Below are 110,638 nucleotides of genomic sequence, written 5' to 3'. Positions count from 1 at the left end.
GTGATGTCGATGTAGTGCGTGGTCATGGTGGTCAGCTCGCGTCGCCGAATACGCCGCCGCGAATGAGCACGGCCATGACGAAATGCTGCTGCTCGACGGGTGGTACTTGGTCCTTGAGCAGCCAGTTGTCCAGCAAGGTGTAGAAGTCCAGCTTCTGCTTGGGCTGGCGGTAGGCCTTGCCCTGGGTGGTGACGGAGCCATAGGGCTCGATAGCAATCGGGCCCAGTTCGTCGGCGCCTTCGTACCAGGTGTCGATGGTGCGGATGGCGTTGCCGATTTTTTGCGAGTGGATCGCGGCCACGCCTCCCACGTCGTACAGCGTCTTGCTCTTGCCCGCGCTACCCTTGTCCAGGATCAGCTCTTGCGATGGGAACACTTCCTGCCCGGCACCCTGGCGCACAAAGGCCGTGACCCGCAGCAGCACATGTGCCGTACCCGCCAGCCCGGAAGCAATGACCTGGCCGAGTTCATTCAGTCCTTTTGTTTCATTATTGATAGCTGCTACCGCCCGTGTATTAAGCGCTAGAGCATCAAAAGACCATGAATTGGCAGCTTTGCCATCTTGCATCTGCTCCACGGTGACTTCCACGCTTTCGGCACCCACGCGGTTGCGCCAGAGGAAGCGGCCATTGGCCAGGTTGGCGGCGTAGCGCCGCGCCAGTTCGGCAAAGCCGTGCTGCTGCTCATAGCCCTGCACGGTGGCCAGCAGCTTGGCCTGGTAGGCCGCGCTATTGCAGGCTGATGGTGTGCCAGCGCCGCCGAGTACGCGCAGCGTGAACTGCGCCTTGAGCGTATCGGCCTGCGGCGGCAGGGCGGCCACATCCACGGTTTGCAGGTTGGGGTTCTCGATGGCGGCGTCGAGCTTGGCTGGGTCCTGGTCCTTGGCCTTGAGCCGGTTGCTGATGGTGCCGCGCACGGACTTGGGCCGAATGGTCACGGGCTGCCAGGCGTGCGACTGGGCGCGGTCTTCCCAGCGGCCCGCGTGGAAGACGGCGTCAGAGGGATCGAGCTTGCGCTCGAAGGCCAGGACGGAAGCGGTGGTGAGTTTGTCGGTCATGGTGTCAATCCTTGAAAAATCGGGTGCGTGAAAGAGTTACGGGGGAGGCGCCAGCTCAGGTGTAGTCATAGGCATCGGCGTCGTCCTCTTCTTCGGATGTGTCGCTGTGACTGTCTGACCGTGGGCTGGGCCGGTAGCCATTGCGGCAGCGATACAGACCTTGGGCATCGTCAGTCTCAGCCCGCCACAGCAGTTCCGTCAGGCTGGTCAGCCGGTGCGGGCTGACCCATTTGCCCAGCGAATAGACCGACTCCACGAAGCGCAGCGGCACAGTGGCATCCCGGGCGTTGCGCACCGTGCCTGCGGGATGCGCCTGCGGGGTTAGCGCGGCGTAACCCACAGGAATGGGCACGACCCAGCCGCTGCCCTTGGGGCGCAGCGGATCACCCCACGCGACTTTGCCGTCGGGCGTGGGGGAACCATCTGCGCTGGGCAGGGGCTGGTGGTTGAACCGGGCGGCATCTAGCCAGGCATCGAGCAGCGTGGCTTCGGACTGGGTTTCGCGCAGGTGCTGCAGACGCTCGGCCAGCAGGTCGTCGCGACCCACCAGCGCAAAGCCGGGCAGCCATTGCCTGCGCCATTGGCGAAACTCTGTGGCAGCGGCCTCAGCGTCGTCAGGCACCAAGGCCATCCACGGCCGCACTCGCTTGCCCGGCACGGGGCGCGAGGGCAGCACGCTGCCGCCGGCCACGCGCATGCCGGCCAGCGTCTCGCCCGCGGTCCGCGCCCAGTCGGCCAGTTGGTCATCGTTGCCCTGCACCAGGGCAGGCGGTGCGCCAGCGAGGCGTTTTTCCGACACGGCCAGCACCAGGGTGATCTCCAAGTGCATACGGCCTTCTTCGACGATGGCGGCAGTGCTGCCGTCCTTGTCCACCGGGTTGCGCGTCAGGTTGAAGCTGCGCACATAGCCTTGCGTGACCTGCTCCTGGTGGTGGTGGCACACCACACCCACGGCCTGCAGCCGCAGCGGGACACCTGCTTGGGTCAGTTTGCGTTCCAGGGCCCACATCAGGCCGGTAAAGGCGGTGACGGAGGGGAATCCATGCGTGAGCGGGCTGGCAATGGCATTGGCGTTCTGGATGCGCAGGCGGGGTAGCACGAGGATGGCTTCGTGTTGCGTCATGGCGCCACCTCAGTGGTTACGCCGTCCAGCCGATCGCGCAGCGAGCGCAATTGCTGCTGAAAGCCGTCTTCATCAGCCAGCAACACTTTCGCCCATTCACGTGCTTCGGCGTCGCCCAGTGGCAGCTTGTCGCGCAGTTGCGCGTTCAGCCAGTTGGCAAAGCGCTTGCCGATGTCGGTGGTCCAATCCATTTGCAACCACTCCTGGGCAAAGGCAGCCTGGTCGGGTAGTTCGGCACGCAAAGGGTCGAGCCAGAGCTGTTCGCTGCGATGCAGGTTTGCAAACCGATCGTCGTCCAGACTCCACCCTGGCGGCAACTGCTGCTGCAACTCGGCAGCCAGCGACACCAGTTCGTCCAGCAGCGTGTCCAGCAGAGCTTCGCGGTGCTGCCGCGTGGCCAGGTTGGGCTCAGGGTCGGACTCCAGAAACTGCCGCAGCGCCCGCACGGTGCGGCGCACCTCGGGGCGGGCAATGAACAGGCGGTCAAATACCGAGCCAGCCTGCACGGGCAACCGCATGGCGCTGGTCTGCCACTGCGGCGGAAGCGATGAGAGCAGGTAGTTCATGCCCCTGCGCTCGCTGTTGAGCTGGCTGATGTTCTGCGGCTTGGTGCCGCCCATGTTCTGTACGGCCAGGCCAGGGTAGTCGTGAAACACGCCGTCGTGTGCCTTGCGTTCTTTCTTTGCCACGCGGGCAGTCTTGTTGGCCTCGCCAAAGCGATCTTCCTGCACCTGTGCATGCACCGCATGGGCCAGAGACGTGGCGTACAGCGGTGCCAGCAGGGCGTAGTCCGCATCCGCGCAAGCTTCGTCACCTGTCAACCAATACAGCTGTTTGGCCAGGGTATGGCTGCTGGGCCCTTCAGCGCGTGGCTGGGTCAGCGACACAAAGGCGTCGCGCAGCGACTGGGCTTGCGCCGGATCGGTGTGCAGCGCGGCCAGGGCATCGGCATCCTGCGCCAGCAGGGCGGTGAGCAGGCTGCGCCCGTTCACCTCCAGCTTGAGGAATTTGTAAACATCCAGCGCGGCGGCGTTGCCCACCACGTCGCCCGCGAATTGCGCGCCCAGTGCGTGGCTGCCGAGTTCGGCAAGTGCCGGCAGGCTGGCGGGCTCCACATAGAGGTTGGTGCCCCGTGCGTCGGGATGTATGGGTTTGAGGGAGTGGGTGACGGCCTGGATTTGCTCCACGCGCTTGGCGGCACTGGCCAGCCACACGTTATGCGCAAAGGACGTGAGCACGTCGTTACGCTGCGGATCGTCGGGTTTGAGCTTGTCGAGTTTGGTTTGCAATCGCTCTTGTAGGAAGTCTGCAATGGCTGCTTGATAACCCGCCTTGCCACCTACTAGAGGGGCTTCAGACATGGGAATGCCTTTCAAAAAGGGTTAAAGGCTAAAATTCCCCGGTCAGCACAAAGCCAACCAGGGATCTGAAAAACGGCTAAGTTGCCGCCAAAGCTCTTTTCAGAGCGCGGACGCTATCCACTGTGACCTCACTTTTCTGCTTGGTGCCTCGAGAGCACGGTGCTGAATCAACCGTGGTGCGACTGGTACTTGCACCACGGTTTTTTTGGGTTGTCATGATTTTCCCAGTCAACTTGAAATTTTTGACGTAGTCAAATAGGAGCAACAACGCCGCGATATTAAGTGCATCGTGCTATCTTCGCAACCCTTGCTGGACAAGCAGCTCAGAAAAGTCAGCTTGAGAGTTTGGCTGTCGATCTACTGCCGCATAGGCAGCTCAAAGTAAGGCGATACAGATGCTCAAAAACGGCATGCGCCCCGTCCACCCCGGAGAGGTGCTGCGCGAGGACTACCTCAAGCCCATGGACATGAGTGCCAACGCCCTGGCCCGGCAACTGCATGTGCCGGCCTCGCGCATCAACGACATCGTGCTGGAGCGGCGTGGCATCACTGCCGACACCGCCTTGCGCCTGAGCCGCTTTTTTGGCGGCGATGCGCAGTCCTGGTTGAACCTGCAAACGGCCTACGACCTGCGCGTGGCCGAATTGGACGAGGCACTGCAGACGGCGGTGATGGCGGTGCACCCCATGGCGCTGCATCCGGCCTGACGGACTCACTTCTTGACGGAGAAGCCTAGCGTTTCATGGAACAGCCAGCCGTCACGGTGGGCGGGCAGGCTGGCGATGGCATAGCGCTGGGCGCATTGCTGCAGCGATAGACCCTGCGCTTGCGCCAGGCTGAGCAATTCATCCATCAGGTTCACGGGCGGCCAGGGCGAAACACTCGGTGATTTCAGCCGCGCCTCTGGCATTGCGTGGCACAGGCTTTCATGCACTGGCACATACAGCTTGTCGCCACGGCGTGTCCCATCCTCCACGCGGTGCAGCCGTAGCGTTTCTTCATCTTCGTCAGGCAGCAGCGCGATGTCTTCGCGCGGCAGTGGGTCATGACGAAAGCGCTGGTACTGCGGCAGCAGGCCGGTTAGCCACAGGTGATCGGGGTGGGCCCAGTGCAGGCTTGCTGCGCGTAATGGGGGTGTCGGGCTGGCTTCCTTGGGCCGCGGCAGCATGGCATCGTGCATGCGAGCGTGTTCCAAATCCACCAGATGGCGGCTGGGGAAAAGCCTGCCGGGTGCCAGGGCCACGCGGGGCTGGGCATCGACGGCCCACGTCTGCGCACCCCGCATTTCCCGCGCCATCAAATCGTGCATGTGATGGGATTGGAGCTGAAAGGGCGGGTAGTCCGTCTCGAACCCCGGCCGGCAAAACGCCGCGCCGCCCTTGTCCTTGAAATGCCGCAAATTGCTGTTCAGCACCACCATATTCACCCCATCCACTGCCCCAGGCCGATGCCGCCGCACGCGACCGGCGAGCTGGATGAGCGAGCGCATAGACGAAGGCTCGACCACGGCCCAGTCATAGTCGTGGTCGCGGCCCACCTCGGTGACCGGGCTGCCCAGCACGATGAACAGGTGGTGGGGTTCGGTGTGGGCGTCGATCTGCGCACGCAAGGCCGGGCGCTGCAGTGCCGGGTCATGGCCGTCTTGACCTCGGCGGTTTAGCAGGGTGTCGAGCTGCTGCTCGATGGCCGAGCGCAGCAGCAGCGGGAATTGCGAGTGGTACACGCACAGGTGGATGCGCACGCAGGGCGCGGGTGCCCCTGCTGGTAGATGGCCAGCGCTACATCGAACAGCGGCGCGATGTTGGCCATGCGGATCAGGCCCAGGCTGACGTGTTTGCCGCTGGCGGGGTCGGTGCTGTGATTCTGCGGTTGCTGGTGCAGTTGCCACGCCTGCTCCAGCACCAGGCGGGCAAAGTCCTGACGCCGCTCGGCCTCTTTCATGCCGTGCCAGGTGTCGGGTAAGGTCGCGATTTGGGCCCGCCGACGCACTTCGGCCTGCGCCAGCCGGGCAACGCGCTTTTGCACGTACTCCTTGTGGGTTGCGCGGAAGGCGGGACTATCGGCGCAGTCCTGCGCGGTCTGGTGAAACTCATCGATCCACAGGCAGCAGATGTTCACCGCCTCGTGGGGCCGTTCGCTGCGATGCTGCTGATACACGGCCCGCCCGGCGCGGTAGGCCAGGAACAGCCCTTCTACCAGCGCGGGCGGCAGGGTGGCCGACGACAGCAGCACGCGGCTGCCCAGCAGGCCCGCCCAATGCACCAGCCGCGTGAGGGGGGCAGGTCGGCCATGTCGAAATCGTCCGGCTCGTCCAGCACCAGATCGCCGCTCAAGAGGCGCAGCATGGGCGCGATCTGGCGGCCGCCGCGCAGGCTTTCGGTGGCGGGGGTGAGGTGGTCCACGGTGCAGACCAGCAGCGGCGCGGCAATCAAGCGGCGCACCTGCGCGTCGTCGGTCAGGCGCTGCAGCAGCGGGTGCTGGTCGTTACCCTCAAAGAGCACGGCACCGGCTTCATCCAGCAGATCCTGGCGCGAGGCGGAGCCGGTGGCTTCGGCCTTTTGCTCCCAATACTCGAACAGCGCACGGCTGGCACTGCCGCCGACCTGGATGGCCAGTTGCTCGTCGCCCAGCCCCAGGTCGTTTTGAAAGCTGCGCCCGGTTTGCAGCGTCAGCGTGCGCAGGCCGATGGCAAACGCGCAGCGTATCCCCGTGGCCGGGTTGGCCAGTGCGTTTATCACGCGGGCGTTGGCCAGCGTCTTGCCGCAGCCGGTGGACGCCATGTTGACGATGAAGGCGCCCTGCGCGGCGGCCGGTGTGCGCAGGCTGGCAGCCAGGTCGGCCGCCTTGTCTTGCCAGGCAAAGCGGGCGTTGGCGCTGCGCTTTTTGAGCGGCTTGTGGTTTTTCAGCGCGGGCAGGCTTTGCGCCAGGCTGGGCAGCGAGCGCGCCACCAGTGTGGCGTGCGCCTGCACGCCCAGCAGGTGTTCGTCCAGGGTTTGATTAAAAATCGGTCGCTGGCCCTTATCTGGCAAGCGCTGATAGCTATCGTCTTTGATTGTGTTGGCGCCCAGCGGATAGCTTTCGTTGAGAAAGGGCTGGCGACGTGCCTTGTCCGTGATGCTGGAATAGTGGTGGTCGGCCAGCATCAGGCACAGGCGTGAGACATGCATGGCGAAGGGGTCGTGCAACACCCGCCCATTCGCGGGGGCTTGCAATAACTCCAGCAGCTTGCGGGCGTAGCGGGCGGCTTGCTTGCGCCATGCGGGCGTGGCCACCGGCAGGCCGTGGGGGAAGTGCCAGTGCGCTTGCACCATGGCACGGTTCTCACGATCGCGGGGTTCGCGCGGTTCGTTCCAGTCGGCGCTGATGCGGGCCAGGATGCCGTCCAGCTCGTTGGCATTGATGAAGCGGGGATGGGCGCCAAAGCGTCGCCACTGCGCACGCGGTTCACCCATGTCTTCGTCACAACTGCCGTCCGGTTGTTTGACGGGCAGACACGGCAGGCGATGGTGGGTGAACACCAGCCAGGCCACTGCCTGGGCCAGTGGCGGCAGTCGGGCGAATGGCAGATGCTGCGCGGCGCGGGGCTCGTCCAGGCCGTCGCGCAGCAGACGCCCGCCTGCGTGATCCAGCCACAGCGCTTCAAATGCCTTGGCATCCGTACCCGGTTCGGCGCAGGTGGTCAGCTGCTGCAACCAGCCGGCATCGCCATCACCGCCCACAAAGGCCTGGAACAGCCGCACCGACACCCACTCGTGCCGGTAATGGTTGCGCTCGCGCAGGCCGGGGTTGCGCAGCCGGTTCTGAAAGGCTTGCGTGGCCTTGCCCAGGTCGTGCAGCAGGGCGGCCAGCGCGGCCAGGGCCGTCATTAGCGGCAGGTGGTGCCAGGCGTTTTCGTCCTCGGTGCGCAGCACGTTGCGGGCGGTGGTGTTGGTGGGCACGGCGCCCTGGTCGTTGAACTGGCGGGCATCGCCCACCACCCACAGCAGCTCGCTGTGGTCGCGCCCGCGAATCCAGTGGCAGGCGACGGCGGTGTTCTTGCGGGCGCTCTGGCGCAGCAGGCGGCGCACGGTGTCCAGCCCGGCCTGGGTGATCGGCGTTTGCCAGGTGCGCTCGCCCCGGCGTTCGGCAAACTGGTCGAGGATGCGGCGCGTTTCGATCAGCGCGTTCTTGGTGCATTGCGCAACGAACAGCACGTTCATGCGGCGCCCTCCTGCAACTGCGGCGGCGTTTGCGCCAGCCGGGCGGTCTGCAGGGCGATGTCCTTGAGCGTGTCGATCATGAAGTCCAGCGATTCACTTTGCGTCAGCGCCTCGATGCACTGGCGGCGGAACTGCTGCTCGTCGTCGCCGCGCATGGCCGACAGAAACGCCTGCGGCAGGATGGCCGCGTCCTTGACCAGATCGGCTGCGTCGAACACCAGCCCGCCGCGCCGTGTTTTGCCGTGCAGCACCGCCAGGCCGTGCGGCAGGCCCAGCACCCAGGTGGCGGTGGCGCCCAGACCATAGGCCAGGTAGTTGCCATGATCCAGAAAACGGTTCGCTGCATCGGTGCCCGTGCCGCGCTTGGCGCGGGTGAACTCGCCGTAGCCCACGGCATCGACAGCCAGCTTGAACAGTGCCTTGGTGAGCTGCGCCTCGTCGGTCAGCAGCGCCGTCACGTCCGGGGCGTTGGCGATGCGGGGCGTGAACTGCTGGACCAGCGCTTGCAGGCGGGCCAGATCGACGGCGAAGCCGGCTTCGCGCAGAGCGCGGGTGTTCCACGCGGCCAGCAGGCGTTGCAGCCGTCGGGTCTGTAGCTGTTGGGCAGCGTGCAGGCGCAGTTCGTCGTCAAACCAGAACTGCACCCAGGCTTGCAAATATTCCGTGGGGCGGTACTCGCTTTGCGGCGATATCCAGGCCACTTCGATATCGACTTCATTGGCGCTGAACAGCGGCGTGCCGCCCCCGCCGCAAAAGCCCACCAGCACGCCGGCCTTGGCCAGCTCACGCATGGCCGCCTGGGTGATGGAGGTGCCCGTGCCCAACAGGATGCTGGAGGTGTTGGCGATCGGGATGTTCCAGTACAGGCTTTTCTTGCCCGCATCGGTCACATATTCGACCCGGCCGCCGTTGACAAGAACGCGGCAGTGCTCCAGATAGTAGACATTGGCCCGCTTGGAATGCAGGATGGCCTTGAGATCGCTGGCATGTATGTCTTCCATGGGGGCACAGTGTGCCCACTGGACTTGCTCGCCGCTTACATGTTCAAGTCAATGCCCCGCGCGCGTCCACGCGGATGATGCGGTCCACCACCCCATGCGCCAAGCCGCCGCGCACGCCGATCAGGTAATCGTGCAGGTTCACCGTGGGGTCGCAATGGCCGGGCACCAGCCAGAGCATGCGCCCCAGGGCGGGCAGGCGGGCCTTGGAGCCTTCGGCGGTCAGCACGCCGTGCTCGTCGCTGCAACTGGCGTAGCGTAGAGCGCGCTCGGGCGGCAGGCCGTGGACGGTAGGCAGGCCGGAGTCGACGGCATGGCTCTTGTGGCCTGCGTCGCAGACGGCGTGGGTAGCGCGGGCGGAGATCACCTGGGTCTTGACGAACAGCGCGTGCTCGAAGGCCGGCTGGGCGGGTTCGCGCTCGTTGGCGGCGTAGTCCGCATCCATGTAGAGGAAGGAGCCGGCCTGCAGCTCGCCATAGATGCCGCTGGCCGCTTCGTGCACCAGGGTGCCCGTGCCGGAGCCGGTGATCAGCGGCACGGGCAGGCCGGCGGCTTCGATCAGAGCGCGCGTGTCGGCGGCGGCTTGCACGACGCGGGCGATGGCGTCGCGCCGCTCCGTGGCGGTGCGCAGGTGCTGGGCGCGGCCGTGGTAGGCCTGCAGCCCGGCGAAGTGCAGGCGCGGCTGCGCTGCCACGGCCAGGGCCAAGGTGACGGCCTCGGGGCCGGGCGGCACGCCGCAGCGGCCCTGGCCCACGTCGATTTCCACGAACACGTCGATCCCGGCGTCGCTGCCGGCCACGCGCATGGCTTCGGCCAGGCGGGCCACGCCTTCCTCGCTGTCCACCGCGATGGCCAGCCGCCCGCCGCGCGCCGCCAGTTGCGCGGCCAGCCGCGCGGCACGCAGCAGCTTGCCGGCGGCCAGCACTTCGTTGCTGATGTAGAGGTCGTCCACGCCTGCGGCGGCCAGCGCCTCGGCCTCGGCCACCTTCTGCACGCAATGGCCGTGCGCGCCGGCCTTCTCCAGCAGCAGGGCGATCTCGGCGCTCTTGTGCATCTTGGCGTGGGGGCGCCAGCGGACCTGGTGCTTGCGCGCGAAATCGGCCATGCGCTGGATGTTGCGTTCCATGGCGTCCAGATCCAAGACCAGGGCGGGCGTGTCGATCAGGTCTACGCGCTGCCCGATGGTGGCGCGCAGGTGTTCAGGAATGGATTTCATCGCGGCTGGCATTATCCAGATGCTGCGTATCGGCCCAGCCGACGAGGGTGAGGCCGCTGCTGTCGGTCCACAGCAGGCGGTTGATGGCCGCGTTGGTGAGCTGCCAGGTGCGCGGGGCCTGCAGGTGCAGGCGGGTGGCCAGGCGGTAGAGCACGTCCATCACGCCGCCATGCGCGACCAGCACGATCTGCTGGCCCGGGTGGCGGGCGGCGATGGCGTGCACCGTGCGCTCGATGCGCTCGCGCAGCATGGACAGGGACTCGCCCCCGCCGTCGGGCACGAAGTCGGGGTCGCGCTTGCGCCAGCGCAGGGCTTGCTCGGGCGATTCGTCCTCGATCTGCTGGAACGTGCGGCCCTGGAAGTCGCCGAAGCAGCGCTCGCGCAGGCCGCGCTCGGGCGTGAGGGGCGCGCCGGTGGCCTGGGCCACGGCCTCGGCGGTGGCCCAGGCGCGCAGCAGGTCGCTGCTGTAGATGGCTGAGACGGGCTCATGGGCCAGCGCCTGGCCGACTTGCCGGGCCTGCCACAGGCCGGTGTCGTTGAGCGGAATGTCGAGGTGGCCCTGGATGCGGGTGTCCACGTTCCAGGCGGTTTCGCCATGGCGGATGGCGATGAGGCGGGTGGCTTGCATGGGTGGTGCAGATAGGCGGGAAGGACAGTGGCGTGCCTGGATTGTCACTCACTCCCCTGGGGCATCATGCCTTCCGTTGACCCATGAAAAAAGCCGGCTTGGCGCATTGCCGAGCCGGCTCGTGCCTGTGCCGAGGGTCAGAGCAGCGACTTGGCGTTGTCGAGCACGAAGTCGCAGGCCTTTTCCTTCAGGTCGCCCTTGACCTTGTCGAGGTTGAAGGTCTTGCCGCCCGAGCCTGTGACCATGCCAGACAGGCCGCTCAGGTAGCCCTCGTCCTTGGGCTCTTCCTTCTGGCCCAGGCCCATCTTGCCCAGCAACTGGTCCTTGACCTGCGCCGCCTTGTTGGCGTTCAGGTAGTTGTTCTTCATGCAGTAGGTGATCACGCCGGCCGCGTTGCTGGCCGTGCCCGAGCCGGTCAGGCCCATGGCGGACAGGGCGGACATATCCGCGCCGCCGCCCAGCATGCCGCCGAGCGCCGACGTGCCCGAGGCCTGGCCGCGCAGGGCGTCTCCCAGGCCGGCGGCGTGTGCGCTGGCGCCCAGTCCGCACAGGCTGGCCCACAGCAGGCCGGAGATGGCGATTGTCTTCATGGCAGTTCCTTCCAATGGTGCGCGCGGGCCGAGCCAGAAGCGCACGGCGGCTGCGCGAGAGGGGCACGTTAGCACGGGGTGGCGCGTACGAATGTGGACGTTTGCAAACCGGCTAGCGAGCCGGGGCGGGTGCCACGGTGGCCGGCGTGGCCGGTTGCGGGGCAGGGCGTGCGGCGGACTGCGGCAGCACTTCCGTGCGGATGGTGCGCCGGCCCCGCGGCGGCTGCGGGAAGCCGCTGAGGGCCTGGTTGAAGAGCACGCCGTAGATGGCCGGGTCGTCCGTCCACACGTCTTCATAGACGGCGGAGGTTTCGTACACCACCTGCTGGGTGGCCGCGTCGCGCAGCACCAGGCTGACCCCGCGGTGGTACAGCGTCGGGGGAGTGTCCATCATCCAGCCCATTCCCATGCCCCACCCCCAGCGCCCGCCGTAGCCCAGCCCCCAGCCGAAGCGGCCATAGAACGGGTCGGAGTAATAGGGCCAGTAGCGCGGCGAGGCGTAGCCGCCCTCGGCGCCGATCTGGGCGATCAGGCGAGGTCGGGCGTCGTCGCGCTGCAGGCCTACGCGCGCCAGAGCCTGCTCTGCCTGGGCCTCGATGGGGATGTAGGCCGCCGAATGGGCTTCCTGCGAGGGCAGGCGCTCGATGCGGTAGGTGGGTGGGCTGGGCAGCGCGGAGAGGGTGGAGAAACTGTTGACGTCGCTCTCCACCAGCCGGGGCCCGGCGCAGCCCGCGAGCAGTGCGGCCGCCATGCACAGCGGCAGGACGAGGGCGCGGCGCAAAATGGCCATGGCGGTCTCCTGGAAGGTGGGGCAGGTCAGCCCAATTGCACGACCTGCATACCTGGGAGTGTGGGCGCTGTGGGGAGTTCCTCGTGGTCGAAGGCCATGTCGCCGTCGGGGTCGGCGATGCCGGTGGCCTTGGCGTTGCGGAAGTCGTGCAGCTGCGGGTCCATCATGTGCGTGGTGACGATGTTGCCCATGGCGCGGAACATGCTCTCGATGCGGCCGGGGAATTTCTTGTCCCACTCGCGCAGCATCTCGCCCACGGCCACGCGCTGCAGGCCGTCCTGGCTGCCGCAGAGGTTGCAGGGGATGATGGGAAAATTCTGGTACTGCGCCCAGCGCGCCGTGTCCTTCTCGGGCACGTAGCACAGGGGGCGGATCACTACGTGTTTGCCGTCGTCGCTGACCAGCTTGGGCGGCATGCCCTTCATGCGGCCGCCGTAGAACATGTTGAGCATCAGCGTCTGCACAATGTCGTCGCGGTGGTGGCCCAGCGCCAGCTTGGTGCAGCCCAGCTCGTCGGCCACCTTGTAGAGGATGGCGCGGCGCAGGCGCGAGCACAGGCCGCAGGTGGTCTTGCCCTCGGGCACCACGCGCTTGACGACGCTGTAGGTGTCCTGCGTCTCGATGTGGTAGTCCACGCCGATGCTCTTGAAATAGTCGGGCAGCACATGGTCGGGAAATCCCGGCTGCTTCTGGTCGAGGTTCACGGCGACGAGGTCGAACTTCACCGGCGCGCGCTTTTGCAGTTTGCGCAGGATGTCCAGCAGCGTGTAGCTGTCCTTGCCGCCGGACATGCAGACCATGATCTTGTCGCCCTCCTCGATCATGTTGAAGTCGAGCACGGCGCGGCCCACCTCGCGGCACAGGCGCTTTTCGAGCTTGATCTGCTCGCGCTCGATCTTGCGGTTGTCGGCTGCCGGCTCTTCGCCGATCCAGCTTGAGGGCTCTTGCATTGCATTCATGGGGTTCACCACTGTCCTGTCTCGACGCGAATGGCCACTTCGCAGTCGTCGAATATTTCCAATTTGGCGATTTTCACGCGCACGCCCAGCACGCCGGGCAGCTGCATCAGCCGGTGGGCCAGCTTGCCGATCAGGCTCTCCAGCAGGTTGACGTGCTCGGCCGTGCACTCGTCGATGATGATCTGGCGCACCTTGCGGTAGTCCAGCACGTGCCGGATGTCGTCGTCGCGCGGCGCCAGGGGTTGGGGGCCCAGGTTCAGCTCGGCGTCCACCTGGATGGGCTGGGGCGCGGTCTTCTCGTGCGCCAGGATGCCCAGGTTGGCGTCGAAGCGCAAACCGGTGAGCGTGAGGATCTGGGTGCCTGCGGACATTTACATCAGGGAGAAATCGCGCTCGAAGCGCATGAGGTGCTGGCCGCCGTCCACCAGCAGCGTGGTGCCGGTGATGGAGCGGTTGTCCAGCGCGAACTTCACGGCGGCGGCCACGTCCTCGGCCGTGGACGATCGGCCCAGCGGGCTCATCGCGTGCAGCGCGGCGAAGCGCTCGGGCGTGAGCATGTGGCTGGTGAGCGTGAGGCCGGGCGCCACGCCCACCACGCGCACGCGCGGGGAGAGCGCCAGGGCCAGCATGGTGCCTGCGGCCTCCAGCGCCGCCTTCGAGAGCGTGTAGCTCAGGAAGTCGGGGTTCTGGTTCCAGAGCTTCTGGTCCAGCAGGTTGACCACTGCGCCTTGCGCATCGGCCTCGCCGCGTTCGGCGATGTGCGCATGCAGCGCCTGCGCCAGCAGCACGGGCGCGCCCGCGTTGCTGCGCAGGTGCCGCTCGAGCAGCGCGTAGCTGAAACTGGCCGCCGTGTCGTGCTCGAACAGCGAGGCGCTGTTGACCACGGCATCCACGCGGCCGAAGCGCTGCGCCACGCGCGGCAGCAGGGCGCCCACGGCGGCCTCGTCCTGGAAATCCGCATCAAAATGGGCGCTATCGCCCGCCAGTTGTGCGCAAGCAGCTACTGTTTCAATAGCTTCCTGCTCTGACGCGCGGTAGTGCACCGCCACCTGCCAGCCATCCGCCGCCAGCGCCAGGGCCATGCTGCGGCCCAGGCGCTTTGCGGCGCCGGTCACCAGCACGGTGCGGGGGCGGGAGGGAGAGGGCATTGGGGAGACAATCGGGCGCGTGACGAACGAACCCTCAAGTTTAACGAGCGCCCTGCGGGCGCACATCGTGCAGGACATCCGCGCGGCCGGCGGCTGGATCGGTTTCGACCGCTTCATGCAGGCTGCCCTCTATGCTCCCGGCCTGGGCTACTACGCCAACGAAAGCCCCAAGTTCGGCGCCATGCCCGGCAGCGGCAGCGATTTCGTGACCGCGCCCGAGCTGTCGCCCGTCTTCGGCCGGGTGCTCGCGGCCCAGGTGCGCGAGGCGCTGGACGCGACGGGCACGCACGATGTCTGGGAATTCGGCGCCGGCAGCGGCGCGCTGGCCGCGCAACTGCTGGGCAGCTTGGGCGAGCGCGTGCGGCGCTACACCATCGTGGACCTGTCGGGCAGCTTGCGTGCGCGCCAGCAGGCGCGGCTCGCGCCGTTCGGCGACCGCGTGGCCTGGGCCGACCAGCTGCCGGAGGCGCTGGAAGGCGTGGTGGTGGGCAACGAGGTGCTGGACGCCATGCCCGTGCAGCTGCTGCACCGCCGCGCGGGCACGTGGCACGAGCGCGGCGTGGTGTGGGCTGGGGATGGCTTCGCCTGGGAAGACCGGGCCACCGCATTGCGCCCGCCCGTGGAGATCGGTGGTCCGCACGACTACCTGACCGAGATCCACCCGCAGGGCGAGGGCTTCATGCGCATGCTGGCCCAGCGGCTGGCGCGGGGTGCGGCGTTCCTCATCGACTACGGCTTTGGCGAGGACGAGTACTACCACCCCCAGCGCCACATGGGCACGCTGGTGTGCCACCGGGCGCATCAGGTGGATTCCGCCCCGCTGGCCGACGTGGGCCTGAAGGACATCACCGCCCACGTGAACTTCACCGCCATGGCCCTGGCCGCGCAGGAGGCGGGGCTTCAAGTCCTGGGCTACACCACGCAGGCGCACTTCCTCATCAACTGTGGACTGCTATCACAATTGGAGCTGCTTGCGCAGGCCCAGCGTGCGCAAGCGGCCAAATTGATGATGGAGCACGAGATGGGCGAGCTGTTCAAGGTGCTGGCTGTGGCGCCGGGTGCGCCCTGGGGACCGATGGGCTTTGCACAGGGCGACCGCACGCACCGGCTCTGATACGGCTTCGCCTTCAATCGCCTAACGTCGTTGGTCGCCTCGCCGTGCCACAGCACTGTCTTCGGCTTCCCGCCTAGTTATGCAATGGAATGCAAAGCCGCATGGCGCATGCGCCGCCCCTGGCTGAACCACACCAGCAGCACCAGCGCGATCGCGGGCAGGTAGAACCAGTGCGGCGTGGGCCGGCCGCTGCGCACCTGCACGTCGCGCACGTCCCAGCCCTGCTCGAAGCCGGCCTTGGCCGCGCGCGAGCCGAACTTGACCGCGCCGATCTGCAGCGCGTCACCCAGCGGCACGAGCTGCAGGCCCGCGTCGGCCAGGCGCTTGCGGCCGTCGGCGACGGCCTCTCCGAGCTGCACGGCCACGGTCTTGGAGCGTTCCTCGCCCTCCAGCGTGGTGCCCTGGATGCGCAGCACCAGGCGGCCTCCGGGGGCCGTGTCGCGCGCCACGTCGAACACGCTGGCGGCGGGGGCATTGCGGTATTCGGGCGCGATGCGGTCCATGAACATGTCGGGGCGGAACAGCAGCACCACGGCCGCGAGCAGTGCCAGCGTCTCCCACCAGCGGCACCGGATGCGGAACCAGTTCATGGTCACGGCCGCGAACAGCAGCATGGCGCCGATGCTCGCGGCGATCACCCGCACCATCTCGCCCGCGTCGTCGACGTTGATGAGCAGCAGCTGGGGGTTGAAGATCCAGATGAAGGGCAGGATCAGCGTGCGCAGCGCGTAGATGGAGCCCTGGATGCCCGTGGCGAGCGAGTCTTCGCCCGAGATGGCCGAGGCCGCGAACGTGGCCAGCCCCACGGGCGGGGTGATGTCGGCCATGATGCCGTAGTAGAAGACGAACATGTGCACCGCGATGAGCGGGATCACCATGCCCGACTGCGCGCCCAGCTCCACCACCACGGGCGCCATCAGCGTGGCCACCAGCACGTAGTTGGCCGTGGTGGGCACGCCCAGGCCGATCACCAGGCACGAGAGGGCCACGAACAGCAGCATCAGGATCACGCTGCCCTGGCTCACGAACTCCACGAACTCCGTCATGCGCAGGCCCAGGCCCGTGAGCGTGATGCCGCCCACCACGATGCCTGCGGTGGCCGTGGCGATGCCGATGCCGATCATGTTGCGCGCCCCGTTGTGGAAGCCCTCCACCACCGAGGCGAAACCCTCGCGCCACGCGCCCGCGGGCGAGGCCTTGCGGAAGAACGCGATCAGCGGGTGCTGCGTGAGCATGAGCACCACGAGCGAGGTGACGGCCCAGAACGCGGCCAGCGCGGGCGACATCTCCTCCACCATCAGGCACCACACCAGGATGCCGATGGGCATGATGAAGTGCATGCCTGCGCGCACGGTGGGCCAGGTGTCCATGGCGCGCGGGTGCTCGATGTCGATGTCCTGCGGCAGGTCGGGGCAGGCCGCCGCCTGGCGCACGGCCGCCAGGTACAGCGCCAGCACCGTCGCGCCCACGGCCCAGGGGCGGCTGCGCCCAGCCAGGCCTGCATGGCGGCGAACAGGTAGTAGAGCGCGCACACCAGCGCCACCGAGCCCGACAGGCCGATCAGGTTGCGCAGCGCGCGGTCGCGCAGCGGGCGCGGCGTGCGCTGCACGATGGGCTGCATGCCGAGCTTGAGCGCCTCCAGGTGCACGATGTAGAACAGCCCCAGGTACGACAGGATGGCCGGCAGGAAGGCGTGCTTGACGATGTCGGAATACGGGATGCCCACGTACTCCACCATCAGGAAGGCGGCCGCGCCCATCACCGGGGGCATGATCTGCCCGTCCACCGACGACATGGTCTCGATGGCGCCGGCCTTCACCCCGCCGTAGCCGGCCTTCTTCATGAGCGGGATGGTGAAGATTCCGCCCGAGACCACGTTGGCCACCGAGGAGCCCGAGATCGTGCCGTTGAGCGCCGACGACACCACCGCCACCTTGGCCGGACCGCCGCGCAGGTGGCCCAGCGCCGCAAAGCTCACCTGCATCATGTAGTTGCCGCCGCCGCCGCGGTCGAGCAGCGCGCCGAACAGCACGTAGACGAAGATGGTGCCGGCCGACACGCCCAGCGCGATGCCGTACACGCCCTCGGTGGTGAGCCACATGTGCGAGAGCAGCCGGTTGAGCGATGCGCCCTTGTGCGCGATCACCTCGGGCAGCCAGGGCCCGAGCATGCAGTAGGCGATGAAGGCCAGCGCCAGTGCCGCCATGGGCCAGCCCACGGCGCGGCGCGTGGCCTCCAGCAGCAGCACCAGGCCGGCGGTGGAGACCACGATGTCCATGGTCGAGGGCGTGCCGGGCCGCGTGGCCAGCTCGGCGTAGAACAGCATGATGTAGGCGCCCGCGAAGGCGCCGGCGGCGGCCAGCAGCCAGTCCGTCCAGGGCACCGTCTGGCGCCGCGAGCGCTGGGTGGCCGGCCAGGCGGCGAAGGCCAGGAACAGGGCGAACGCCAGGTGGATGGAGCGCGCCTCGGTGTCGTTCAGGATGCCCCAGCCCAGCGTGAACGGCAGCGGCGACGCGTACCAGTACTGGAACAGCGCCCAGGCGAGCGCCACCGCGAAGATGATGTGCTTGGGCAGCCCCACGGGCTTGCGCCCGCCGGTGTCGGCGTCGGCGACGAGTTGCTGAAGGGCCTCGGGGGCCTTGTCGATGTCGGTGGCCATGCTGCGGTTCCAGTCGGTACAAAAAAGGGGCGAAGCACCTGGCGCTTCGCCCCTGCGGCGGGGACTGGCGGCGGCCGCTTACTGGATCCAGCCCTTTTCCTTGTAGTAGCGCGCGGCGCCCTCGTGCAACGGTGCGCTCAGGCCGTCCTTGACCATGCTCTGCGGCGACAGGTTCGCCAGTGCCGGATGCAGTTTCTTGAACTCCTCGAAGTTCTCGAACACCGCCTTGGTGACGGCATAGACGGTGTCGGCCGGCGTCTTGGCCGAGGCCACCACGGTGGCCAGCACGCCATAGGTGGGCGTGGCCTGCGGGTTGTTGGGGTAGAGCCCCGCGGGGATGGTGACCTTGGCGTAGTAGGGCTTGTCGGCCACCAGCTTGTCCACCACCGGGCCTGCCAGCGGCACCAGCTTGGCGCCGCACGAGGTGGTGGGGTCCTGGATGTTGGCCGAGGGGTGGCCCACGCCGTAGAAGAAGCCGTCCACCTTGCCGTCGCACAGCGCCGGGCCGTGCTCGTCGGCCTTCAGCTCGGAGGCCAGCGAGAAGTCCGACAGCTTCCAGCCCATGGCGGCCAGCAGCTCCTCCATCGATGCGCGCGTGCCCGAGCCGGGGTTGCCCACGTTGAAGCGCTTGCCCTTGAAATCCTCGAACTTGCCGATGTTGGCCTCCTTGCGCGCCACCACGGTGAACGGCTCGGGGTGCACGGCGAACACGGCGCGCAGGTCGCCCACGGCGCCCGCGTCCTTGAACTGGCCCACGCCCTTCACGGCGTTGTACTGCACGTCGGACTGGGTGAAGCCCAGGTCCAGCTCGCCGGCCTTGATGGTGTTCACGTTGAACACCGAGCCGCCCGTGGATTCCACCGAGCAGCGGATGCCGTGCTTGGCGCGGTCCTTGTTCACCAGGCGGCAGATGGCGCCGCCGGCGGCGTAGTACACGCCCGTCACCCCGCCGGTGCCGATGGTGACGAACTTCTGCTGTGCCATGGCGGGCGTGCCGCCCAGCGTGGCGCACAGCAGGGCCACGGGGGCCAGGGCCCGGGCGGCGGTCTTCAGGGTGAATGTCACGGTCATGCGCTTCTCCTTGGGGATGGGGGTGAATGAACGGTGCATCTCAGTGCAGCGCGGCGTCCAGGGCGGCCTGCAGGCGCTGGGCGATGGTGGCCAGGTCGGCATCGCTCGCGATGAAGGGCGGCGCCAGCAGCACGTGGTCACCATAGCGGCCGTCCACCGTGCCACCCATCGGGTAAACCAGCAAGCCGCGCGCGAACGCCTCGGCCTTCACGCGCGCATGCAGGCGGCGCGACGGGTCGAAGGGTGCCTTGCTGGCGCGGTCCTGCACCAGTTCCACGCCCCAGAACAGGCCCCGCCCGCGGATGTCGCCCACGTGCGGGTGCGCATCGAACGCGCCGTGCAGCAGGCCCTGCAGGCGCTGGCCCGCTTCGCGCACGCGCGCCAGCAGCCCGTCGCGCTCGATCACGCGCTGCACGGCCAGCGCGGCGGCGCAAGCCACGGCATGGCCCAGGTAGGTATGGCCGTGCTGGAAGAAGCCGCTGCCCGCCGTCATGGCCTGCACGATGCGCCCCTGCGCCAGCACCGCGCCGATGGGCTGGTAGCCGCCGCCCAGTCCCTTGGCGACGGTCATCAGGTCGGGCACCACGCCGTCCTGCTCGCAGGCGTGCAGCGTGCCCGTGCGGCCCATGCCGCACATCACCTCGTCCAGGATCAGCAACACGCCGTGCGTGTCGCACACGCGGCGCACGGCCTGCAGGTAGCCGGGCACGGGCACGAGCACGCCTGCGGTGGCGCCGCCCACGGTCTCGGCCACGAAGGCCATCACGCTGTCCGCACCCAGGCGCAGGATGGTGTCCTCCAGCTCCTGCGCGAGGCGCTGGCCGTACTGCTCGGGCGTTTCCTCCGCGCGCTGCTCGCGGTAGGGGTAGCAGGGCGCGACGTGCTCCACGTCGATCAGCAGCGGTGCGAACTGCGCGCGCCGCCAGGCGTTGCCGCCCACGGCCAGCGCGCCCAGCGTGTTGCCGTGGTAGCTCTGGCGCCGCGCGATGAAGTGGCGCCGCTGTGGCTGGCCGATCTCCACGAAATACTGGCGCGCCATCTTCAGCGCCGCCTCCACGGCCTCGGAGCCGCCGCTCACGAAATACGCGTGGCTCATGCCCTCGGGCGCGGTGCGCACGAGCTGGTCGGCGAGCTCCTCGGCCACTTCGGTGGTGAAGAAGCTCGTGTGCGCATAGGCCAGCCGGTCGATCTGCGCATGCATGGCGGCTAGTACGTCGGGGTGCCCATGGCCCAGGCACGACACGGCCGCGCCGCCCGAGGCGTCGAGGTATTCCTTGCCCGAGGCGTCGCGCAAGGTCATGCCGTGCCCCGCCACGGCGCGCGGCGGGGTGTGGTGCAGGTGGCGGTGCAATACGTGCGTGGTCGTCATGGCGGCGGGTGGTCTGTCCATCGCGGCCCAGTGTGGGCGCAGGCCGTGCCCTGGCGCCAATGCATTTTTGGTGCCAGCCCATGCCCTGCGTTTATGTTGCGCCGCACCAGCCGGCGCACAATGGCGACCTTCCCACTTCGCAACACCCGACCGCCATGAGCCTGAAGATCGACCGTTTCGACCACATCGTCCTCAACGTCGCGGACGTGGAAGCCAGTGCCGCCTGGTACGTGCGCGTGCTGGGCATGGAGCGCGAGGCATTCGACTCGCGCACCGGCACGCGCGTGGCGCTGAAGTTCGGCCGCCAGAAGATCAACCTGCGCCCCATGGGCACCGACACCGTGGCGTGGTTCACCGGCGCCAACCCCGCGCCGGGCAGCGACGACCTGTGCTTCGTCACCACGCAGCCGGCGGCCGAGGTGGTGGCGCACTTCGCGGCCGTGGGCGTCACGCCCGAGGTCGGACCCGTGGAGCGCACCGGCGCGCTGGGGGTGATGACCTCGGTCTATTGCCGCGACCCGGACGGCAACCTCGTCGAGGTGGCGACCTACGCGCCATAAATTCCGGTCATGGGCGGCGCTGCAAACGGCATTGGCGCGCGGCCGGCCGTTTGCCTAGATTGCGCGCCATGGAACCCGTGCACACCCCCCGTCCGCATGTCTGCGTGCTCGGCGCCGGCATCGTGGGCCTGGCCACGGCGTGGGAGCTGGCGCAGGCCGGCGTGGCGGTCACCGTCGTGGACCGCGCCGCACCAGGGCAGGGCACCAGCGGCGCCAATGGTGCGCAGCTCAGCTACGCCTACGTGCAGCCGCTGGCCGACCCCTCGCTCTGGCTGCAACTGCCCAAGCTGCTGCTCTCGCCCGACTCGCCCCTCTCTCTGCGCCTGCGCTTCGACCCCTGGCAATGGGCCTGGGGGCTGCGCTTCCTGGCTGCCTGCCGCACCAGCGTGTCGCGGCGCACCACCGAGCGGCTGCTGGCCCTGGCGGCCGAAAGCCGTACGGGCTTCGACGACTTCATGGCGCGCGAGCGCATCGACTGCGACTTTTCCGCCACCGGCAAGCTGGTGCTGTATGCGGACGCCGAGGGGTTTGCCGGCGCGCGCCGCCAGCTCGCGCTGCAGCGTGAGCTGGGCAGCGTGCAGCAGGCCCTCGCGCCCGCCGAATGCGCGGCGGTGGAGCCGGCGCTCGCCCACTACGCGCCGCGCATCGCGGGCGGCATCCACACGCCGGGCGAATGCGCGGCCGACTGCCACAAGGTCTGCCAGGCGCTGGAGCGCCTGCTGCGCGCGCGCGGCGTGGCGTTCGTGCGCGGCGAGGTGAGCCGCCTGCGCATGCATGGCGGCCGCGTGGCAGCCGTGCAGATGGCGGACGGCACGGCGCTGCAGGCCGACGCCTTCGTGCTCGCTCTGGGCACGGGCTCGCCCGCGCTGCTGTGCCCGCTCGGGCTGGGTGCGGCCTGGCGGGTGCCGGTCTACCCGCTCAAGGGCTACAGCATCACCGCCGTGGCCAGCGCGCAGCCGGGCGCCGCGCCCGTGGTGAGTGTGACCGACGCGGCGCGCAAGGTGGTGTTCGCGCGGCTGGGTGACCGCCTGCGCGTGGCGGGCATGGCCGAGCTGACGGGCGAAGACCTCTCCATCGCGCCCGCGCGCATCGCTGCACTGCAGGCCACGGCGCGCGACGTGTTCCCGCAGGGCGGCGACTACGCGCGGGCCGAGCCCTGGGCCGGCCTGCGCCCCGCCACGCCCACGGCCGAGCCGGTGCTGGGCCGGCTGCCGCAGGGGCCGGCCAACCTGTTCATGAACACGGGCCATGGCGCGCTGGGCTTCACGCTGGCGTTCGGCAGCGCGCGGCGCGTGGCGGCCGCGATCACGGGATCTGTTGCAGCGCCTGCTGCATGCAGCGCGTGAACGCGCGCGCCGCCACCGACTGCGGATGCGCCGCCGGCCGCAGCGCGTGCACCGTGGTGGCGATGGCGGGCTCCACCGCCAGCACGTCCACCCGGGCGCGGTCGGCCGACGCGGCCGTGCAGCCCTCCACCAGGGCCACGCCCACGCCGTGGTGTGCCAGCGCCAGGGCCACGTGGTAGGTCTGCACCGACATCACCTCGTTCAGCCCCGCGTCCTGGCCGCGCAGCGCATGGTCCAGCACCATGCCCAGCGGGTCGCGCCCGTCCAGTGCGATCAGGGGGAGGCCCGCGAGCTGCTGCAACTGGATGCTGCCCGCGCGCAGCACCCGCGCGGGCAGCAGGCCCTTGGGCGCGATGCACATCACGCGCCGCTCGGCCAGGCGCTCCTGCACCAGGGCCGGGTGGCTGGTGGCGACGAAGACGTAGCCCGCGTCGGCCTCCTGCAGCGCCAGTGCCGAGACGATCTGCGGCGAGTGCAGCGCCTGGTGGTGCACCACCACGCGCGGGTGCTTCTCGCGAAAGAGCTGCATGGCGCGCGGGAACACCTCGTAGCTCAGCCCCAGCACCGTGAGCACGCGCAGCGTGCCCCGGCCGCGCCCGGCCTTGAGGCTGGCCGACAGGCGCTGCACCTCGTCGAGCTGGGCGAACAGCCGCTCGATGTGCGGGTGCAGCGTGCGCGCCTCGGACGTGGGCTGCAGCCGCCCGCCCACGCGCTGGAACAGCGCGAAGCCGAGCTGCAGCTCCGCGTGCTGCAGCGTGCGGCTCACGGCCGGCTGGGTCACGTTGATCATGCGTGCCGCGGCGCTCACGCTGCCGGTGAGCATGATGGCGTTGAAGACCTCGATATGGCGCAATCGCATGGCGGGGCATCCTACACTTGGCCCCATGCTGCGCTGGCTCATCGTCGTCTTCCTCGCCCTGGTGCTCATCAACGGGCTCACGCCCTGGCTGCGCCGCCTGGGGCTGGGCCGGCTGCCGGGGGATTTCCACTTCCGCCTGTTCGGACGCGACTGGTTCATTCCGCTGGCCAGCACGGTGCTGCTGAGCTTCCTGCTCAGCCTGCTGGTCAAATGGCTATGACTGCGGCGCGCAGGCGCGCGACTCGGTGGGCGTCATGCCGTAGCGGCGGCGAAAGCTGCGGTTGAAGTACGACAGGTCGCCGAAGCCCGCGTCCAGTGCGATGTCGCTGACCGTGCGGCGGCGTAGGCGCGGGTCGGCCAGCAAGCGACGGGCCAGCGCCAGCCGCTGCGCCAGCACCAGCGCGGTGAAGGTCTCGCCGGCTTCCTCCAGTAGCATCTGCAGGTAGCGCGGCGTCACGCCCTGGCGGCGCGCCACGCCCGCCACGGACAGCTGCGGATCGGTGAGGTGTGCGGCGATGTCCTGCTGCACCGCCGCCAGCCGCGCGGCACGCCCGCCCCGGCCGCGCGCCTGGTGCGCCGCATCGCCCGTGGCGCCGGCCAGCAGCGCGGCCAGGTCGTGCATGTGCAGCACGGCGGCGCGGCGCAGGCCGGGTGTGGCCAGGGCGTCGTGGTCGCGCAGCAGGTAGGCATAGCGCATCAGCAGCGCTGCCGCCGGGTGCGCGCGTTGCGGGCGCAGCAGGGCTGCGTCCACGTCGATCGACATGGATTCGAGCAGCGACCGGCTCAGCAGCACGCCGCACAGATGGGCTGGCGAGGGCGCCACCAGCAGGTGCCGGCCTGGAGACGAGAACACCGCGTCGCCCGATTCCAGCCCGCATTCGCGCCCCTGTCCGTGCAGCTGCAGCTGCAGGCGGCCTACGGGCACGCCCATCAGCATGACGGCATCGTCCGCGCCGCTGGCGGGGTGGATGCAGCGCGTGGGCGTGGTGTGGCCGATGTTGACGAGCATGCCGTCGATGGAGGTCAGCGAGCCTTCCATCGCCAGCGGGTGGCCGTGCAGCGGCTCCACCTGAATGCCGGAGAGGAACTGCGTGAACTCGTCCTGGAAGGCCCGCAGCTCCCGCTGCCCACGGATGGGCGGGCTGCGCAGCCATCGGGTGCGATGCGAACTGCCCATGGCCGGAAGATGGCTGTGTTCGTTCAAGCGGACCTCCGTCGTGACTTCCCTTACCCGGGGCAGTGTAGAGGCGTTGCGGCAGTTCGCTGTAGGCGTAGTCCGACTTCGCGCCTGACCAAGAAAAGAACGCAGCGCCCGCCTATCGTGGTGGCCAGTGCGCAGGAGTCTTGCGCCACTGCGGCTGCCCATCCATCAGGTGCTGGTAGCCGATTCGACATCAGAACCTCGGAGGAACCTTGCCGATGCGCCGTCAATCCGCCGACCGCCCCGTCGGACAGCCCTCCCTTTCGCGCCGCGCGCGCATCGCCCTGGCCGGCGCCGCTCCGGCCGAGAAGGAGGTGCTGGCTGACTTGTACGCCGGCACCCACGGCGCCAATTGGCTCGATCAAGATGGCTGGTACGGCGCGACCTTGTGTCCCAATTTCTTGCACACGCCCTCGCCCAACGACGGCGCCTGGAACACCGCCACCATCGCCATCACGCCCGATCCTGGCCGGGTGACGGATGCGATCGACAGCAATTGCGGCGGCATGCAGGCGGCGGGCGGCTTCCTCACCGGCCCGTTCACCGTCGACTGCGTGGCGACGCCCGCGCCCACGCTGGGCGAATGCGCGCTGGCGCTGTCCGGTCTGGCCGCCGCCGGGTTGGGCGCGCATCGCCTGCGCCGTGTTCGAATGCTATTGGATTGATAGCTGTTATCGGAATCCCATCAAGCGCTACAGGCCAATTCCATCCATAGACCCATGCCCCATCACCTCAAGGAGCCTCCAGCCGTGCCCTCCTTCCCATTGCCTTCTTTCCTGCGCATGCGTGCCGCTATGGCCGCCTGCGTCCTCGCCGTCAGCGCCGTGCCCGCCCTGTCCGCCATCCCGGCCGTCGAACGCCAGGCGCTCATCAACCTCTACGACAGCACCACGGGCGACGGCTGGCTCAACAACACCGGCTGGAAGACCGGCGGCGCCTTCAGCGCCCCCGGCACCGAATGCACCTGGCGCGGCGTGACCTGCGATGCGGGGGGAACCGCGTCATCGGGCTGAACCTGAACGAGAACAACCCCGTCGGTCCGCTGCCGCCGTCGCTGTTCAGCACGCTGACGGCGCTGCAAACCTTCACCGCCATCACCGGGGGTTGAACGGCACGCTGCCCAGCCTCGGCAGCCTGACTGCGCTACGCACGTTCAGCATCCAGTACCAGGACATGGGCGGGCCCATTCCCGCCCTCGCAGGGCTGAGCCAGTTGGAATCGTTCTCCCTCAACAACAACCATTTCACCGGCACCCTCCCCAGCCTCACGGGCCTGACGTCGCTGCGCTTCTTCAGCGTTTCCCACAACGAACTCGTGGGCCCCATCCCCAGCCTGGACGGGCTGACGGCGCTGCAAGCCTTTGGCGTGCAGAGCAACCGCCTCAGCGGCCCGCCGCCCGTGCCGCCCGCCTCGTTGGCAGCGGGCGGCTCCAGCCTGTGCCCCAACCTGCTGCACCCCTCGTCGCCCGATGACGCGGCCTGGGACACCGCCACCGGCGCCACGCCCTGGGCTTTCACGTGCACCCGCGGCTACCTGGTGAGCACCAGCGCGGGAACCGGAGGCAGCATCAGCCCGCCGCAAGGCGTGCAGGCGGGGCAGACGGCTACCCTGACCCTCACGCCCGATTCCAACTACGAGATCAGCAGCGTGACCACCAGCGGCTGCACCGGCGGCACGCTGGACGCCAACGCCGGCACCTACACCACCGGCGCGGTCAACGCCGATTGCTATGTGTCCGCCTGGTTTCGCGCAGCGGCGGGCACCATCGTGCCGTCCGTATTCTGGAGCCCGTCCCTGAGCGGCTCCGCAAGCTGTACCCCCGCCCAGCCGGGCCAGGCCTCTACCTGCGTTGCCTCGCCCGCCGCGGGCTTCAGGCTGGTGGACATCGAAGGCTGCGACGGCGCGCTCGCCACCACCAGCCCCTACACAACTGGCCCGCTGCAAGCGGCATGCACGGTGACGGTGAGGTTCGAGGCCATCACCACCCCCGCCATCGCGCCAGTGCCTACGCTCGGGCAGTGGGCGCTGGTGGCGCTGGGCCTGCTGGTGAGCGGGCTGGGCATGCGGCGCATGCCGCAAAGGGGCCAGTGATGCCCAAGCTGTACGCCATGCCCTCTGCTGCGGCGCGCTGGCTGGCGGCCCTGGCCCTGCTGACCCCGTACGCTGGCGCCCAGCCCACGCAGCCGCTCAACGACACCGGTCAGGCGCAGTGCCACGACGGCGCCGCGCTGGCGGCCTGCGCCATCGCCAACACTGGCAGCGCCGCCGCGTATCCAGGCCAGGACGGGCGCTTCGGCCGCGATGCCGCCTATGTCCATGGCTCTCCCGTGCCCAAGACCGGTGGCGGCGCGGCGGGTTTCGACTTCAGCGCGCTCGATGCCGGTGGCAACGCCACTGCGCCTGGCGGCCACGACTGCGTGAGGGACAACGCCACCGGCCTGACGTGGGAGGTCAAGCAGAACGGCGGCACCAGCCAGTTGCGCTACGAGGGCCACCTCTACACCTGGTACGACAGCAGCGCGAGCCACCCGGGCAGCCAGAGCAGTCAGACCGGCCTTGCCTGCCATGGAACGCTGCCCGGCAACCTGTGCAACACCCAGGCCTATGTGAACGCCGTCAACGCCGCCGGGCTGTGCGGCAAGACGGACTGGCGCCTGCCCACGCGGCGGGAGCTGCTGTCCATCGTTCACTACGGCGCCCACGACCCTGCCATCGACACCGCGTATTTTCCCTCCACCGCCCCGTACTGGTGGACCTCGGACAGCTATGCGCCCGATCCGCTCCACGCGTGGTCCGTCAACTTCACCACCGGCAACTCCAGTGCCGGCGAAAAGACCGATGTCTTCTCGATTCGCCTCGTGCGAAGCGGCCCGTGACGCTCTCCTTCCTCGCATGCACCATGAAGAACATTGCCACCTTCCGCATCGCTGGATTCTTGGCCGCCACGCTGCTGGCGTCCGCATGGGCCGCGCCCTTCACCGATAACGGCGACGGCACCGTGACCGACGCGGCCACGAGCCTGGTGTGGGACCGCTGCGCATGGGATCAGACAGGGGCCGGCTGCTCCGGCAACCCCACCCCGCTCACTTGGGCGCAGGCGCTGGCCGCCGCTCAAGCGGCCAATGCCGGCAGCCACAAGGGCCATAGCGACTGGCGGCTGCCCAACATCAAGGAGCTGGAATCCCTGGTGAGGATCGATGGCGCGGTGGGGCCGTACGTCGATGCTGTGTTTTCCAACCACCCGCCTCCCGGCAGCCCGTCTGTCACCTTCTGGTCGTCCACCCACTTAGCGCACTCTTCCGTCGCCGCGTTCTACGTCGGCTTTGGCAGCGGCAGCGTCGGCTACGGCGCCAAATTCGTCTCTTTGGGAGTCCGCTTGGTGCGCGGCGGGCAATCCCTGGCAGCCTTCGATGCGCTGGGCGACACCACGGCGCCCGCCCTCGCCGCCGCTCCCACGATCGTGCCCGGTGCCGACGGAGCCACGGCTGGCGCCAGTCTGGCGGCGACCGAAGACGCTGCCGGCTACTGGCAGGTGCTGCCCGCCGGCACCGCCGCGCCGGCCGCTGCCGCGCTGCTCGCCTCAGGTGCGCCGATAACCCTGACCGCCAACGCGCTTGCCGCCATCCCCATCGCTGGTCTGGCGCCTGGATCTGCCTACGTATTCCACTTCATCGCCCGCGACGCTGCGGGCAATGCCAGCGGCGTGTTCAGCACGCCGTTCGCCGTCCCCAGTGCGCTTGCGTCCATCCCCACGCTGAGCGAATGGACCCTGGTGCTGTTGGCGGTGCTGATGGCGGCTCTGGGCCTGCGCGGGCTGCGCTCGCGCGGCGCTCAAATTCCTGCGCGGCCATGACCTCTCCCCCTGCCGACATGCTGAGCTCGGCCGCACCGCCCCGCACCTGGCGGTCGGCGTACCTGCGCGCGCTGACATGGGCCTTCATGCTGCTGACGGCCGCGCGACTGGCGGCTTACGCGCCCACGGTGTGGGCCATCGTGCTGATGCGCGACTCGCGCCAGCATTCGCTGTGGACCTGGCTGATCTGGGTGGGCGCCAACGCGACCATGGCTGCGTGGATGTATGAGCACAACGGCCATCGCATCGACAAGGCGATAGGGGTGTGCATCGCCAACGCGCTCGCCTGCCTGCTGACTGCGGGGGTGATCCTGTGGTTCCGGTTCTGACGCACCGCCGCAGGCTTGTGGTCCTTGGGGCCTCCAGCGCTTATGAGGCAAGCACAAGCAGCTATTCTTTTTTTTGAAAAGCCCTTGTCCTGCACCGCCCGCACGGGCCGTGCGCGATGATGGGCGCATGTCGCAGCTTCCCGATTCCCATGTGCTGGCCGGCGTGGACATCGGCGGCACCAAGGTCGCCGTGTGCCTGGCCGCCTTCTCCGATGCAGATGCTCCCCCGATGCTGCTCGCGCGCCTTGCCGAGCCCACGGTGAAGACCGGCGCGCCCGACGCGCTCGCGCGCCAGGTGCTGCGCCTGCTGGACGCGGCCTGCGCTGAACGCGGCCTGGGGCGCGGCGACGTGGCGGCGGTGGGTGTTGCATCGTGTGGGCCGTTCGTGCGCGTGGACGGCAGGGTGGAGGTCAGCAACCCCAACATCTGCGGCGGCCTGGCCGGCGCGGCGCGCGGCCTGGACAACGACTGGACGCGCGTGCCGCTGCAGGCGCCGCTCGCGCAGGCGCTGGGCGCGCACGTGCACATCGCCAACGACGCCGTGGCCGCGCTGCAGGCCGAGCGTCGCTGGGGCGCGTTGCGCGGCGCGACCGACTGCGCCTACGTGACCTGGAGCACCGGCATCGGCGTGGGCCTGTGCGTGGACGGGCGCGTGCTGCAGGGCAAGAACGGCAACGCGGGGCATGCGGGGCATTCCTTCGTGGGCGACGTGGCGGGCGAGCCCGCGGTGTGCGGCTGCGGCAACCGGGGCGACGTGGAGTCGCTGGTCGCGGGCAACGCGCTCCCGCGCCGGCTGGGCGTGGATGCGCCGGCGCTGCTGCGGGCGGCGGGCGCGGGGGATGCGGCGGCCCTCCATGAAGTGCGGGGGCTGTGCGTGCTCATGGGGAGGTTGCTCTACAACCTGGTGGCCACGCTCGACCTGCGGCGCATCAGCCTGGGCGGAGCGGTGTTCCTGCACCACGAGGCGCTGCTGCTGCCGCTGCTGCGCCAGGAGCTGGCGCGCTACTTTCCCGCGCTGACCGAGGGCGTGGAACTGGTGCGCGCAGGGCTGGGCGACCGCGTGGGCGATTACGCGGCGCTGGCGCTGCTCGGTGCGGATATTCAAAAAGAATAGCTGCTCGCGCTTGCTGGATAAGCGCTGGAGGCCGATTTGGCTTCTATTCCTGTTCTTCCCCTTCCAGCGCGCGCAGGAAGTTGCGCCGCCACCAGTGCACGTCGTGCTCGCTGATGCACGCCATCAGCCGCTGGTGCCGCGCCTGCCGCTCCGCTAAGGGCATGCGCAGCGCGGTCTGGATGGCTTCGGCCATGCCCTGCGTGTCGTAGGGGTTGACCAGCAGCGCGTCGCGCAGCTGCTCGGCCGCGCCGGCGAAGCGCGAGAGCACGAGCACGCCGGGGTCTTCGGGGTTTTGCGAGACCACGTATTCCTTGGCCACCAGGTTCATGCCGTCGCGCAGCGGCGTGACCAGCCCCACGCGCGACGCGCGGCACAGGCCGGGCACGCGCTTGCGCGCCACGGTGCGGTGGATGTAGCGCAGCGGCATCCAGTCCAGGTCGCCGAAGTCGCCGTTGATGGCGCCGCACAGGCCTTCCAGCTCCTGGCGCAGGTCGGCGTAGGCGTTCACGTCGTCACGGCTGGGCGAGGCGATCATCACCAGCGTGGCGCTGTGGGCGTTCTCGGGGTAGCGCTCCAGCAGCTGGCGGAAGGCCCGCACGCGGTGCGGGATGCCCTTGGAATAGTCCAGCCGGTCGATGCCCAGCAGCAGCTGGCGGCGCGAGTATTCGGCGCGCATTTCCTCATAGGTCTGCATGGCGTCGGGGGCGCGCCCCAGGCGATGGAATTCCTCCACGTCGATGCCGATGGGGAACGCCGCCACGCGCACCGTGGCGTTGAACGCGCGCAGGCGCTGGGCGCCCAGGTCCTGCGCGCCGGCCTCCACGGTCATGTAGCGCGTGAAGTGGGCCACGTCGGCCTCGCTTTGCAGGCCCACGAGGTCGTAGGCGAAGAACGAGCGCATCAGCCACTCGTGCTGCGGCAGCGCGGCCAGCACCAGCGGCGGCGGCACGGGAATGTGCAGGAAGAAGCCGATGCGCTGGCGGCAGCCCAGCGCGCGCAGCTCGGCGGCCAGCGGGATCAGGTGGTAGTCGTGCACCCAGATCACGTCGTCCTCGCGCAGCAGCGGCAGCAGCTTGTGCGCGAACATGCGGTTCACGCGGCGGTAGCCGTCCAGGTAGCCGGAGGAGAAGTCGGCCAGGTCGAGCCGGTAGTGGAACACGGGCCACAGCACGCTGTTGGCGTAGCCGTGGTAGTAGGCGGCATGGTCTTCGGCGCAGAGGTTGACGCTGGCCAGCGTGACGCGGCCGGCCTGGCGGGTCTGCAGCTCGCCTTCGCCGGGCGTGCCGTGCGCAGCGACGGTGCCGCTCCAGCCGAACCACAGCCCGCCGGTGCGGCTGAGCGTGTCGCCCAGCGCCACGGCCAGGCCGCCGGCGGCGGGCTTGCGCGGGTCGGCCAGGCGGTTGGAGACGACGACGAGGCGGCCCATCAGATCACGCTGTCCCAGGGGGCCGACAGGCGCATGGCGGCGTTGATGATGCCCACCATCGAATACGTCTGCGGGAAGTTGCCCCACATCTCGCCGGTGGTGGCGTGCGTGTCTTCCGACAGCAGGCCCAGCGGGTTGCGCACGGCCAGCATGGCCTCGAAGATCTCGCGCGCCTGCTCGCGCCGGCCGGTGCGGGCCAGCGCGTCGATGCGCCAGAAGGTGCAGATGTTGAACGAGGTTTCGGGCTTGCCGAAATCGTCCGCCGCCTCGTAGCGGCGCATGTAGGGGCCGTCGCACAGCGAGCGCTCCATGGCGTCCAGCGTGTCCACGAAGCGCGGGTCGGTGGGGTGGATCAGCCCGACCTCGGCCATGAGCAGCACGCTGGCGTCCAGCTCGCTGCCGCCGAAGCTCTCGGCGAACGCGCGGCGCTGAGGGTTCCAGGAGCGCTCCAGGATCTCGGCGCGCATGCGGCGCGCGTGGCCGTGCCAGTGGGCGGCGCGCTCGGGCAGGGCCAGCGCCTCGGCGATCTTGGCCAGGCGGTCGCAGGCGGCCCAGCTCATGAGGGCAGACGAGGTGTGGATGCGCGCGCGCGTGCGCAGCTCCCACATGCCCGCGTCGGGCTGGCCGTAGACCTGCACGGCGAGCTGGCCGATCTGTTCCAGCCGCTCGAACTCGGCGGGCCCGGCCGGGTGCAGCAGGCGCCGGTCGTGGAAGGCCTGGGCCGCGCCCAGCACGATGTTGCCGTACACGTCGTGCTGGAAGTGCTCGGCCGCCTGGTTGCCCACGCGCACCGGGCCCATGCCACGGTAGCCGGGCAGGTGTTCCACGATGCTCTCGGGCAGCTCGCGCTCCAGCCCGATGCCGTAGAGCGGCTGGATGTGGCCGCTGCCCGCCTCCACCACCACGTTGCCGAGCCAGCGCAGGTAGTCCTCCATGGTGCCGATCTCGGACAGGCTGTTGAGCGCACGCACCACGAAGAACGCATCGCGCAGCCAGCAGTAGCGGTAGTCCCAGTTGCGGCCGCTGTGCGCCGCCTCGGGGATGCTCGTGGTCATGGCGGCGACGATGGCGCCCGTGTCCTCGAACAGCGACATCTTCAGCGTGACGGCCGCGCGGATCACTGCGTCCTGCCACTCCAGCGGCAGGTGCAGGCGCTGCGTCCAGCGCTTCCAGTAGGCGATGGTCTCCTGCTCGTAGTGGCGCGCGGTGTCGGCGATGCCGGTGGGCAGCGACTCGTCGGCGCCCAGCAGGAAGCTGTGCTCGCGGCCCACCACGAAGGGCTGGCCCGAGAGCACGTAGGTCACCGGCGCGTCGGTGTTCAGGCGCACCGTGAGCGCGGGGCCTACGTAGCGCACGTGGTTGCTGCCGCGCGTGATGGCGGGCGCGCTCGCCCCAGTCGTAGCGCACGTTCAGCAGCACGCGGATGCGCGGCGAGCCGCGCACCGGGCGGATGCGGCGCACCAGCATCACCGGCCGGAAGAGGCGCGAGCGCGCGAAGAAGCGCGGCGCGAAGTCGGTCACCTCCAGGCAGTTGCCGTGGGTGTCGGTCAGGCGCGTGCGCAGCACGGCGGTGTTCGGCTCGTACCACTGCTCGCTGCTGGCGAAGTCCTCCAGCGCGATGGCGAAGCGGCTGCCCTCCTCGCCAGGGTGCAGCAGCGCGTTGAACACCGGATCGCCGTCGAAGCGCGGCAGGCAGCACCAGACCACGGTGGCCCGCTGGTCCACCAGCGCGCTGATGGTGCAGTTGCCGATCATGCCCAGTGCGAGCGAGTGCTGCGCGCCGGTGTCTTGCGTACTGCTCATGGATGGCACTCCCCGGCCAGGGCCGGCGCCTGCTGCGCCAGCGCTTGCGCGGCCAGGCGCAACCAGGCGCGCACCTCGGCCGGCGAGCCCAGGCGCGCCTGCGCCTGCGTGGGACCGTCGCCCACCTTGATACCTACGCCGCCCAGGGCCTGCACGGCGGTGAAGCCGGCCTCGTCCGTCACGTCGTCGCCGATGAACAGCGGCACGCGGCCGGCGAACGGCGGCTGGCGCATGAAGTCCGCGATCGCGCGGCCCTTGCTCGGGCCGGCGGGCTTGGCCTCCAGCACGCACTTGCCTTGCAGCAGCTCCATGCCCGGGGCCTGGTGCAGTGCATCGTGCATGGCCTGCAGGCACAGCGCCTGCAGGTGCGGCGCGCGCCGGTAGTGCAGGGCGACGCCGGCGCTCTTGACTTCCACCAGCAGGTCGGGGTGCTGCGCCACCAGGGGGCGCAGCACGTCCAGCAGGGGCGCCAGCGGCGGCGCAGGCAGGCTGCCCGCGCGGCCGTTGCCCAGACGGTACTGCGCGCCGTGCTCGCATGCCACGGGCAGGCGCAGCGGGCACAGGTAGCGGTCGATGTCGGCCATGGTGCGGCCGGTGACGATGGCCAGCGCGCCGTGCAGTGCGGCATGCAGCGCCTGCAGGCCTTGCGGCACTTCGGGCAGCACGTGGATGGCGTGGGGTTGTGCGGCAAGGTCGGCGAGTGTGCCGTCGAAGTCCAGGAACAGCGCGTGCCGCGGCGTCAAAAGCGGAGGGGTATGCATCGCAGGCCACCATACCCCCCATCGCACGCGGCCGGTGTAGGCCGGGGGCGCGCGGTAGCGTCGGTATTGAAAAAGGGCCTTGGGCGCCGCATCTGGCGGCATGAGCGAAGCACTGCACATCGTCTGCCCCCATTGCCATACCACCAACCGCGTGCAGGCCGCGCAGCTCGGCAGCGCGCCCGACTGCGGCCAGTGCCACCGGCCCCTGTTCACGGGCGAGCCGCTGGCGTTGGACGCCGCCAGTTTCGACAAACACGTGGGCCGCAACCACGTGCCCGTGCTGGTGGACTTCTGGGCCCCCTGGTGCGGCCCCTGCCGGCAGATGGCCCCGGCCTTCGCCCAGGCCGCGCGCGAATTGGAGCCGCAGGTGCGGCTGGCCAAGCTCGACACCGAAGCGCAGCCGCAGATCGCGGGGCGCTACGGTATCCGCAGCATTCCCACCATGATCCTTTTCAAGGGCGGCAAGGAGGCGGCGCGCGTCTCCGGCGCCATGGGCGCGGCCGACATCGCGCGCTGGGTGCGCTCAGTTCCCTGATTCAGCCGCCGCGCAGCCACTGCGCCAGGGCGTCCTCGCGCGCGCGGCGTATCCATTCGCCCACCTGCGGCCCCCGCACTCCCGCGGCAGCGGCGCGCGCGGCCACCTCGGCCGTGGGCAGGGCCAGCGCGGCCTGCAGCGCCGCCGCCAGCCGCCCGCGCGGCGGGTAGGGCGCCTCCTCGAAACCCAGCCGACCGCGCGCGTCGCACTCGCAGGCCAGCAGCACGTCGGCGAAGCGCGCGGGCTTGCGCAGCGCGTCGCAGCGCTCCAGCAATCGCAGCAAGGCGGCGGCGCCCAGGTCGCCGCTGCGGTGGATGTTGCCGTGCTCGCGGGCCACCACGTCGGCCGTCTCGCGGCAGTCCACGGGCACGCGCAGGCGCTCGGCCACGCCCTTGAGCAGCTTGGAGCTGCGCTGCTCGTGGCCGATGTGGCGCGGCAGCACGTCGGCCGGCGTGGTGCCCTTGCCAAGGTCGTGCGTCAGGCAGGCGAAGCGCACGGCCAGCGGCGCGGCCAGGCGCGCAGACATGTCCAGCACCATCATGAGGTGCACGCCGGTATCCACCTCGGGGTGGTATTCGGCGCGCTGCGGCACGCCCCACAGGCGCTCCACCTCGGGCAGCAGCACGGCAAGCGCGCCGCACGCGCGCAGCACCTCGAACATGCGCGAGGGCTTGTCCTCCATGAGGCCGCGTGCCAGCTCCTGCCACACGCGCTCGGGCACGAGGTGGTCGGCCTCGCCGGCTTCGACCATCGCGCGCATCAGCGCCAGCGTCTCGGGCGCCACCGTGAAATCGGTGAACCGCGCGGCGAAGCGCGCCACGCGCAAGATGCGCACCGGGTCTTCGCGGAAGGCATCGGTCACGTGGCGCAGCACGCGCGCCTGCAGGTCGCGTGTGCCGTGGTATGGATCAAAAACGGCTCCAGCACCCGTCCAGTCAGCGGGAGCAGCTATCGCATTGATAGTGAGGTCGCGTCGCGCCAGGTCTTCCTCCAGCGTCACGTCCGGCGAGGCCTGCACCACGAAGCCGCGGTAGCCGCGTCCGCTCTTGCGTTCGGTGCGCGCCAGCGCGTATTCCTCGCGCGTCTCGGGGTGCAGGAAGACGGGGAAGTCGCGGCCCACGGGCAGGTAGCCCTGCGCGGCCATGTGCTCGGGCGTGGCGCCGACGACGACCCAGTCGTGGTCGTGGACGGGCCGGCCCAGCAGGCGGTCGCGCACGGCGCCGCCAACCATGTAGATTTGCATGCGTCCAAGTGTAGAGAGAACGCATGCCCATGCAGCCACCGTCCGACCTGTTGATCTGCAACGTCCGCCCCCTGGGCGGAGCGCCTGCCGACGTGCTCTTGCGCGCGGGCTGCATCGCCGCCGTCGGCCCCGCGCTGGCCGCACCCGCGGGCTGCGCAGTGGAGGAGGGCGGCGGCGCGCTGCTGCTGCCCGGCCTGGTGGAGAGCCACACGCACCTGGACAAGACGATGTGGGGCATGGACTGGTACCGCAACGAGGTTGGCCCGCGCCTCACCGACAAGATCGACAACGAGCGCGCCTGGCGCGCCGCCAGCGGGCACGACGCGGGCGCGCAGTCGCTCGCGCTGGCCCGGGCCTTCCTGGCGCGCGGCGCCACGTGCGTGCGCACGCACGTGGACGTAGACACGCAGGCCGGCCTGCGCCATGTGGAGGGCGTGCTGCGCACGCGCGCCGCGCTGCAGGCGGTGCAACGCATCCAGGTGGTGGCGTTTCCGCAGTCCGGCCTGCTGGGCCGCCCCGGCACGGCCGAGCTGCTGGAGGCGGCGCTGGCCGCCGGGGCCGACGTGCTGGGCGGGCTGGACCCGTGCGCCATCGACGGCGACCCGGTGCGCTCGCTGGACACCCTGTTCGCCATCTCCGAGCGGCGCGGAGTGCCGCTGGACATCCACCTGCACGAGCCGGGCGCCATGGGGGCGTTCTCGCTCGGGCTGGTCCTGGAGCGCACCGCCGCGCTGGGCCTGCAGGGGCGGGTGGCGGTCAGCCACGGCTTCTGCCTGGGCGACGTGCCCGAGGCCGAAGGCCGCGCGCTGCTGGAGCGCATGGCGCGCCTGGGCGTGGCGCTGGTCACCAGTGCGCCGCCGTCGCGGCCCGTGCCGCCGCTGAAGATGTGCCTGGAGGCCGGCGTGGTGGTAGCGGGCGGCAACGACGGCATCCGCGACGCCTGGACGCCCTACGGCAGCCCCGACATGCTGGAGCGCGCCATGTTCATCGGCCTGCGCCACAACCTGCGCCGCGACGACGAGATCGCGCTGGCGCTCGGCTGCGTGACGCAGGCCGGCGCGCAGGCCTGCGGCTTCTCGGATTACGGCCTGGCGCCCGGCTGCCGGGCCGACCTGGTGCTGGTGGATGCGCAGGCCGTGGCCCACGCGGTGGTGGCGCGGCCCGTGCGCAGGCTGGTGGTGTCGGGCGGGCGCATCGTGGCGCGTGGTGGCGAATTGATCGTTTAACGCCCCAGCCGGTAAGGCTCCTCGAATTCGCGGAAGTCGGCTTCGGCCAGCGCGCCATCGATCCACGCCTTCACGCCGGGCAGCGCCTGCACGCGCTGCACGTAGGCGGCGATGGGTTCCGGCAGCGGCAGCGCGTAGGTGGCCAGGCGCATGCAGACCGGGGCGTAGAACGCGTCGGCGATGGTGAAGGCGCCGAACAGCATGGGGCCGCCGTGCTGCTCCAGCAGCTCGCTCCACATCTGCACCAGGCGCTGCACGTCGGCGCGCACGCCGGCCTGGTCGCGCCAGAGCAGGGCGCCCACCTCGGGCAGGCGCGCCTCGATGTTCATCGGGCAGTGGCTGCGCAGCGCGGTGAAGCCGCTGTGCATCTCGGCCGTGACGCTGCGTGCGCGGGCGCGCGCGGCCTTGTCCTGTGGCCACAGGTGCTTGTCGGGGTGCGCCTCTGCCACGTATTCGGCGATCGCTAGGCTGTCCCACACGCTCACGCCGCCATCGACCAGCACTGGCACCTTGGCCGTGGGAGACACGGCCTGGAGCTGGCGCTTGAATTGCGAGCCGGCGTCGAAGCTGTCGAAGCGCACGGGCACTTCCTCGAAGGCGATGCCTGCCTGGCGCAGCAGCACCCAGGGGCGCATGGACCACGACGAATAGTTCTTGTTGCCGATGTAGAGCTGGAGCATGGTGAGCCTTTTTTGGTGGAGCAAGGTATGCGTTACATGCAGCACTGAAGGCGGGCGCGGCCCAGGCGCGGGTAGCCGCGCAAGGGCCGCCCCGCCGCGCTGGCTGCGTCCTCCCTCCCACGCGGAGCGTGAGAGAGGGGGAAGACGCGAAGCGTCTCAGGGGAGTGTTCCTCATACGGGCCAGACGACGCCGTTGTCGTTGAGGATGGCGTCGAGCGGCAGGTCGTGCGGCTCGGGCTCGAAGTCGTCCAGGTAGCCCACGGTGTAGCCCAGCCCCACGGTGGCCGGGCGCGGCTGCAGGCTGGCCAGCGTGCGGTCGTAGAAGCCGCCGCCATAGCCCAGGCGGTAGCCGCCAGGGCCGTAGCCCACGCAGGGCACGAAGAGCAGGGTGGGCACGATCAGCTCCGTGTCCTTGGGCTTGGGGATGCCGTAGGCGTCTTCCTCCATGGGGCAGCCGGGGTACCAGGCGTGGAAGGTGAGGGTCTTGTGCGCCTTGTTCACTACGGGCAGGCCGATGCGGCGGCGCTGGGGCTCGTCGAGCAACTCGCCGTCTTCCTTCCAGCGGTGCAGGGCGGGCAGGGGGTCGAACTCGCCCTTGATGGGCCAGTAGGCGCCGATCACGGTGTCGCTCTGGTTCAGCAGCCACAGGCGCATCACGCGCTGCAGCGCGTCGGCCCGCTGCAGACGGTCGGGCAGGTTCAGGCGCTCTTCTACCAGTGCGCGACGCAGGGCTGCTTTGTCCATTACATAATTCCCGGATGCAATTGCTGCCGAAGATTTTGACACCGCTCGTCGCTGCCGCGGCGATCGCCCTGGCAGCGCCGCTGGCCATGGCGCAAAACCGCGGCGACGAGGCCCTGCTGGAGATGCGCCAGGCCTTCCGCAAGAGCGACCGGCCCAAGCTCGCCGGGCTACTGCCCGCCGCGCGCGGCCATGTGCTGGAGCCCTGGGCCGCCTACTGGGAACTGCGCGCGCGGCTGGAGGAGGCGCAGCCTGCCGAGGTCGAGGCCTTCCTGCGCCGCTGGGCCGGCACCTACCAGGAGGACCGGCTGCGCAACGACTGGCTGCTGCTGCTCGGCCAGCGCCGCGAGTGGGACCGGTTCGCTGAGGTGCACCCGCACTTTCGCATGTCGGACGACCGCGAGGTGCGCTGCTACGCGCTGGTGATCGACCAGCTCAAGGGCACCGCCGCCGAGGATGCGGGCGCCGAGGTGCTGCGCAACTGGTACGCGCTGCGCGACGTGGACGACGGCTGTTCCAACGCCGCCGCAGAGATGCTCGCCGCCAAGAAGATCAAGCCCATCGACGTGTGGCGCAAGGCGCGCCTTGCCGCGGAGGCCAACCGCCTGCGCGCCGCGCGCAAGGCGGTGGAGATCGTCGCGCCCGATGCGCTGCCGCAGCTGCGCGAGGCGCTCGACGCGCCCACCAAGTACCTCACCGGCCGCGCCACGGCCCGGGGCAAGGAGCGGCAGGAGCTGGTGGTGCTGGCCCTGGTGCGCATGGCCATGAGCGACACGGCCGGCGCCGCGCGCCTGCTCGACAGCAAGTGGGGCCCGCAGCTCTCGCCCGAGGAGCGCAACTGGCTCTGGGGCCTGATCGGCAAGCAGTCGGCCATCGCGCTGTCGCCCGATGCGCTGGGCTACTTCGGCAACGCGAGCCGCGACGCCGACCTGACCGACGACATGCTGGCCTGGAAGACGCGCGCCGCGCTGCGCGCCGGCCAGTGGAAGCTGGCCGGCCGCAGCATCGACGCCATGAGCCCCGCCGCGCGCCAGGACAGCGCCTGGACCTACTGGAGGGCGCGCGCGCTGATGTCCAACCGCCCCGGCGACGAGGACCGCGCCAACGCCCGTCGCCTGTTCGAGAGCATCGCCGGCACCACGGGCTTCTACGAGCAGCTGGCGCTGGAAGAGCTGGGCGAGCGCGTGGTGCCTCCGCCCGCGCCCGCGCCGCTGAGCGACGAGGAAAAGGCCGCCGCGCGCGCCAACCCGGGCCTGAACCGGGCGCTGTACGCCATCCTGCTGGGCCTGCGCAGCGAGGGTGTGCGCGAGTGGAACTACACCACCAACCTGCACACCCCCGGCGGCATGGGCGAGCGCGATCTGCTGGCAGCGGCCGATTTCGCCTGCCGGCAGGAGGTGTGGGACCGCTGCATCAACACCAGCGAGCGCACCAAGGGCGTGATCGACATGGCGCAGCGCTTTCCCATGCCGTTCCGCGGCGCGGTGGTGGAGCGTGCGCAGGGCATCGGGCTGGACCCGGCCTACGTCTACGGCCTGATCCGGCAGGAAAGCCGCTTCATCATGGACGCGCGCTCGGGCGTGGGCGCCTCGGGCCTCATGCAGGTCATGCCGGCCACGGCGCGCTGGACGGCGCGCAAGATCGGCCTGGCGGGCTTCACGCCGGACCAGATCTACGACCGTGACACCAACATCACCATCGGCACGGCCTACCTCAAGCTGGCGCTGGACGACTTCGACGGCTCCATGCCGCTGGCCGCCGCCGCCTACAACGCCGGGCCGGGCCGCCCGCGCAACTGGCGCAACGGGCCGGTGATCGACGCGGCCATCTGGGCGGAGAACGTGCCCTTCACCGAGACGCGCGACTACGTGAAGAAGGTGCTGGCCAACACGGTGAACTACGCGGCCATCCTCACGGGGCAGCCGCAGTCGCTCAAGAGCCGGCTGGGCCTCGTCGGCCCGCGCGACGCGGGGCGCCCGGAGCCCAACAAGGATTTGCCCTGACGCTATCGAATAAGGAGCTGCTGGCGCTCGCTGCATAAGCGCCAGGGGCCGATTCGGCTTGGATCCAGGCGCCGCCTACACCTCGGCCCACAGGCGCAGCAGGTTGTGGTAGTGCCCCGTCAGCGTGACCGTCTCGGGCGTTTCGCCCAGGCGCGCGCGCAGCTGCTGGATGGCCTGGTCCATCTCGAACAGCATGGCGCGGCGCGCGTCGTCGCGCACCATGCTCTGCGACCAGAAGAACGAGCACACGCGCTCGCCGCGCGTGACGGGCTCCACGCGGTGCAGGCTGGTGGCGGGGTAGACGATCAGGTCGCCCGCGGGCAGCTTGACCTCGTGCGTGCCGTAGGCGTCCACCACCACCAGCTCGCCGCCGTCGTAGTCCTCGGGGTCGCAGAGGAACAGCGTGCTCGACACGTCGGTGCGCAGCCACCCGGGCGCGCCCGGCACGCGGCGCACCGAGCCGTCCACGTGCAGGCCGTAGGTCTCGCCGCCCGCGTAGCGGTTGAAGAGCGGCGGCGCCGTGCGCGAGGGCAGCGCCGCGGCGAAGAAGACCGGGTTGGCTGCGAGGGCCTGCAGGATCACCTGGCCCTGCGCGATCGCCACGGGCGAGATGTCGGGCAACTGCCGGTTGCGCTTGACCTGCGCGCCTTGGCTGCCGGCGGTGGCGCGGCCGTCCACCCAGTCGGCGGCGTCGATGGCGGCGCGCATCTGGCGCACCTGCTCGCGCGTGAGCACCTGGGGGATGTGCAGCATCATGGTGGAAGCTCCTCAATGAAAAAGCCCCGGCGCAGGGCGCGTCATCCAATAATTCCCCACGCGCTGGCCCCGCAAGGGGGATGGATGCGCGAAGCGCGGCGCAGCCAATAGCCGCAGCTATTGGCAAGCCGTGCGACAAAGCAGACGCCCCATTGCGGGGCCAGCCCGAAGGGGGCATGCGGGCGGCGCATTGCGTCGTTGCGGCTCGCTTGTGGAGCAGAGCTACACGGCACTCACCTCGCCTAGCACTGCACCGCCCGGATGCCCCTCGCGTGGTGAATTATTGGATGACGCGCCCTGGGCCGGGGCGCAAGCTTAACGCCCGCGCGCGGGCGCCCTTGGAAAGGTCAGAAGCGGAAGTTCGCCGTCACGCGCGCCGAGCGCGGGATGCCGGGGAAGTAGCGGTAGCCGCTCTTGTTGATGGCCGCCACGTATTCCTTGTCGAACAGGTTGTAGACGTTGAGCTGGATGTCCACGTTCTTGTTCACCTGGTAGGAGGCCATGGCGTCGAACACCCAGAACGACTCGGTGAAGTTGGGCGTGCCCACGGCGCCGTCGGTGCCGCGCTTGAGGCCGCCCGAGTAGCGCGCGCCGCCGCCCACCGTCAGGCCGAAGGGCAGGCGGTAGGTGCTCCACAGCGAGAAGGCGTTCTTGGGTGTGTAGGTGAGCTGGTCGGAGCCGTCCGCCGCCAGGTTGGCGCCGTGCGCGATCTTGGTCTTCTGCACCGTGTAGCCGGCGCTCACGCCCCAGTCGGCCGTGATCTGGCCGGCGGCGGACAGCTCGAAGCCCTGCACGCGCTTCTTGCCGGTCTGGTCCACGGAGCCGTCGGAGGTGGAGACGATCTCGTTGTTGACCTCCGTGCGGAACACCGCGCCGGCCAGCAGCAGGCGCTTGTCGAACAGTTCCCACTTGGTGCCGATCTCGGCCGTCTTGGCCTTTTGCGGATCCACGTTGGGGCTGTTGGCGTTGTTGGCAGTGGCCGACAGCGTGAAGTTGCTGCCGCCCGGCGGCTGCTGCGACAGCGCGTAGTTCACGTAGACGCTGCCGTTGGGCGCGGGCTTGTAGAGCAGGCCGGCCTTCCAGCTCAGGATGGTGTCCGACGTCTTCAGGCCGTTGGAGGTCGTGGGCACCACCGTGCCTGCGGGGTTGGTGCCGCAGGGCTGCGTTGCCGAGGTGGCCGCGCAGACGGCCGTCTGGTAGTACTTGGTCTTGTAGTGGTCCCAGCGCAGGCCCAGGTTGGCCTGCCATTGCTCGTTGAACTTGAGCGTGTCGAAGGCGTAGAGCGCGAAGGTGTTGGTCGTGCCCTGGCTGTCGGCGCCGTTGCGCAGGTAGGCGGGCAGGGTGACGCTGGAGTCCGGGTCGTACACGCTCACGCGGCCCGGCACGGTGCCGGTGGTGGCCAGGCCGTAGTTGTTCTGCTCCTCGCGCGTGAACTCCACGCCGGTGCTCAGGTCGTGCCGCACGGAGCCCGTGGCGAAGCGGGTGCTCAGGTTGGTCTGGTTGGTCAGGATGCGGTTGACCTGGTCCTTCACGTTGATCAGGCGCGACATGGTCCAGGTGGACGGGTCGGCGGGATTGGGCGTGAGCAGCGAGCCGTCCGACCAGACGCCGGTCGTGGCGTTCTGGGAGCGGCCCGCGGCCATGAACGCCGACAGCAGGTAGTCCTGCTTGGTCTGGCCCCAGCGCGTGACGTTGCGCAGCGTGGTCGTGGGCGACAGGTCGCGCTCCAGGCGCAGCGTGGCCATGTCGGCCGTCACGTCGTCGTGGTCGGAGGCCGTGCCGTAGAAGTTGCGGCTGTTCACGCGCGCCGCGCTGTTCAGGAAGTTGCGGCGCAGCGGGTCGTTGGCGCGGTCGGGCGTGCTGTAGCCCGGCATGCCCATGGTCAGCACGCCGCCGTCGGGCACGTTGCTCTGCTTGACGTGCAGCAGGTTCACGAACACGCGGGTGTCCGTGTTCAGGCCGAAGGCGAACGAGGGCGCGATGCCCCAGCGGTCGTTCTCGATCTCGCGGCGGCCCGCCACGCCCGCGTCCTGCAGCACGGCGTTGAGGCGCAAGGCCGTGCCCTTCTCGTGGTCGAGCCCCTTGTTCCAGTCCACGGTGGAGCGCTTGTAGCTGCCGTTGCCCACGCCGATGGAGGCGCCGAAGCTGTCCACCAGCGACGGCTGCTTGGTCACCATGTTGATCGTGCCCGTGGGCGCGCTGCGGCCGTAGTCGGTGCTGGCCGGGCCCTTGGTCACCTCGACCTGCTCGGTGTTGAACACGTCGCGCGAGATGGAGCCCAGGTCGCGCACGCCGTCCACGAAGATGCTGTTCGACGTATCGAAGCCGCGCATGTAGATCGCGTCGCCCGTGCTGGTGTTGCCGTTCTCGCCCGCGTAGAAAGTGCCCGCGCCGGGCACGTTGCGCAGCGCCTCGGTGAGGGTGGTGGCGCCCTGGTCCTGCAGCACCTGCTCCTTGATGACGGAGATGGTCTGCGTGGTGTCCACCAGCGGCTGGGTGAATTTCGGCGATGCCGGCGCGGTGGGCGTGTAGCCCGCGTCGCGCGAGGACTCCACCTTGACTTCCTTCAAGGTGGGGGCGGCGGTGGAGGTCTGTGCCAGGGCGGGAGCGCCCAGTGCCATGAGTGCGGCCGCGGCCGCCATGCCGGCGGCATGCGGCCTGGCGGCCGGGGAATGCTTGCGGCTCTTGATGTATGAGATTTTGTGCGCCATGAGAGGGGCCCGTCTGAGAGGGTGCGGATGTTGGCTTGCCGCTCGGACGGGGGTGGCACGGGCCGCCTGCCTGGAGCCTCGACGGCTGGCTGAGGTCAAGCTGCAGGGCTCGCGGAATGCGTAATCCATCGACTTGATGATGTCAATGATAACTATTCTTGTTTACATATCTGTATTCAGATGCATTGATCCGACGCAGATGTAGTGAAACGGCAACAATTCGCGCGCTCGCTGGCGCGCGGCGCAGGCTCAGGCGTTGAGCAGCCAGTCTTCCTCGCGGCGCGCGGCGCCCGAGCGCACGAGGTCCTGCTCCAGCCGCTCCAGCCACGCCTCCAGCGGCTCGCTGCCAAAGTGGCGCGCATGCAGCATGCCGAAATAGGGCGTGGCCCGCACCCAGGCGTGCAGGTCGGCGATGCCGATGCGCTGCCATTCGAGCAGCTTGTACTTGAGCAGCACCTTGGCCGCATACAGCGCATGCCGCTCGGGCGCGCGCACGAAGCCGTCCAGGCGGCGGCGCGCCGTGTCCAGCGCCTGCGGCACGTCGGCGAACACGCTGCCGTGGCCCGGGATGACGGTGCGCGGCGCGAGCGACGCGATGAGGTCCAGCGTGGCGCCCACCTCGGCGAAGGCGTGCTCCCCTTCGAGTTCGGGGAAGACCACGCCGAAGCCGTTCTGCCACAGCGCATCGGCCGAGATCAAGAGGGCTTCCTGCGGCTCGAACAGCACGACGGAGTGCGGGTCGTGCCCCGGCGCCGCATGCACCTGCCACTCGCGCGTGCCCAGGCGCAGGGTGCCGCCGGGCTGCAGCACGCCGTCCATGCGAAAGCGCGGGCATTCCTGGCCGGTGGGGGTGTAGCTCAGCGCGTAGGGGTCCCAGTCGCGCACCTGCCGGGCCTGGCCCGGCGGGATGAGCGTGCGCACGTCCGGCCAGCGCGCCTGCAGCGCGGCGTTGCCGCCGCAGTGGTCGCTGTGCAGGTGGGTGTTGACCAGCAGGTCGAGCGCCTGCCCGCCCAGGGCGCCTTCCACCAGCGCCACCGTCTGCGCGGCATGGGTGCAGTAGCCGCTGTCCACCAGCGCGGCATGCCCCCCGCCCACGATGAGCACGTTGTTGGCCGAGAGCCAGCCGCGTTCGAATACGGTGATTTCGGGGGGTAGCGCAGGTGGGGTAGGCGTCATCAGCTATGAAAATGGAAGCAGTCAGCCGCGCAGCTCGCGGCGCAGGATCTTGCCCACGTTGGTCTTGGGCAGTTCGTCGCGGAATTCGATGTATTTTGGCCGCTTGTAGCCCGTGAAGTGCTCGTTGCAGTAGCGCACCACGTTGTCCTCGGTGAGCGAGGGGTCGCTGCGCACCACGAAGACCTTGATGGCCTCGCCCTGCTTGTCGTCGGCCACGCCCACGGCCGCGCACTCCAGCACGCCGGGGCACTGCGCCAGCACTTGTTCCAGCTCGTTGGGGAACACGTTGAAGCCGCTCACCAGGATCATGTCCTTCTTGCGGTCGATGATGCGGATGTAGCCGCCCTCGTCCATCACGCCCACGTCGCCGGTGCGCATGAAGCCGTCGGGCGTGAAGGCCTTGGCATTCTCCTCGGGCTGGTTGTAGTAGCCGGGCATGACGTTCGGGCCCTTGATGCAGATCTCGCCCGGCGCGCCCAGGGGCAGGCTGGCGCCCTCGTCGTCCTTGATGGCGATGTCGATGCCCGGCAGCGGCAGGCCGATGGTGCCGGTGAACGCGGTGTTGCTCACCGGGTTGTTGGTGCCGATGGCGCAGGTCTCGCTCATGCCCCAGCCCTCGATCATGGTGCTGCCCGTCACGTGCTGCCACTGCTGGGCCGTGGCCTCCGAGGCAGCCATGCCGCCGGCCTGCGACACGCACAGGTGGGAGAAGTCGAGCCGGCGGAACTGCGCGTTCTGCAGCAGCGCGTTGAACAGCGTGTTCACCGCCGGCAGCAGGTGGAAGGGGCGCTTCTTGAGCACCTCGACGAACTTGGGGATGTCGCGCGGGTTGGGGATCAGCGTCAGGTGCGAGCCCTGGCGGATGGCCAGCAGGCACAGCGTGAGCGCGAAGATGTGGTAGAGCGGCAGCGCCGCGATGCTGTTGGCGCGGCTCAGGTCGCCCATCTTGGAAAGCGCCGGGGTGAACCACGCCTCGGCCTGCAGCGTGGCGGCGATGATGTTGCGCTGCGTGAGCACCGCGCCCTTGGACAGGCCCGTGGTGCCGCCCGTGTACTGCAGGAAGGCCGGCGTGTCCGGCGCGACGCGCGCGGGGTTGAGCGTGCGCCGCTCGCCCAGGGCCAGCGCGCGCTTGAACGGCAGCACCTGCCGCCCCGCGGTCAGGGGCAGCTCGTAGGCCGGCACCATCTTGGCCAGGTGGCGCACGGCGAAGGTGATCCAGCGGCCGTACCAGGGCCCCAGCAGGTCGCCCATCGAGGCGATCACCACGTGCCGCACGGCGGTGTGGTCGATCACCTCGGCCAGCGTGTGGGCGAAGTTCTCCAGGATCACGATGGCCGACGCGCCCGAGTCCTTGAGCTGGTGCTCCAGTTCGCGCGCGGTGTAGAGCGGGTTCACGTTCACGCAGGTGTAGCCCGCGCGCAGCACGGCGGCCATGGTCACGGCGAACTGCGGCACGTTCGGTAGCATGATGGCCACGCGCGCGCCGGGCGCCAGGCCCGTGCCCTGCAGCCAGGCGCCCAGCTGCGCGGAGAGGCGGTCCAGGTCGCGGTAGCGCATCCAGCGGTCCATGCACACCGAGAACGGGTTGTCCGCATGGCGGCGGAAGGACTCCTCCAGCAGTTGCGCCACCGACGCGTATTGGTCGGCATCGACGTCGTGCGGCACGCCGGGGGGTAGTTCTTGAGCCAGATTCTGTCCATGCGGGAGTCCTTCGCTGAAAGTCCGCCGCGATTGTGGGAGCGCCCGGGGGCCGGGCAGTACCGGGAAAACCAACACGTGAAGACACCAACATGACAAACGCACGCTGGCAACGCTGGCTGGTCGGGCTCCATCTGCTGCTGATCGCCGGCTGGATGGCCTGGTTCTGGGGCCGCTCGCCCGCGCTGGCGCTGGCGGGCGTGGCGGCGGTGCCGCTGATGTTCCGGCTGGGCATGGTGCCGCAGTTCCTGCTCATGGCCTGGGCCAGCCGCGGCGACCCCGCCCCGCGTCCCGGCCCCGCGCAACTGCTGCGCGCGTGGTGGGCCGAATCGCGCTGGGCCGGCCTGGTGTTCGGCTGGTGGCAGCCTTTCCGCCACCAGGCCGTGGCCGACTGGCTGCCCGCCCCGCCCACGGGGCGGCGCGGCGTGGTGCTGGTGCACGGCTTCCTGTGCAACCGGGGGTTCTGGACACCGTGGCTGCCGCTGCTGCGCGCGCGCGGCCACGCCTTCGTGGCGGTGACGCTGGAGCCGGCGTTCGGCTCCATCGACGCCTATGCGCCCGCCATCGACGCGGCCGTGCGCCGCGTGGCCGAGGCCACGGGCCGCGTGCCCGTGGTGGTGGGCCACAGCATGGGCGGGCTGGCCGTGCGCGCCTGGCTGCGCGCGGTGCCGGATGCGGCCGCGCGCGTGCACCGCGTGGTCACGCTGGGCACGCCGCATCACGGCACCTGGGCGGCCGGCGGCGCGCGCAGCGTCAACGGGCGGCAGATGCGGCTGCACGGCCCCTGGGTGCAGGCGCTGCGCGCGCAGGAGCCGGCGGAGGTGGCCGCGCGGTGCGTGTGCTGGTATTCGAACTGCGACAACGTGGTCTACCCCCCTCCGCCGCCATGCTGGCGGGGGCGGACAACCGCTTCATCGCCGGCGCGGCCCATGTGGAGATGGCCTTCCGGCCCGAGGTGGTGCGGGACTGCCTGGAGTTGCTATTGGAAGAATAGCTGCTTGCGCTTGACTGGTAAGCGCTGGAGGCCGATTTGGCTTCAATCCCCCGGCGCGAACTCCGGCAGCCCGCGCAGTTGCGCGTAGAGCGGCGCGAAGTCCTGGTCCGTCAGCTGGAAGAGCTGTTCGAAGCTGTCGATGAGAAAGTAAGTCTGCTGGTAGCTGTCGATCTTGTAGCGCGTGCGCATGGCGCGCTCCAGCGCCAAGGGCAGGCGCCGCGGCGCGGGGCTGTGCACGGCGTAGGGCAGCTCGCCGCTGGAGCTGAGGATGCCCGCGCCATAGGCGCGCAGCCCCCCGGCCTCGCGGATCAGGCCGAACTCGATCGTGTACCAGTACAGGCGCGAGAGCATCTCGCACGCGCCCAGCCGCGCGGCCTTCAGGCCGCCCTCGCCGTAGCGCTGCACGTAGTCGGCGAACACCGGGTTGAACAGCAGCGGCACGTGGCCGAAGAGGTCGTGGAACACGTCGGGCTCGACGATGTAGTCGAACTCCGCCGGCGTGCGGATCCAGTCCGTTACCGGGAACTTGCGGTTCGCCAGCAGTGTGAAGAACGGCACTTCCGGGATTAGCCCCGGCACGGCCACGAGCTGCCAGCCCGTGGCGCGGTACAGGCGCTCGTTGACGTCGTCGAAGCGCGGAATGCGCTCCTTGGCCCCGAGCAGCGGCAGGGCGGCGATGAAGGCCTCGCTGGCCAGCCCCGGCAGCAGGGCCGACTGGCGCTGGTAGAGCCGGTGGTAGGTGTCGTGGTCGGCCTCGGTGTAGGCCGCGAAGTTCTGGGCGCAGGTGTAGTCGTCCTGCGCGCGGCCGTAGTCGCCGCGCGGAGGCCGGTCGCTCGCGCCGTAGACAACGGGACGGGCGGTCATGTCAGGCCTTCGTTTCCAGCGCGCCGCGGCGGATCTGGTCGCGTTCCAGCGACTCGAAGAGGGCCTTGAAGTTGCCCTCGCCGAAGCCGTCGCGGTAGTCGCCCCGGCGCTCGATGAACTCGAAGAACACCGGGCCGAGCATCGGCGTGGAGAAGATCTGCAGCAGCAGGCGCGGCGTGCCGCCCTCGGTGGTGCCGTCCAGCAGGATGCCGCGCGCCTGCAGGTCGGGCACGTGCTGGCCGTGGCCGGGCAGCCGGGTTTCCAGCATCTCGTAGTAGATGTCGTTGGGCGCGGTGGCCAGCGGCACGCCGGCCAGGCCCAGGCGGTCCACCACGTCGGTCAGCCTGTCGCAGATCAGCGCGATGTGCTGGATGCCCTCGCCGTTGAACTGCATGAGGAATTCCTCGATCTGTCCGCCGCCCTGGCGCGCCTCCTCGTTGAGCGGGATGCGGATCTTGCCGTCGGGCGCCGTCATCGCCTTGCTGGTCAGGCCCGTGTACTCGCCCTGGATGTCGAAGTAGCGGATCTCGCGGAAGTTGAACAGCTTTTCGTAGAAGTTCGCCCAGAAGCCCATGCGCCCGCGGTAGACGTTGTGCGTGAGGTGGTCGATCTCGTTCAGGCCATGGCCCGCGGGGCGCTGGTCCACGCCCTCCACCCATTCGAAGTCGATGTCGTAGATGGACTTGCCATCCTCGAAGCGGTCGATCAGGTAGAGCGGCGCGCCGCCGATTCCCTTGATGGCCGGCAGGCGCAGCTCCATCGGGCCGGTGGGAATCTCGATGGGCTGCGCGCCCAGCGCCAGCGCGCGCTGGTAGGCCTTGTGCGCATCCTTCACGCGAAAGGCCAGCCCGCAGGCCGAAGGGCCGTGCTCCGCGCCGAAATAGGCCGCCAGGCTGTGCGGCTCGCGGTTCAGGATGAAGTTGATCTGGTTCTGGCGGTACAGCAGCACGTCCTTGGAGCGGTGCTTGGCCACCAGGGTGAAGCCGAGCTTCTCGAACACCGGCTCCAGCACGCCGGGCGTGGGCGAGGTGAACTCGACGAACTCGAAGCCCATCAGGCCCATGGGGTTCTCCCAGGCGCTGGTATCGCGGGTGGCTTGCGTGGGCAGGGCGGCGGTCATGGGGCGTCTCCGTGGGGTGTTGTGGTCGATCGGCCCACTGTAGGCCGCAGGCCCTTCACGTTTTGGGCGAAAACATCCCGGTTGCGCCACGGAAATGCAGGAATATTGCGCGCCGTCAATGCAGCGTGCAGCCCTGTGGCGTTAGGGAAGGCTCGGGTGTGGCGCGGCGGGCGCCTGCCTAGAATCCGCCGCCATGAGCGAACGCCCCCCGCCATCGACAAGCTGGACCGCGCCATCCTGCGCCGCCTGCAGGACAACGGCCGCGAGACCTACGACGTGATCGGCGAGCAGGTGGGCCTGTCGCCCAGCGCCGTGCTGCGACGGGCCAAGCGGCTGGAGGAATGCGGCGTCATCGACCGCTACGTGGCCCTGGTGCGCCCCGAGGCCGTGGGTCTGGGCCTGACGGCCTACCTGAACGTGCGCCTGGAAAAGCACACCGAGAGCCACAAGCGCAACCCCATGGACCTGTTCCGCGCCAGCGTGCAGACCTGGCCCGAGGTGGTGGAGTGCGCCGCGCTCACCGGCGAGATGGACTACCTGCTGCGCGTGGTGGTGGCCGACATGGCGCACTACAGCCGCTTCATCATGGACACGCTGCTCAAGCACCCGAGCGTGCAGGACTGCAAGACCAGCTTCGTGCTCGACCGCGTCAAGGCCACGACGGCCGTACCCGTGTGAGGGTTATCGAAAATGATAGCTGCCAGCACTTGTCCATCAAGCGCTGGAGGCCAATTGGGCTTGGAAAGGAGGGAATGATGTTGCAATGCAGCAAGAATCTAGGGAAAACCCTAGAATCACGCCCATCATGCTTTCCTCCTGGCTTCGTGCGCGCCGCAGCGGCGCGCGTACACACCGAGCTTCTGCCATGAACACTGTGATGGTGCCCATCCGTTCGCTGGGCCCGCAGCACCGCGAGCGCATCGCGGCGCACCTGATGCGCCTGGAGCCGCGCGACCGCTACCTGCGCTTCGGCTATGCCGCGACCGACGAGCAGGTGCGCCGTTACGTGCAGCTGCTCGACTTCGGGCGCGACGAGGTGTTCGGCATCTTCAACCGGCGCCTGGAGCTGATCGCCATGGCCCACGTGGCGTTCAGCACGGAGGAAGCGCACCGCGGCTGCGCCGAGTTCGGCGTCTCGGTGTCCGGCAGCGCGCGCGGCCGGGGATACGGCGCGCGGCTGTTCGAGCGCGCCGTGGTGCTGGCGCGCAACCGGGGCGTGAGCATGATGTTCATCCACGCGCTGTCCGAGAACACGGCCATGCTCAAGATCGCGCGCAACGCGGGCGCCACCGTGCGCCAGGACGGCTCGGAGTCCGAGGCCTACCTGCAGCTGCCACCCGCCGGCCTGGACACACGCATGTCCGAGATCATGGCCGAGCACTTCGGCGAGGTGGACTACCAGCTCAAGAAGCAGGCGCGGCAGTTCTGGCACTTCCTGTCGCACGTGCAGGAAATCCGCCAGGGCGTGCGCGACGGCCGCCACCAGGCGGCCGAATAGAAAGCGCGCCGGGGCCGCGCCCGGCGATCCGCTATCCTAGGGGCCTGTTCCACCACCGCACGTCCTGCACTCCGCGACCGTGTCCGACCCGCACCCTGCGCGCGCCTCCGACAAGGAGGACAAGCGCACGTTCCTGCAGCGCCTCGTCGAATTCATCCACCCCGGCCCCGATTCGACCGACGAGCTGATCGCCACCCTGGCCGAGGCCGAAGACAACGAAGTCATCAACGCCGATGCGCGCGTGATGCTGGAGCGCGTGCTGCGCATGGCCGAGATGACGGCCGCCGACGTGCTGGTGCCCACGCACCGCATGGACTTGCTGGACATCGACGCGCCGCTGGATGCGCTGATGCACCAGGTCATCCAGACCGCGCACTCGCGCTTCCCCGTCTACCAGGGCGAGCGCGACAACATCGTCGGCATCTTGCTCGCCAAGGACCTGCTCAAGCTGCAGCGCGCGCCGGGGCTGAACGTGCGCACGCTGGTGCGCCCCGCGCTGTTCGTGCCCGAGAGCAAGGGCCTCAACGACCTGGGCCGCGAGTTCCGCAGCACGCGCAGCCACATGGCCATCGTCATCGACGAGTTCGGCCGCATCGCCGGGCTGGTCACCTTCGAGGACGTGATCGAGCAGATCGTGGGCGAGATCGAGGACGAGTTCGACATCCCCGAGGACGAAGGCGACATCTTCGGCCTGGCTGACCGCACCTACCGCGTGAGCGGCGACACGCCCATCGAGCGCGTGGCCGAGGCGTTCGACACGCCCCTGCACGGCAGCGACCCCGGCGAGACTTTCGACACCATCGGCGGCCTGATCGCGCACGAGCTCGGCCGCGTGCCGCGCAAGGGCGAGATCGTGGTGCTCGGCGGCCTGCAGTTCGTGGCGCTGCACACCAAGGGCGGCGCGGTGCGCTGGTTCAAGGTGTCGCCCGCGCCGGCCGCGGACGCCGCCGCCGAGGACTGATGCGCGCCGCCCTGCCATGGCTGCTGGCCCTGCTGGCGGGGCTGGCGCAGGCCGCCTCGCTGGCCTTGCCCGGCAGCGGCCAGCCGCTGTGGTGGCTGCAGATCCTGTCGCTGGCGTTGTTCGCCCGCGTGCTGCTGGGCGTCGCGGGCGGCGCGCGGCGCGCCGGGCTGCTGGGCTGGCTGTTCGCCACCGCCTGGCTCGCTGGCACCTTCTGGTGGCTGTTCATCTCCATGCACACCTATGGCGGCCTGGCCGCGCCGCTGGCCGTGCTGGCCGTGCTGGGGCTGGCGGCTTTCCTGGGCAGCTACTACGCGCTGGCCTGCGCTTGTTTTCAGGCTCTGAGGCTTGCTGGGAAAGCGCAAGCAGCTATGGTTTTCGCAGCGCTGTGGCTGCTGGCGGAGCTGGCGCGCGGCGTGCTGTGGACGGGCTTCCCCTGGGGCGCGGGCGGCTACGCCCACGTGGACGGCCCGCTGGCCGTGCTGGCGCGCACCGTGGGCGTGTACGGCGTGGGCTGCGTGGCGGCGGCCCTCGCCATGGCGCTGGCGGCGCTGCGCCCGGCGGACGTGCGCCGCCCGCGCGCGTGGGCGGTGGTGGCGGTGCTCGCGCTGGCCTGGGCGGGGCTGGCCGTGCAGCGGCACGGCGCGCTGGAGGGGGCGAGACGCAGCCCCTGTCCCTGGCGTTGCTGCAGGGCAACATCCCGCAGGACGAGAAGTTCCAGCCCGGCAGCGGCGTGCCGCTGGCGCTGCACTGGTACGCCGAGCAGCTGCGCACGGCCGACGCCGCGCTGGTCGTGGCGCCGGAAACCGCCATTCCCCTGCTGCCCCAGCAGCTCGACCCCGGCTACCTGCCCGGCATCACCCAGCGCTATGCCGCGGGCGGGCAGGCGCTGCTGCTGGGCATCCCGCTGGGCGACATGGAGCGGGGCTATACCAATTCCGTGCTCGGCTTTGCGCCGGGGCAGCCGCAGCCCTACCAGTACGACAAGCACCACCTGGTGCCGTTCGGCGAATTCATCCCGCCGTTCTTCCGCTGGTTCACGCGGATGATGAACATCCCGCTGGGCGACTTCCACCGCGGCGCCCTGGGCCAGCCCCCGCTGGCCTGGCAGGGCCAGCGCATCGCGCCGAATATTTGTTACGAAGATCTGTTCGGCGAGGAGATCGGCGCAGGCTTCGCCGATGCGGCCGGCGCGCCCACGCTGCTGGTGAACCTGAGCAACATCGGCTGGTTCGGCGACAGCGTGGCCGTCGACCAGCATCTGGCCATCAGCCGCATGCGCGCGCTGGAGTTCGAGCGCCCCATGGTGCGCGCCACCAACACCGGCGCCACCGCCGTCATCGACCACCGCGGCCAGGTCACGCACCGCCTGGCGGCGCACACGCGCGGCGTGCTGCACGCAGAGGTACAGGGGCGGGGCGGCCCGGTCACGCCCTATGCGTGGTGGGTGGCGCGCTGGGGGCTGGCGCCCCTGTGGGCGCTGGGGCTGGCCGTGGCAGCGGGGCGCGGCTGCGCCGCCGCAGGGTTTGATGGCGGTCAACGAGCAAAGGGCTTTCCCTTGGCCCCGCAGCGCGGTCGGTGCGCCGCGACACTGGATAATGGGCGCTTTCCTGCGCAAACCCTCTCAGAAATCAATTCCACAATGGCTGAATCCTTCTCGTACGACCAACTGATCGCCTCGGGCGAAGGCCGGTTGTTCACTCCCGACAGCGGGCGCCTGCCCCTGCCGCCCATGCTGATGTTCGACCGCATCACCCACATCGACAGCGACGGCGGCGCGCATGGGCTCGGGAGGATCGAGGCCGAGCTGGACGTGCGGCCCGACCTGTGGTTCTTCGCCTGCCACTTCCAGGGCGACCCGGTCATGCCCGGCTGCCTGGGCCTGGACGCCATGTGGCAGCTCATCGGCTTCTACCTCACCTGGCTGCGCCTGCCCGGCCGGGGCCGCGCCTTGGGCGCGGGCGAGGTCAAGTTCACCGGCGAGGTGGGTCCCGACGTGAAGCTGGTGCGCTACGAGATCGACATCAAGCGCGTCATCAAGCGCAAGCTCAACATGGCCATCGGCGACGCGCGCCTGCTCGCCGACGGCAAGGAAATCTACGTGGCCAACGACCTGCGCGTGGGCCTGTTCCTGCGCGAAGGAGAGACGAAGGCATGACCAGGAAGCGGGTGGTGATCACGGGCGCGGGCATCGTCTCGTGCATCGGCAACGATCTGGCGACGGTGGAAGCCTCGCTGCGCGAGGGCAGGAGCGGCATCCAGGCCGTGCCGAAGTTCACGGAGCTGGGCCTGCGCAGCCAGGTGGCCGGCGTGCCGCAGATCGACCTGGAGGCGCGCATCGACCGCAAGCAGCTGCGCTTCATGGGCGACGCGGCGGCCTACGCGCAGATCGCGCTCGAAGACGCCATCGCCCAGGCCGGCCTGACGCCGGAACAGGTCAGCCACCCGCGCACCGGCCTCATCATGGGCTCGGGCGGCGGCTCGCCCGCCAACCAGATCGAGGCGGCCGACACCCTGCGCGAGAAGGGCATCCGCCGCGTGGGGCCGTACCAGGTCACGCGCTGCATGAGCAGCACCGTCTCGGCGTGCCTGGCGACCAACTTCAAGGTCAAGGGCATCAACTACTCCATCACCTCGGCCTGCTCCACCTCGGCCCACTGCATCGGCGCGGCCGCGCAGCAGATCGCGTGGGGCATGCAGGACGTGATGTTCGCGGGCGGCGGCGAGGAGCTGTCGTGGGGCATGTCGCTGCTGTTCGACGGCATGGGCGCCATGTCCAGCAAGTACAACGACACGCCCGAGAAGGCCTCGCGTGCCTATGACGCCAACCGCGACGGCTTCGTCATCGCCGGCGGCGGCGGTGCCGTGGTGCTGGAAAGCCTGGAGCATGCGCAAGCGCGCGGCGCCACCATCCTGGCCGAGGTCGTGGGCTTCGGCGCCACGAGCGACGGCGAGGACATGGTCGCCCCCTCCGGCGACGGCGCCATCGCCTGCATGCAGCAGGCCCTCGAAGGCATCGAGGGCGGCGTGGACTACATCAACACCCACGGCACCTCCACCCCCGTGGGCGACATGCAGGAAGTGCGCGCGATGAAGGCGCTGTTCGGCGACGCCGTGCCGCCGTTTTCCAGCACCAAGTCGCTCACCGGCCACTCGCTGGGCGCCACGGGCGTGCAGGAGGCGATCTACTGCCTCATCATGCTGCAGCAAGGCTTCATCGCCGGCTCGGTGAACGTGGAAACGCCCGACCCGCTGCTGGGCGACATGCCGCTGGTCACGCAAACACGCGACGCGCAATTGAACACCGTGCTGTCCAACAGCTTCGGCTTCGGCGGTACCAACGCCAGCCTGGTGCTGCGGCGCTGGCAAGGCGCTTGAGCCAAGCGATCGCGTCGAACGGGGGCCTTGGCCCCCGTTTTCGCTTGCCAGCCTAAAATTACCGGTTCGCCGCGCGCGTGCCTTTTCTCCAGCCGTCATGCTCACTTTCCAACAAATCATCCTCCAACTGCAGACCTACTGGGCCAACCAGGGCTGCGCGCTTTTGCAACCCTATGACATGGAAGTGGGCGCAGGCACGTCGCACACCGCCACGTTCCTGCGCGCGCTCGGCCCCGAGCCCTGGAAGGCCGCCTACGTGCAGCCCAGCCGCCGCCCCAAGGACGGCCGCTACGGCGACAACCCCAACCGCCTGCAGCACTACTACCAGTACCAGGTGGTCCTGAAGCCCGCGCCGGACAACATCCTGGAGCTGTACCTGGGCTCGCTCGAAGCGCTGGGGTTCGACCTGAAGAAGAACGACATCCGCTTCGTCGAAGACGACTGGGAGAACCCCACGCTCGGCGCCTGGGGCCTGGGCTGGGAGGTCTGGCTCAACGGCATGGAGGTGACGCAGTTCACCTACTTCCAGCAGGTCGGCGGCATCGACTGCAAGCCCGCCACGGGCGAGATCACCTACGGCCTGGAGCGCCTGGCGATGTACCTGCAGGGCGTGGACAACGTCTACAACCTCACGTGGACGGATGGCCTGACCTACGGCGACGTGTACCACCAGAACGAGGTGGAGCAGTCCACCTACAACTTCGAGCATTCCGACGCCGACTTCCTTTTCACCGCCTTCAACGCGCACGAGAAGCAGGCCCAGCACCTGATGGCCGAGCAGCTGGCGCTGCCCGGCTACGAGCAGGTGCTCAAGGCCGCGCACACCTTCAACCTGCTGGATGCGCGCGGCGCGATCAGCGTGACCGAGCGCGCCGCCTACATCGGCCGCATCCGCAACCTGGCGCGCGCCGTGGCCAAGGCCTACCTGGACAGCCGCGCCCGCCTGGGCTTCCCCATGGCGCCGCGCGCGCATGCCGAGGAGGTGCTGGCCGAACTTGCCAAGGCCGACAGCAGCAACAAAAAGAAGGCCGCCTGACACCATGACCCACCCGAATCTCCTCGTCGAACTGTTTGTCGAAGAACTGCCTCCGAAGGCGCTCCAGAAGCTGGGCGACGCCTTCGGCGCCGTGCTGCTGGAGCAGCTCCAGGCCCAGGGCCTGGCGGGCGCCAGCGCGCAACTGACGGCCTACGCCTCGCCGCGCCGCCTGGCCGCGCACATCACCGAGGTGGCGCCGCAGGCGGCCGACAAGGCCGTGTCGCAAAAGCTGATGCCCGTGGCCGTGGGGCTGGATGCCGGCGGCCAGCCCACGCCCGCGCTGCTCAAGAAGCTCGCGGCGCTGGGCGCGGACGCTTCCGCCGTGCCTGCCCTCAAGCGTGTGGACGACGGCAAGGCCGAGGTGCTGTTCTTCGAGAGCACCGCCAAGGGCGCGCTGCTCGCCGACGGCCTGCAGGCAGCACTGCACGAGGCCCTGGCCAGGCTGCCGATCCCCAAGGTGATGCGCTACCAACTGCAGGACGGCTGGACCAGCGTGAACTTCGTGCGCCCGGCGCATGGCCTGGTGGCGCTGCACGGCAGCGAGGTGCTGCTGTCGGTGCAGGCCCTGGGCCTGACGGCGGGCAACGCCACGCACGGCCACCGCTTCGAGGCTGCCGTGGACCCCGTGGTGATCCGCAGCGCCGACAGCTACGCCGCCCAGATGCGCGAGGAGGGCGCCGTGATCGCCGGCTTCGCCGAGCGCCGCGCCGAGATCGCGCGCCAGCTCCAGGCTGCCGCTGAAAAGGTCGGCGGCGGCGTGCGCCCCATCGAGGACGCGGCCCTGCTCGACGAGGTGACGGCGCTGGTCGAGCGCCCCAACGTGCTCGTCTGCGAGTTCGAGCGCGAATTCCTCGCCGTGCCGCAGGAATGCCTGATCCTCACGATGAAGGCCAACCAGAAGTACTTCCCGCTGCTGGACGCGCAGGGCAAGCTCACGCACCAATTCCTCGTGGTGAGCAACATTGCTCCGCAGGACGCGAGCGCGGTCGTCCAGGGCAACGAGCGCGTGGTGCGCCCGCGCCTGGCCGACGCCAAGTTCTTCTTCGACCAGGACCGCAAGAAGACGCTGGCCAGCCGCGTCGAGCTGCTGGACAAGGTGGTCTACCACAACAAGCTCGGCACCCAGGGCGAGCGCGTGCAGCGCGTGCGGCAGATCGCCAAGGCCATCGCCGAGCCGCTCTACGCCGGGCTGGTCGCGCGCCACGACCTGCAGGGCACGCAGGACGCCGAGGTGGTGCTCGACTACCTCATGACCTGCGTGGACAACGCCGCGCTGCTCGCCAAGACCGACCTCGTGACCGACATGGTGGGCGAGTTCCCCGAGCTGCAGGGCGTCATGGGCGGCTACTACGCCGTCAACGACGGCCTGCCCGACGAAGTGGCCCACGCCATCGAGGACCACTACAAGCCCCGCTTCGCGGGCGATGCGCTGCCGCGCGAGAACGTGGGCACCATCGTCGCCCTGGCCGACAAGCTCGAAACCCTGGTGGGCATGTTCGGCATCGGCAACCTGCCCACGGGCGACCGCGACCCGTTCGCGCTGCGCCGCCATGCGCTGGGCGTGATCCGCATGCTCATCGAGAAGGACCTGCCGCTGGACCTGCAGCCGCTGCTGCACAGCGCCGTGCCCGCCTTCGGCGACAAGATCGAGGACGCCACGGCCCAGCTCGCCGACTTCTTCTACGACCGCCTCGCCGGCAGCCTGCGCGAGCAGGGCTACAGCGCCCAGGAGGTGGACGCCGTCATCGCCCTGCGCCCGCAGCGCCTGTCGCTGGTGCCGCGCCAGCTCGAAGCCGTGCGCGCCTTCGCCACGCTGGAGCAGGCGCCCGCCCTGGCGGCGGCCAACAAGCGCGTGACCAACATCCTCAAGAAGGCCGGCGAGGTGGACGCCCACGTGAACGAGGAACTGCTGCGCGAGCAGGCCGAGAAGGACCTGTACGCCGCGCTGCAGCGCTTCGTGCCCGAGGCCAACGCCCAGTTCGAGCGCGGCGACTACACCGCCAGCCTGCAGACCCTGGCCGTGCTGCGCGCGCCGGTGGATGCGTTCTTCGACGACGTGATGGTCAACGCCGAGGACCTGCCCCTGCGCCTGAACCGCCAGGGCCTGCTCAAGACCCTGCACGTGGCGATGAACCGCGTCGCCGACCTGTCCCGCCTCGCGGTCTGACCTGCGGAGCATGAGCGGACCCGCCACGGCCCAGCGGCGCACCGCCTGGCTGCTGTTCGCACCGCTGGCCGCCGTGGTCGGCGTGCGCTGGGTGCTGGCCTGGCTGGAGGACCGCGCCGCGCCCATCGCGGCCTGGCCGCTGCTGCCCTTCGTCGGCACGCAAGACCCGCTGGGCTGGCTGCGTCCCCTCGGTTGGGGACTGGCCGCGGCCCTGGTGCTGCTCGGCCTGGGCTGGGCGGCATGGCGGCGCTTCGGCGCGCGGCCGGGGCGCCGGGTGCTGGGCGCGGCCTGGGTGCTGGCGTGCCTGGCCGCCTGCGCGGCGCAGATCGGCCGCCACGTGAACCTGCGCGCATTGCAGCCGCAGCCGCCCGTGCTGGCCGAGGTGCTGGGCAGCCGCGCGCAGCCGCCCTCGCTGCGATCGGTGGGTGGCACGCTGCTGGTGCTGGTGCTGCGGCTGCAGGGCGAGGACGCGGTGCAGCAGGTGCTGGCGGAGGACCCCGCTGCCGCGCAATGGCGCGCGGGCCAGCGCCTGCGCGTGCACTGGGCCACGGGGCGCGCCACGGGCCGCTACGTCACCGGGCTGGAGCCGATAATCGCGCCATGAAACTCGCCATCCTCGACCGCGACGGCACGCTCAATGCCCTGGGCGACGGCTTCATCGCCTCGCCGCAGGACTGGGAGCCGCTGCCCGGCGCGCTGGAGGCTGTGGCGCGCCTGAACCAGGCCGGCTGGCACGTCGTGGTGGCCACCAACCAGCCGGGCCTGGGCCGCGGGCTGTTCGACACCCAGGCCCTGGTGGCCATCCATGCCAAGATGCACCGCCTGCTCGCCAGCCTGGGCGGGCGCATCGACGCGGTGTTCTACTGTCCGCATGCCGAGGGCGAGGCCTGCGCCTGTCGCAAGCCCGCTCCGGGGCTGATGCGGCAGATCCAGGAGCGCTATGGCGTGGAGGGGCCGCAGATCCTGGTCGTCGGTAGCTGTCTGGCGCATCTGCAGGCAGCGGCCGACCTGGGCGCGCAACTGCACATGGTGTGCACGGGACGCTCGGCCCACCTCGATGCCCACCAGGGCCTGCCGCCCGGCTGGCCGCCGGGCACCCGGGCGCATGCGAGCCTGGGGGATCTGGTGGACTGCATCGCACCGCAGGGGCCGCCTCCGCCGAATGCTCCTTGATCGATAGCTGCCTGCGCTTGCCTGGTAAGCGCTGGAGCACAAAAACACTTAAATCTGTTCCCCCATGGCCTTGATCCGTTCCGTCCTCCACCTGCTGGTGATGATCGTCACCGTGATCCCCTACACCTGCGCCATCCTGTTGGTGCGGCTGCTGGGCGGCGGCCCGGCCGCGCGCTACCGGGTGGCGCGCGCCTGGCTTGCGCTGTGCATCGACGCGGCCCGCGTGCTGCTGGGCATCCGCACGCGCATCGCGGGCATGGAGCATTTGCCGCAAGGGGAGACGCAAGGCGCGGTGCTGCTGGTCAAGCACCAGTCCACCTACGAGACCTTCCTCATGCCGGCCATCATGCCCCACCCCCTGGCCTACGTGTTCAAGAAAGAGCTGCTCTCCGTGCCCTTCTTCGGATGGTCCATCGGCAGCCTGGACATGATCCACATCGACCGCGGCCAGCGCGCGCGCGCCTTCGTCAAGGTGCTGCAGCAGGGGCGCCGGCTGCTGGCCAAGGGCACCTGGGTGATCATGTTCCCCGAGGGCACGCGCATCGCGCGCGGCGAGAAGGGCCAGTACAAGAGCGGCGGCACGCGCCTAGCCATCGAGGCTGGCGTGCCCGTGGTGCCCATCGCCGTCACCTCGGCAAAGGTCTGGCCGCGCAAGGCCTTCATCAAGCGCCCGGGCGTGGTGGACGTCTCCATCGGCCGGCCCATTCCCAGCGAAGGCCGCAAGCCGGACGAACTGATGGATGAGGTCGAGGCCTGGATCGAAGCCGAAATGCGCCGCCTCGACCCCGAGGCGTACCGGGACTGACGCCATGCAGCGGCTGGTGCAGCTGGCGCTGGACTTCTGGAACGGCAGCCAGGAGATAGAGCCGAATCGGCCTCCAGCGCCCGTCCATCAAGCGCAGGCAGCTCCTTTAAAGGGAGCAAAACCCGCGCCCGCCGAGCCGCTGGCCGACCTGCTCGCGCCCGCCGTCTTCCGCCATCCCGAAGCCAACCGCGAGGTACTGCTGGGCGAGGCATGCGTGGCCTACCGGCTCGCGCGCGCGCGGCGGCGCAGCATCGGCTTCACCGTCGGCCCCGAGGGGCTGTCCGTGCGCGCCCCCGCCTGGGTCACGCTGGCGGGGGTGGATGCCGCGCTGCGCGACAAGGCCGCGTGGATCGTGCGCAAGCTGGGCGAGCAGCAGGCGCGCCAGCAGCGCCTGGAGAGCGCGCGCATCCAGTGGGGCGACGGGGCGGTGCTGCCCTACCTGGGCGAGCCCTTGCACGTGGTGCTCGACCCCGCGCACCGTTTCGCCGGGCGCGGCGGCGCGCTCGTGGCGCCGGCGCCGGGCGTGCGCGAACTGCACGTCGCCCTGCCGCACGGCGCCGCGCCCGCGCAGGTGCGCGACGCGGTGCAGGCCTGGCTGATGCGCGAGGCGCGCCAGCGCTTCACCGAGCGGCTGCAGCACTTCGCGCCGCTGCTGGACGTGCGCTGGACGCGGCTGCGCCTGTCCAGCGCCCAGACGCGCTGGGGCAGCGCGCGCGCCGACGGCTCCATCTGCCTGAACTGGCGCCTGATGCACTACCGCCCGGCCATCATCGACTACGTGGTCGCACACGAGCTGTCGCACCTGCGGGTGATGGACCACAGCCCGCGCTTCTGGGACACGGTGGGCACGGTGGTGCCAGACTATGCCGTGCTGCGCGCGCACCTGCGCGAGCAGCCTGCCCCTCCATGGGATTGAACAGGAGACCGCTATGACGAACGATGGCTACGCGGGCGACGTGAGCCCGCAACTGGCCTGGCAATGGGTGCAGGCCGGCGAGGCCGTGCTGGTGGACGTGCGCACCGATGCCGAGCGCGACTGGGTGGGCTTCGTGCCCGGCGCCGTCGCCGTGGCTTGGAAGCAGTGGCCGGGCATGGCGCTGAGCCCCGACTTCGACGCGCAGGTCCGCGCCGCCGTGCCGCCCGGCACCAAGGCCGTGCTGCTGTGCCGCAGCGGCGTGCGCTCGGTGGCGGCGGCGCGCCGCGCGGCGGCGCTGGGGCTGGAGGCCTACAACATCCTCGGCGGCTTCGAGGGCGACGCCGACGAGAACGGCCAGCGCAACCGGCGCGGCGGCTGGCGCTTCCACGGCCTGCCGTGGCGGCAGACCTGATGCTCCCAAAAAAATAGCTGCCAGCGCTTGACCATCAAGCGCTGGCAGTCGTTTTGGCTTGAAACCTGATTACTTGGCCAGCGGCGGGATGCGCAGCTTCTGGCCGGGGTAGATCTTGTCCGGGTGGGTCAGCATGGGCTTGTTGGCCTCGAAGATCACCGGGTACTTGTTGGCGTCGCCGTAGAACTTCTTGGCGATGGCCGAGAGCGTGTCGCCGCGCACCACGTCGTGGTACTGCGCCTCGGGCTCGGGGTTGGTGACAGCCATCTGGTTGTCCACGCTGGTCACGCTGGCCACGTTGCCGCAGCACAGGGTCACCTTCTCCTTGACGGCCTGGGTGGGGGCGGTGCCCGTCACCGTCACCTTGCCGTCGGGGCCCTCGAAGGCCACCTTGACGTTGCTCACGCCGAGGTTCTGCGTGGCGATGTAGGTCTCGATGGCCTGGCCCGCCTTGGCGTTGAGCTCGGCCTGCGTGGGCGCGGCGGCGGCCGCGGCCTGGGCTTCCTTGCCGCCGAACAGTTTTTCGCCGGCTTCCTTGATGAAACTGAACAGACCCATGGTTCACACTCCTTTTTGAGGTTGCAAGAAACGATGCAGCGCCGACTGTAGCGGCTGCGGGAGTGCGCGGCATGTCGGACAAGCACGGGCCATACCATGGTTGACAATTCGTCGCATTGGGCGGGCGCCGGGGCCTTCCGGCAAAACTCGGGATAATCCGCGCCATGACTTTCCTGGCCATCGACGTGGGCAACACCCGCCTGAAGTGGGCGTTGTTCGATGCGGCACAGCCCGGCGCCGCCATGCGCGCGCATGGGGTTGAATTTCTGGAACACATCGAACGCCTGTCGGAAGGCCCGTGGGCCGAGCTGCCCGCTCCCACCCACATGCTGGGCTGCGTGGTGGCAGGCGATGCGATCAAACGCCGGGTGGCCGAGCAGATGGAGCTGTGGGACGTGCCGGCGCGCTGGGTCGTGCCCTCCAGCGAGGAGGCGGGCGTGGTCAACGGCTACGACCACCCCACGCGCCTGGGCGCCGACCGCTGGGTGGCCATGATCGGCGCGCGCCACCGCATGCTGGCGCGCGGCCCGGCGCGGCCGCTCATCGTGGTGATGGTGGGCACAGCCGTCACCGTGGAGGCGCTGGATGCGTCCGGGCGCTTCCTCGGCGGCCTGATTCTGCCGGGCCACGGCATCATGCTGCGCGCGCTGGAGACCGGCACCGCCGGCCTGCACGTGCCCACGGGCGAGGTGCGGCCCTTCCCCTCGAACACCAGCGACGCGCTCACCAGCGGCGGCACCTATGCCATCGCCGGCGCGGTGGAGCGCATGTACCAGCACCTCCTCGCGCACTGCGGGCAGGAGCCCGTGTGCATCATGGCGGGTGGCGCAGGCTGGAAGATGGCGCCCAGCATGGTGCGTCCCTTCGAGTTGGTCGAGAACCTGATCTTCGACGGCCTGCTGGAGATCGCCGCGCGGCGTTTCGTTCAGACCCCGGCCCTGTAGGCGCCGGCCAGGTGTGCCAGGTGCGCATGCTGCTCGGGCTCCAGGTAGGGCATGAGCAGCCCCAGCGCATGGTGCGCGCCCCGCAGCAGCGCCGCCTGGGCGCTTTCGGGCTCCAGGGCGCGGCGCGGGTCGCGCACGTATTCGAAGCTCAGCCAGTAGGTCAGCACCACCACCATGCTGGTGGCGGTGGTCTGCAGTTCGTCTTCGTTCCCGATGCTGAGCGTACCGCTGCGGCCCATGCCGAGCAGCAGCTGGCGCATGGCTTCGGTCTTGGCCTGCAGCGCGGCGGGGAACTGCGCCTCCAGCACGCGGTTGTGGGTGACCAGGTGGTTCACGTCACGGTAGAGGAAGCGGTACTGCCAGATCAGCTCGAACAGCGTGTGCATGAAGAACCAGGCGTCCTCCACGCCCGCCACGTCGCCGCTGGCGGGCAGCAGGGCGCCCAGCTCCTCCTGGTAGCGCGCGAACAGCGCGTTGACCAGCCCGTCCTTGGCAGGGTAGTGGTAGTAGAGATTGCCGGGACTGATGCCCAGTTCGGCCGCGATGGCCGTGGTGGAGACATTCGGTTCGCCGAAGCGGTTGAACAGCCCGAGGCTTGCCTCCAGGATGCGTTCGGCGGTGCGGCGGGGTGCTTTTCGCGCCATGGGCTGTCTCCTCCCATCGTCGTGATGGGGCTGACTCTACCCGCGCCGTGCGGGCTTGCGTACCCGGGTTTTCAGTCGTTGCCGCCCGCGGTGTTGCTGCGGCGCCGGGGCGCCGCGCGCGGGGCGGCCGCACGCTCGCGCGCCAGAGCCTGCTCCAGCGCGTCGACACGTTCGCGCAGCGCCTGCAGCTCGCCGGCCGTGGGCACGCCCAGGCGCTGCAGCGCCTTGGAGACACGCTCCTCGAAGATGCCCTCCAGCCGGTCCCACTGACCGGCCGCTCGCGCCCCCAGGCCCGAGGCCAGGCTGCCCACGCGTTGCGCCGCTTCGCTCCACTGGGCCTCGGTGGCGTTCTGGGTGTTGCGCTGCAAGGCCACGCCTTCCTGCACCAGCGCCTTGAAGACCTTGCCTCCTTCCTCCTGCGCCTTGGCGAAGGCGCCCAGCCCGGCCAGCCAAATCTGCTGGGCCGAATCGCGCGCCATGCGCGGCAGCTCGCCAGCGGGGGGCGGGGCGTCGTCGTGGCGGGAGCGGGGCATGGGCAATCCTTGTGCGTGGTGGAGCGCGCATTGTCCGGGCAAGGCGGGCGGTCCCGTGTAGGTTGCAGCCACTAATCGGACGCTGTTACAAGGCACGGCGGGCCGATGGGATAATCCGCGTTTTGCCCCGGCGGCAGACGTTTTTCTAGCAAACCCATGATTCTGGTAACAGGCGGCGCAGGCTTCATCGGCGCCAACTTCGTGCTCGACTGGCTGGCGCACCATGCCGAGCCCGTGGTCAACCTCGACAAGCTGACCTATGCGGGCAATGTGCACAACCTGGACAGCCTGCGGGGCGATGCACGCCACGTGTTCGTGCAAGGCGACATCGGCGATACGGCCCTGGTCGAGCGCCTGCTGGCCGAGCACCACCCGCGTGCCATCGTCAACTTCGCCGCCGAATCGCACGTGGACCGGTCCATCCACGGCCCGGGTGAATTCATCCAGACCAACGTGGTCGGCACCTTCAGGCTCCTGGAAGCCGCAAGGCACTACTGGCAAGCGCTGGGTGCTACGGAAAAGGAAGCGTTCCGGTTCCTGCACGTTTCCACCGACGAGGTGTACGGCACCCTGGCGCCCGCCGCGCCCGCCTTCACCGAGTCGCACGGCTACGAGCCCAACAGCCCCTACAGCGCCAGCAAGGCCGCCAGCGACCACCTGGTGCGCGCCTGGCACCACACCTACGGCCTGCCGGTGCTCACCACCAACTGCAGCAACAACTACGGCCCGCTGCACTTCCCCGAGAAGCTCATCCCGCTGATGATCGTCAACGCCCTGGCCGGCAAGGGCCTGCCGGTGTACGGCGACGGCATGCAAGTGCGCGACTGGCTCTACGTCAAGGACCACTGCAGCGCCATCCGCCGCGTGCTCCAGGCCGGGCGCGTGGGCGAAACCTACAACGTCGGCGGCTGGAACGAGAAGCCCAACATCGAGATCGTGCAGACCATCTGCGCGCTGCTCGACGAGCTGCGTCCGCGCGCCGACGGCCAGCGCTACGCCCAGCAGATCACCTACGTGACCGACCGCCCCGGCCACGACCGCCGCTACGCCATCGACGCGCGCAAGATCGAGCGCGAGCTCGGCTGGAAGCCTGCCGAAACCTTCGAGACCGGCATTCGCAAGACCGTTCAGTGGTACCTGGACAACCCCGCATGGGTCGAACAGGTGCAGACGGGCGCCTACCGCGAGTGGGTGTCCCAGCAATACGAGGCAGCATGAACATCCTGCTCTTCGGCAAAGGCGGCCAGGTCGGCTGGGAACTGCAGCGCAGCCTGTCCGTGCTGGGCCAGGTCACGGCGCTGGATTTCGACAGCCAGGAACACTGCGGCGATTTCAGCAATCCTGCGGGCATCGCCGACACCGTGCGCGCCCTGCGCCCCGACGTGATCGTCAACGCCGCTGCCCACACCGCCGTGGACAAGGCCGAAAGCGAGCCCGATCGCGCCCGCCTGCTCAACGCCACCACCCCCGGCGTGGTGGCCCAGGAAGCCGCACGCCTGGGCGCGTGGCTGGTCCACTACAGCACCGACTATGTCTTCGACGGCAGCGGCACCCGCCCCTGGGTGGAAACCGACGCGCCCGCACCCCTGTCCGTCTATGGGCGCACCAAGCTCGAAGGCGAGCAATTGATCCAGCAATCCGGCTGCAGGCACCTCATCCTGCGCACGAGCTGGGTGTATGCCGCGCGCGGCGGCAACTTCGCCAAGACCATGTTGCGGCTGGCGCAGGAGCGCGAGCGCCTCACTGTCATCGACGACCAGTGGGGAGCGCCCACAGGCGCCGACGTGCTGGCCGACGTGACGGCCCATGCCATCCGGCACTTGGCGCGCAAGCCCGAGGACGGTGGCTTGTACCACTGTGTAGCAGGCGGGGAAACCACTTGGAATTCCTATGCAAAATACGTTGTAAGCCACGCCAGGAAAGCGCAGCCAGCTATCGAAATAAAAGCAACCGAGATCGCGCCGGTGCCTACTAGCGCCTTCCCTACGCCAGCCGTGCGGCCCCACAACTCGCGGCTGGACACCAGTAAGCTGCGGGCCACCTTCGGGCTTACGCTGCCCCCGTGGCAGCAAGGCGTGGCGCGCATGCTCACCGAGATTCTCTGAATGACCATTCCACGCAAAGGCATCATCCTCGCCGGCGGCTCCGGCACGCGCCTGCACCCGGCAACGCTGGCCATCAGCAAGCAGCTGCTGCCGGTCTACGACAAGCCCATGGTCTATTACCCGCTCAGCACCCTGATGCTCGCGGGCATCCGCGACATCCTCCTCATCAGCACGCCGCAGGACACGCCGCGCTTCGAGCAGCTGCTGGGCGACGGCAGCCAGTGGGGGCTGAACCTGCAATACGCCGTGCAGCCCAGCCCGGACGGCCTGGCTCAGGCATTCCTGATTGGCGAGTCGTTCTTGGCAGGCAGTCCCAGTGCTCTGGTACTGGGTGACAACATCTTCTACGGTCACGACTTCCATGAACTCCTTGCGCACGCACAGGCGCGCACGCAAGGAGCGAGTGTTTTCGCCTATCACGTGCACGACCCCGAGCGCTATGGCGTGGCTGAATTCGATGCATCCGGCAAGGTGCTGTCGCTGGAAGAAAAGCCCGCGAAACCCAAGAGCAACTATGCCGTTACGGGACTCTATTTCTACGATGGCCAAGTGGTGGAACTGGCCCGGCAACTCCAGCCATCGCCACGTGGCGAGCTCGAAATCACGGACCTGAACCGGCTTTATCTGGAACAGGGCCTGCTCAGCGTCGAGATCATGGGGCGGGGCTATGCTTGGCTGGATACGGGGACCCACGACAGCCTGATGGAGGCGAGCCAGTTCATTGCGACGCTGGAGCATCGCCAAGGGCTGAAGATCGCCTGCCCTGAGGAAATTGCATGGCGCCATGGCTGGATCGACAGTGCCCATCTTGCACAACTGGCCCAGCCATTGACCAAGAACGGCTATGGCCAGTATCTGCAGCGCCTGCTGAATGAGAAAGTGTACTAAGTCGATATGCGTGCTATCCGACTTGCCATTCCCGATGTGGTGCTTATCGAGCCGAAGGTCTTTGGTGACAGCCGAGGCTTCTTCTACGAGAGTTTCAACCAGCAGACGTTCAACGAAGCCACTGGCACAAACCATCGGTTCGTGCAGGACAACCACAGCCGCAGCAGCAAGGGTGTGTTGCGTGGTCTGCATTACCAGACGCCTCCCAAGGCGCAAGGCAAGCTTGTGCGTGTGGTACGGGGAGCCGTGTTCGATGTGGCGGTGGATATTCGCAAGGAATCGCCGACCTTCGGGCAATGGGTGGGGGTGGAGCTGACCGAGGACAATCACCGCCAGCTCTGGGTGCCGCCGGGCTTGGCGCACGGCTTCCTGGTGCTCTCGGAGTCGGCCGACTTCCTCTACAAGACCACCGACTACTACAGCCCCGCGCACGAGCGCAGCATCCGCTGGGACGACCCGCAGCTCGCCATCGTCTGGCCCGACCCTGGGGTGGCCCCTCAACTGTCCGCCAAGGACCAAGCGGGGCGTGCGTTCGCCGAGGCGGATCTTTGACCCAGGCGTGTTCCACCGGGGTGCAGCCGCCTGCGCTGCGGATCGCCATCCTGGGCACGCGGGGCATTCCGGCGGGCTATGGAGGGTTCGAGACCTTCGCCGAGCAACTGGCCACCCGGCTGGTGGCGCGGGGCCATCGCGTCACGGTGTATGCCGAGGCCGATGGGGCGCCCAGTGCCGACAGCGACCATCTGGGCGTGCGGGTGCGCTACCGGCGCCGTCCCCGCTGGGGGGCTGCGTCGGTGCTGGCCTACGACTGCGCCTGCCTGTGGGATGCGCGCAAGGGGTACGACCTCGTTTACATGCTCGGCTACGGCGCCGCCTGGGCCTGTTGGTGGCCCCGGCTGTCCGGCGTGCCGGTGTGGATCAACGTCGATGGGCTGGAATGGGCGCGCAGCAAATGGAGCGCCGTGGCGCGCATCTACCTGCGCGCCATGGAATGGGTGGCCAGCCGCGCCGCCACGCGGACCATTGCCGACGCGCAAGCCATCGCGGACCGGTTCCGGTCCCTCTATCCCCGGGGGCGCCCTGCAGCTTCATCGCCTATGGCGCCGATCTCGTGCAGGAGGCCGATCCGGCCATGCTGTCCCGCTGGGGCCTGCAGCCCTACCGCTACCTGCTCGTGGTGGCGCGGCCCGAGCCGGAGAATCACATCGAGGAGATCATCCAGGGCTGTCTGCTGCATGGCGGGCCGTGGCCGCTGGTGGTGGTGGGCGGAGTGACCGGCGCCACGGCCTATCAGCGGCGCCTGCTGTCGATGGCGGGTGACAAGGTGCGCTTCGTCGGCGGGATCTACGACGCGGACCAGCTCCAGAGCCTGCGCATGCATGCGGCCTGCTACCTGCACGGCCACTCCGTGGGGGGACGAACCCGTCCCTGCTCGAAGCGCTCGCGTGCGGCAACTGGGTTTTCGCACACGACAACCCCTACAACCGCGAAGTGGCCCGCGATGCCGCCGCCTATTTCGACACCCCGGAGCAGCTTGCCCGAAGCCTGGACCAATGGGCCGCATCCACTGACGGGCAGCGGCCCGAACGCAGCCGCCGCGCACGGCAGCGCATCGCGGAAAACTACACCTGGGAAGGGATCACGGACGCCTACGAGGCGCTGATCCGCTCCGAATGCGGCGCCCGCGCGGCGCATGCCTGACGTCTGGCCGTGCAGGAAAATCGCCCCATGACGTCAACTTGCGTGGATCTGCTGCTGGCCACCTACAACGGCGCCAGGCACCTTGGCGCGCAGCTGGACTCCCTCCTGGCCCAGACGCACCAGGACTTTCGCCTGCTGGTCAGCGACGACGGCTCCACGGACGGGACGCTGGCCCTGCTCGAAAGCTACAGGGCGCGGTTTGGCGGGCGGCTGGTGCTGGTGCCCAACGCCGCGCCGGGGCGCGGCACCGTGCGGAACTTCGAGAACCTGATGCAGTCCAGCCTGCGAGACGCCCAGGCCGGCTGGGCGGCGTTCTGCGACCAGGATGACGTCTGGCTGCCCCGCAAGATCGAAGCCACTCTGTCGGAAATGCAGCGCTTGGAAGCACGGACGGGCGAGGGCGCGTGCGTCGTGCATTCGGACTTGGTGGTCGTGGACGAAGCGCTGAACGTTATCCACCCTTCTTTCGTGCGGCACCAGCGGTTCGACCCGGGCAACTGCACCGCCGACATGCTGCTGAGCATCAACCAGGTGACCGGATGCGCGATGATGGTGAACCGCGCGCTGCTGCAGGCGGCCTTGCCGCTGCCAGCCGCTGCGGTCATGCACGACTGGTGGTGCGCGCTGCTCGCGGGCAGTGGCCACCGGTCGTTCCTGGATGAGCCGCTGGTGCTGTACCGGCAGCACGGCGCGAACCAGCTGGGCGCCAAGGGGCGGACGCTGCGCAACCGGCTGGCCCGGCTGGCTGCGGATGCAACCGGGGTGCTGCGCCGGGTGCGCGCACTGGGGCAGGCAACCCGTGCACAGGCCCTGGCACTGCGTGAGCGGTTGGACAGCCTGGGGCGGGATGGCGGATATGTGGAGGACTACCTGTCCTGGCGCGGCCGGCCCTTGTGGCGGCGGCTTGGCGGGCATCGGCGGTATTACGCCGGGCCAGCGCTGGACCGGTGCAGCCGTCTGCTGTTCTGGTAGGCATGGGGTAGGACGTTGGCGAAGCTGGATAAAGGCGTGCGTGATGAATCAATTGGTTGAAACGGAAACCGTGCAGGAGGATGCCGCGGCCGCGCCCAGGCTCGGCGAGATGCTTCTGGCGGAGCAAAAGCTCTCCCGCAATGATCTTGAGCGGGCCCTGGAAGTCCAGCGCTCGATGGGCGGGCGCATGGGGCGCCTGCTGATCAGCCTGGGGCTGGTGTCGGAGGTGGACGTCTATGCCGCGCTGGCCCGGCAGGCCGGGCTGCCGCTGGTGCGCCTGGGGGCCTTTCCGCAGGACAGGCCCAACACCGCGCTGCTCAACACGAGCTTTCTCCTGTCCAGCAACCTGCTGCCGCTGGGCGATGTCGAGAGCGAGGAGTCCATTCCGGACTTCGTATCGGCGGACCCGCGCAGCCCGGCCCTCCACAGCGCGCTTCACCTCGTGTTCGGGCGCGTGCCCAATCTGTATTTCGGGCTGGAGTCGGAGATCGCCACCCGGCTGGGCGAGTGGTTCCTGGAGGATGACGCGCAGGCCGATGAAGCGGAGGGCGGTCAGGCCGAGGCATCGGAATTCATCGAGCACCTGCGCGATATGGCGTCGGAGGCGCCCATCATCCAGCGCGTGAACCACATCCTCTCGCAGGCCGTGGCGGCGCAGGCATCCGACATCCACATCGAGACCTACGAGGACAAGTCCGTCGTGCGCATCCGCGTCGATGGGGAAATCTTTCCCATCGAGGAAATCGACAACAAGGATGCGCCGGCCGTCGTCTCCCGCATCAAGATCCTCTCCCAGCTGGACATCGCCGAGCGGCGCATGCCCCAGGACGGTCGCACCAAGATCCGCGTGCATGGCAAGGAGATGGATTCGCGCGTCTCCACCGTGCCCACCATGTTCGGTGAATCGGTGGTGATGCGCCTGCTGGAGAAGAACTTCGACCTGCTCTCGCTCGAAAGCCTGCAGTTCACGCCGCCCACGCTGCAGGCCATGCGCAGACTGCTCAGCGTGCCGCACGGTATCCTGCTTGTGACGGGGCCCACCGGCTCCGGCAAGTCCACCACGCTGTATGCCTCCATGCAGGAGATGGAGGGGCAGAACCTCAAGATCCTGACCGTCGAGGACCCGGTGGAATACCGGCTGGAGTGGCTCAACCAGGTGCAGGTCCAGCCCCAGATCGGGCTGACTTTCGCCAAGGTGCTGCGCTCTTTCCTGCGGCAAGACCCGGACGTCATCATGATCGGCGAAATGCGCGACGGCGAGACGGCCGAGATCGCCGTCCAGGCCGCGCTGACGGGCCACCTGGTGATGTCCACCCTGCACACCAACAGCGCGATGGGCGCCATCGTCCGGCTGATCAACATGGGGGTGGAGCCCTATCTCATCACCGCGTCGGTGGTCGGCGTGCTGGCGCAGCGGCTGGTGCGCCAGCTGTGCAAGGAGTGCAAGACGCCCCTCTCGCAGGACCAGGCCCGGGCGGCCGCGGCATCCCTGGGGATGGCGCTGGAGGAGGGGAGGATGCTCTACGGGCCGGTCGGGTGTCCGCACTGCCGCAACACGGGCTACCGAGGGCGCCTGGCCGTCCATGAACTGCTCCTGCTCACGGAAGAGGTCAAGCGGCGGGTGCTTGAAGAGGGAACGGCCGTGACTGGTGTCGACAGCGCCTACGTGGGCGGGAACTTGCTGCAAGACGGCGCCACCAAGGTCTTTCAAGGCTTGACGACGGCAGAGGAAGTGCTGCGCGTTGCCCGTCAAAATGACTGAATTCCACTACGCCGGAACCACCGCCGATGGCAGGCCTTGCCAGGGCACCGTGCGCGCGCCTAACGCCGAGACTGCCCGGCTGCGGCTGATCGGCCAGGGCATCACCCCGGTGCGCTTCGCCGAGGGCGCAGCGGAGCAGAAGGCCGCCTCCAGCCAGGGCGTGAAGCTCAAGCGGGCGGACGTGCTGCTGTTCAGCCGCGAGATGTCCCATCTGAAGCAGGCGAACATGCCGCTCGACAAGGCGCTGGGCATGCTCAAGGAGACAGCCAATACGGACCGGCTCAAGGCCTTCATCTCGAAGGTGGAGGAGGGGGTACGCGCGGGTAAGTCGCTCTACCAGTCGCTGCTGCCGTTCGAAAAGGAGCTGGGGCGCCAGTACCTGATCCTGATTCGTGCGGGCGAGGCGTCCGGCTCGCTGCACGTCATCCTTAAGGAACTCACGACGCAGCTGGAGGCGGAGGATAAGCTCAGGAACTACATCATCTCGTCCATGATGTACCCCATGATCCTCCTGGTGGTCGCGGTGTTGTCCGTCGTGCTGCTGCTGGCTTTCGTCGTTCCGCAATTCCGGGACATCTTCGATTCCATGGGTGACGCACTGCCTTACTCGACCAAGCTGGTCATCAACATCAGCGACTTCCTGCGGCTCCACTGGATGGCGCTGCTGGCCGCGCTGGCTGCCGTGCTCTGGCTTGTCTCCCGTTGGGCGGCAACGCCGTCGGGGCGCATGAGGCTTGATGGCGCGCTGCTGGGGCTGCCCCTCATGGGCAAGGTGCTTCAGAACTTGCAATTCGCCATCTACTTTCGCACCTTCGGAGTGTTGTTGCAGCGCGGCGTGCCCATGATTGATGCGCTACGCATCTCCATCGATACGCTGACGAACACCGTGCTGCGCAGCGACATGGAGCCGCTGGTCGGCGTGGTCAAGGCGGGCCGCAGGCTTTCCTCGGGCTTCGTGTCCCGGTATTTCGCCAAGACCAGCACGCCCCAGTTGATCCGCGTAGCGGAAGAAACCGGGCAACTCGATGCAACCTTGCTGGGCTTGGCGGATCGTTATGAAGACGAAGGCCGGCGCACCATGGGCCGCGTGCTGGCCACGCTGGAACCCCTGATCATCATTTTCCTGGGGATGATGGTCGCCTTTATCATCGTCGCGATATTGGGCGGCGTTTTGTCGATCAATGACACCATTTGAAAAATGTTTCCAAGGATTTCGCATATGAAGAAGCACGTCGCTTATGCCGGTATTTCCCATGCGCTGAAAAAACGCGGCTCCAAAGGCTTCACGCTAATCGAGCTGCTGGTGGTGCTGGTGATCCTGACCTTGCTGGCCGGCCTCGTCGGCCCCAAGGTGCTGGACCAGTTGGGCGGCGCGAAATCGAAGACGGCCCGGGTTCAGATCGCGGAAATCGAACAAGGCGTGGATCTGTTCAAGCTTGACGTCGGCCGTTATCCGAACGATGCCGAAGGGCTGCGCGCACTGGTGGATCGTCCCGCGACCGCGTCGGGCTGGAATGGCCCCTATCTCAAGAAGGGGTTGCCTGCCGACCCCTGGGGCGGCGCCTATCAATACAAACTGCAAGGCCGCCATGGTGGTCCCGACATCTTCTCTCTGGGGGGCGATGGCCGGCCGGGTGGCGATGGCGAGGATGCGGACGTATTCAACTGACGCGGGGCTTCTGGTTCGGCCTGCTTTGCCTTCACTCCTATGAATTGTCGTTTGGCGCCCAGGGCGAGGCAAGCCGGTTTCACGCTTCTGGAACTGCTGGTCGTGCTCTCGCTGGCAGCCCTGGCGGCGACGATGGTGGGAGGGGGCGCCCAGTCTTTCATGGAACGCTCCCGTTACCACCAGGCTGTCCGAGACGTGGCGACCCAGTTCGGTCGTGCTCGGGCGCTGTGCGTGCAAGAGGGACGCACGGTGGTCGTTGCATACGACCCGCAGGCGCGCCAGTTGATCACGGACGGCAAAGCCAGGCTGGATATCCCGCCGTCGGTACAAATTAGCTGGGAGCCTATGCAATCCCAGCGCAATGCGGAGGCAGGGGTGGCCAGCCCGTCTTCGTCTTCAACGCCGACGGTGGGGCCGGGGGCGGGCGGTTCGCCGTGTCCCGTGAAGGGGGGCAGGGGGTCGTATTCCAGGTGAACTGGCTGCTGGGAACGGTGGAGCAGTCGGCTGCATCATGAGCATGGAGATGCGTTCACGGCGGGCCAGGTCACTGGCTCGCGCAAGCGGCTTCAGCTTGCTCGAAGCACTGGTTGCGATGGCCATTGCATCCATCGCGTTTGCCGCGCTGTATAGAACCGTGGGCCAGGGCTCCAAGAGCGTGGTGGACGTGCAGTCGCGCGTGGAGGCCGCACTGGTTGTGCGATCCGTTCTGTCCTCGGCCACGTTCGCCGAAGACCTGATTCAGCAGCCTGCAGGGCAATTGGGCGGGTGGCAATGGAGCGCCAACGTGGAGCCCGAGCAAGTGGTCATGAGCGAAGACTTCGGTCGGCCCCAAGGGCCGCCCTTGCGAGTCGGCAGGGTGACGGTCAGAGTTGCCCAGGAGGGCGGTACTGCCCTGGCTTGGACCGCATGGAAACCCTACCGGGTGCTGCAATGAACCGCATGTCCAAGGCACGGCAAAGCGGCTTCACTTTGCTCGAACTGCTCATTGCCCTCATGGTCACGACTGCGGTGGTGGGCCTCGTGTTTGCGGGTTTTGGTGTCATCGGGCGTACCGAAGACCGCAACCAGCAGGTCATCGACCGCGCCGAGCGCATGATGGTGGTGGGCCAATGGCTGGGCCGCAAGTTCGATACGTTGCGCTTGCTGGTCAGGCAAGACAACGGAGCCCTGGTGAACTTCTTCATCGGCAATGCGGCCGGCGCCATGTGGGTTGCCCCCTTGCCCGAGCGGAGCAGCGATGGCGGTCTCTATGTATTCCGTTCGACGCCCCTGCGCCATCCGGACGGAAGAGTGGATCTGGCGCTCGAGGTGCTGCCCTACGATGGCATGGCGATGGCTTTGGACTGGGGCCAGTCCCAGCGCGCTACGCTGCTGGCCGACGTCCGGACACTGCAATGGTTCTACCAGGATGGCAAGACCGGCCAGTGGGTTCAGCAATGGGATGCATCCAAGCCGAGTTTTCCCGCCCGTGTCCGGGTCGAGCTGGCGGATGCGCAAGGCGCGTGGCCTCCCCTGGTCTTTGCATTGTCGAGGGCGCGATGAGCCGTGGCGGAAGAAACGGCCGAGGCACTGCGCTGGTGCTGGTGCTCTGGTTGATGGCTGCGCTCTCCCTGCTGGTGCTCGTTAGTGCGAACAGCATACGGCAGCAGACGCAGAGAGTATCCATTGACCTGGAGCGTCTGCGGATGGAGTTGGCGCTAGATACCGCGCTGCAGTTGGGCGTGCAAAATCTCATGGCCGACCGTGCCGCTGGAAGTTTCTACCGCCGCCAGCATCTGCAGCTTGGAAACAACAATGTCCGGATTGAGACCATCCCGTCTTCGGGGCTGATCGACGTAAATGTCGCGAGTGATGAACTGCTGCAGGCCTTGTTTGAACGGGCGGGAGGGCTTCCCCCTGGCGAAGCCTTGATCATGATTACGCGCATCAGAGACTACATTGATCCGGACAGCGAGCCAGGCGAGATAGGCGGCGCCGAAGCTCCCCAATACCGTGCGGCTGGCCGGCCGACTGGCCCTCCCAATAGAGGGCTGGACGACCTGTCGGAATTGCGGATGGTGCTGGGAATGACCCCTGAGCTGTATGAGATAATCATGCCTTTCTTGGGAGTCAATGGGCAGTCACGCATCCGCATCGATGCGGCGCCTCCGGCGCTGATCGATATGCTCTCGGGCCGAAAGGGGTTCGGAGAGCAAATCCTTTCATCCCCCCTGAATCACGCGCAAGCGAGTTCCTGTCCGGGCCTGCGGCAGAACTTTTTCCCCTGGCGGCGTTAGCGCGAGGACGGTCAGGATGCGAGTCTCCATTCAGGCGGAAGGCGGACGTTGGTGGCAGCGCGAGGCATGGATCGACTTGAGCGAGAGGCCGGATACGCTGACGCCCTGGACAACCCTCTCGCTTGAACCCACGCGCCGCATGAACAGCCCCGAGAACAGGAACTCAACCCATGGCAGATAAAGGCGAGCTGCAGCATCGCATCTCCACCGCCCTGGATCGGATCGGCTGGGGATTTGGCGACTGCAGGCAACTGCTCATCCAGCGCGGATGGTGGCCTACAACGGTACAACCTCTCGTATCGGCGGACGCGAGCCGCTGGGCGCTGGCAGGCGATTGGCTGCGCCCCAGGAGCGACAGCCGCCAGGCGGCTGGTCTGCTCATCCCGGAATCCGAATGCCTGTGGGGCACTCTTCAATTCGCGGATATGCCGCATCGGGCGCTGGGCTTGGCCGTGCAGGAGGCGATGTGGCGCGTCTCGCCCCTTCCCCCCGATCAGATCGTGGTCGCCTGGCGTGCTGTCCCCGAGGCCAAAGGCGGCTGGTTCGTCGAATGGGGCGTCTGCCGGCGTAGTGTGCAGGACGCGGCGCTGGAGAGGCAAACCCTGAGTGCTGCAGCCCCTGTGTTCCTGGCGCGCCAAGGGCGGGCGCTGCCGGTGCGCAGCACCGCCTGGACGGCTCTGCAGAAGCGGCGGCGGTGGATGGATGGCCTTGGGCTCGCGGGAGTGCTAATCGTCGTGGCCGCGATCGCCATACCCGCGCTCATGCCGCTGATCCTGAAGCGCCAGGCTGTCGTGCTGGCCGTCCGGCATGTCGGTGCGGTTGAGCCCCAGGCCGCCCCCTTGCGCGCGCAGCTCGACGAACTGCGTGCCCAGACAGTCATGGCGCAGGATTTGCGCGCTGGTGCGAGCACGGCTCTTCCGCTCGCCAGCGTGGTTGAGCAGCTCTCGGAAGTGCTCCCGGATGACACTTGGCTTGACCGTATCGAAATCAACGGTGGCGACATCCGGATCACCGGGTACACCGCCAATGCCGTTGACCTTATCGCGCGTCTGGGGCGCCAAGCCATGTTTGCCGATGTGCGGGCCACCTCGGCCAACGTGCGCGACAACGCGCTGAACAAGGAACGCTTCGCTTTCGAGATGCGCTGGCGCGGCGAGGAGGCAAAGCCATGAACATCTGGACGCGCCGGGCCATCGTCACCGTGCTGTTGTGCGGGTTGGCTGTGCTCGCATGTGCTGCCCTCGTCTACCACGCGCTCTGGGGACGCTACGACAAAGCACAGCAATTGCTCGAATCCCGCAGTGAGCGGCTCGACGGCATCGTCAGCGCAGGGCCCGACATCCAGGCCTTGCTGGAAACCGTGCGCCAAAGCGTGAGTCCCCTTGTGCATCCTGGTGGTGAAAGTGCGCAAAACGAAATGCAGCAGCAGTTGCGCGAACTCATCTCGTCTTCCGGTAGCACTCTTGTTTCCTCCCAGGTGGCCGTTGAGTCCGCAGCGGACGGCAAGCTTGCGCGGGTTCGCCTGACGGCCACTATCACTGGCGAGTGGGTCAAGCTGCTGCACTTCATGGGAACCCTACAAACCCATACTCCAGTCCTGTGGATACGAGCAGTCAGCATCATGCGCGATGGTGCCAACACCGGTGCATCGGGCCAGAACGGCCGTATCACGCTCCAGCTCGAAGCACCGATCGCTTCCGCGGCTTTGGAAAACAAACAGCCATGAAGGGGAAACGATTGATGACAGGCCCCAAGCCTTGGCTCCTGGGCCCCTTCCTTGCTGCAGTGGCCTTGGTTGTGAGCACCTATTGGTGGCAGACCCAGAAGGCGACCTGGACGCCGCCGCGTGAGCGCAGGCCCGATCTACCCGCATTCGAGCCTATTCCTGGCCCGCGAGGTGCGGTTGTCCAGCAGGCCCGCGAGCGGCCGGTGCTTTGGGTGTCGCGTCGCCCTCCCCAGGTGGCCGAGAAGAAGAAAGACGAAGCGGCTGATGTCCTGAGCCAGTCGCGCTTGATGGCGGTGTTGGAGTCAGGCTCGGCTCGCGTAGCCATGCTGCAGCAGCCCGACGGAAAAAACTCAAGCTCACCACGGAAACCAAACCGTGGAGCATCGAATCATTCGATGGCCGCAAGGCCGTGTTCCTGTCCACCGACAACCGGCGCATAGAGCGGCTGCTGGAAGCGGGTGCCACCCCGCCGAAAGCTCCCGCGCCGGTGCGTGCGCGCCGGCCGTGAGCCGGACGCGCCTGCGGTATGCAGCACCAATATATTGGAGTGACATCTCTATGAATATCAGGCCATCCATCCTCATGCTGGCATTGCTTGCAGTGGGTTGTGCCAGCACGAATGGCGTGCCCTCCGCTGACGAGGCTGTCCAAGTTTCACCGTCGGCAATCTCTCCGTTGCCCGCTAAGCAGGCAGTTGCAGCCGCGCCCCAACTCGCCACGCAGTCTGGGGCACAGCAGGCACAGGCAGAGCCTGCATCGACCAAGGCGCACCTGTTCCCGGGCAACGACAACCAGTTCAAGCCCGATCTCAAGCCCAAGATCGATCCCATGCTCGCGCGTGGAGACAAGGTGTCTCTGAACTTTGAGAACATCTCCGTTGCCAATCTAGCCGAAGCCTTGCTGGGCGACCTACTCAAACTCAACTACACCATTGACGCGGGTGGCGATGCCGTCGTCAGCCTGCACACCCGCCAGCCTCTCCCGCGCAGCCAGGTACTTGAAGTGCTCGACGCTGTGCTGCTGCCGCACGACCTTGTCATCAACCGGGACAATGCTGGGGTGTACCACGTCACCAAGCGCTCGGTCACGGTGGGGACGCGTCCTATTGTGGGCGCGGCCAGGGTCAAGGATCTAGCAGGATCGGGCACAGTCATCGTGCCGCTCAACCACATCGCCGCAGCCGAGATGGCCAAAATTCTGGCACCCCTGGCATCGCGTGAGGCTATCACCTACGTTGACAGCATCCGCAACCTGCTCGTCCTGCAAGGCAGCAAGTCTCAGATCAGCGGATGGCTGGAGATGGTGGAGGCCTTCGATGTGGATTTCCTTGCGGGCATGTCGCTAGGCGTATTTGTGCTGGAAAACGCCAATGTCAGTGTCGTTAACGAAGCACTACAAGCCATGCTGGGCAGCGACGGTACCGGGTCTTCGCCATTTGGCGGCAGCGGCGGCAGTCCTGCGTCGCCGAGGACGGGCGGCTCTTCTGCCCCTCGTCCCGGGGTGGGCGGCTCCGTAGTTGCTAACCCGGCTGCCAATAGCCCGGTGATCACTTCGGCATCTGCTGGCCCCTTGTCCGGCTTGATCCGCCTATTCCCCGTGGAACGGCTCAATGCGCTCGTGGTCGTCACACCGCGTAGCCACATCCTCCAGCAGGTCGAAACCTGGATCCGTCGCCTCGACAAGCCTACCGATGGCCTAGAGCACAGCCTGTTCGTTTACTCCGTGCAAAACGGCTCAGCCGTCAAGATGGCAGAGATGCTTAACGGACTCTTCGGGGCGGGTGGGGCGGGTGGGGTGGGGGGCGTGGCGGCGGGATCCGCGCCCTCGCAGTTCGGCTCCTCCCGCAGCAGCGGCATCTTTGGCAGCGGTCAGCAAACCTCCATGGGCAATAATCAGTCGAATAACAGCTTCGGTTCGTTGGGGACTCTGGGAACTGGAGCGCAGACCAATAACGCAACTGCGGCGCCTGCAACGTCTGTCAGCACGCTCGAAGGCAACGTCCGTATCGTGGCGGATGCGTCGCGCAACGCGCTCATGATCCGAGCGCCGCGCGCAGAATACCGGCGCATTGAGCGTGCCTTGCGCGAGCTTGACCGTGCCCCTACCCAGGTGCTCATCGAAGCCAGCATTGTCGAGGTCAGCCTCAACGGGAATCTGAAGTACGGCGTCGAATGGTTCATCGAAAACCACATGAGCGGCGACCGTACGGGCCAAGCATCATTGCTGAACTCGAACAACAGCTCGGGAAACATTGGCACCAAACAACCGGGCTTCTCCTACACCATCCTCAACAAAGCGGGCGCCGTGCGCGCCACGCTCAATGCCCTGGCTGCCAATTCGCAACTCAAGGTACTCTCCAGCCCCTCCGTGCTCGTGTTGGACAACCACAGTGCCAGCATCATGGTGGGCAGGCAGCAACCCATCAAGACATCCACCACCATTGCCAGCACTGGCGGTTTCGCCACCGAGAACATTACCTACAAGGATACGGGTGTGGTGCTCAATGTCACGCCATCCGTGAACGCCAGTGGGCTTATCACCCTCGACATCTTGCAGCAGGTCACGGATGTGGGCGAGGAAGATACTGCCACCCGACAGCGTTATTTCCTCGCGCGTCAAATCCAGACACGCGTAGCGGTACGCTCGGGCGAGCCTATCGTTCTGGGTGGGGTCATCAGCGAAAACGAAACTGCTGGTAACAATGGCGTGCCAGGCTTGCGCAATATTCCTCTTCTGGGTGCTCTGTTCTCCACCTCCGAGAGCACCAGTGCCCGCACCGAACTGCTGGTCATGCTCACCCCGCGGGTGCTCGAAGACGACGATGCGCTGCGTTCGGCCAGCGCCGAAATGCGTGACCGCCTGCGTGGCCTGACCACACAAACCAACCTCACCCCGTTGCCACAATTGGACCCTCCCCGAAGCGTGCCACCCTCGTTCAAGGACGCAATTAGCCCGCTGGCGGCCCCCTGATTGCAATGGGGTGCTTGGCCTTGTGCCCCTTCTTTAACCTACAAGGAGAACATCACACATGACGACGTCCCTGCCGCATCGCCGGCGCCTGCTGTGCCGCTCGGTATCCATTGCCAGCCTGGTGGCGCTGAGCTTGATGGGCTGTGCTTCAGTGCCAGGCCATGGTGCGAAAACCCAAGAGGCATTGCTGCAGCGCGCCACCGCCTACTGGCAAGCCATGAAAGACAACGACCGCGTCACGGCCTGGGGCTACGAAGAACTGTCGAAAAAGCCTGACTGGACTCTGCAGGGGTATCTCAAGCGTGGAGGCCTCGTTTATGACGAGGTAAAGGTGCTGAGCGCCGGCGCCATCGAGGGCGATCGCGCTGCGGTCCATGTCAAGATGACTTATTCGGTTCCGGCGGTACGTGTGAAGAACATCACGGCCGAGCGGCAGGATCAGTGGATCTGGATCGATGGTCAGTGGTACCATGCTGACCGTCCCGCTGTTCAGTGACTTGAATGGGCGCGATGCTAAAAGGCTCGTTGCAGCAGTGCAACAGGCAGCGGTTTTTTTTAAAATAGCATTGCACCCGGTTGAAATGCAGGATGGCTGGGGCTAAGATCAGCATAGCCCAAACGGTTTGACGGATGGGTTGCACAGCCCGCAAGGGTGGGAAGCTTCCTTCTTTTTTCTAAGGATCTTTAAGATGAAAAAATTTGCTCTGGCAGCCGTTGCGGCAGCGGCAATGACCGGCGGCGTCGCTCACGCCTACACGGTCGGTACATACTCTGATGGTTTCGTGGTCCCCAGCGTTGAATTGACCGCCAGCGGTACGACCGCCGTGGGTATCATTAACCGTACCAATTCCGTGGTGCCGGTGTTCTGGGTTTTCCATGACCAAAACTCTGGTCACGTGCTGGACGGCTGCTTCCCCATGACGGCAAACCAATACAAGGGTGTGGCCTGGGGTAGTGATCTGGGTGATGCTTCCGTTGCTGGTCTGAAGGGCTATCTGGTATTTGCCGCTGGCATTAACACCTCTGGCACTGCGGCTGATGCAGCGGCAGTTTGCAATGCTGGCTCCGTGGGTACGAATACTGCAGCACTGCTGTCCGCCAACGCATTCCAGGTGGATACGGCTAGCAGCGATGTGGCTGTGGTGCCGGTGATCGACGGCCCCCTGACTCTTGCTGCTGCTCCTTTGAACAACCTCAAGGATCTGAGCGAACGTAGTCTGGTGAGCATCGCTGGTGCAGCCCAAGTCACTCCTGGTACGGGTCCTGTTATCACGGCCCGCTACGCCAAGGGTGTGGCTGGTGCTAAGACTGTTGTGAACGTTTGGTCCACGGGTGACCACAGCGGTCGCCATACGGTGGACATCTATAACAGCCAGCAGCAGCGTACTTCTACCAACTTCGTGCTGACGAAGGCTGAACTGGATTTGTTTGATCCCTCGACCATGGTCGGCACCACTGCTTTCACTGATGGTTTCATCGAGTGGAACGCAGGCAAGGTTCCTGCCAATTTCAAGAGCGTGAACGGCGAGAGCGCCCTGGGTACTACCTCTGGCTCCGTGTTCGTGTACAGCACGATCAGCCTGCCGGCATTTGGCGCCGTCCAGACGCTGCTGGGTGCAACGCAGTAATGGTGGCTTGACAGAGAGGTGGCCGATAGGTCATCCTCTGTCTCGCATCAAAAGTGGCGCAAGCCACTGACCGTATTCAAATAGCGCCTTCGGGCGCTATTTGTTTTTTCACTTATGTGTTCTGAAGGCTTTAGGGGGTGTGTATGGGCTGGGTGCGTACTCTTCATTGTGGTGTGCTGCTGGCGACTGCAGTCATATTGGCGGCATGTCAGGCCACGGGGGGGCGCATACGGCGGCGTTGGGCCGGCCCATCCAAGTGGAGCGGCTGAAGTTGGACGTGCCTGACGCGTGGGGTGGCGAAGTGCGTTGCACCGCTAAAGCTGGTTGCCGCTTGCTAGCCGTGGAACATGAGAACAGCATGCTGGTATTGCACCAACTGGGTCCGGGGCGCACCTCGCGCTTACTGGATAAACAGAAACTGGCATACCACCCCGATGGGGCTGCATGGCTAGAGGATGACCTCGTGGTAGCCTCTGTGGAGGCCTCGCACAGCCTGGATGTGTACCGCGTAGAGGGCGAGCGTCTGCGGCTGTTGGAGCAAATTGATGTAGGTATTCCTCCGCGCGACGTGGTTGTTGTAAGCTCCGAGCAAGGGCGCTACCGCTTGTTGGCTACGCCATACAGCCGCAACGAAGTGGCTTGGGTGGACTATATACCGGGCGAGCCTGCTGCGCGGTCAGTACCAAAGGCCCCCGCCGGGCAGGTGACCCGCGTCAAGTGGTGCGAGGCGCCATGGCATCCCGTGCGTGTGGAGCGAGCGCCAGGGAGTCCCACGGGTGGCGTGGCCGTGGCATGTCTGGACGAGCAGCGGGTGCTTTTTGTGCCTCACGACGATTTGCTAGGGATGCCGCAGGTATTGCTCAAGGTGCCGGGCGAAGAGCGCATTGTGTCGCGCCAGGCCCGGATATCGCCTTCGGGCCGCTGGTTGTATGTAGCGCTGGAGCTGGGTGGGCGCAACCTGCGCATCGATATGGACAGTGGTGCATTTCAATGGATTATTGCTCCGACGCCAGGGGGGTTTCGACACTGCCGCTGACCGATGATGTGGTGGTGTGGGGATTTGATACTTCCCTTTACCTGCAGCGACTAAGCTCCGGGGGCGAAGTGCTGGAAACGCGTTGGCTGGATGTGAGCGGATTTCCCACGGGCTTGCAATTGAAAGATGTAGATGGTGATGGTGAAGATGACTTGATCGTGCTTAATTCTGCCTCGCTGCCTCAGAAGAAAGCGGGGGTTGAAGTGATCTATGGTCCCGTGTGGGAACGCGCGCAGGTGCGATGATCTAATGCGGTAAGGCGTTTTTTTGATGAGTACGGACTGATGGACATGATGAAGCAAGTGAAGCGTTGGATAGCCGTGGCGGTCTGCGTATTGGCGAGTTCGACCGCATTGGCTGTCGCCTCGAGTGGAAAGCCTCTGGCTCGCATGGCTAATGGCGAGTTGATCGGTGAGCAGGATCTGGCGGATTACCTGGAGCGGCGTATGGATTTGCGTGGAATTGCACGCAATGTATGGGGCGTGGAACAGGTGGTGCGAGAGATGGCGTTGACCCGTGTGCTGAACCTTGAGGGTGAGAGTTTGGGTATCCCCCGTAGCGGTGGTGGTGAAGCAACCTTGCGGTTTGACGATGCGTACGGGTTGGGGGTACAGAGTAAGCAGGAGCCTGTTTGTGAGCGCCCGGCGAATGATCGGGAGGCGCGCAAGTATTTTGATGAAAACCCCCAAGCGTTCATGGTGCCTGCTCAGGCGCGGGTGCAGCGGATGATGTTGCCTGTGACCTTCGAGATAGAGGGCCTTCCGGCCATGGAGTGGCTGAAGGCGCAGGCTCAGGCTATTGATGGTGGTGGTGTCCAGTTCGCCAAAGTGGCCCAGCGTGCTCAGGATGTCTATACGTTAGAGCCACAGGGTGATCTGGGTTGGATTGATTTAGAGGGTGACAACGCGATCGTGGCATCTTTAAGAGCGGCTAAGGCGGGTGCGGTGCTGGGGCCGCTGCGTGAGGGTGATTTCAGCTACCTGTTCCAGGTGGTGAGTCAGCGGCCGGCACGTCAACTCACATGGGACGAATCCAGGGCTTTCGCAGCAACTCGAGCTGTATCGTATTGTCAGTCTAATGGACGCGAGCAGTTGCGCGCGAGGTTGTTCAAAAAATATGGAGTGGAGATTGATGGCGGAGCCATCCGCGAGTTTTTCGCGAAGACAATCTGGCTGAAACGGTAAGATTTGTTTTGATCTATAGTGTTTGGGTGCTTGTTGCGTTTGGTTTCGAAGATTAATTATTTCTGATATTAGGTTTTGGCGGACGTTCGTCGCTATGGTTTTGAATGGTTACTATTCATGGCGAGGATGTTTGTTAGCCTGTTTGGTCTATTTCTCCAAGCTGCCTGCGTGTAGAACATGCCAAATGGGCGTTCTTCGAGCAGGTTGTTTTTTGCATGTCCTTATTGATGCGCGCTTCTGTTTTAATACCCGTTAAGAATGGCGGCGCTTTGTTGGGTGAGGTGCTGGATGCCGTACTGGCGCAGCAAGCGCCCTGGCCTTTCGAAGTGATCATCGTGGACTCGGGTTCGCGCGATGGCTCGGTGGAATTAGCGCGTCAGCGTGGAGTCCGAGTGGAATGCATTCCACCCGCGGAATTCGGCCATGGACGTACCCGCAATTTTGCGGCCTCCCTGTCCTCGGGGGAATTTCTCGTTTTTATCACGCAGGATGCCAAGCCGGCCGATGTGCATTGGCTCCGCAACTTGGTGAATGGCTGTGATGCGGCGCCCGATGTCGCGGGGGCATTTGGCCCGCACCGTGCTCACGTCGAGGCTCGGCATGTAACGCACCGCGAATTGGAAATGCATTTCGGGGGCTTTGGCAGGGATCTCTCCATTGCGCGGCTGGAAGACAGCGAGAGGTTTGCCCTCGATCCTGGCTATCGCCAATGGCTGCATTTTTTTCCAGCAATAACTCCTGTATCCGTCGCACAGTTTGGGAAAAGCTGCCTTTGCCCGACGTGACTTTTGCTGAAGACCAGACTTGGGCGCTACGCGCCGTGGAGGCTGGCTATGGAAAAGCTTTTGTACCGGATGCGGTGGTGTTCCATTCGCACGACTTCGGCGTGTGGGAAACGCTGCAGCGCAATTTTGACGAGGCGCGCTCGTTTCAGAGGTATTTTGGCTATCGCCTGCAAAATAGGCCAGCGCGAGCCTTGACGTCAGGCTTGGGATTAGCTAGGCGCGATTGGGGCTGGCTACGTAACGCAGGGCTGAGAGGTTGGCGTCTGTTTAAAAATGGAATGTATATGGCGTTGATCGAGTGTGCGCGCACCACGGGCCAGTACCTGGGTACGCGCCATGATAGCCTGCCCGGTTGGCTTCTCCGCAGTGTGTCGCGGGACGAGCGCTTGCAGCGCGCAGGAGGCGCATGATGGTGTTGCTGGTGCACCGCGCGCGGCAGGTCTCCGCGCTATTGAAGCGCGACGGAGTGTGGGGTGCTTTACGTGCCATCTGGCGCCGGTTGCGTTACGGCCCGGCCCAGCCGCAGTATGTGGACGTTTTTGGCCACTATAGCTTTGCGCTGCCCCATGTCATCCGGCCGGCACCAGGGCAATCCGAGCCCGGCACATTGCTATGGTTCATTCCTGACTTCAACATCGGTTCGGGCGGGCACACCACCATTTTCCGCACAATCTGGCATCTGGAGCAAAAAGGATACCGCTCGGGCATCGTGATCTGCAAGCCGGTTATGCACCAGAACGCGCAGGACGCTCGTGCAGAGATTCAGGAGCATTTTTTTCCGCTACAGGCGCAGGTGTATCTGGGGTTTGCGGGGCTACCACCTTGTGAGTTCGCCATGGCCACTGGCTGGGACACGGCTTACAGCGTGCGTGCTTTCACGGGCGCGAGGCACAAGCTGTACTTTGTGCAGGATTTCGAGCCGTATTTCTACGCCATGGGCAGCGAACATGTGTTGGCGGAGAACACCTACCGGTTTGGGTTTTTTGGCATCACGGCGGGTGATTGGCTGGCCGGCAAACTGGCGCAAGACTATGGCATGGTCACCCATCCTGTGCGGTTCGGTGTGGAGCAGGAGCGTTATCGTCGTCGGCCGCGCCGCGAGCCTCACATCCGTCGGGTGTTCTTCTATGCCCGCCCACCTACGCAGCGCCGTGCGTTCGAACTGGGGCTGTTGGTGCTCAAGGCGGTGTGGGAGCGGTTGCCGGATACGCATTTCATCATGGCGGGATGGGACACGTCGAACTACAGCATTCCATTCCCGCACCTGTCTTGTGGCACGGTGACACCGGATGAATTGGCCGACGTTTTCAGCCAGTGTGATGTGGCGCTGGTATTGTCGTTGACGAATGCTTCGCTGATGCCGCCGGAACTGATGGCCTGCGGCTGCACCGTAGTATCCAATCGGGGCCTCAACGTGGAATGGCTGTTGAGCGAGGACGTGGCTGTACTGACCGATGCCACACCTGAAGCTATGACTGACGCTGTGTGCGGGCTTTTGCAGGACGACGCCCGGCGCAGTGCCTTGAGTGCGCGCGGCGAGGCCTATGCGCGTGACCTGCACTGGGCTGATATGGCCGACCAATTCGAAGCCGGTTTGCAGAAGGTGCGTGCCGGCAGCGCGCTGTCATGACTTCTGCGTCACATTCTCCAGCTCAGGAGACTGTGCGCCAGCCGCGCCAGCTCTGGGTGCTATGGCGTTATTGGATGGTGCGTGAGCTGAAAACGCGCTATGCAGGCTCGGTGTTGGGGCTCGCCTGGGCTTTCGTGCAGCCGCTGGCCACGTTGGCCATTTTCTACGTGCTGTTCGGCATGGTGCTGGCAGTCCGTGTGCCGGGGCTGGACGTGGATCATGGCTACCTACTGCATTTGCTGGCGGGGCTGGCAGTATGGCTGCCCTTTACCGACGCGTTTGGCCGGGGGATAGGCAGCTTGGCTGCGTATGAGGACTTTTTGCGAAAACAGCCGATGCCGGCAGAGATTCTGCCCGCAGTGGCAGTGGGCGGCAGCCTGTTGATGATGGCGATTGGCTATGCGCTGCTGCTGGTGCTGTGCCTGAGCCAGGGCGTGGCGCTGCGCGCCACCTGGGCTTGGCTGCCCGTGCTGGTGGTGATGCAGGTGGCGCTGACCTATGGGTTGACGCTGATGTTCAGCATGGCACATTTTCTGTGGCGCGACGTGGGCTCGATGATGTCCTTTGCGCTGCAACTGTGGTTTTACCTGACCCCCGTTGTCTATCCGCTGGCTCAGGTGCCCGAGAAGTTCCATGGCTGGTACTTGCTCAACCCGCTGGCCTGTCTGGTGCTGTGCGTCGAATGGGCCTTGCTGGGCATGCCGATGCCGGGGAGTACGCCCTATGCCTTGCTGGCCTGGACGGTGATCCTGGGCGGCGGCGGGTGGTGGTTCTTCCGGTCGATGAAGTCGGCTTTGGGCGAGGCGCTGTAATGAGCATCCGGTTCAACGGCATAGAAAAGCGCTATGCGGTGTATGCCCGCCCGCAGGATCGGCTGTGGGAGTGGCTTTCCGGGCGGCAGCGCCACCGCGTGCACGTAGCGCTGACGGGCGTTGATTTCGACGTCAAGCCGGGGGAGACCTTTGGCCTGATCGGTGAGAACGGAGCCGGCAAGAGCACGCTGCTCAAGATTGCTGCCGGCACCATCCGGCCATCCACTGGCGCGGTAGAACGGGTGGGGCGCGTGGCCGCGCTGCTGGAACTGGGAGCGGGCTTCCATCCCGAGGAGTCGGGCAGCGACAACATTCGCTTTATGGCGGCGCTGCACGGGCTGGAGGGCGAGGCGATGGACGTGTTCATCGCCCATGCCACGGACTTTTCGGAACTGGATGCCGACACGTTGGCGCGGCCGGTGAAGACCTATTCGTCGGGCATGTTCATGCGACTGGCTTTCGCGGCCGCCACGGCGATCGAGCCGGACGTGCTGATCGTCGATGAAGCCTTGTCCGTGGGGGATCTACATTTCCAGAAGAAGAGCCTGGATCGCATCTTGCGCCTGCGCGAGCGCGGGGCCACGGTGCTGTTTTGCTCGCACAACCTGTACCAGGTGCGCAGCCTTTGCCAGCGCGCGGCGTGGATCCATGGGGGACGCGTGCAGGCGATCGGGGCGACGGAAGATGTGGTCACCGCCTATGAGGCCCACGAGCGGCGGCGATATGCCCATTTGCGCCTGGAAAACGCGGAAAAGCAGAAACGGCAGGAAGCAGCACAGGAAAAGCCGGTGGCCAAGCCGTCGATGGCGGCGTTGGCCAAGATCGTGTGCCTGACGACCGAGACGGCCGATGGAATCAATCCTGCCCAGGTGGATTCGTTCCAGGATTTTCTTCTCGATATTGAAATCGAGTCATACAGCGATGAGCCATTCCACGTCATGTTTGCCATTGTGCGGCCGGACAAGGACAACGTGTTTGGCTCCAGCACCCAGTTTCGCGCCCAGGGAGAACCGCTGCGGGGCATGGGCACGCACAGGATCCGGGTGCGCTTTCCGAAGCTGCCGCTGCTCTCGGGCGAATACCTGTGGAGCGCCTACGTGCTCGATGACTCGGGTTTTCAGGTCATCGACATGGCGGAACTGATCCAGCCTTTCACAGTGCTCAACGAGAAGTACCGGGAGTTTGGCGTGACCTGGCTCGAACATGATTGGGTGCTGGTGGAATGACGCGCGACTGGCTGCTGGACTGGGTGTTTCCGTCGCTGGCGCATATTCCAACGACATTGCCTTGGTGGCTGGCCGCGAAAATCGGGCGTGAGCGTGGCGCTGAGCGCCGCCATCTGCTGCGCTGGCTAGAGTCGCGCTTCGCGCAGATCTTTCCGCAGGCATCGTCTTCAGACCATGCCCACTGGGCCCGTGCGCATCTGGACATGCTGGCGCAGGAGATGATGGATGCCATGGCGTTCCACCGACTGGGCAGGCCGAGCGGGCCTTCCATCGACGTGGCGGGGCTCGGGCACGTACAGCGATTGCGCGAGCAGGGCCAGGGCTTCATCCTGGTGCTGAACCACTTCGACCGGCAATTGGCCGCGCCGGTGGCCTTGGCGCACCAGGGGATTCACACCCACGTGCTGACCATGCCGGTGTTGGACAATCCGGAGCTTGATGGCGCCCATCGCCGCTTTCTGCTGCGCAAGGTCCGGGGCTATGCCGAAGTCACCGGGGGAAACTGGCGCACCACGAACGAAGGCCTGGCTCCGGTGCTGGAAGGCCTGCGGGCGGGGCAGGGGTGGGTGATCTGGGCCGATGCCTGGCAGCCGGGGTTCAAGCGCCTGAGGCGGCATCCGTTTCTCGGCGGGCGCTTGACCCTGACCACAGGAATCGAGCGCATGGCCCGATTCACCAATGTTCCGCTGCTGTACGCAGCGACATACTCCGGCGGTTCCGGCCGCTTGCGCGTCGCCGTCGAGCCGCTGCCGCCGGAGCCGCAACTGGCGATCGATGCGGTCGTCGCGCGGCTGGAGCGCGATGTCAGGGAGCGGCCCTGGGCATGGTGGTGCTGGGGCCAGTGGGACCAGATGTGGTCGCCGCCGACTGAAGGGGGAGAACTCGCTTGAGCAACATTGAACGCTATGACTATGCCTTCGACCCCGAGGGCGAGGATTGGGCGGCGCGGTTGATCCGGCAACTGCCACCTCCGGGCGCGGTGCTGGAACTGGGGCCGGGCCCTGGCGCCATGACCAAGGTGCTGGTGGAGCGCGGCTACCAGGTGACAGCCGTCGAAAATGACCCGCAGGCCCTGGAGGCGCTGCAGTCCCTGGGCGTGCAGGTGATTGAGGGCGATCTCGAGCGCGCCGATTGGCTGTCCGAACTGGCGGGCAGGCGCTTCCATGCGATCTTGGCATGCGACGTCCTGGAGCATCTGCACCAGCCGGAGGCGCTGTTGCAGAACCTGGCAGGCTGCCTTGAGCCATCGGGGCGGCTGGTCGTCTCGGTTCCCAATATCGCGTATGCGGGCGTGGTCGCTGCCTTGCGCAACGGGGTCTTCGACTATGCCGACAAGGGGCAACTCGACCGCACGCACGTCCGCTTCCTCACCAAGCGTAGCGCAGAGAAGATGCTGCTGGACGCCGGCTGGGTGCCGCGCTACTGGGGTGCCAACCGCATTCCGGTGACGCGCAGCGAATTCGCCTGGTGCTGGAATGGGCTGACGGACGGGTTGCGCCAGGAGTTGCAGTGCAACTGGCCCGATTTCGACGTATACCAGTGGATGGTAGTGGCCACCCCGTCGCACGATGGCCATGTGGCCGAAGCGGCGCATGAGCGCTTCAAGGCCGAAAGGCTGCGGCACGAATTGCATGCCCTCAAGGCCGTGCATGACCAGGAGCATGCCTCGCTGCTGGAGCACCAGAAGGCATTCGCCGAGGCCAAGGTGATCATCGCCCGGCTGGAGGCGCAGCAGGCTTCCCTGCAGTCGGCGATGGACGCGGCCAGCGAAGCATCCGCGGCAGAAAAACGCACTCTGCAAACGGATCTGGAGCAACTGCGCGCCGAGGTGTCGGCCAGTCAGTCGCGGTGGTGGCTGCTGCGCCGCCTGCTGGGGCGGCGATAGGACGGGCGACACATGTTGCTGGGCGTTCCTGAGGTAACCGCTTCCCATCCCGGCGTTGACAGCCTGGGCCGGGACTGCCGGATAGACACGTCCGTTTCCGTGATGCGATTCGGCCGCCGCACGGGGGTGCTGAGTCTTGCGGACGAGGTGAGCTTGTACGTGAATACGCGGCTCGTTCTGGGCGACGTGGACATTGACCCTTGCGTGCGCCTGCATATCGGCGCGCGCACCATCGTCAATGCTGGCGGTTATCTGTCTGGCGAAGGAGGGCTGGAGATTGGCGCTGACGTGTTGATTGGGCCCCACGTGAAACTGCTGTCCGCCGGGCATGCCATCGACGAAGGCGACGTGATCATCGCGCGCAACCGCATCACCCGCGGGCAGATCGTCATCGAAGACGGCGCCTGGATTGGCGCTGGCGCCGTGGTGCTCGAAGGCGTGCGCATCGGCCGGGGCGCCGTGGTCGCCGCAGGCGCGGTGGTGCGTCAGGACGTGCCGGCGGGCATGGTGGTGGCGGGCATTCCCGCTAGAGCGATCCGCTCCCGCCGGGTGGCCGGTTTCGCCCCGGTGGCTGACGGCAGCGGCGGTCTGTGGCTGCGGTGGTGCCGTTGGTGGAATGCACGGCGAGGTTGACGGCATGGCGAGATCTTTCATACGGGCGGCGGCGCTGTGGCTGTCGCTGCTCTGCGCGGGACCTGTCTTTGCGGACGGCAAGGCGATCTGGGAATTCGTGGATGGCGAGGGGGTAGTGCACATAGGCAATGCCGTTCCTCCTGCGCAGCGCGGCGTCATCTGGCTGCACCAAGTGCCGATGGCGCGCGGTGCTGTGGCCGGGCAGGGCGCCGCCAGCCCGAAGCCCTTGAGCAAAATGGTGGGCTTCGAACAGGTCAAGCCGCATCTGGAATCGGCGGCGCTGTCCGAGTCGCTCGATCCGATGCTCGTCATGGCTGTCGCCGCGGCCGAGTCCGCCTTCAATGCGGACGCGGTTTCCCACAAGGGCGCCTTGGGGCTGATGCAGATCATGCCGGCCACGGCGGCGCGCTACGGCGTGGCGGCAGGCGCGTCGCCCGATGGTCGGCACGCCGTCATGGAGCCCCGGATCAATGCCCAGGTCGGCAGCCGCTACCTGGCGGATCTGCTGCGCCTGTTCGACGGAGACAAGGAACTGGCCGTTGCTGCTTACAACGCGGGTGAGGGGGCGGTCATCAAGCACGGTCGGCGCATCCCTCCCTATCCGGAAACGCAGAAATATGTCGAGAAGGTGATGCGCCTCTACAAGACCTGGTCCGACCCGCTGCCTTGAAAAGAAGGCGCAAGAGAAAATAGGCAATTGCGCCTATACATAAAGGGCTTTTGCTATAAAATTTATAGCTCTCCTAGGGCGCTGCAGTGCGGGCAATGGCCGATACGTCGCAGTGCATGGGCTCCCCGAGCGAGGACAGAGCGACAGCTGGTGCGCTGCCATGCGGGGAGAGGAGCCATTCCAGGTCGTAGTAGTAAAGGCTCAGATACCTGTGGCGTTCGGTGATCATGGGCCGGGCGATGCTTGCGCCCTCCAGGCGCCAGTAGCCGGGCTGGTGCGCGGGCAACTCCTCGCTGCATCGCAGGACCAGGCGCAGGAGGATGTCCGCGGCACCGGGCGGCATGGTGACCTGCAGGCCATGCTCCAGATGGGCTGGCAGGTAGGTCATGTAGTTGAACCTCTGCTGCGATAGCAGGGTGGCCGTGCGTTTCCCATTGAGGGCGATGTCTAGTGCCTGCGGCGCATAGACCGCTGAATCTCCGGCCACGGCGATGGCCTCGATGCCCTTGGTGAAATCAAAGCGCAGGCGGTCTTGCGCGGTGGCAATGAAATACCGGGGCGCCGGTGGCTGGGTGATGGCCGCAGTTGTGCAGGCCGGCTCGAAATAGCGGCTGGTGGCCTCCCGCATCGCCATCGGCGCCAGCCCTGCGACCTGATCCTGGCAGATGCGGCGGGTGTCCAGAATCTCGCGCACGGCGGTCAGATGCCTGTAGGTGTAGGACGGAACGACGATGTCCGAGGGCGGCGCCTGCGGGAAAAACATGGTGGATATCGGCCAGTCCATCTTTCCCAGGCGATCCATGCCCCGGTAAAGAATGGCGTGCGACGAGAGCGCGATGGCAAAGAAGGCGCCTGCGAGGGCGCGCAACCCGAGGCGGGGGATTTTCAGCAGGTCACAGAACCGACTCCAGCCATAGGCGGCGGCCACGGCTAGCCAGGGGTGGATGACATCGAGGTGCCAGAACCCTCCCTGGTGCAGAAATGCCATCGAGACGATCAGCCAGATGGCCAGGGTGGCCAATATCCAGCGGACGGTGCGCTCGGCCCATCCCAGCATGCAGCACAAGCCGAGGCCGGCCAGCATGACAGCCAGGCCCGCGGCGGCGAGGGTGTCGAGCGGCTGCATGGCCGGCTGGATTCCAGTGACAAGGCTGTAGGGCATCAGGAGCGCGTCGCGCCACTTCGCCAGATCCAGGAAATTGGCAAGCCAGCCGTGACCGGGCTGCTGCAAGGCCGCCGCTGGCGCGCCGGTGGCCGCCAGCCGGGCCCATGCGCCGGACTTGACGAGCCAGACCGCCGTCGCTGCGGTGGCGATGGCGACCGAGGCCAGGGTGCGCTTGTCCGCGAGGATGCGGCGGTGGAACAGCACGTACAGGGTCAGACCCGCCAGCAGAGGCGCAGCTGAAGGGTGGATCTGCACCAGCAGGAAAAAGACCAGCGGCAGGGCAAACCAGCCAGCTTTCTCCTGGCTGGCAGAGCGGATGTACAGGCCCAGCAGGACGTTGCTGAACGTGATGATGAGTGCTGGCGCCCAGGCGCTGTGGGCATAGATGGACGGAAAAAGAGGCAGCGCCAGGGTGGCATAGACTAGGCCACAGTGTGGGCCGAAGGCCTGGCTCGTCTGGCGCCACAAATAGAGGGCCGACAGAAGAAACAGGATGCCAAAGGCAATGAAAACGCTGGCGTCGCTGTCCTTGAGCAGCAGCGGCAGCGCCAGCAGGTAATAGAACCCGGGCGGCAGCGTAATGCGCTCTCCGAACATGGGCGGGCTGTTGACGGGCCACTCGTGCGCGTGGACGAGCCGGCGCGCGACTTCCATGTCGCGGATCTGATCCGGGCCGTGGAAGGTGACGTCGAAGAAGTAAATCTGCAGGCCTCCCAGCACCGCGATCATCAGCGGCGCCAGAAGGAGATCAACGGGCGTCTTGTTCTTTGCCATAGGGGCTGTGGCCGTCCAAGTGGGCTACGGGCGGTGTTTCCTGCTGGACCATTTCCTTGATGAGATAGGGCGGGCGGCGCTTGGCTTCTATGTAGATCCTGCCGATGTATTCGCCAAGAATGCCGAGCCCTATCAGTTGCACGCCGCCAAAGATCACCATGGCCGTCAGCAGCGTCACATACCCTGGGGTTTGTATGCCGTGCATCAGCGCTCGGACGATGATGAGGGCGGAGTACAGCAGCCCGACCAGTAAAACGCCGGTTCCAATGTAGGTCCAGACTCGAAGGGGTGCGGTGCTGAAACTGGTGATGCCTTCGAGCGCCAAGTTCCAGGAGCGCCATTTGTTGAAGGATGATTTGCCGCCAAAGCGCTCCTCGACCTCGTATTCGACGAATTGCGGCGCATATCCCACCCAGGCGAACATGCCTTTCATGAACCGGCAGTTCTCGGGCATGCTCCGGAGGTGATCGGCCACTTTCCTGTCGATCAGCCTGAAATCGCCGACGTTCTCGGGCAGCTTGACATCGGAAATTCGGTTGTGAAGCCGGTAGAAGATGCTGGCGAGAAAACGGTATGCCTTGGTGTCTGTGTCCCGGGATATCCTGCGGCCCAGCACCACTTCGGCGCCGTGCTCCCAGGCGTGGATGAAGTCGTCGATGACTTCGGGCGGGTGCTGCAGATCGGCATCGATGAAGATCACGGCGTCGCCGCCGGCATGGTTCAGCCCGGCGGTGAGTGCTGCCTCCTTGCCGAAATTCCGGGTGAAATTGATGCCTTTCACCCATTTCTGTTGCTTTGACAGTTTTTCGATGGCCGGGAAAGTGCCATCCGAGCTGCCATCATTCACCAGGATCAGCTGGAATGCGTATTGGTCGTGCCGGGCCAGGACTTTCGAAAGCCTGTCGAAGAACGGCCCGATGTTCTCCTCTTCGTTGAAGCAGGGGGTAACGATTGCAATCTTCTTCATGCGCAGCCGCTCTATTTCGAAAGAAGAAATATGCCAGCGATGATGGTGGCGGTGCCGATGATTTTCTGCAGGGATAGGCTTTCTCCAAAATACACCGTCCCGATCAGGAGTACGCCGATGATGGACAGGCCTGTGTACAGGGGATAGAGCGTGGACAGATCGAAATACCGCAGGAGAAAGGCATAGCTGAAGAAAACTCCGCCGTAGAGCACCAGGGCGGCGCCGGTGCGCGCAATCCAGTCGATCCTGAGCGGCGGGTGGCTGGCGGCAGAGCGCAGGAGCGCATGGGCCAGCGTGAGCGCCGCGGCAAGCAGCAGCGCGGAAAAGACCAGCTTGAGCGTCTGGCTCATGGGGCAGCGGTCTGCATGGCCGGGGTGATGGCGATGGCCCAGTCGCCCCCCCGGAGTTCATGGCGCACTTGGTGGGGCTGCAGCAGCCGGAGCAGGGGTTCGATGTGCGGATAGAAGTTCAAGTGCTCGTCGAGCGTGTAGAAGTAGTAGCGTTGCCGCGGCAGGACGATGAACAGTTGCCTCCTCGTGATGCGCAGCAGTTCCTTGATCGATGCTTCGACGTCGAGCAGGTGTTCGACGACGTGGGTGCAGGTTACGACGTCGAATTCGTGATCCGCGAAGGGCAGCGATGGGAGCATGCCCTCATGGAATTCAAAATGCGTCGATTCGCCGGTGACGGCAACCACGTCAACGCCTGCGAGCCTGCGCCATGGACGCTCCCCGCTGAGCCGGGAGAGCAGATAGCCGTTGCCCGTGCCGACGTCGAGCAGGCTCATGCCGCTGGTGTGCCGCAACTGCTCGGTGATGAAGCGCACCGAAGCCTCGTTGAGATCGCTTACGCGCCTGCGGGATATCGAATTGCCCAGCGAGGCATAGAAATTCCTGTAATCCTCCGCTGTCATGGCGTATGCCCGGGACTTGAACTCCATGAAGGGCCGGACCGCAAAGGTGCCATAGGCCATCACGAAGAAGGGCCACATGAACCAACGGCTGTCGCGAATGGCGGGCGGCACCAGTTCATCCATGACGTAGCGTACTTTTTCGGTTATTTCTCTCTTCATTGGTCGGCTTCCCAGGCCAGGCGGTGTACGTATTCACCGGCGGCCTTCGCGGTGCATTGTCCCAGCAATCTCCCTGGCGCCCGGCAGCGGCATGCGGTGGGGGGTAAAGCATGCGCCAGTTAGTTGCAAATTGAGGGGACGGTTGGCGTATCCGCCAAGCCGCTGGCTGGGCAGTGCGAGTACCATCAGCCCCCCATGATCTGGTTGTCTCTGGTTGGCTTTCTCGTTGCAGGGCTGTCTGCTGCTTACATCATCCGTTGGATGGGGGGCGCGCAGCAATGTATGGCGAAACCATGCCCCAGCGCTTTCACGTGGGCGAAGTGCCGCGCTTGGGCGGGATGGCGCTGCTGGCAGGCGTGGTGGCAAGCTGGCTGCTGGGCATCTGGCAGACGCATGCGGGCGACCCAGGCTCATTGCGCATGGGCTTCTGGGTGTTCTGGTGGATCGTGGTGCTGCTGCCGGCAGCTTTGGGGGGCATCGCGGAAGATATGACGCAGCGGCTCACGGTGCGCTATCGGTTGCTGTTGACACTGGTATCTGGCGGGTTGGCCGCGTGGCTGCTGGAACTGAATGTGACTCGGTTGGGCCTGCCATGGCTGGACACATTGCTGGGCCAGGCTCCATGGCTGGGTGTAGGCATCGTGCTCCTGGCCATAGCAGGACTGCCGCATGCTTTCAACATCATCGATGGCTACAACGGCTTGGCGGGAATGGTGGCGTTGATCGTCTGCCTTGCTTTGGCACATGTGTGCCTGCAGGTAGGCGACCGTGCACTGGGAGCGTTGCTGGTATGTCTCGCTGCGGCCACGGGAGGGTTCCTGGTGTGGAATTACCCACGCGGCATGCTGTTCGCGGGCGATGGCGGGGCCTACATCTGGGGCGTGGTGATCGCGGTGGCCAGCCTGTCGCTGGTGCAGCGCAACGTTGACGTATCGCCTTGGTTCCCTGTGCTGCTGTTGATCTATCCGATCTGGGAGACGATGTTCTCGATTTACCGGAAGCTGGCCCGGGGCGACTCGCCCGGCATGGCCGATGCCCTGCACTTCCATCAGCTCATCTACCGCCGGCTCGTGCGCGGCGTGTTCCATGATGACGAAGCGCGCCGTATGCTCAAGCGCAACAACCGTACTTCTCCCTATCTATGGGCGTTTTTTATGCTGACGGTGGTACCTGCCGTGCTGTTCTGGCGCAATACGCTTGTGCTTATGGCGTTCTGCGGATTGTTCGGTGTGACCTACGTGACGGCATACATCGGCATAGTGCGCTTCAAGGTGCCAGACTGGATGCGGTTTTAGTTGCACAATCTGCGGCACTTTTCCGCATTGAAATTGCCCCATGACCGACCTTCTTTCGATCGCCCCTCGCGACAAGGCTGAAATCCTGGCCCAGGCGCTGCCCTACATCCGCAAGTTTCACGGCAAGACGCTGGTGATCAAGTACGGCGGCAACGCGATGACCGATCCGGCCCTGCAGGCCGATTTCGCCGAGGACGTGGTGCTGCTCAAGCTCGTGGGCATGAACCCAGTGGTGGTCCATGGCGGCGGCCCGCAGATCGAGGCGGCGCTGGGTCGCCTGGGCAAGAAGGGCGAGTTCATCCAGGGCATGCGCGTGACCGATGCCGAGACCATGGAAGTGGTGGAATGGGTGCTGGCCGGCGAAGTGCAGCAGGACATCGTTGGCCTGATCCACCAGGCGGGCGGCAAGGCCGTGGGCCTGACGGGGCGCGACGGTGGGCTGATCCGCGCCAAGAAGCTCAAGATGGTGGACAACAAGGATCCGAACGTCGAGTACGACGTGGGCCAGGTCGGCGACATCGTTTCCATCGACCCCAGCGTGGTCAAGGCGCTGCAGGACGATGCGTTTATCCCCGTCATCAGCCCCATCGGTTTCGGCGAAGAGAACGAGAGCTACAACATCAACGCCGATGTGGTGGCCAGCAAGCTGGCTACGGTGCTGCAAGCCGAGAAATTGGTGCTGCTCACCAACACCCCGGGCGTGCTTGACAAGGCGGGCAACCTGCTCACCGACCTGACGGCGCGCGAGATCGACGGACTGTTCGCAGACGGCACCATCTCCGGCGGCATGCTGCCCAAGATCAGTGGCGCGCTGGACGCGGCCAAGGCCGGCGTGAACGCGGTGCACATCATCGATGGCCGCGTGCCGCATTCGATGCTGCTGGAAATCCTGACGGACCAAGCCTACGGCACCATGATCCGCAGCCACTGAGAATTTCAGTGAAATAGGGCTCCAGCGCTTGTCGGGAAAGCGCTGGAAGCTACCAATTCAGGAGTGAAGGGGCTGGCGCAGCGCTGTGCGAGAATCAATTGCACACAGGTGTTGCCTATGTCCGAATCGATCTCCGCACTCCCCGAACCCACCGCTTCCGAAGACGCTCCGGCCGCACGCCGCCGGCCCCGGCCGGGGGAGCGGCGCGAGCAGATCCTGCAGACCCTCGCGTCCATGCTGCAGCAGCCGGGGGCCGAGCGCATCACCACGGCCGCCCTGGCGCGGCAACTGGAGGTGAGCGAGGCGGCGTTGTACCGCCACTTCGCCAGCAAGGCGCAGATGTTCGAGGGGCTCATCGACTTCATCGAGCAGAGCGTCTTCACCCTGGTGAACCAGATTGCCGAGCGGGATGGCCACGGCGCCCAGGCGGCCGCGCGCATCGTGGCGATGGTGCTGCAGTTCGGCGAGCGCAATCCCGGCATGGTGCGGGTGATGGTGGGCGATGCGCTGGTGTACGAGAACGAGCGCCTGCAGCAGCGCATGAACCTGTTCTTCGACAAGATCGAGGCCACGCTGCGCCAATGCCTGCGCCCCGCGGCACAGGCCGCGGGCGATGCGGCACCCACCGCGCAGGCGCAGGTGGCCGCCGCCGCGCTGAGCGACCTGATCTGCGGTCGGCTGCAGCGCTACGCGCGCACGGGTTTCCGCCGATCGCCCACGGAGCACCTCGACGCTACGCTGGCACGGCTGCTGTAACGGCGGCACGCTGCCAGCCTCGCCGGTTTTCTTCTAGGGGTTTACCCCCGAAATCCCCGCACAGGGAGAGAGGCTCTGGCGCAGGCCCTGTCTTTTGTGCAAAATAGAACGATCGTTCGTTTTATTTGTGCCATGCCCGCATCGACCACCTCTCCCAAGCCCGCCCGTGCGCCCCGCCGCGCAGGCCGGGCGCTGCAGAAAGGGCAGCAGACCAAGGCCGCGATCGTCGATGCGGCGCTGGGCCTGGCGACGCACATCGGGCTGGAGGGCTTGTCCATCGGCGCCTTGGCCGACGTGACGGGCATGAGCAAGTCCGGCGTCTTCGCCCATTTCGGCTCGCGCGAGGAACTGCAGATCTCCGTGGTGCGCGAATACCACGCGCGCTTCGAGCAGGAAGTGTTCTATCCCGCCATGAGCGCTCCGCGTGGCGTGGCACGCCTGCGCGCGATGTTCGCCAACTGGATGCAGCGCACCTCGATCGAGATCGACTCTGGCTGCATCTACATCAGCGGCGCCGTGGAGTTCGACGACCGCGCGGGCCCGGTGCGCGACGCGCTGGCGGGTTCGGTGCTGACCTGGCATGCCGCCATGAAGCGGGCCATCCAGCAGTGCAAGGAATGCGGCGAGATCCAGCCGGACGTGAACGAGGACCAGATGCTGTTCGAGATCCACGGCCTGATCCTGGCGCTGCACTACGAGGCGCGCTTCCTGCGCACGCCCGGCTCCATCGACCGCGCGAACGCCGGCTTCGACAACATCCTGGCGCGCTACGGCGTCCAGCCTTGACCTTCATTTCCACTTTTTTCCAGGAGTCCACCATGCCCACTTACACGCCGCCGCTGCGCGACATGCAATTCGTCCTGCATGAAGTCTTCAAGGTCACCGACGAGTTCAAGGCCATGCCGCGCCACGCCGAGGTGGACACCGACACCGTCAACGCCGTGCTGGAGGAGGCCGGTAAGTTCGCTGCGGGCGTGACCTTCCCGCTCAACATCAGCGGCGACACGGAGGGCTGCACGCTCGACCAGAAGACCCACGAGGTCACCACGCCCAAGGGCTTCAAGGAAGCCTATGCGCAATACGTGGAGGGCGGCTGGGCGGCGCTGTCGTGTGACCCGGCTTACGGTGGTCAGGGCCTGCCGTTCGTGATGAACCAGTGCCTCTACGAGATGCTCAACAGCGCCAACCAGGCATGGACCATGTACCCCGGCCTGTCGCACGGCGCCTACGAAGCCCTGCATGCGCACGGCACCGACGAGCAGAAGAAGACCTACCTGCCCAAGCTGACCAGCGGCGAATGGACCGGCACCATGTGCCTGACCGAGCCCCACTGCGGCACCGACCTGGGCCTGCTGCGCACCAAGGCCGAGCCCCAGGCCGATGGCACGTACAAGATCACCGGCAACAAGATCTTCATCAGCGCGGGCGAGCACGACTTCACCGAGAACATCGTCCACCTGGTGCTGGCCCGCCTGCCCGACGCGCCGAAGGGCAGCAAGGGCATCAGCCTGTTCGTGGTGCCCAAGTTCAAGGTGAACGCCGAAGGCAGCCTGGGCGAGCGCAACCCCATCTACTGCACGGGCCTGGAGCACAAGATGGGCATCCACGGCAACGCCACGGCGCAGATCGCCATCGACGGCGCCATCGGCACCCTGGTGGGCGAGCCCAACAAGGGCCTGGCCGCCATGTTCGTGATGATGAACGCCGCGCGCCTGGGCGTGGGCAACCAGTCGCTGGGCCTGACGGAAGTGGCCTTCCAGAATGCGCTGGCCTATGCCAAGGACCGCATCCAGATGCGCTCGCTGAGCGGCGTGAAGGCCAAGGACAAGGAGGCCGACCCCATCATCGTGCACCCCGACGTGCGCAAGATGCTGCTCACCGCCAAGGCTTACGCCGAGGGCGCGCGTGCGCTGCAGATTTTCTGCACGCTGCTGCTGGACAAGGCGCACGAGCACCCCGATGAAAAGGTGCGCAAGGACAGCGATGAGCTGGTCGCCCTGCTCACGCCCATCGTCAAGGCCTTCATCACCGACAACGGCCACATCAGCACGAATGCGTGCATGCAGGTCTTCGGCGGCCACGGCTTCATCAAGGAATGGGGCATGGAGCAGTTCGTGCGCGACAACCGCATCAACATGATCTACGAAGGCACGAACACCGTGCAGTCGCTCGACCTGCTGGGACGCAAGATCCTGTCGAACAACGGCGCCACGCTCAAGAAGTTCGGCAAGCTCGTGGGCCAGCTCGTGGCCGAAGAGGGCGTGAACGAGAAGATGGCCGAGTTCATCAACCCCATTGCCTACCTGGGCGACCAGATGACCAAGTTCACCACCGAGATCGGCTTCCGCGGCTTCCAGAATCCCGACGAAGTGGGCGCCGCCGCCGTGGACTACCTGCGCGTGGCCGGCCACCTGGTGTTCGGCTACCTGTTCGCACGCATGGCCCAGGTGGCGCTGCGCGAAATCGCCGCAGGCAACGCTGATCCGTTCTACCAGGCCAAGCTGCAGACGGCGCGCTTCTACTTCGCCAAGCTGTTCCCCGAGACCGCCACGCTGATGCGCACCGCGCGCGCCGGCAGCAAGCCGCTCATGGACACCGACGCGGCCCTCGCCTGATCGGAGTGTTTTGAGTCTTTTTGCACTGGAGCCCATATGAGACAAGCGCTGGCAGCTATTCTTTTCGCAGCAATCGCCGCCCCCGTGTGGGCCCAGGCCACCCCCGTGGGCCTGTGGCGCAGCATGGATGACAAGACCGGCGAGGCCAAGTCCGAGATCCGCATCCAGGACGCCGGCGGCGTGCTGGAAGGGCGCATCGAGAAACTGCTGCGCAAGGACGCCGATCCGGCGGCCAAGTGCGTGGAGTGCAAGGATGAGCTGAAAGACCAACCCATGGTGGGCCTGCCCATCATCCGCGGCGCCAGGAAGGCCGAGGGCAAGGACGTATGGGAGGGCGGCAAGATCCTCGATCCCGAGAGCGGCAAGCTCTACACCCTGCGCCTCACGCCCGTGGAGGGCGGGCAAAAGCTCGAAGTGCGCGGCTCCATCGGCCCCTTCGGCCGCACCCAGACCTGGCAGCGCGTGCAGTAATCAAGGAACGCAGTAATGTCCCGATTCAATGTGAAGAAAGTCGCCGTGCTCGGCGCCGGCGTGATGGGCGCGCAGATCGCGGCCCACCTCGTCAACGTGAAGGTGCCCGTGGTGCTGTTCGACCTTCCGGCCAAGGAAGGCCCCAAGAACGGCATCGTCACCAAGGCCGTCGAAGGGCTGAAGAAGCTCAAGCCCTCGCCGCTGGGCGTGCCCGAGGACGCGGCGCTGATCCAGCAGGCGAACTATGAGGAACACATGGCCCTGCTGGGTGAATGCGACCTCGTGATCGAGGCCATCGCCGAGCGCATGGATTGGAAGCTCGACCTCTACAAGAAGATCGCGCCCCACCTCGCGCCGCACGCCATTGTGGCGAGCAACACCTCGGGCCTGTCGATCACCAAACTCTCCGAGGCGCTGCCCGAGAGCGTGAAGCCGCGCTTCTGCGGCATCCACTTCTTCAACCCGCCGCGCTACATGGTGCTAGTGGAGCTGATCGACACGCCCACGACTGAAGCACAGGTGCTCGACCAGCTCGAAGCCTTCGTCACCAGCGGCTTGGGCAAGGGCGTGGTGCGCGCGCACGACACGCCCAACTTCATCGCCAACCGCGTGGGCATCGCGGGCATGCTCGCCACGATGAAGGAGGTGGAGAACTTCGGCCTGACCTTCGACGTGGTGGACGACCTCACGGGCAAGAAGCTCGGCCGCGCGAGCAGCGGCACCTTTCGCACCGCCGACGTGGTGGGGCTGGATACGATGGCCCACGTCATCAAGACGCTGCAGGACAACCTGGACGAGCAAAGCGACCCGTTCTACGGCAGCTTCGGCACGCCTGCCGTGCTGCAAAAGCTCATCGAACTGGGCAACCTGGGCCAGAAGGCCAAGGCGGGCTTCTACAAGAAGGTGGGCCGCGACATCCTGCGCTTCGAGCTGGAGAGCGAGGAATACGTGCCCGCGGGCGCGAAGGCCGACGAGGTCTATGGCCGCATGCTGAAGCGGCCCGCCGCTGAGCGCCTGAAGCTGCTGCGTAATGCCGAAGGCGCGCAGGGCCAGTTCCTCTGGGCCATCCTGCGCAACAGCTTCCACTACGCGGCCGTGCACCTCGCCACCATCGCCGACACCGCACGCGACGTGGATCAGGCCATGCGCTGGGGCTTCGGCATGAAGCAGGGCCCGTTCGAGCTGTGGCAGGAAGCGGGCTGGCTCGACGTGGCGAAGATGGTCCAGGAGGACATCGACGCGGGCAAGGCATTGAGCCGCGCACCGCTGCCCGAATGGGTGTTCAAGGGCCCCGTGGCCGAAGCGGGTGGCGTGCACACGGCGCAAGGCTCATGGAGCCCCCGTCAAGGCAAGTTCGTTCCGCGCCGCCAGTTGCCGGTGTACGAGCGCCAGCATTTCCCCGAGAAGCTGCTGGGCGAAGACAACCTGCCCGACTGGCGCAAGGCCGGCACCACCATCGGCGACACCGACGCGCTGCGCACCTGGACGCTGGACGGCAAGGTGCTCATCGCCAGCATCCAAAGCAAGATGCACGCGATCAGCCCCGACGTGATGGAAGGGCTGATGGAGGCCGTCGATCTCGCCGAGCGCGAGTACGACGGCATGGTGATCTGGTCGGGCGACGCGCCCTTCAGCGTGGGCGCCGACCTGCAGGCCACCATGCCCGCCTATGTGGTCGCGGGCATCGCGGCCATCGAGGGCGTGGAGCACGAGCTGCAGAACCTCATGCTGCGCCTGCGCTACGCCCAGGTGCCGGTGATCTCGGCCATCCACGGCATGGCGCTCGGCGGCGGGTGCGAGCTGGCCGTGCACAGCGCGCGCCGCGTGGCGCACATGGAAAGCTACATCGGCCTCGTCGAAGTGGGCGTGGGCCTGGTACCCGGCGCGGGCGGCCTGACCTACATCGCGCGCCGCGCGGCCGAGAACGCGGCCACTGGCACGGGCAAGGACATCCTGCCCTTCCTGACCGAAGGCTTCACCGCCGCTGCGATGGCGAAGGTGGGCACCAGCGCCATCGAGTCGCGCAAGCTCGGCTACCTGCTGGAGAGCGACCTCATCGTGCCGCACAAGGACGAAGTGCTGTTCGTCGCCATCAACGAGGCGCGGAGCATGGCAGCGAGCGGTTGGCGCGCGCCGGCCAGGCGCCTCTTCCCCGTGGCGGGGCGCAGCGGCATCGCCACCATCAAGGGCTCGCTGGTGAACATGCGCGACGGCGGCTTCATCAGCGCGCACGACCAGCACATTGCCACGCTGATCGCCGAGGTGGTCTGCGGCGGCGACGTGGATGCGGGCACGCTGGTCAGCGAGGAATACCTGATGGCGCTAGAGCGCAAGGCGTTCTGCGCGCTCATTGAGCACCCCAAGACGCAGGAGCGCATTCTGGGGATGTTGAATACCGGCAAGCCCGTGCGCAACTGAAAGAGACAACGACCATGAAGCAAGTGCAAGACGCCTACATCGTCGCCGCCACGCGCACGCCCATCGGCAAGTCGCACCGCGGCTACCTGCGCAACCACCGGCCCGACGACCTGCTGGCCACCATCCTGAAGGCCGCGCTGGCCCAGGTGCCGGGGCTCGACCCGGCGGCCATCGAAGACATCATCTGCGGCTGCGCCATTCCCGAGGCGCAGCAGGGCCTGAACGTGGCGCGCATCGGCGCCGTGCTCGCGGGCCTGCCCACCAGCGTGGGGGGCATCACGGTGAACCGCTTCTGCGCCTCGGGCCTGTCGGCCGTGGCGATGGCGGCCGACCGCATCCGCGTGGGCGAGGCCGAGGTGATGATCGCCGCCGGCGTGGAGAGCATGAGCATGGTGCCCATGATGGGCAACAGCCCCTCGCTTTCGCCCAGCATCTTCGAGCGCGACGGCGACGTGGGCATTGCCTACGGCATGGGCCTCACCGCCGAGAAGGTGGCGCAGCAGTGGAAGGTGACGCGCGAGGCGCAGGACGCCTTTGCGCTCGAATCGCACCGCCGCGCCATCGCCGCGCAGCAGGCGGGCGAGTTCGCCGACGAGATCACCCCCATCGAAGTGACCGACCGCACGGCCGACTTGGCCACGGGCGAAGTGGTTGCCACGACCCGCACCGTGGGCCTGGACGAGGGCCCGCGCCCCGACACCACGCTGGAAGGGCTGGGCAAGCTCAAGACCGTGTTCGCTGCGCGCGGCACCGTCACGGCGGGCAACAGCTCGCAGACCAGCGACGGCGCGGGCGCGCTGATCCTGGCGAGCGGCGACGCGGTCAAGCGCTTCGGCCTCACGCCGCTGGCGCGTTTCGTGAGCTTCGCCAGCAAGGGCGTGCCGCCCAGCATCATGGGCATCGGCCCCATCGAGGCGATCCCCGCCGCGCTGCGCTATGCGGGCCTGAAAGCCGACGACATCGGCTGGTATGAGCTGAACGAAGCCTTCGCGGCCCAGTCGCTCGCCGTGGTCAACACGCTCGGGCTCGACCCGGCCAAGGTGAATCCGATGGGCGGCGCCATCGCCCTGGGCCACCCGCTGGGCGCCACGGGCGCGATCCGTTCGGCCACGGTGGTGCATGCGCTGCGCCGCAAGAACCTGCAGTACGGCATGGTCACGATGTGCGTGGGCATGGGGCAGGGCGCGGCCGGCATCTTCGAGCGCGTGTAACGCATACCCACCGTGCGCGCTGCCGCCAGAAGCGGCGCCACGGCGACCCAGGAGACAGGCATGCAAACCCTCGCCCTTCCGGTGGAAGGCGCCGCGCCGCTGGCGCTGCGCGTGTATGCGCCCAGCGCCGACGTGGTGGCCAGCGTGGTGATCGGCGGCGCGATGGGCGTGCGCCAGAGCTTCTACGAGGACTTCGCCACCTGGCTCGCCGGCCAGGGCTACCAGGTGACCACCTTCGACTACCGGGGCCACGGCGATTCGCTGCGGGGCCCGATGCGCGAGGTGCGCGCCAATCTGACGGACTGGGCGCGCGACTACGAGGCCGTGATCGCCCACGCCAAGGCGCTGCAGCCCGGCCGGCCGCTGTTCCTGCTGGGCCACAGCCTGGGCGCGCAGCTGCCGGGCCTGTTGCGCGCGCCGCAGCAGGTGGACGGGCTGCTGTCCATCGCCGCGGGCAGCGGCTACTGGCGCGACAACGCGCCGCGCCTGCGCCGCGTGGTGCTCTATTTCTGGCACGTGCTGGTGCCGCTGGCCACGCGCCTGTGCGGCTACTTCCCCGGGCGGCGCCTGCGCAAGGTGGGCGACCTGCCCGCCGGCGTGGTGCTGCAGTGGCGCCGCTGGTGCCTGCACCCGCAGTACAGCGTGGGCGCCGAGGGCGAGTCCGCCGCGCGCAGCTATGCGGCCGTGCGCTTTCCGGTGCGGGCGCTGTCCATGAGCGATGACGAGCTCATGACCTGGCGCGGCACGCACAACCTGGTGAACCTGTACGCCAACGCGCCGCGCAGCGTCGAGCGCGTGGCGCCGCAGGACGTGCAGGCGCGGCGCATCGGGCACTTCGGCTTCTTCCGCGCACAGTTCGCGCAGAGTCTGTGGCCGCGCGCGGCCGCGGTGCTGGCGGGCTGGACGGGCGCGACACCGTAGCCGCAGGTTTCGCGGCACACTCGCACGTCTATGACCACCGCACACCACCACAGCATTCATCCCCTGGACGATGCGCTGGCGCTCACCTCCGCCGCGCCCGGGCAATACGAAGGGCGCACCACGCCAGCCTACTGGAACATGGTGGGGCCGTTCGGCGGCGTCACCGCGGCCACGCTGCTGCAGGCCGTGCTGCAGCACCCGGATCTGCTGGGCGAGCCGCTGTCGCTCACCGTGAACTACGCCGGCGCGCTGACGCAGGGGCCGTTCACGCTGCAGGCCACGCCGGTACGTACCAACCGCTCCACGCAGCACTGGACGCTGTCCGTCCTGCAGCCCGATGCCGAAGGTGCGCCCGTGGTCACCACCACGGCCACCGTGGTCACGGCCGCGCGCCGCGAGACCTGGGGCGCGGCCGACACGCCCATGCCCTCCGTGCCCGCGCCGGCGCAGTGCAAGGCCATCCCGCCCGCCTTCCCCGTGGAATGGCTGCGGCGCTACGAGATGCGCCCCGTGGCCGGCAGCCTGCCCGCGCAGTGGGACGGCGGCGGCGAGAGCAGCCTGTCGCAGCTGTGGATGCGCGACGCGCCCGCACGGCCGCTCGACTTCTGCGCGCTGGCGGCCATGGCCGACATCTTCTTCCCCCGCGTCTGGCTGCGCCGCGCGCGCCAGGTGCCTGCGGGCACCGTGTCCATCACCGTCTATTTCCACGCCGGCAGCGCGCTGCTGGCGCAGACCGGCGCGGGCTACCTGCTGGGCCAGGCCCGCGCGCAGGAGTTCCGCAACGGCTTCTTCGACCAGACCGCGCAGCTGTGGAACGAGGCCGGCGCGCTGCTGGCCACCAGCCACCAGATCGTCTACTACAAGGAATGAACCGCACCATGAGCACACAGGACATCCTGGTCCACACCGAAGCCGGCGTGACCACCATCACCCTCAACCGCGCCGACAAGAAGAACTCCCTCACCGAGGCCATGTACGCCGCCATGGCCGACACGCTGGCCGCGGCCGCGCAGGACGCCGCCGTGCGCTGCGTGGTGTTCCAGGGCGACATGGCCATCTTCAGCGCGGGCAACGACATCGGCGACTTCCTGCGCCAGTCGGCCGCAGGGGTGCCGCAGCCCGACGGCGAGCGCCCCGTGTGGCGCTTCCTGCACCTGCTCGCCGCCTTCCCCAAGCCGCTGGTCGCCGCCGTCTGCGGCCCGGCCGTGGGCATCGGCACCACGCTGCTGCTGCACTGCGACCTGGTCTACGCGGGCGACAACGCCGCCTTCTCGCTGCCCTTCGTGAACCTGGGCCTGTGCCCCGAGGCCGCGTCGAGCCTGCTGCTGCCGCAGATGCTGGGCTACCACCGCGCAGCCGAGGCGCTGCTGCTGGGCGAGCCCTTCATGGCCGAGGCCGCGCTGGAGGTGGGCCTGGTCAACCGCGTGGTGCCGCCCGCGGAATGCAACGCGCTGGCCCAGGCACAGGCGCGCAAGCTGGCAGCCAAGCCGCTGACGGCGCTCATCGAGACCAAGCGCCTGATGAAGGCCGGCCAGGCAGCGCAGGTGCGTGAGCGCATGGACGAGGAAGGCCTGAGCTTCGGCCACCTGATGGGCGGGCCCGCCGCCAAGGAGGCCTTCTCGGCGTTCATGGAAAAGCGGCGCCCGGACTTCAGCAAGTGCTGAGCTTGCATAGAAAACAGGCCCCAGCGCTTTACTGACAAGCGCTGGAAGCTCCTTTTTTGATAGTCACCGATGACCAAGTCCGTCCCATCGCCTGTCGTCTTCGAGCCCGAGTTCATTGCCGGCCTGAAGGACATCTTCGAAGAGAAGATTCCCTTCAACCGCCTGATCGGCCTGCGCATCACCGAACTGGAGCCCGGCCACGTCGCAGGCCGCATCGACATGCGTCCGGAACTAGTGGGGCACTTCGTCTACAACCGCATGCACGGCGGCGTCATCAGCGCGGGGCTGGACGCCATGGGCGGGCTGGCCGTCATGGCTGCCATCGGCGCCAAGCACATGGAAGACCCGCCGCTGCAGCGCCTGCACCGCTTCTCCAAGCTGGGCACCATCGACCTGCGCATCGATTACCTGCGCCCCGGCATCGGCAGTCACTTCACGCTGCGCGCCGAGGTGCTGCGCCTGGGCTCGCGCGTGGCCAGCACGCGCATGGAATTCCTGGGGCCGCAGGGTGAGTTGATGTCGGCAGGTTCTGCAGCCTACATCGTCGCGTAAGCCCTGCAAGTGCATGCAACGATAGAGCGGTTTGGTTACCGTTCTTGCGTAACAGGGGCGGTTTCGCCGCGGCACGGCTTCTAGCATGGGCGGGTCTTTTCAAGGAGAACCGATGGCCGTGCAAAACCCCTTCTTTGGCAAACGCGAACCCGATGCATTCCAGCCGCGCCAGCCTTCGTCCGTTCTGGGCGGATCGACCACCCCCAGCACCAGTGCCGTGACCAAGCCCGCCACCCCCGCCAGCAGCACCACTCCCGCTACCACAGAAGGCGGCAGCAAGCTCACCGTGGGCCCGAACATCAAGCTCAAGGGCGTGGAGATCACGGACTGCGACACCCTGGTGGTGGAGGGCACGGTGGAGGCCACGATGGATTCGCGCGTGATCCACATCGCCGAGCAGGGGGCGTTCCGCGGCTCCGCGGAGATCGACATCGCCGAGATCCATGGCGAGTTCGACGGCGCGCTCACCGTGCGCCAGAAGCTGGTGATCCACAGCACGGGCAAGGTCAGCGGCAAGATCCGCTACGGCAAGGTGGTGATCGAGGAGGGCGGCCAGCTCTCGGGCGAGATCGAGGTCGGCGTGGGCGGCGGCGGCCGGCAGAGCCAGTCCTCTTCCGCGCCGTCCCCGGCGCTCGCGGCGGCCTGACGCGGCTTCGCGCTCACACCACGACGGGAGCCCTTGGGCTCCCGTTGTTCATTGGGGACGGGGAATCTCGCGCGGGCGGCCTTCGTCGTCGATGGCCACGTAGGTCAGCAGCGCCTCGGTCACCTTCACGTACTGGCCCTGGGCGTGGAAGCCCTCGGCGTAGACCTCCACGTCCACGGTGACCGAGGTGCGACCCACGCGCACCACGCTCGAATAGAGCGAGAGGATGTCGCCCACGCGCACTGGCTGCTTGAAGACGAACTCCTTCACGGCCACGGTGGCCATGCGGCCCTGCACCAGCCGAGCGGGCAGCACGGCGCCCGCCAGGTCCACCTGCGCCATCACCCAGCCGCCGAAGATGTCGCCATTGCCGTTGGTGTCGGCGGGCATGGGGATGACCTTCAGCACCAGTTCCTTGTCGGTGGGCAATGTGGCGTGGGGGCGGATGGAATCGTCGGTCATGGGCACAATGGCAGGCAGTAAAACAACGATTGTCCCCCATGCGCCGCGGTGGCGATTCCCCCTTCCTCCCTCCCCGCCGGGAAGCTCCGACTGGGCGGCCCTGCGCCGCCTGCTGCCCTACCTCTGGGAATACAAGTGGCGCGTGCTCGCCGCGCTGGCCTTCATGGTGGGCGCGAAGGTCGCCAACGTGGGCGTGCCGGTGCTGCTCAAGAACCTGGTGGACGCCCTGTCGCTCAAGCCCGGCGACCCCATGGCGCTGCTCGTCGTGCCCGCGGGGCTGCTGCTGGCCTATGGCGGCCTGCGCCTGGCCACCTCGCTCTTCACCGAACTGCGCGAGCTGGTCTTCGCCAAGGCCACGCAGGGCGCGGCGCGCAGCATTGCACTGAGTACCTTCGAGCATCTGCACGCGCTCAGCCTGCGCTTCCACCTGGAGCGCCAGACCGGTGGCATGACGCGCGACATCGAGCGCGGCGTGCGCGGCATCGAGTCGCTGATCTCGTACTCGCTCTACAGCATCCTGCCCACGCTGATCGAGGTGGCGCTGGTGCTCGGCATCCTGGCCGTGAAGTTCGACGCCTGGTTTGCCGGCATCACGCTGGCGGCGCTGGGCATCTATATCGTGTTCACCGTCACAGTGACCGAATGGCGCACGCAGTTCCGCCGCCAGGCCAACGAGTTCGACTCCGCCGCGCACACCAAGGCCGTGGATTCGCTGCTGAACTACGAAACCGTCAAGTACTTCAACAACGAGGCCTTCGAGGCCCGCCGCTACGACGAGAGCCTGGAGCGCCTGCGCCGCGCGCGGCTCAAGAGCCAGACCACGCTCTCGCTGCTCAACACCGGCCAGCAGCTCATCA

110 protein-coding genes and 5 pseudogenes (2 of these 115 running past the window's edge) are annotated in these 110,638 nt (G+C 67.3%); 75 read left to right on the top strand and 40 right to left on the bottom strand.

Annotated features, from left to right (window positions below):
* The 4 genes in view from cas6f to csy1 are tightly spaced (at most 55 nt apart) and all read right to left on the bottom strand, a layout consistent with a single transcriptional unit that may run on beyond the window.
* A protein-coding gene (gene cas6f / locus AAG689_RS18765; protein WP_406623268.1) for a type I-F CRISPR-associated endoribonuclease Cas6/Csy4 crosses the window boundary here: on the bottom strand, positions 1-26 show its beginning. Its footprint begins 550 nt before the window's first position; the window shows 26 of its 576 coding nt (coding positions 1-26); its start codon is at positions 24-26; the stop codon falls past the left edge of the window.
* Between the two features lie 5 nt (positions 27-31).
* Complete coding sequence (gene csy3 / locus AAG689_RS18760) at positions 32-1,057, bottom strand: type I-F CRISPR-associated protein Csy3 (RefSeq protein ID WP_406623267.1); 1,026 nt, start codon at positions 1,055-1,057, stop codon at positions 32-34.
* Between the two features lie 55 nt (positions 1,058-1,112).
* Positions 1,113-2,180, bottom strand: coding sequence for a type I-F CRISPR-associated protein Csy2 (gene csy2 / locus AAG689_RS18755; RefSeq protein WP_406623266.1), 1,068 nt, complete (start codon positions 2,178-2,180; stop codon positions 1,113-1,115).
* Positions 2,177-3,541 carry a type I-F CRISPR-associated protein Csy1 gene (gene csy1 / locus AAG689_RS18750; protein ID WP_406623265.1) on the bottom strand — a complete coding sequence of 455 codons (1,365 nt, stop codon included), beginning with the start codon at positions 3,539-3,541 and terminating at the stop codon, positions 2,177-2,179. Before csy1 ends, csy2 begins: the two co-directional genes overlap by 4 nt.
* Before the next feature lie 395 nt (positions 3,542-3,936).
* Here csy1 and AAG689_RS18745 point away from each other — a divergent pair, with 395 nt between their 5' ends.
* Entirely contained in the window at positions 3,937-4,248 is a 312-nt protein-coding gene (locus tag AAG689_RS18745; RefSeq protein WP_406623264.1) for a HigA family addiction module antitoxin, read from the top strand.
* A gap of 5 nt (positions 4,249-4,253) precedes the next feature.
* Here AAG689_RS18745 and AAG689_RS18740 read toward each other — a convergent pair whose 3' ends face one another.
* The 11 genes from AAG689_RS18740 to AAG689_RS18690 form a co-directional block, all read right to left on the bottom strand.
* Positions 4,254-5,282, bottom strand: a complete 1,029-nt coding sequence (locus AAG689_RS18740; RefSeq protein ID WP_406623263.1) for a hypothetical protein — start codon at positions 5,280-5,282, stop codon at positions 4,254-4,256.
* Positions 5,198-5,773, bottom strand: a complete 576-nt coding sequence (locus tag AAG689_RS18735; RefSeq protein ID WP_406623262.1) for a hypothetical protein — start codon at positions 5,771-5,773, stop codon at positions 5,198-5,200. Before AAG689_RS18735 ends, AAG689_RS18740 begins: the two co-directional genes overlap by 85 nt.
* Entirely contained in the window at positions 5,734-7,740 is a 2,007-nt protein-coding gene (cas3f, locus tag AAG689_RS18730; RefSeq protein ID WP_406623261.1) for a type I-F CRISPR-associated helicase Cas3f, read from the bottom strand. The genes AAG689_RS18735 and cas3f overlap by 40 nt, the downstream gene beginning before the upstream one ends.
* Positions 7,737-8,741 carry a type I-F CRISPR-associated endonuclease Cas1f gene (gene cas1f, locus AAG689_RS18725; protein ID WP_406623260.1) on the bottom strand — a complete coding sequence of 335 codons (1,005 nt, stop codon included), beginning with the start codon at positions 8,739-8,741 and terminating at the stop codon, positions 7,737-7,739. Before cas1f ends, cas3f begins: the two co-directional genes overlap by 4 nt.
* Positions 8,742-8,784: 43 nt before the next feature.
* The gene (locus tag AAG689_RS18720; protein ID WP_406623259.1) at positions 8,785-9,954 is read right to left on the bottom strand and encodes a DSD1 family PLP-dependent enzyme; all 1,170 of its coding nucleotides are present in this window, start codon (positions 9,952-9,954) and stop codon (positions 8,785-8,787) included.
* Positions 9,938-10,582 (bottom strand): histidine phosphatase family protein, encoded by a 645-nt coding sequence (locus tag AAG689_RS18715; protein ID WP_406623258.1) that lies wholly within the window; start codon positions 10,580-10,582, stop codon positions 9,938-9,940. The genes AAG689_RS18720 and AAG689_RS18715 overlap by 17 nt, the downstream gene beginning before the upstream one ends.
* Before the next feature lie 137 nt (positions 10,583-10,719).
* Entirely contained in the window at positions 10,720-11,172 is a 453-nt protein-coding gene (locus AAG689_RS18710) for a DUF2501 domain-containing protein (RefSeq protein WP_406623257.1), read from the bottom strand.
* Positions 11,173-11,284: 112 nt separating this feature from the next.
* Positions 11,285-11,962 carry a DUF4136 domain-containing protein gene (locus AAG689_RS18705; protein WP_406623256.1) on the bottom strand — a complete coding sequence of 226 codons (678 nt, stop codon included), beginning with the start codon at positions 11,960-11,962 and terminating at the stop codon, positions 11,285-11,287.
* 26 nt (positions 11,963-11,988) lie between these two features.
* The gene (ttcA, locus tag AAG689_RS18700) at positions 11,989-12,921 is read right to left on the bottom strand and encodes a tRNA 2-thiocytidine(32) synthetase TtcA (RefSeq protein WP_406623255.1); all 933 of its coding nucleotides are present in this window, start codon (positions 12,919-12,921) and stop codon (positions 11,989-11,991) included.
* Between the two features lie 5 nt (positions 12,922-12,926).
* A complete protein-coding gene (locus tag AAG689_RS18695; RefSeq protein ID WP_020228709.1) occupies positions 12,927-13,292 on the bottom strand; it encodes a dihydroneopterin aldolase in 366 nt (121 codons plus the stop codon).
* Positions 13,293-14,069, bottom strand: coding sequence for an SDR family oxidoreductase (locus AAG689_RS18690; protein ID WP_406623254.1), 777 nt, complete (start codon positions 14,067-14,069; stop codon positions 13,293-13,295).
* A gap of 67 nt (positions 14,070-14,136) precedes the next feature.
* Between AAG689_RS18690 and AAG689_RS18685 the strand changes: the two genes are divergently transcribed.
* Positions 14,137-15,183, top strand: coding sequence for a class I SAM-dependent methyltransferase (locus AAG689_RS18685; protein ID WP_406626375.1), 1,047 nt, complete (start codon positions 14,137-14,139; stop codon positions 15,181-15,183).
* A gap of 77 nt (positions 15,184-15,260) precedes the next feature.
* Here AAG689_RS18685 and AAG689_RS18680 read toward each other — a convergent pair.
* From AAG689_RS18680 to AAG689_RS18670, 3 genes and pseudogenes are all read right to left on the bottom strand, one after another.
* Positions 15,261-17,842, bottom strand: a pseudogene (locus AAG689_RS18680) (TRAP transporter permease).
* Positions 17,843-17,920: 78 nt separating this feature from the next.
* Positions 17,921-18,913, bottom strand: coding sequence for a TAXI family TRAP transporter solute-binding subunit (locus AAG689_RS18675; protein WP_406623253.1), 993 nt, complete (start codon positions 18,911-18,913; stop codon positions 17,921-17,923).
* 40 nt (positions 18,914-18,953) lie between these two features.
* Positions 18,954-20,282, bottom strand: a complete 1,329-nt coding sequence (locus AAG689_RS18670) for an aspartate aminotransferase family protein (RefSeq protein ID WP_406623252.1) — start codon at positions 20,280-20,282, stop codon at positions 18,954-18,956.
* A gap of 155 nt (positions 20,283-20,437) precedes the next feature.
* Between AAG689_RS18670 and AAG689_RS18665 the strand changes: the two genes are divergently transcribed.
* Both AAG689_RS18665 and AAG689_RS18660 read left to right on the top strand, forming a co-directional pair.
* Complete coding sequence (locus AAG689_RS18665; protein WP_406623251.1) at positions 20,438-20,842, top strand: VOC family protein; 405 nt, start codon at positions 20,438-20,440, stop codon at positions 20,840-20,842.
* Positions 20,843-20,910: 68 nt separating this feature from the next.
* Entirely contained in the window at positions 20,911-22,188 is a 1,278-nt protein-coding gene (locus tag AAG689_RS18660) for a D-amino acid dehydrogenase (RefSeq protein WP_406623250.1), read from the top strand.
* Here AAG689_RS18660 and AAG689_RS18655 read toward each other — a convergent pair.
* The gene (locus AAG689_RS18655) at positions 22,148-23,047 is read right to left on the bottom strand and encodes a LysR family transcriptional regulator (protein WP_406623249.1); all 900 of its coding nucleotides are present in this window, start codon (positions 23,045-23,047) and stop codon (positions 22,148-22,150) included. The genes AAG689_RS18660 and AAG689_RS18655 overlap by 41 nt on opposite strands.
* A 25-nt stretch (positions 23,048-23,072) precedes the next feature.
* Here AAG689_RS18655 and AAG689_RS18650 point away from each other — a divergent pair, with 25 nt between their 5' ends.
* Positions 23,073-23,267: a DUF2905 domain-containing protein gene (locus tag AAG689_RS18650; protein WP_020228718.1), complete on the top strand. Its 195-nt coding sequence runs from the start codon at positions 23,073-23,075 to the stop codon at positions 23,265-23,267.
* On the opposite strand, the gene AAG689_RS18645 is transcribed toward AAG689_RS18650, so the two are convergent.
* Complete coding sequence (locus tag AAG689_RS18645) at positions 23,262-24,224, bottom strand: helix-turn-helix transcriptional regulator (protein ID WP_406623248.1); 963 nt, start codon at positions 24,222-24,224, stop codon at positions 23,262-23,264. The two genes, AAG689_RS18650 and AAG689_RS18645, sit on opposite strands and share 6 nt — an antisense overlap.
* A 242-nt stretch (positions 24,225-24,466) precedes the next feature.
* Here AAG689_RS18645 and AAG689_RS18640 point away from each other — a divergent pair, with 242 nt between their 5' ends.
* From AAG689_RS18640 to AAG689_RS18610, 7 genes are all read left to right on the top strand, one after another.
* Positions 24,467-24,913: an IPTL-CTERM sorting domain-containing protein gene (locus AAG689_RS18640; RefSeq protein WP_406623247.1), complete on the top strand. Its 447-nt coding sequence runs from the start codon at positions 24,467-24,469 to the stop codon at positions 24,911-24,913.
* Between the two features lie 54 nt (positions 24,914-24,967).
* The gene (locus AAG689_RS18635; protein ID WP_406623246.1) at positions 24,968-25,261 is read left to right on the top strand and encodes a hypothetical protein; all 294 of its coding nucleotides are present in this window, start codon (positions 24,968-24,970) and stop codon (positions 25,259-25,261) included.
* 91 nt (positions 25,262-25,352) lie between these two features.
* Positions 25,353-26,339 carry an IPTL-CTERM sorting domain-containing protein gene (locus AAG689_RS18630; RefSeq protein ID WP_406623245.1) on the top strand — a complete coding sequence of 329 codons (987 nt, stop codon included), beginning with the start codon at positions 25,353-25,355 and terminating at the stop codon, positions 26,337-26,339.
* Complete coding sequence (locus AAG689_RS18625; protein ID WP_406623244.1) at positions 26,339-27,124, top strand: DUF1566 domain-containing protein; 786 nt, start codon at positions 26,339-26,341, stop codon at positions 27,122-27,124. Before AAG689_RS18630 ends, AAG689_RS18625 begins: the two co-directional genes overlap by 1 nt.
* A gap of 23 nt (positions 27,125-27,147) precedes the next feature.
* Positions 27,148-28,101, top strand: coding sequence for an IPTL-CTERM sorting domain-containing protein (locus AAG689_RS18620; RefSeq protein WP_406623243.1), 954 nt, complete (start codon positions 27,148-27,150; stop codon positions 28,099-28,101).
* Complete coding sequence (locus AAG689_RS18615; RefSeq protein ID WP_406623242.1) at positions 28,098-28,430, top strand: hypothetical protein; 333 nt, start codon at positions 28,098-28,100, stop codon at positions 28,428-28,430. Before AAG689_RS18620 ends, AAG689_RS18615 begins: the two co-directional genes overlap by 4 nt.
* Before the next feature lie 151 nt (positions 28,431-28,581).
* Positions 28,582-29,544, top strand: a complete 963-nt coding sequence (locus AAG689_RS18610) for an ROK family protein (protein ID WP_406626374.1) — start codon at positions 28,582-28,584, stop codon at positions 29,542-29,544.
* 43 nt (positions 29,545-29,587) lie between these two features.
* On the opposite strand, the gene otsA is transcribed toward AAG689_RS18610, so the two are convergent.
* From otsA to otsB, 3 genes and pseudogenes are all read right to left on the bottom strand, one after another.
* Positions 29,588-30,970, bottom strand: a complete 1,383-nt coding sequence (gene otsA / locus AAG689_RS18605; RefSeq protein ID WP_406623241.1) for an alpha,alpha-trehalose-phosphate synthase (UDP-forming) — start codon at positions 30,968-30,970, stop codon at positions 29,588-29,590.
* Positions 30,970-32,773 (bottom strand): annotated as a pseudogene (locus AAG689_RS18600) (glycoside hydrolase family 15 protein). Before AAG689_RS18600 ends, otsA begins: the two are co-directional and overlap by 1 nt.
* On the bottom strand, positions 32,770-33,534 hold the full coding sequence (gene otsB, locus AAG689_RS18595; protein WP_406623240.1) for a trehalose-phosphatase: 765 nt from the start codon (positions 33,532-33,534) through the stop codon (positions 32,770-32,772). Before otsB ends, AAG689_RS18600 begins: the two are co-directional and overlap by 4 nt.
* A gap of 100 nt (positions 33,535-33,634) precedes the next feature.
* Between otsB and trxC the strand changes: the two genes are divergently transcribed.
* Complete coding sequence (gene trxC, locus AAG689_RS18590) at positions 33,635-34,069, top strand: thioredoxin TrxC (RefSeq protein WP_020226447.1); 435 nt, start codon at positions 33,635-33,637, stop codon at positions 34,067-34,069.
* A gap of 1 nt (position 34,070) precedes the next feature.
* Here trxC and AAG689_RS18585 read toward each other — a convergent pair whose 3' ends face one another.
* Positions 34,071-35,312, bottom strand: a complete 1,242-nt coding sequence (locus AAG689_RS18585; RefSeq protein ID WP_406623239.1) for a multifunctional CCA addition/repair protein — start codon at positions 35,310-35,312, stop codon at positions 34,071-34,073.
* A gap of 23 nt (positions 35,313-35,335) precedes the next feature.
* Here AAG689_RS18585 and AAG689_RS18580 point away from each other — a divergent pair, with 23 nt between their 5' ends.
* The gene (locus tag AAG689_RS18580) at positions 35,336-36,538 is read left to right on the top strand and encodes an amidohydrolase family protein (protein WP_406623238.1); all 1,203 of its coding nucleotides are present in this window, start codon (positions 35,336-35,338) and stop codon (positions 36,536-36,538) included.
* Here AAG689_RS18580 and AAG689_RS18575 read toward each other — a convergent pair.
* Complete coding sequence (locus AAG689_RS18575; RefSeq protein ID WP_406623237.1) at positions 36,535-37,218, bottom strand: glutathione S-transferase family protein; 684 nt, start codon at positions 37,216-37,218, stop codon at positions 36,535-36,537. The two genes, AAG689_RS18580 and AAG689_RS18575, sit on opposite strands and share 4 nt — an antisense overlap.
* 171 nt (positions 37,219-37,389) lie before the next feature.
* Complete coding sequence (locus tag AAG689_RS18570; protein ID WP_020226454.1) at positions 37,390-37,962, bottom strand: 5-formyltetrahydrofolate cyclo-ligase; 573 nt, start codon at positions 37,960-37,962, stop codon at positions 37,390-37,392.
* 14 nt (positions 37,963-37,976) lie between these two features.
* Between AAG689_RS18570 and AAG689_RS18565 the strand changes: the two genes are divergently transcribed.
* Positions 37,977-39,962 carry a transglycosylase SLT domain-containing protein gene (locus AAG689_RS18565; RefSeq protein ID WP_406623236.1) on the top strand — a complete coding sequence of 662 codons (1,986 nt, stop codon included), beginning with the start codon at positions 37,977-37,979 and terminating at the stop codon, positions 39,960-39,962.
* Positions 39,963-40,037: 75 nt separating this feature from the next.
* On the opposite strand, the gene AAG689_RS18560 is transcribed toward AAG689_RS18565, so the two are convergent.
* The 4 genes and pseudogenes from AAG689_RS18560 to AAG689_RS18545 form a co-directional block, all read right to left on the bottom strand.
* Complete coding sequence (locus tag AAG689_RS18560) at positions 40,038-40,718, bottom strand: Fe2+-dependent dioxygenase (protein WP_406623235.1); 681 nt, start codon at positions 40,716-40,718, stop codon at positions 40,038-40,040.
* 347 nt (positions 40,719-41,065) lie between these two features.
* Positions 41,066-43,429, bottom strand: coding sequence for a catecholate siderophore receptor Fiu (locus AAG689_RS18555; protein ID WP_406623234.1), 2,364 nt, complete (start codon positions 43,427-43,429; stop codon positions 41,066-41,068).
* Positions 43,430-43,678: 249 nt separating this feature from the next.
* On the bottom strand, positions 43,679-44,605 hold the full coding sequence (locus AAG689_RS18550) for an MBL fold metallo-hydrolase (protein WP_406623233.1): 927 nt from the start codon (positions 44,603-44,605) through the stop codon (positions 43,679-43,681).
* Between the two features lie 21 nt (positions 44,606-44,626).
* Positions 44,627-46,305, bottom strand: a pseudogene (locus AAG689_RS18545) (AMP-binding protein).
* A gap of 90 nt (positions 46,306-46,395) precedes the next feature.
* Between AAG689_RS18545 and AAG689_RS18540 the strand changes: the two are divergent.
* Entirely contained in the window at positions 46,396-47,385 is a 990-nt protein-coding gene (locus tag AAG689_RS18540) for an esterase/lipase family protein (protein WP_406623232.1), read from the top strand.
* Here AAG689_RS18540 and phhA read toward each other — a convergent pair.
* Positions 47,340-48,161 (bottom strand): phenylalanine 4-monooxygenase, encoded by an 822-nt coding sequence (phhA, locus tag AAG689_RS18535; RefSeq protein ID WP_406623231.1) that lies wholly within the window; start codon positions 48,159-48,161, stop codon positions 47,340-47,342. The two genes, AAG689_RS18540 and phhA, sit on opposite strands and share 46 nt — an antisense overlap.
* A 1-nt stretch (position 48,162) precedes the next feature.
* Positions 48,163-49,281 (bottom strand): 4-hydroxyphenylpyruvate dioxygenase, encoded by a 1,119-nt coding sequence (gene hppD / locus AAG689_RS18530; RefSeq protein WP_406623230.1) that lies wholly within the window; start codon positions 49,279-49,281, stop codon positions 48,163-48,165.
* A 156-nt stretch (positions 49,282-49,437) separates the two neighbouring features.
* Here hppD and AAG689_RS18525 point away from each other — a divergent pair, with 156 nt between their 5' ends.
* The 13 genes and pseudogenes from AAG689_RS18525 (at position 49,438) to AAG689_RS18465 (ending at position 61,624) form a co-directional block, all read left to right on the top strand.
* The gene (locus AAG689_RS18525) at positions 49,438-49,959 is read left to right on the top strand and encodes an Lrp/AsnC family transcriptional regulator (RefSeq protein WP_406623229.1); all 522 of its coding nucleotides are present in this window, start codon (positions 49,438-49,440) and stop codon (positions 49,957-49,959) included.
* Positions 49,960-50,146: 187 nt separating this feature from the next.
* Positions 50,147-50,779, top strand: coding sequence for an N-acetyltransferase family protein (locus AAG689_RS18520; RefSeq protein WP_406623228.1), 633 nt, complete (start codon positions 50,147-50,149; stop codon positions 50,777-50,779).
* A gap of 79 nt (positions 50,780-50,858) precedes the next feature.
* Positions 50,859-51,740 (top strand): HlyC/CorC family transporter, encoded by an 882-nt coding sequence (locus AAG689_RS18515; RefSeq protein ID WP_406623227.1) that lies wholly within the window; start codon positions 50,859-50,861, stop codon positions 51,738-51,740.
* Positions 51,740-53,238, top strand: a pseudogene (lnt, locus tag AAG689_RS18510) (apolipoprotein N-acyltransferase); the annotation flags it as partial. The gene AAG689_RS18515 and the pseudogene lnt, both read left to right, overlap by 1 nt.
* A gap of 141 nt (positions 53,239-53,379) precedes the next feature.
* Complete coding sequence (gene fabA / locus AAG689_RS18505) at positions 53,380-53,895, top strand: bifunctional 3-hydroxydecanoyl-ACP dehydratase/trans-2-decenoyl-ACP isomerase (protein WP_406626373.1); 516 nt, start codon at positions 53,380-53,382, stop codon at positions 53,893-53,895.
* Positions 53,892-55,115, top strand: coding sequence for a beta-ketoacyl-ACP synthase I (fabB, locus tag AAG689_RS18500; RefSeq protein ID WP_406623226.1), 1,224 nt, complete (start codon positions 53,892-53,894; stop codon positions 55,113-55,115). Before fabA ends, fabB begins: the two co-directional genes overlap by 4 nt.
* Before the next feature lie 97 nt (positions 55,116-55,212).
* Entirely contained in the window at positions 55,213-56,151 is a 939-nt protein-coding gene (glyQ, locus tag AAG689_RS18495; RefSeq protein WP_406623225.1) for a glycine--tRNA ligase subunit alpha, read from the top strand.
* Between the two features lie 4 nt (positions 56,152-56,155).
* Positions 56,156-58,318, top strand: a complete 2,163-nt coding sequence (gene glyS, locus AAG689_RS18490; RefSeq protein WP_406623224.1) for a glycine--tRNA ligase subunit beta — start codon at positions 56,156-56,158, stop codon at positions 58,316-58,318.
* Between the two features lie 10 nt (positions 58,319-58,328).
* A complete protein-coding gene (locus AAG689_RS18485) occupies positions 58,329-58,922 on the top strand; it encodes a hypothetical protein (protein ID WP_406623223.1) in 594 nt (197 codons plus the stop codon).
* Positions 58,919-59,491, top strand: coding sequence for a D-glycero-beta-D-manno-heptose 1,7-bisphosphate 7-phosphatase (gene gmhB, locus AAG689_RS18480; protein ID WP_406623222.1), 573 nt, complete (start codon positions 58,919-58,921; stop codon positions 59,489-59,491). Before AAG689_RS18485 ends, gmhB begins: the two co-directional genes overlap by 4 nt.
* A gap of 64 nt (positions 59,492-59,555) precedes the next feature.
* Positions 59,556-60,296 carry a lysophospholipid acyltransferase family protein gene (locus AAG689_RS18475; protein WP_406623221.1) on the top strand — a complete coding sequence of 247 codons (741 nt, stop codon included), beginning with the start codon at positions 59,556-59,558 and terminating at the stop codon, positions 60,294-60,296.
* A 4-nt stretch (positions 60,297-60,300) separates the two neighbouring features.
* Positions 60,301-61,212 carry a M48 family metallopeptidase gene (locus AAG689_RS18470; RefSeq protein WP_406623220.1) on the top strand — a complete coding sequence of 304 codons (912 nt, stop codon included), beginning with the start codon at positions 60,301-60,303 and terminating at the stop codon, positions 61,210-61,212.
* Positions 61,213-61,225: 13 nt separating this feature from the next.
* Complete coding sequence (locus AAG689_RS18465) at positions 61,226-61,624, top strand: rhodanese-like domain-containing protein (protein ID WP_406623219.1); 399 nt, start codon at positions 61,226-61,228, stop codon at positions 61,622-61,624.
* A 69-nt stretch (positions 61,625-61,693) separates the two neighbouring features.
* Here the strand turns inward: AAG689_RS18465 and lysM are convergent, their stop codons facing one another.
* Entirely contained in the window at positions 61,694-62,182 is a 489-nt protein-coding gene (gene lysM / locus AAG689_RS18460) for a peptidoglycan-binding protein LysM (protein ID WP_020226476.1), read from the bottom strand.
* Between the two features lie 164 nt (positions 62,183-62,346).
* On the opposite strand from lysM, the gene AAG689_RS18455 reads away from it, so the two are divergent.
* Complete coding sequence (locus tag AAG689_RS18455) at positions 62,347-63,126, top strand: type III pantothenate kinase (protein ID WP_020226477.1); 780 nt, start codon at positions 62,347-62,349, stop codon at positions 63,124-63,126.
* Here the strand turns inward: AAG689_RS18455 and AAG689_RS18450 are convergent.
* On the bottom strand, positions 63,108-63,770 hold the full coding sequence (locus AAG689_RS18450; protein WP_406623218.1) for a TetR/AcrR family transcriptional regulator: 663 nt from the start codon (positions 63,768-63,770) through the stop codon (positions 63,108-63,110). The two genes, AAG689_RS18455 and AAG689_RS18450, sit on opposite strands and share 19 nt — an antisense overlap.
* Before the next feature lie 71 nt (positions 63,771-63,841).
* Positions 63,842-64,303 (bottom strand): phasin family protein, encoded by a 462-nt coding sequence (locus tag AAG689_RS18445; RefSeq protein ID WP_406623217.1) that lies wholly within the window; start codon positions 64,301-64,303, stop codon positions 63,842-63,844.
* A gap of 156 nt (positions 64,304-64,459) precedes the next feature.
* Here AAG689_RS18445 and rfbB point away from each other — a divergent pair, with 156 nt between their 5' ends.
* The 31 genes from rfbB to AAG689_RS18290 all read left to right on the top strand — a co-directional run bounded on the left by rfbB (position 64,460) and on the right by AAG689_RS18290 (position 91,861).
* Positions 64,460-65,521, top strand: a complete 1,062-nt coding sequence (gene rfbB, locus AAG689_RS18440) for a dTDP-glucose 4,6-dehydratase (RefSeq protein ID WP_406623216.1) — start codon at positions 64,460-64,462, stop codon at positions 65,519-65,521.
* Positions 65,518-66,408 carry a dTDP-4-dehydrorhamnose reductase gene (rfbD, locus tag AAG689_RS18435; protein ID WP_406623215.1) on the top strand — a complete coding sequence of 297 codons (891 nt, stop codon included), beginning with the start codon at positions 65,518-65,520 and terminating at the stop codon, positions 66,406-66,408. The genes rfbB and rfbD overlap by 4 nt, the downstream gene beginning before the upstream one ends.
* Positions 66,409-67,296 carry a glucose-1-phosphate thymidylyltransferase RfbA gene (rfbA, locus tag AAG689_RS18430; protein WP_406623214.1) on the top strand — a complete coding sequence of 296 codons (888 nt, stop codon included), beginning with the start codon at positions 66,409-66,411 and terminating at the stop codon, positions 67,294-67,296.
* Between the two features lie 6 nt (positions 67,297-67,302).
* Positions 67,303-67,848, top strand: a complete 546-nt coding sequence (rfbC, locus tag AAG689_RS18425; RefSeq protein ID WP_406623213.1) for a dTDP-4-dehydrorhamnose 3,5-epimerase — start codon at positions 67,303-67,305, stop codon at positions 67,846-67,848.
* Positions 67,845-68,570, top strand: coding sequence for a DUF1972 domain-containing protein (locus AAG689_RS18420; protein WP_406623212.1), 726 nt, complete (start codon positions 67,845-67,847; stop codon positions 68,568-68,570). The genes rfbC and AAG689_RS18420 overlap by 4 nt, the downstream gene beginning before the upstream one ends.
* 112 nt (positions 68,571-68,682) lie before the next feature.
* Positions 68,683-68,997 carry a glycosyltransferase gene (locus AAG689_RS18415; RefSeq protein WP_406626372.1) on the top strand — a complete coding sequence of 105 codons (315 nt, stop codon included), beginning with the start codon at positions 68,683-68,685 and terminating at the stop codon, positions 68,995-68,997.
* A gap of 42 nt (positions 68,998-69,039) precedes the next feature.
* Entirely contained in the window at positions 69,040-69,969 is a 930-nt protein-coding gene (locus tag AAG689_RS18410; protein ID WP_406623211.1) for a glycosyltransferase family 2 protein, read from the top strand.
* A gap of 43 nt (positions 69,970-70,012) precedes the next feature.
* Positions 70,013-71,731 carry a GspE/PulE family protein gene (locus tag AAG689_RS18405; RefSeq protein ID WP_406623210.1) on the top strand — a complete coding sequence of 573 codons (1,719 nt, stop codon included), beginning with the start codon at positions 70,013-70,015 and terminating at the stop codon, positions 71,729-71,731.
* Positions 71,724-72,926: a type II secretion system F family protein gene (locus tag AAG689_RS18400; RefSeq protein WP_406623209.1), complete on the top strand. Its 1,203-nt coding sequence runs from the start codon at positions 71,724-71,726 to the stop codon at positions 72,924-72,926. Before AAG689_RS18405 ends, AAG689_RS18400 begins: the two co-directional genes overlap by 8 nt.
* 24 nt (positions 72,927-72,950) lie before the next feature.
* On the top strand, positions 72,951-73,400 hold the full coding sequence (gspG, locus tag AAG689_RS18395; RefSeq protein WP_406623208.1) for a type II secretion system major pseudopilin GspG: 450 nt from the start codon (positions 72,951-72,953) through the stop codon (positions 73,398-73,400).
* Positions 73,401-73,439: 39 nt separating this feature from the next.
* Positions 73,440-73,874 (top strand): prepilin-type N-terminal cleavage/methylation domain-containing protein, encoded by a 435-nt coding sequence (locus AAG689_RS18390; protein WP_406623207.1) that lies wholly within the window; start codon positions 73,440-73,442, stop codon positions 73,872-73,874.
* 37 nt (positions 73,875-73,911) lie between these two features.
* Positions 73,912-74,334: a prepilin-type N-terminal cleavage/methylation domain-containing protein gene (locus AAG689_RS18385; protein WP_406623206.1), complete on the top strand. Its 423-nt coding sequence runs from the start codon at positions 73,912-73,914 to the stop codon at positions 74,332-74,334.
* Complete coding sequence (locus AAG689_RS18380; RefSeq protein ID WP_406623205.1) at positions 74,331-74,942, top strand: prepilin-type N-terminal cleavage/methylation domain-containing protein; 612 nt, start codon at positions 74,331-74,333, stop codon at positions 74,940-74,942. Before AAG689_RS18385 ends, AAG689_RS18380 begins: the two co-directional genes overlap by 4 nt.
* A 35-nt stretch (positions 74,943-74,977) precedes the next feature.
* Positions 74,978-75,676 (top strand): general secretion pathway protein GspK, encoded by a 699-nt coding sequence (locus AAG689_RS18375; protein ID WP_406623204.1) that lies wholly within the window; start codon positions 74,978-74,980, stop codon positions 75,674-75,676.
* A 170-nt stretch (positions 75,677-75,846) separates the two neighbouring features.
* Positions 75,847-76,848 (top strand): PilN domain-containing protein, encoded by a 1,002-nt coding sequence (locus tag AAG689_RS18370; protein WP_406623203.1) that lies wholly within the window; start codon positions 75,847-75,849, stop codon positions 76,846-76,848.
* A complete protein-coding gene (gene gspM / locus AAG689_RS18365; protein WP_406623202.1) occupies positions 76,845-77,402 on the top strand; it encodes a type II secretion system protein GspM in 558 nt (185 codons plus the stop codon). The genes AAG689_RS18370 and gspM overlap by 4 nt, the downstream gene beginning before the upstream one ends.
* A 558-nt stretch (positions 77,403-77,960) precedes the next feature.
* Positions 77,961-80,372, top strand: a complete 2,412-nt coding sequence (gene gspD / locus AAG689_RS18360; RefSeq protein WP_406623201.1) for a type II secretion system secretin GspD — start codon at positions 77,961-77,963, stop codon at positions 80,370-80,372.
* A gap of 58 nt (positions 80,373-80,430) precedes the next feature.
* On the top strand, positions 80,431-80,868 hold the full coding sequence (locus AAG689_RS18355) for a hypothetical protein (RefSeq protein WP_406623200.1): 438 nt from the start codon (positions 80,431-80,433) through the stop codon (positions 80,866-80,868).
* A gap of 193 nt (positions 80,869-81,061) precedes the next feature.
* Positions 81,062-82,000 carry a hypothetical protein gene (locus AAG689_RS18350; protein WP_406623199.1) on the top strand — a complete coding sequence of 313 codons (939 nt, stop codon included), beginning with the start codon at positions 81,062-81,064 and terminating at the stop codon, positions 81,998-82,000.
* A 358-nt stretch (positions 82,001-82,358) separates the two neighbouring features.
* Positions 82,359-83,036, top strand: a complete 678-nt coding sequence (locus AAG689_RS18345; protein WP_406623198.1) for a hypothetical protein — start codon at positions 82,359-82,361, stop codon at positions 83,034-83,036.
* Positions 82,991-83,281: a hypothetical protein gene (locus AAG689_RS18340; protein ID WP_406623197.1), complete on the top strand. Its 291-nt coding sequence runs from the start codon at positions 82,991-82,993 to the stop codon at positions 83,279-83,281. The genes AAG689_RS18345 and AAG689_RS18340 overlap by 46 nt, the downstream gene beginning before the upstream one ends.
* A 39-nt stretch (positions 83,282-83,320) precedes the next feature.
* The gene (locus tag AAG689_RS18335) at positions 83,321-84,220 is read left to right on the top strand and encodes a peptidyl-prolyl cis-trans isomerase (protein ID WP_406623196.1); all 900 of its coding nucleotides are present in this window, start codon (positions 83,321-83,323) and stop codon (positions 84,218-84,220) included.
* Between the two features lie 215 nt (positions 84,221-84,435).
* Complete coding sequence (locus tag AAG689_RS18330; RefSeq protein ID WP_406623195.1) at positions 84,436-85,005, top strand: glycosyltransferase family A protein; 570 nt, start codon at positions 84,436-84,438, stop codon at positions 85,003-85,005.
* A complete protein-coding gene (locus AAG689_RS18325; RefSeq protein ID WP_406623194.1) occupies positions 84,993-85,415 on the top strand; it encodes a hypothetical protein in 423 nt (140 codons plus the stop codon). Before AAG689_RS18330 ends, AAG689_RS18325 begins: the two co-directional genes overlap by 13 nt.
* Complete coding sequence (locus AAG689_RS18320) at positions 85,412-86,635, top strand: glycosyltransferase (RefSeq protein WP_406623193.1); 1,224 nt, start codon at positions 85,412-85,414, stop codon at positions 86,633-86,635. Before AAG689_RS18325 ends, AAG689_RS18320 begins: the two co-directional genes overlap by 4 nt.
* Before the next feature lie 74 nt (positions 86,636-86,709).
* Positions 86,710-87,447: an ABC transporter permease gene (locus tag AAG689_RS18315; protein ID WP_406623192.1), complete on the top strand. Its 738-nt coding sequence runs from the start codon at positions 86,710-86,712 to the stop codon at positions 87,445-87,447.
* Entirely contained in the window at positions 87,447-88,673 is a 1,227-nt protein-coding gene (locus AAG689_RS18310; protein WP_406623191.1) for an ABC transporter ATP-binding protein, read from the top strand. Before AAG689_RS18315 ends, AAG689_RS18310 begins: the two co-directional genes overlap by 1 nt.
* On the top strand, positions 88,670-89,563 hold the full coding sequence (locus AAG689_RS18305; RefSeq protein WP_406623190.1) for a lysophospholipid acyltransferase family protein: 894 nt from the start codon (positions 88,670-88,672) through the stop codon (positions 89,561-89,563). Before AAG689_RS18310 ends, AAG689_RS18305 begins: the two co-directional genes overlap by 4 nt.
* Complete coding sequence (locus tag AAG689_RS18300) at positions 89,560-90,558, top strand: bifunctional 2-polyprenyl-6-hydroxyphenol methylase/3-demethylubiquinol 3-O-methyltransferase UbiG (protein ID WP_020226506.1); 999 nt, start codon at positions 89,560-89,562, stop codon at positions 90,556-90,558. The genes AAG689_RS18305 and AAG689_RS18300 overlap by 4 nt, the downstream gene beginning before the upstream one ends.
* 12 nt (positions 90,559-90,570) lie before the next feature.
* On the top strand, positions 90,571-91,191 hold the full coding sequence (locus tag AAG689_RS18295) for a DapH/DapD/GlmU-related protein (protein WP_024000703.1): 621 nt from the start codon (positions 90,571-90,573) through the stop codon (positions 91,189-91,191).
* A gap of 4 nt (positions 91,192-91,195) precedes the next feature.
* Positions 91,196-91,861, top strand: a complete 666-nt coding sequence (locus tag AAG689_RS18290) for a lytic transglycosylase domain-containing protein (RefSeq protein ID WP_406623189.1) — start codon at positions 91,196-91,198, stop codon at positions 91,859-91,861.
* A 73-nt stretch (positions 91,862-91,934) separates the two neighbouring features.
* On the opposite strand, the gene AAG689_RS18285 is transcribed toward AAG689_RS18290, so the two are convergent.
* Genes AAG689_RS18285 through AAG689_RS18270 form a run of 4 tightly spaced genes read right to left on the bottom strand, consistent with a single transcriptional unit; the run spans position 91,935 to position 95,803 of the window.
* The gene (locus tag AAG689_RS18285) at positions 91,935-93,800 is read right to left on the bottom strand and encodes a hypothetical protein (RefSeq protein ID WP_406623188.1); all 1,866 of its coding nucleotides are present in this window, start codon (positions 93,798-93,800) and stop codon (positions 91,935-91,937) included.
* Positions 93,775-94,767, bottom strand: coding sequence for a glycosyltransferase family 2 protein (locus tag AAG689_RS18280; protein WP_406623187.1), 993 nt, complete (start codon positions 94,765-94,767; stop codon positions 93,775-93,777). Before AAG689_RS18280 ends, AAG689_RS18285 begins: the two co-directional genes overlap by 26 nt.
* Before the next feature lie 11 nt (positions 94,768-94,778).
* Positions 94,779-95,117, bottom strand: a complete 339-nt coding sequence (locus tag AAG689_RS18275; protein ID WP_020226511.1) for a multidrug efflux SMR transporter — start codon at positions 95,115-95,117, stop codon at positions 94,779-94,781.
* Entirely contained in the window at positions 95,114-95,803 is a 690-nt protein-coding gene (locus AAG689_RS18270) for a class I SAM-dependent methyltransferase (protein ID WP_406623186.1), read from the bottom strand. Before AAG689_RS18270 ends, AAG689_RS18275 begins: the two co-directional genes overlap by 4 nt.
* Before the next feature lie 231 nt (positions 95,804-96,034).
* Here AAG689_RS18270 and AAG689_RS18265 point away from each other — a divergent pair.
* The 13 genes and pseudogenes from AAG689_RS18265 to AAG689_RS18205 all read left to right on the top strand — a co-directional run bounded on the left by AAG689_RS18265 (position 96,035) and on the right by AAG689_RS18205 (position 109,319).
* Positions 96,035-97,134 (top strand): annotated as a pseudogene (locus AAG689_RS18265) (MraY family glycosyltransferase).
* Between the two features lie 40 nt (positions 97,135-97,174).
* Entirely contained in the window at positions 97,175-98,065 is an 891-nt protein-coding gene (gene argB / locus AAG689_RS18260; RefSeq protein ID WP_020226514.1) for an acetylglutamate kinase, read from the top strand.
* A 117-nt stretch (positions 98,066-98,182) separates the two neighbouring features.
* Positions 98,183-98,821, top strand: a complete 639-nt coding sequence (gene slmA, locus AAG689_RS18255) for a nucleoid occlusion factor SlmA (RefSeq protein WP_406623185.1) — start codon at positions 98,183-98,185, stop codon at positions 98,819-98,821.
* A gap of 132 nt (positions 98,822-98,953) precedes the next feature.
* Positions 98,954-99,607 carry a TetR/AcrR family transcriptional regulator gene (locus AAG689_RS18250; protein WP_406623184.1) on the top strand — a complete coding sequence of 218 codons (654 nt, stop codon included), beginning with the start codon at positions 98,954-98,956 and terminating at the stop codon, positions 99,605-99,607.
* 32 nt (positions 99,608-99,639) lie between these two features.
* A complete protein-coding gene (locus tag AAG689_RS18245) occupies positions 99,640-101,436 on the top strand; it encodes an acyl-CoA dehydrogenase C-terminal domain-containing protein (RefSeq protein ID WP_406623183.1) in 1,797 nt (598 codons plus the stop codon).
* Positions 101,437-101,472: 36 nt separating this feature from the next.
* Positions 101,473-101,907: a DUF2147 domain-containing protein gene (locus tag AAG689_RS18240; protein WP_406623182.1), complete on the top strand. Its 435-nt coding sequence runs from the start codon at positions 101,473-101,475 to the stop codon at positions 101,905-101,907.
* Positions 101,908-101,922: 15 nt separating this feature from the next.
* Positions 101,923-104,325 carry a 3-hydroxyacyl-CoA dehydrogenase NAD-binding domain-containing protein gene (locus tag AAG689_RS18235; protein WP_406623181.1) on the top strand — a complete coding sequence of 801 codons (2,403 nt, stop codon included), beginning with the start codon at positions 101,923-101,925 and terminating at the stop codon, positions 104,323-104,325.
* A 14-nt stretch (positions 104,326-104,339) separates the two neighbouring features.
* Positions 104,340-105,536, top strand: coding sequence for an acetyl-CoA C-acyltransferase (locus AAG689_RS18230; protein ID WP_406623180.1), 1,197 nt, complete (start codon positions 104,340-104,342; stop codon positions 105,534-105,536).
* A 60-nt stretch (positions 105,537-105,596) separates the two neighbouring features.
* A complete protein-coding gene (locus AAG689_RS18225) occupies positions 105,597-106,457 on the top strand; it encodes an alpha/beta fold hydrolase (protein ID WP_406623179.1) in 861 nt (286 codons plus the stop codon).
* A gap of 30 nt (positions 106,458-106,487) precedes the next feature.
* Positions 106,488-107,327, top strand: coding sequence for an acyl-CoA thioesterase (locus AAG689_RS18220; RefSeq protein ID WP_406623178.1), 840 nt, complete (start codon positions 106,488-106,490; stop codon positions 107,325-107,327).
* A gap of 8 nt (positions 107,328-107,335) precedes the next feature.
* Positions 107,336-108,121, top strand: a complete 786-nt coding sequence (locus AAG689_RS18215; RefSeq protein WP_406623177.1) for an enoyl-CoA hydratase — start codon at positions 107,336-107,338, stop codon at positions 108,119-108,121.
* Between the two features lie 69 nt (positions 108,122-108,190).
* On the top strand, positions 108,191-108,673 hold the full coding sequence (locus AAG689_RS18210; RefSeq protein WP_406623176.1) for a thioesterase family protein: 483 nt from the start codon (positions 108,191-108,193) through the stop codon (positions 108,671-108,673).
* 112 nt (positions 108,674-108,785) lie between these two features.
* Entirely contained in the window at positions 108,786-109,319 is a 534-nt protein-coding gene (locus tag AAG689_RS18205; RefSeq protein WP_020226525.1) for a polymer-forming cytoskeletal protein, read from the top strand.
* A 48-nt stretch (positions 109,320-109,367) separates the two neighbouring features.
* Here the strand turns inward: AAG689_RS18205 and AAG689_RS18200 are convergent, their stop codons facing one another.
* Complete coding sequence (locus AAG689_RS18200) at positions 109,368-109,781, bottom strand: acyl-CoA thioesterase (RefSeq protein ID WP_406623175.1); 414 nt, start codon at positions 109,779-109,781, stop codon at positions 109,368-109,370.
* A 7-nt stretch (positions 109,782-109,788) separates the two neighbouring features.
* On the opposite strand from AAG689_RS18200, the gene AAG689_RS18195 reads away from it, so the two are divergent.
* Positions 109,789-110,638: the start of an ABCB family ABC transporter ATP-binding protein/permease gene (locus AAG689_RS18195; RefSeq protein ID WP_406626371.1), read on the top strand. It continues 992 nt past the right edge of the window; 850 of the gene's 1,842 nt are visible here — the first part of the coding sequence; the start codon lies at positions 109,789-109,791; its stop codon lies off the right edge, out of view.

It is taken from the genome of Acidovorax sp. SDU_ACID1, from assembly GCF_045291395.1.
In the GTDB taxonomy this organism is placed as follows: Bacteria; Pseudomonadota; Gammaproteobacteria; order Burkholderiales; family Burkholderiaceae_C; genus MR-S7.
The sequence above is the reverse complement of the archived record's forward strand: the minus strand, read 5'-3'. Positions and strand labels throughout refer to the sequence as shown.

What these genes read in the sequence shown, in the direction of transcription:
- rfbD (WP_406623215.1), top strand. Translation starts at nt 65,518, where the DNA reads ATGAACATCCTGCTCTTCGGCAAAGGCGGCCAGGTCGGCTGGGAACTG.
- AAG689_RS18575 (WP_406623237.1), bottom strand. Translation starts at nt 37,218, where the DNA reads ATGCTCCAGCTCTACATCGGCAACAAGAACTATTCGTCGTGGTCCATG.
- AAG689_RS18400 (WP_406623209.1), top strand. Translation starts at nt 71,724, where the DNA reads ATGACTGAATTCCACTACGCCGGAACCACCGCCGATGGCAGGCCTTGC.
- AAG689_RS18660 (WP_406623250.1), top strand. Translation starts at nt 20,911, where the DNA reads ATGGAACCCGTGCACACCCCCCGTCCGCATGTCTGCGTGCTCGGCGCC.
- AAG689_RS18345 (WP_406623198.1), top strand. Translation starts at nt 82,359, where the DNA reads ATGCTGGTATTGCACCAACTGGGTCCGGGGCGCACCTCGCGCTTACTG.
- AAG689_RS18560 (WP_406623235.1), bottom strand. Translation starts at nt 40,718, where the DNA reads ATGATGCTGCACATCCCCCAGGTGCTCACGCGCGAGCAGGTGCGCCAG.
- AAG689_RS18475 (WP_406623221.1), top strand. Translation starts at nt 59,556, where the DNA reads ATGGCCTTGATCCGTTCCGTCCTCCACCTGCTGGTGATGATCGTCACC.
- AAG689_RS18465 (WP_406623219.1), top strand. Translation starts at nt 61,226, where the DNA reads ATGACGAACGATGGCTACGCGGGCGACGTGAGCCCGCAACTGGCCTGG.
- AAG689_RS18385 (WP_406623206.1), top strand. Translation starts at nt 73,912, where the DNA reads ATGAGCATGGAGATGCGTTCACGGCGGGCCAGGTCACTGGCTCGCGCA.
- AAG689_RS18285 (WP_406623188.1), bottom strand. Translation starts at nt 93,800, where the DNA reads ATGGCAAAGAACAAGACGCCCGTTGATCTCCTTCTGGCGCCGCTGATG.
- glyS (WP_406623224.1), top strand. Translation starts at nt 56,156, where the DNA reads ATGACCCACCCGAATCTCCTCGTCGAACTGTTTGTCGAAGAACTGCCT.
- cas3f (WP_406623261.1), bottom strand. Translation starts at nt 7,740, where the DNA reads ATGAACGTGCTGTTCGTTGCGCAATGCACCAAGAACGCGCTGATCGAA.
- AAG689_RS18645 (WP_406623248.1), bottom strand. Translation starts at nt 24,224, where the DNA reads ATGGGCAGTTCGCATCGCACCCGATGGCTGCGCAGCCCGCCCATCCGT.
- AAG689_RS18305 (WP_406623190.1), top strand. Translation starts at nt 88,670, where the DNA reads ATGACGCGCGACTGGCTGCTGGACTGGGTGTTTCCGTCGCTGGCGCAT.
- phhA (WP_406623231.1), bottom strand. Translation starts at nt 48,161, where the DNA reads ATGACCGCCCGTCCCGTTGTCTACGGCGCGAGCGACCGGCCTCCGCGC.
- AAG689_RS18405 (WP_406623210.1), top strand. Translation starts at nt 70,013, where the DNA reads ATGAATCAATTGGTTGAAACGGAAACCGTGCAGGAGGATGCCGCGGCC.
- AAG689_RS18455 (WP_020226477.1), top strand. Translation starts at nt 62,347, where the DNA reads ATGACTTTCCTGGCCATCGACGTGGGCAACACCCGCCTGAAGTGGGCG.
- AAG689_RS18330 (WP_406623195.1), top strand. Translation starts at nt 84,436, where the DNA reads ATGTCCTTATTGATGCGCGCTTCTGTTTTAATACCCGTTAAGAATGGC.
- otsB (WP_406623240.1), bottom strand. Translation starts at nt 33,534, where the DNA reads ATGCATACCCCTCCGCTTTTGACGCCGCGGCACGCGCTGTTCCTGGAC.
- lysM (WP_020226476.1), bottom strand. Translation starts at nt 62,182, where the DNA reads ATGGGTCTGTTCAGTTTCATCAAGGAAGCCGGCGAAAAACTGTTCGGC.
- AAG689_RS18550 (WP_406623233.1), bottom strand. Translation starts at nt 44,605, where the DNA reads ATGACGCCTACCCCACCTGCGCTACCCCCCGAAATCACCGTATTCGAA.
- AAG689_RS18335 (WP_406623196.1), top strand. Translation starts at nt 83,321, where the DNA reads ATGGACATGATGAAGCAAGTGAAGCGTTGGATAGCCGTGGCGGTCTGC.
- AAG689_RS18235 (WP_406623181.1), top strand. Translation starts at nt 101,923, where the DNA reads ATGTCCCGATTCAATGTGAAGAAAGTCGCCGTGCTCGGCGCCGGCGTG.
- rfbB (WP_406623216.1), top strand. Translation starts at nt 64,460, where the DNA reads ATGATTCTGGTAACAGGCGGCGCAGGCTTCATCGGCGCCAACTTCGTG.
- AAG689_RS18615 (WP_406623242.1), top strand. Translation starts at nt 28,098, where the DNA reads ATGACCTCTCCCCCTGCCGACATGCTGAGCTCGGCCGCACCGCCCCGC.
- AAG689_RS18350 (WP_406623199.1), top strand. Translation starts at nt 81,062, where the DNA reads ATGAAAAAATTTGCTCTGGCAGCCGTTGCGGCAGCGGCAATGACCGGC.
- trxC (WP_020226447.1), top strand. Translation starts at nt 33,635, where the DNA reads ATGAGCGAAGCACTGCACATCGTCTGCCCCCATTGCCATACCACCAAC.
- AAG689_RS18540 (WP_406623232.1), top strand. Translation starts at nt 46,396, where the DNA reads ATGACAAACGCACGCTGGCAACGCTGGCTGGTCGGGCTCCATCTGCTG.
- AAG689_RS18215 (WP_406623177.1), top strand. Translation starts at nt 107,336, where the DNA reads ATGAGCACACAGGACATCCTGGTCCACACCGAAGCCGGCGTGACCACC.
- AAG689_RS18380 (WP_406623205.1), top strand. Translation starts at nt 74,331, where the DNA reads ATGAACCGCATGTCCAAGGCACGGCAAAGCGGCTTCACTTTGCTCGAA.
- AAG689_RS18290 (WP_406623189.1), top strand. Translation starts at nt 91,196, where the DNA reads ATGGCGAGATCTTTCATACGGGCGGCGGCGCTGTGGCTGTCGCTGCTC.
- AAG689_RS18745 (WP_406623264.1), top strand. Translation starts at nt 3,937, where the DNA reads ATGCTCAAAAACGGCATGCGCCCCGTCCACCCCGGAGAGGTGCTGCGC.
- AAG689_RS18470 (WP_406623220.1), top strand. Translation starts at nt 60,301, where the DNA reads ATGCAGCGGCTGGTGCAGCTGGCGCTGGACTTCTGGAACGGCAGCCAG.
- gspM (WP_406623202.1), top strand. Translation starts at nt 76,845, where the DNA reads ATGAACATCTGGACGCGCCGGGCCATCGTCACCGTGCTGTTGTGCGGG.
- AAG689_RS18270 (WP_406623186.1), bottom strand. Translation starts at nt 95,803, where the DNA reads ATGGATGAACTGGTGCCGCCCGCCATTCGCGACAGCCGTTGGTTCATG.
- AAG689_RS18240 (WP_406623182.1), top strand. Translation starts at nt 101,473, where the DNA reads ATGAGACAAGCGCTGGCAGCTATTCTTTTCGCAGCAATCGCCGCCCCC.
- AAG689_RS18620 (WP_406623243.1), top strand. Translation starts at nt 27,148, where the DNA reads ATGAAGAACATTGCCACCTTCCGCATCGCTGGATTCTTGGCCGCCACG.
- rfbC (WP_406623213.1), top strand. Translation starts at nt 67,303, where the DNA reads ATGCGTGCTATCCGACTTGCCATTCCCGATGTGGTGCTTATCGAGCCG.
- AAG689_RS18275 (WP_020226511.1), bottom strand. Translation starts at nt 95,117, where the DNA reads ATGAGCCAGACGCTCAAGCTGGTCTTTTCCGCGCTGCTGCTTGCCGCG.
- AAG689_RS18555 (WP_406623234.1), bottom strand. Translation starts at nt 43,429, where the DNA reads ATGGCGCACAAAATCTCATACATCAAGAGCCGCAAGCATTCCCCGGCC.
- AAG689_RS18715 (WP_406623258.1), bottom strand. Translation starts at nt 10,582, where the DNA reads ATGCAAGCCACCCGCCTCATCGCCATCCGCCATGGCGAAACCGCCTGG.
- otsA (WP_406623241.1), bottom strand. Translation starts at nt 30,970, where the DNA reads ATGGGCCGCCTCGTCGTCGTCTCCAACCGCCTGGCCGACCCGCGCAAG.
- AAG689_RS18580 (WP_406623238.1), top strand. Translation starts at nt 35,336, where the DNA reads ATGCCCATGCAGCCACCGTCCGACCTGTTGATCTGCAACGTCCGCCCC.
- AAG689_RS18520 (WP_406623228.1), top strand. Translation starts at nt 50,147, where the DNA reads ATGAACACTGTGATGGTGCCCATCCGTTCGCTGGGCCCGCAGCACCGC.
- AAG689_RS18200 (WP_406623175.1), bottom strand. Translation starts at nt 109,781, where the DNA reads ATGACCGACGATTCCATCCGCCCCCACGCCACATTGCCCACCGACAAG.
- csy3 (WP_406623267.1), bottom strand. Translation starts at nt 1,057, where the DNA reads ATGACCGACAAACTCACCACCGCTTCCGTCCTGGCCTTCGAGCGCAAG.
- AAG689_RS18705 (WP_406623256.1), bottom strand. Translation starts at nt 11,962, where the DNA reads ATGGCCATTTTGCGCCGCGCCCTCGTCCTGCCGCTGTGCATGGCGGCC.
- gmhB (WP_406623222.1), top strand. Translation starts at nt 58,919, where the DNA reads ATGAAACTCGCCATCCTCGACCGCGACGGCACGCTCAATGCCCTGGGC.
- AAG689_RS18320 (WP_406623193.1), top strand. Translation starts at nt 85,412, where the DNA reads ATGATGGTGTTGCTGGTGCACCGCGCGCGGCAGGTCTCCGCGCTATTG.
- ttcA (WP_406623255.1), bottom strand. Translation starts at nt 12,921, where the DNA reads ATGAATGCAATGCAAGAGCCCTCAAGCTGGATCGGCGAAGAGCCGGCA.
- AAG689_RS18650 (WP_020228718.1), top strand. Translation starts at nt 23,073, where the DNA reads ATGCTGCGCTGGCTCATCGTCGTCTTCCTCGCCCTGGTGCTCATCAAC.
- AAG689_RS18310 (WP_406623191.1), top strand. Translation starts at nt 87,447, where the DNA reads ATGAGCATCCGGTTCAACGGCATAGAAAAGCGCTATGCGGTGTATGCC.
- AAG689_RS18565 (WP_406623236.1), top strand. Translation starts at nt 37,977, where the DNA reads ATGCAATTGCTGCCGAAGATTTTGACACCGCTCGTCGCTGCCGCGGCG.
- AAG689_RS18340 (WP_406623197.1), top strand. Translation starts at nt 82,991, where the DNA reads ATGGATTATTGCTCCGACGCCAGGGGGGTTTCGACACTGCCGCTGACC.
- AAG689_RS18210 (WP_406623176.1), top strand. Translation starts at nt 108,191, where the DNA reads ATGACCAAGTCCGTCCCATCGCCTGTCGTCTTCGAGCCCGAGTTCATT.
- AAG689_RS18355 (WP_406623200.1), top strand. Translation starts at nt 80,431, where the DNA reads ATGACGACGTCCCTGCCGCATCGCCGGCGCCTGCTGTGCCGCTCGGTA.
- AAG689_RS18450 (WP_406623218.1), bottom strand. Translation starts at nt 63,770, where the DNA reads ATGGCGCGAAAAGCACCCCGCCGCACCGCCGAACGCATCCTGGAGGCA.
- AAG689_RS18585 (WP_406623239.1), bottom strand. Translation starts at nt 35,312, where the DNA reads ATGCAAATCTACATGGTTGGCGGCGCCGTGCGCGACCGCCTGCTGGGC.
- AAG689_RS18245 (WP_406623183.1), top strand. Translation starts at nt 99,640, where the DNA reads ATGCCCACTTACACGCCGCCGCTGCGCGACATGCAATTCGTCCTGCAT.
- AAG689_RS18230 (WP_406623180.1), top strand. Translation starts at nt 104,340, where the DNA reads ATGAAGCAAGTGCAAGACGCCTACATCGTCGCCGCCACGCGCACGCCC.
- AAG689_RS18250 (WP_406623184.1), top strand. Translation starts at nt 98,954, where the DNA reads ATGCCCGCATCGACCACCTCTCCCAAGCCCGCCCGTGCGCCCCGCCGC.
- AAG689_RS18625 (WP_406623244.1), top strand. Translation starts at nt 26,339, where the DNA reads ATGCCCAAGCTGTACGCCATGCCCTCTGCTGCGGCGCGCTGGCTGGCG.
- csy1 (WP_406623265.1), bottom strand. Translation starts at nt 3,541, where the DNA reads ATGTCTGAAGCCCCTCTAGTAGGTGGCAAGGCGGGTTATCAAGCAGCC.
- AAG689_RS18315 (WP_406623192.1), top strand. Translation starts at nt 86,710, where the DNA reads ATGGTGCGTGAGCTGAAAACGCGCTATGCAGGCTCGGTGTTGGGGCTC.
- AAG689_RS18640 (WP_406623247.1), top strand. Translation starts at nt 24,467, where the DNA reads ATGCGCCGTCAATCCGCCGACCGCCCCGTCGGACAGCCCTCCCTTTCG.
- AAG689_RS18445 (WP_406623217.1), bottom strand. Translation starts at nt 64,303, where the DNA reads ATGCCCCGCTCCCGCCACGACGACGCCCCGCCCCCCGCTGGCGAGCTG.
- hppD (WP_406623230.1), bottom strand. Translation starts at nt 49,281, where the DNA reads ATGACCGCCGCCCTGCCCACGCAAGCCACCCGCGATACCAGCGCCTGG.
- AAG689_RS18390 (WP_406623207.1), top strand. Translation starts at nt 73,440, where the DNA reads ATGAATTGTCGTTTGGCGCCCAGGGCGAGGCAAGCCGGTTTCACGCTT.
- AAG689_RS18570 (WP_020226454.1), bottom strand. Translation starts at nt 37,962, where the DNA reads ATGGACAAAGCAGCCCTGCGTCGCGCACTGGTAGAAGAGCGCCTGAAC.
- AAG689_RS18485 (WP_406623223.1), top strand. Translation starts at nt 58,329, where the DNA reads ATGAGCGGACCCGCCACGGCCCAGCGGCGCACCGCCTGGCTGCTGTTC.
- AAG689_RS18370 (WP_406623203.1), top strand. Translation starts at nt 75,847, where the DNA reads ATGGCAGATAAAGGCGAGCTGCAGCATCGCATCTCCACCGCCCTGGAT.
- rfbA (WP_406623214.1), top strand. Translation starts at nt 66,409, where the DNA reads ATGACCATTCCACGCAAAGGCATCATCCTCGCCGGCGGCTCCGGCACG.
- AAG689_RS18295 (WP_024000703.1), top strand. Translation starts at nt 90,571, where the DNA reads ATGTTGCTGGGCGTTCCTGAGGTAACCGCTTCCCATCCCGGCGTTGAC.
- AAG689_RS18655 (WP_406623249.1), bottom strand. Translation starts at nt 23,047, where the DNA reads ATGCGATTGCGCCATATCGAGGTCTTCAACGCCATCATGCTCACCGGC.
- glyQ (WP_406623225.1), top strand. Translation starts at nt 55,213, where the DNA reads ATGCTCACTTTCCAACAAATCATCCTCCAACTGCAGACCTACTGGGCC.
- AAG689_RS18205 (WP_020226525.1), top strand. Translation starts at nt 108,786, where the DNA reads ATGGCCGTGCAAAACCCCTTCTTTGGCAAACGCGAACCCGATGCATTC.
- AAG689_RS18690 (WP_406623254.1), bottom strand. Translation starts at nt 14,069, where the DNA reads ATGCCCTCTCCCTCCCGCCCCCGCACCGTGCTGGTGACCGGCGCCGCA.
- AAG689_RS18225 (WP_406623179.1), top strand. Translation starts at nt 105,597, where the DNA reads ATGCAAACCCTCGCCCTTCCGGTGGAAGGCGCCGCGCCGCTGGCGCTG.
- AAG689_RS18720 (WP_406623259.1), bottom strand. Translation starts at nt 9,954, where the DNA reads ATGAAATCCATTCCTGAACACCTGCGCGCCACCATCGGGCAGCGCGTA.
- slmA (WP_406623185.1), top strand. Translation starts at nt 98,183, where the DNA reads ATGTCCGAATCGATCTCCGCACTCCCCGAACCCACCGCTTCCGAAGAC.
- cas1f (WP_406623260.1), bottom strand. Translation starts at nt 8,741, where the DNA reads ATGGAAGACATACATGCCAGCGATCTCAAGGCCATCCTGCATTCCAAG.
- AAG689_RS18280 (WP_406623187.1), bottom strand. Translation starts at nt 94,767, where the DNA reads ATGAAGAAGATTGCAATCGTTACCCCCTGCTTCAACGAAGAGGAGAAC.
- csy2 (WP_406623266.1), bottom strand. Translation starts at nt 2,180, where the DNA reads ATGACGCAACACGAAGCCATCCTCGTGCTACCCCGCCTGCGCATCCAG.
- AAG689_RS18635 (WP_406623246.1), top strand. Translation starts at nt 24,968, where the DNA reads ATGCCCCATCACCTCAAGGAGCCTCCAGCCGTGCCCTCCTTCCCATTG.
- AAG689_RS18695 (WP_020228709.1), bottom strand. Translation starts at nt 13,292, where the DNA reads ATGTCCGCAGGCACCCAGATCCTCACGCTCACCGGTTTGCGCTTCGAC.
- argB (WP_020226514.1), top strand. Translation starts at nt 97,175, where the DNA reads ATGACCGACCTTCTTTCGATCGCCCCTCGCGACAAGGCTGAAATCCTG.
- AAG689_RS18665 (WP_406623251.1), top strand. Translation starts at nt 20,438, where the DNA reads ATGAGCCTGAAGATCGACCGTTTCGACCACATCGTCCTCAACGTCGCG.
- AAG689_RS18670 (WP_406623252.1), bottom strand. Translation starts at nt 20,282, where the DNA reads ATGACGACCACGCACGTATTGCACCGCCACCTGCACCACACCCCGCCG.
- fabB (WP_406623226.1), top strand. Translation starts at nt 53,892, where the DNA reads ATGACCAGGAAGCGGGTGGTGATCACGGGCGCGGGCATCGTCTCGTGC.
- AAG689_RS18710 (WP_406623257.1), bottom strand. Translation starts at nt 11,172, where the DNA reads ATGAAGACAATCGCCATCTCCGGCCTGCTGTGGGCCAGCCTGTGCGGA.
- AAG689_RS18220 (WP_406623178.1), top strand. Translation starts at nt 106,488, where the DNA reads ATGACCACCGCACACCACCACAGCATTCATCCCCTGGACGATGCGCTG.
- fabA (WP_406626373.1), top strand. Translation starts at nt 53,380, where the DNA reads ATGGCTGAATCCTTCTCGTACGACCAACTGATCGCCTCGGGCGAAGGC.
- gspD (WP_406623201.1), top strand. Translation starts at nt 77,961, where the DNA reads ATGAATATCAGGCCATCCATCCTCATGCTGGCATTGCTTGCAGTGGGT.
- gspG (WP_406623208.1), top strand. Translation starts at nt 72,951, where the DNA reads ATGAAGAAGCACGTCGCTTATGCCGGTATTTCCCATGCGCTGAAAAAA.
- AAG689_RS18675 (WP_406623253.1), bottom strand. Translation starts at nt 18,913, where the DNA reads ATGACCGTGACATTCACCCTGAAGACCGCCGCCCGGGCCCTGGCCCCC.